This window comes from Rhodococcus sp. WY5, assembly GCF_018588185.1.
GTDB lineage: Bacteria > Actinomycetota > Actinomycetes > Mycobacteriales > Mycobacteriaceae > Rhodococcus_F > Rhodococcus_F qingshengii.
Window position 1 is genome coordinate 793,187 of sequence record NZ_JAAMPR010000001.1, and the last position, 115,343, is coordinate 908,529.

General features: G+C 62.6%; 107 protein-coding genes and 3 tRNA genes (2 of these 110 running past the window's edge). 40 read left to right on the top strand and 70 right to left on the bottom strand.

Going from position 1 to position 115,343, the window contains the following annotated elements:
* The 4 genes from G4D79_RS03605 to G4D79_RS03620 form a co-directional block, all read left to right on the top strand.
* On the top strand, nucleotides 1-538 hold the 3' portion of the coding sequence (locus tag G4D79_RS03605) for a hypothetical protein (protein WP_003943911.1). 323 nt of this gene lie to the left of the window's left edge; the window shows 538 of its 861 coding nt (coding positions 324-861); the start codon falls outside the window, past its left edge; the stop codon is at nucleotides 536-538.
* A gap of 10 nt (nucleotides 539-548) precedes the next feature.
* Nucleotides 549-953 (top strand): very short patch repair endonuclease, encoded by a 405-nt coding sequence (locus tag G4D79_RS03610; RefSeq protein WP_099696789.1) that lies wholly within the window; start codon nucleotides 549-551, stop codon nucleotides 951-953.
* 10 nt (nucleotides 954-963) lie between these two features.
* Nucleotides 964-1,653: a DUF998 domain-containing protein gene (locus tag G4D79_RS03615; protein ID WP_007731663.1), complete on the top strand. Its 690-nt coding sequence runs from the start codon at nucleotides 964-966 to the stop codon at nucleotides 1,651-1,653.
* A gap of 79 nt (nucleotides 1,654-1,732) precedes the next feature.
* Nucleotides 1,733-2,971 (top strand): S9 family peptidase, encoded by a 1,239-nt coding sequence (locus G4D79_RS03620; protein WP_099696790.1) that lies wholly within the window; start codon nucleotides 1,733-1,735, stop codon nucleotides 2,969-2,971.
* Nucleotides 2,972-3,187: 216 nt separating this feature from the next.
* Here G4D79_RS03620 and G4D79_RS03625 read toward each other — a convergent pair whose 3' ends face one another.
* From G4D79_RS03625 to G4D79_RS03675, 11 genes are all read right to left on the bottom strand, one after another.
* The gene (locus G4D79_RS03625; protein ID WP_007731665.1) at nucleotides 3,188-3,889 is read right to left on the bottom strand and encodes a DUF732 domain-containing protein; all 702 of its coding nucleotides are present in this window, start codon (nucleotides 3,887-3,889) and stop codon (nucleotides 3,188-3,190) included.
* A gap of 208 nt (nucleotides 3,890-4,097) precedes the next feature.
* Nucleotides 4,098-5,276, bottom strand: a complete 1,179-nt coding sequence (locus G4D79_RS03630; RefSeq protein ID WP_003943855.1) for a cation:proton antiporter — start codon at nucleotides 5,274-5,276, stop codon at nucleotides 4,098-4,100.
* 34 nt (nucleotides 5,277-5,310) lie between these two features.
* Nucleotides 5,311-5,940 carry a pyridoxamine 5'-phosphate oxidase family protein gene (locus G4D79_RS03635; RefSeq protein ID WP_099696791.1) on the bottom strand — a complete coding sequence of 210 codons (630 nt, stop codon included), beginning with the start codon at nucleotides 5,938-5,940 and terminating at the stop codon, nucleotides 5,311-5,313.
* Nucleotides 5,937-6,752, bottom strand: a complete 816-nt coding sequence (locus G4D79_RS03640) for an ABC transporter ATP-binding protein (RefSeq protein ID WP_099696792.1) — start codon at nucleotides 6,750-6,752, stop codon at nucleotides 5,937-5,939. Before G4D79_RS03640 ends, G4D79_RS03635 begins: the two co-directional genes overlap by 4 nt.
* Nucleotides 6,749-7,801 carry an iron chelate uptake ABC transporter family permease subunit gene (locus G4D79_RS03645; protein WP_064073568.1) on the bottom strand — a complete coding sequence of 351 codons (1,053 nt, stop codon included), beginning with the start codon at nucleotides 7,799-7,801 and terminating at the stop codon, nucleotides 6,749-6,751. The genes G4D79_RS03640 and G4D79_RS03645 overlap by 4 nt, the downstream gene beginning before the upstream one ends.
* On the bottom strand, nucleotides 7,798-8,841 hold the full coding sequence (locus G4D79_RS03650) for an iron ABC transporter permease (protein WP_003943862.1): 1,044 nt from the start codon (nucleotides 8,839-8,841) through the stop codon (nucleotides 7,798-7,800). Before G4D79_RS03650 ends, G4D79_RS03645 begins: the two co-directional genes overlap by 4 nt.
* A complete protein-coding gene (locus G4D79_RS03655) occupies nucleotides 8,838-9,872 on the bottom strand; it encodes an iron-siderophore ABC transporter substrate-binding protein (protein ID WP_003943792.1) in 1,035 nt (344 codons plus the stop codon). The genes G4D79_RS03650 and G4D79_RS03655 overlap by 4 nt, the downstream gene beginning before the upstream one ends.
* 156 nt (nucleotides 9,873-10,028) lie before the next feature.
* Nucleotides 10,029-10,946 (bottom strand): AraC family transcriptional regulator, encoded by a 918-nt coding sequence (locus G4D79_RS03660; RefSeq protein ID WP_082893097.1) that lies wholly within the window; start codon nucleotides 10,944-10,946, stop codon nucleotides 10,029-10,031.
* A 46-nt stretch (nucleotides 10,947-10,992) separates the two neighbouring features.
* Nucleotides 10,993-11,065: transfer RNA gene (locus tag G4D79_RS03665), tRNA-Arg, on the bottom strand.
* An 82-nt stretch (nucleotides 11,066-11,147) separates the two neighbouring features.
* Nucleotides 11,148-11,239, bottom strand: a tRNA-Ser gene (locus G4D79_RS03670).
* 96 nt (nucleotides 11,240-11,335) lie between these two features.
* Entirely contained in the window at nucleotides 11,336-12,055 is a 720-nt protein-coding gene (locus tag G4D79_RS03675; RefSeq protein ID WP_003943860.1) for a dienelactone hydrolase family protein, read from the bottom strand.
* A 61-nt stretch (nucleotides 12,056-12,116) separates the two neighbouring features.
* Between G4D79_RS03675 and hisC the strand changes: the two genes are divergently transcribed.
* From hisC to G4D79_RS03690, 3 genes are all read left to right on the top strand, one after another.
* Nucleotides 12,117-13,193: a histidinol-phosphate transaminase gene (gene hisC, locus G4D79_RS03680; protein WP_007731684.1), complete on the top strand. Its 1,077-nt coding sequence runs from the start codon at nucleotides 12,117-12,119 to the stop codon at nucleotides 13,191-13,193.
* A 100-nt stretch (nucleotides 13,194-13,293) separates the two neighbouring features.
* Complete coding sequence (locus G4D79_RS03685; RefSeq protein ID WP_099696794.1) at nucleotides 13,294-14,988, top strand: bifunctional UDP-sugar hydrolase/5'-nucleotidase; 1,695 nt, start codon at nucleotides 13,294-13,296, stop codon at nucleotides 14,986-14,988.
* A gap of 37 nt (nucleotides 14,989-15,025) precedes the next feature.
* Complete coding sequence (locus G4D79_RS03690) at nucleotides 15,026-15,895, top strand: MYG1 family protein (RefSeq protein ID WP_003943978.1); 870 nt, start codon at nucleotides 15,026-15,028, stop codon at nucleotides 15,893-15,895.
* Between the two features lie 8 nt (nucleotides 15,896-15,903).
* Here G4D79_RS03690 and G4D79_RS03695 read toward each other — a convergent pair whose 3' ends face one another.
* Nucleotides 15,904-16,914 carry an alpha/beta hydrolase family protein gene (locus tag G4D79_RS03695; protein ID WP_065351788.1) on the bottom strand — a complete coding sequence of 337 codons (1,011 nt, stop codon included), beginning with the start codon at nucleotides 16,912-16,914 and terminating at the stop codon, nucleotides 15,904-15,906.
* 399 nt (nucleotides 16,915-17,313) lie between these two features.
* On the opposite strand from G4D79_RS03695, the gene G4D79_RS03700 reads away from it, so the two are divergent.
* The 4 genes from G4D79_RS03700 (at nucleotide 17,314) to G4D79_RS03715 (ending at nucleotide 20,427) form a co-directional block, all read left to right on the top strand.
* Complete coding sequence (locus tag G4D79_RS03700; RefSeq protein ID WP_099696796.1) at nucleotides 17,314-17,934, top strand: LysE family translocator; 621 nt, start codon at nucleotides 17,314-17,316, stop codon at nucleotides 17,932-17,934.
* A 25-nt stretch (nucleotides 17,935-17,959) separates the two neighbouring features.
* Nucleotides 17,960-18,364, top strand: coding sequence for a DUF4259 domain-containing protein (locus G4D79_RS03705; RefSeq protein WP_042447698.1), 405 nt, complete (start codon nucleotides 17,960-17,962; stop codon nucleotides 18,362-18,364).
* A 160-nt stretch (nucleotides 18,365-18,524) separates the two neighbouring features.
* Complete coding sequence (locus G4D79_RS03710) at nucleotides 18,525-19,733, top strand: aspartate transaminase (RefSeq protein WP_007731694.1); 1,209 nt, start codon at nucleotides 18,525-18,527, stop codon at nucleotides 19,731-19,733.
* Nucleotides 19,734-19,758: 25 nt separating this feature from the next.
* On the top strand, nucleotides 19,759-20,427 hold the full coding sequence (locus G4D79_RS03715) for a 4-carboxy-4-hydroxy-2-oxoadipate aldolase/oxaloacetate decarboxylase (protein WP_007731695.1): 669 nt from the start codon (nucleotides 19,759-19,761) through the stop codon (nucleotides 20,425-20,427).
* Nucleotides 20,428-20,486: 59 nt separating this feature from the next.
* On the opposite strand, the gene G4D79_RS03720 is transcribed toward G4D79_RS03715, so the two are convergent.
* From G4D79_RS03720 to G4D79_RS03745, 6 genes are all read right to left on the bottom strand, one after another.
* The gene (locus G4D79_RS03720; protein WP_030535776.1) at nucleotides 20,487-21,530 is read right to left on the bottom strand and encodes an L-idonate 5-dehydrogenase; all 1,044 of its coding nucleotides are present in this window, start codon (nucleotides 21,528-21,530) and stop codon (nucleotides 20,487-20,489) included.
* Between the two features lie 11 nt (nucleotides 21,531-21,541).
* Nucleotides 21,542-22,297, bottom strand: coding sequence for an SDR family oxidoreductase (locus G4D79_RS03725; RefSeq protein ID WP_007731698.1), 756 nt, complete (start codon nucleotides 22,295-22,297; stop codon nucleotides 21,542-21,544).
* 95 nt (nucleotides 22,298-22,392) lie between these two features.
* Nucleotides 22,393-23,727, bottom strand: coding sequence for an MFS transporter (locus G4D79_RS03730; protein WP_042447696.1), 1,335 nt, complete (start codon nucleotides 23,725-23,727; stop codon nucleotides 22,393-22,395).
* Entirely contained in the window at nucleotides 23,724-24,797 is a 1,074-nt protein-coding gene (locus tag G4D79_RS03735; protein WP_099696934.1) for a biotin-dependent carboxyltransferase family protein, read from the bottom strand. The genes G4D79_RS03730 and G4D79_RS03735 overlap by 4 nt, the downstream gene beginning before the upstream one ends.
* Nucleotides 24,790-25,497 carry an allophanate hydrolase subunit 1 gene (locus G4D79_RS03740; protein ID WP_172403470.1) on the bottom strand — a complete coding sequence of 236 codons (708 nt, stop codon included), beginning with the start codon at nucleotides 25,495-25,497 and terminating at the stop codon, nucleotides 24,790-24,792. The genes G4D79_RS03735 and G4D79_RS03740 overlap by 8 nt, the downstream gene beginning before the upstream one ends.
* Nucleotides 25,494-26,297: a LamB/YcsF family protein gene (locus G4D79_RS03745; protein ID WP_042921153.1), complete on the bottom strand. Its 804-nt coding sequence runs from the start codon at nucleotides 26,295-26,297 to the stop codon at nucleotides 25,494-25,496. Before G4D79_RS03745 ends, G4D79_RS03740 begins: the two co-directional genes overlap by 4 nt.
* A gap of 191 nt (nucleotides 26,298-26,488) precedes the next feature.
* On the opposite strand from G4D79_RS03745, the gene nac reads away from it, so the two are divergent.
* Nucleotides 26,489-27,412, top strand: a complete 924-nt coding sequence (nac, locus tag G4D79_RS03750; protein WP_050655599.1) for a nitrogen assimilation transcriptional regulator NAC — start codon at nucleotides 26,489-26,491, stop codon at nucleotides 27,410-27,412.
* Here the strand turns inward: nac and G4D79_RS03755 are convergent.
* The 22 genes from G4D79_RS03755 to G4D79_RS03855 form a co-directional block, all read right to left on the bottom strand.
* A complete protein-coding gene (locus G4D79_RS03755) occupies nucleotides 27,406-28,332 on the bottom strand; it encodes a D-isomer specific 2-hydroxyacid dehydrogenase family protein (protein WP_099696797.1) in 927 nt (308 codons plus the stop codon). The genes nac and G4D79_RS03755 overlap by 7 nt on opposite strands.
* Nucleotides 28,333-28,377: 45 nt before the next feature.
* On the bottom strand, nucleotides 28,378-29,160 hold the full coding sequence (locus G4D79_RS03760; RefSeq protein WP_099696798.1) for an SDR family oxidoreductase: 783 nt from the start codon (nucleotides 29,158-29,160) through the stop codon (nucleotides 28,378-28,380).
* On the bottom strand, nucleotides 29,157-29,678 hold the full coding sequence (locus G4D79_RS03765; RefSeq protein ID WP_180279540.1) for a gluconokinase: 522 nt from the start codon (nucleotides 29,676-29,678) through the stop codon (nucleotides 29,157-29,159). The genes G4D79_RS03760 and G4D79_RS03765 overlap by 4 nt, the downstream gene beginning before the upstream one ends.
* 104 nt (nucleotides 29,679-29,782) lie before the next feature.
* Nucleotides 29,783-30,826: an urea transporter gene (gene yut / locus G4D79_RS03770; RefSeq protein ID WP_099696799.1), complete on the bottom strand. Its 1,044-nt coding sequence runs from the start codon at nucleotides 30,824-30,826 to the stop codon at nucleotides 29,783-29,785.
* Nucleotides 30,827-30,860: 34 nt separating this feature from the next.
* A complete protein-coding gene (locus G4D79_RS03775) occupies nucleotides 30,861-31,808 on the bottom strand; it encodes an urease accessory protein UreD (RefSeq protein WP_099696800.1) in 948 nt (315 codons plus the stop codon).
* Nucleotides 31,805-32,446: an urease accessory protein UreG gene (gene ureG / locus G4D79_RS03780; protein WP_003943822.1), complete on the bottom strand. Its 642-nt coding sequence runs from the start codon at nucleotides 32,444-32,446 to the stop codon at nucleotides 31,805-31,807. The genes G4D79_RS03775 and ureG overlap by 4 nt, the downstream gene beginning before the upstream one ends.
* 10 nt (nucleotides 32,447-32,456) lie before the next feature.
* A complete protein-coding gene (locus G4D79_RS03785; protein ID WP_099696801.1) occupies nucleotides 32,457-33,170 on the bottom strand; it encodes an urease accessory protein UreF in 714 nt (237 codons plus the stop codon).
* Nucleotides 33,154-33,801 carry an urease accessory protein UreE gene (gene ureE, locus G4D79_RS03790; protein ID WP_007731715.1) on the bottom strand — a complete coding sequence of 216 codons (648 nt, stop codon included), beginning with the start codon at nucleotides 33,799-33,801 and terminating at the stop codon, nucleotides 33,154-33,156. Before ureE ends, G4D79_RS03785 begins: the two co-directional genes overlap by 17 nt.
* A 9-nt stretch (nucleotides 33,802-33,810) precedes the next feature.
* Nucleotides 33,811-35,529, bottom strand: a complete 1,719-nt coding sequence (locus G4D79_RS03795; RefSeq protein WP_003943847.1) for an urease subunit alpha — start codon at nucleotides 35,527-35,529, stop codon at nucleotides 33,811-33,813.
* 35 nt (nucleotides 35,530-35,564) lie between these two features.
* On the bottom strand, nucleotides 35,565-36,002 hold the full coding sequence (locus tag G4D79_RS03800; RefSeq protein WP_003943812.1) for an urease subunit beta: 438 nt from the start codon (nucleotides 36,000-36,002) through the stop codon (nucleotides 35,565-35,567).
* Between the two features lie 29 nt (nucleotides 36,003-36,031).
* Entirely contained in the window at nucleotides 36,032-36,334 is a 303-nt protein-coding gene (locus G4D79_RS03805; RefSeq protein ID WP_007731718.1) for an urease subunit gamma, read from the bottom strand.
* A 51-nt stretch (nucleotides 36,335-36,385) separates the two neighbouring features.
* A complete protein-coding gene (amt, locus tag G4D79_RS03810; RefSeq protein WP_007731720.1) occupies nucleotides 36,386-38,071 on the bottom strand; it encodes an ammonium transporter in 1,686 nt (561 codons plus the stop codon).
* Between the two features lie 569 nt (nucleotides 38,072-38,640).
* Complete coding sequence (locus tag G4D79_RS03815) at nucleotides 38,641-39,636, bottom strand: squalene cyclase (RefSeq protein WP_099696802.1); 996 nt, start codon at nucleotides 39,634-39,636, stop codon at nucleotides 38,641-38,643.
* A gap of 92 nt (nucleotides 39,637-39,728) precedes the next feature.
* Nucleotides 39,729-40,424: an Imm52 family immunity protein gene (locus G4D79_RS03820; protein ID WP_235867718.1), complete on the bottom strand. Its 696-nt coding sequence runs from the start codon at nucleotides 40,422-40,424 to the stop codon at nucleotides 39,729-39,731.
* An 87-nt stretch (nucleotides 40,425-40,511) separates the two neighbouring features.
* A complete protein-coding gene (locus tag G4D79_RS03825) occupies nucleotides 40,512-41,207 on the bottom strand; it encodes an Imm52 family immunity protein (protein ID WP_325066535.1) in 696 nt (231 codons plus the stop codon).
* Nucleotides 41,208-41,740: 533 nt separating this feature from the next.
* Complete coding sequence (locus G4D79_RS03830) at nucleotides 41,741-42,514, bottom strand: hypothetical protein (RefSeq protein WP_223304698.1); 774 nt, start codon at nucleotides 42,512-42,514, stop codon at nucleotides 41,741-41,743.
* A gap of 138 nt (nucleotides 42,515-42,652) precedes the next feature.
* Nucleotides 42,653-42,841, bottom strand: coding sequence for a hypothetical protein (locus tag G4D79_RS34445; protein WP_007731733.1), 189 nt, complete (start codon nucleotides 42,839-42,841; stop codon nucleotides 42,653-42,655).
* Between the two features lies 1 nt (nucleotide 42,842).
* Complete coding sequence (locus G4D79_RS03835; protein ID WP_223304699.1) at nucleotides 42,843-43,451, bottom strand: hypothetical protein; 609 nt, start codon at nucleotides 43,449-43,451, stop codon at nucleotides 42,843-42,845.
* 48 nt (nucleotides 43,452-43,499) lie between these two features.
* Complete coding sequence (locus G4D79_RS03840) at nucleotides 43,500-43,676, bottom strand: hypothetical protein (RefSeq protein ID WP_228401677.1); 177 nt, start codon at nucleotides 43,674-43,676, stop codon at nucleotides 43,500-43,502.
* A gap of 7 nt (nucleotides 43,677-43,683) precedes the next feature.
* Nucleotides 43,684-43,932: a hypothetical protein gene (locus G4D79_RS03845; protein ID WP_214514647.1), complete on the bottom strand. Its 249-nt coding sequence runs from the start codon at nucleotides 43,930-43,932 to the stop codon at nucleotides 43,684-43,686.
* 137 nt (nucleotides 43,933-44,069) lie between these two features.
* Nucleotides 44,070-44,747: an SMI1/KNR4 family protein gene (locus G4D79_RS03850; protein ID WP_099696803.1), complete on the bottom strand. Its 678-nt coding sequence runs from the start codon at nucleotides 44,745-44,747 to the stop codon at nucleotides 44,070-44,072.
* Between the two features lie 306 nt (nucleotides 44,748-45,053).
* Nucleotides 45,054-45,455: a hypothetical protein gene (locus tag G4D79_RS03855; protein WP_007731740.1), complete on the bottom strand. Its 402-nt coding sequence runs from the start codon at nucleotides 45,453-45,455 to the stop codon at nucleotides 45,054-45,056.
* 81 nt (nucleotides 45,456-45,536) lie between these two features.
* On the opposite strand from G4D79_RS03855, the gene G4D79_RS03860 reads away from it, so the two are divergent.
* Nucleotides 45,537-45,719, top strand: a complete 183-nt coding sequence (locus G4D79_RS03860; protein ID WP_154100278.1) for a hypothetical protein — start codon at nucleotides 45,537-45,539, stop codon at nucleotides 45,717-45,719.
* A 50-nt stretch (nucleotides 45,720-45,769) separates the two neighbouring features.
* Here the strand turns inward: G4D79_RS03860 and G4D79_RS03865 are convergent, their stop codons facing one another.
* The 5 genes from G4D79_RS03865 to G4D79_RS03885 form a co-directional block, all read right to left on the bottom strand.
* Complete coding sequence (locus G4D79_RS03865; RefSeq protein WP_180279541.1) at nucleotides 45,770-47,938, bottom strand: hypothetical protein; 2,169 nt, start codon at nucleotides 47,936-47,938, stop codon at nucleotides 45,770-45,772.
* On the bottom strand, nucleotides 47,935-48,273 hold the full coding sequence (locus G4D79_RS03870) for a hypothetical protein (protein WP_029254242.1): 339 nt from the start codon (nucleotides 48,271-48,273) through the stop codon (nucleotides 47,935-47,937). The genes G4D79_RS03865 and G4D79_RS03870 overlap by 4 nt, the downstream gene beginning before the upstream one ends.
* Nucleotides 48,274-48,335: 62 nt before the next feature.
* Entirely contained in the window at nucleotides 48,336-48,728 is a 393-nt protein-coding gene (locus G4D79_RS03875; RefSeq protein ID WP_020968150.1) for a hypothetical protein, read from the bottom strand.
* A 90-nt stretch (nucleotides 48,729-48,818) separates the two neighbouring features.
* Complete coding sequence (locus G4D79_RS03880; protein WP_020968149.1) at nucleotides 48,819-49,502, bottom strand: MspA family porin; 684 nt, start codon at nucleotides 49,500-49,502, stop codon at nucleotides 48,819-48,821.
* Nucleotides 49,503-50,092: 590 nt separating this feature from the next.
* Nucleotides 50,093-50,944: a glycoside hydrolase family 43 protein gene (locus G4D79_RS03885; protein ID WP_223257880.1), complete on the bottom strand. Its 852-nt coding sequence runs from the start codon at nucleotides 50,942-50,944 to the stop codon at nucleotides 50,093-50,095.
* Between the two features lie 250 nt (nucleotides 50,945-51,194).
* Between G4D79_RS03885 and G4D79_RS03890 the strand changes: the two genes are divergently transcribed.
* Both G4D79_RS03890 and G4D79_RS03895 read left to right on the top strand, forming a co-directional pair.
* Entirely contained in the window at nucleotides 51,195-51,689 is a 495-nt protein-coding gene (locus G4D79_RS03890; RefSeq protein WP_099696804.1) for a DUF1877 family protein, read from the top strand.
* A 401-nt stretch (nucleotides 51,690-52,090) separates the two neighbouring features.
* Nucleotides 52,091-52,471, top strand: coding sequence for a hypothetical protein (locus tag G4D79_RS03895; protein WP_099696805.1), 381 nt, complete (start codon nucleotides 52,091-52,093; stop codon nucleotides 52,469-52,471).
* Nucleotides 52,472-54,834: 2,363 nt separating this feature from the next.
* Here G4D79_RS03895 and G4D79_RS03900 read toward each other — a convergent pair.
* The 3 genes from G4D79_RS03900 to G4D79_RS03910 all read right to left on the bottom strand — a co-directional run bounded on the left by G4D79_RS03900 (nucleotide 54,835) and on the right by G4D79_RS03910 (nucleotide 56,767).
* Nucleotides 54,835-54,924: transfer RNA gene (locus G4D79_RS03900), tRNA-Ser, on the bottom strand.
* Nucleotides 54,925-54,974: 50 nt separating this feature from the next.
* A complete protein-coding gene (locus G4D79_RS03905) occupies nucleotides 54,975-55,400 on the bottom strand; it encodes a MarR family winged helix-turn-helix transcriptional regulator (protein WP_020968140.1) in 426 nt (141 codons plus the stop codon).
* Between the two features lie 128 nt (nucleotides 55,401-55,528).
* On the bottom strand, nucleotides 55,529-56,767 hold the full coding sequence (locus G4D79_RS03910) for an alpha-hydroxy-acid oxidizing protein (protein WP_099696807.1): 1,239 nt from the start codon (nucleotides 56,765-56,767) through the stop codon (nucleotides 55,529-55,531).
* Between G4D79_RS03910 and G4D79_RS03915 the strand changes: the two genes are divergently transcribed.
* Entirely contained in the window at nucleotides 56,766-57,755 is a 990-nt protein-coding gene (locus tag G4D79_RS03915) for an NAD(P)H-quinone oxidoreductase (protein WP_007731765.1), read from the top strand. The two genes, G4D79_RS03910 and G4D79_RS03915, sit on opposite strands and share 2 nt — an antisense overlap.
* 15 nt (nucleotides 57,756-57,770) lie before the next feature.
* Here G4D79_RS03915 and G4D79_RS03920 read toward each other — a convergent pair whose 3' ends face one another.
* Nucleotides 57,771-58,973, bottom strand: a complete 1,203-nt coding sequence (locus tag G4D79_RS03920) for a cysteine desulfurase-like protein (protein ID WP_007731767.1) — start codon at nucleotides 58,971-58,973, stop codon at nucleotides 57,771-57,773.
* Between the two features lie 132 nt (nucleotides 58,974-59,105).
* Between G4D79_RS03920 and G4D79_RS03925 the strand changes: the two genes are divergently transcribed.
* From G4D79_RS03925 to G4D79_RS03950, 6 genes are all read left to right on the top strand, one after another.
* Nucleotides 59,106-59,675 carry a bacterial proteasome activator family protein gene (locus tag G4D79_RS03925; RefSeq protein ID WP_003943894.1) on the top strand — a complete coding sequence of 190 codons (570 nt, stop codon included), beginning with the start codon at nucleotides 59,106-59,108 and terminating at the stop codon, nucleotides 59,673-59,675.
* A 64-nt stretch (nucleotides 59,676-59,739) separates the two neighbouring features.
* Complete coding sequence (locus tag G4D79_RS03930; protein WP_019746445.1) at nucleotides 59,740-60,612, top strand: ABC transporter permease; 873 nt, start codon at nucleotides 59,740-59,742, stop codon at nucleotides 60,610-60,612.
* A 9-nt stretch (nucleotides 60,613-60,621) separates the two neighbouring features.
* Nucleotides 60,622-61,428, top strand: coding sequence for an ABC transporter ATP-binding protein (locus G4D79_RS03935; protein WP_007731776.1), 807 nt, complete (start codon nucleotides 60,622-60,624; stop codon nucleotides 61,426-61,428).
* The gene (locus G4D79_RS03940; protein ID WP_007731778.1) at nucleotides 61,425-62,321 is read left to right on the top strand and encodes a glycosyltransferase; all 897 of its coding nucleotides are present in this window, start codon (nucleotides 61,425-61,427) and stop codon (nucleotides 62,319-62,321) included. The genes G4D79_RS03935 and G4D79_RS03940 overlap by 4 nt, the downstream gene beginning before the upstream one ends.
* A 174-nt stretch (nucleotides 62,322-62,495) precedes the next feature.
* Complete coding sequence (gene rsgA / locus G4D79_RS03945) at nucleotides 62,496-63,566, top strand: ribosome small subunit-dependent GTPase A (RefSeq protein ID WP_099696937.1); 1,071 nt, start codon at nucleotides 62,496-62,498, stop codon at nucleotides 63,564-63,566.
* Nucleotides 63,567-63,612: 46 nt separating this feature from the next.
* The gene (locus tag G4D79_RS03950; protein WP_099696808.1) at nucleotides 63,613-64,440 is read left to right on the top strand and encodes a TylF/MycF/NovP-related O-methyltransferase; all 828 of its coding nucleotides are present in this window, start codon (nucleotides 63,613-63,615) and stop codon (nucleotides 64,438-64,440) included.
* Between the two features lie 3 nt (nucleotides 64,441-64,443).
* Here G4D79_RS03950 and G4D79_RS03955 read toward each other — a convergent pair whose 3' ends face one another.
* Nucleotides 64,444-66,309: a glycosyltransferase gene (locus tag G4D79_RS03955; RefSeq protein ID WP_099696938.1), complete on the bottom strand. Its 1,866-nt coding sequence runs from the start codon at nucleotides 66,307-66,309 to the stop codon at nucleotides 64,444-64,446.
* A 68-nt stretch (nucleotides 66,310-66,377) separates the two neighbouring features.
* On the bottom strand, nucleotides 66,378-67,187 hold the full coding sequence (locus G4D79_RS03960; protein WP_054827093.1) for a glycosyltransferase: 810 nt from the start codon (nucleotides 67,185-67,187) through the stop codon (nucleotides 66,378-66,380).
* Nucleotides 67,188-67,332: 145 nt separating this feature from the next.
* On the opposite strand from G4D79_RS03960, the gene G4D79_RS03965 reads away from it, so the two are divergent.
* A complete protein-coding gene (locus tag G4D79_RS03965; RefSeq protein WP_099696809.1) occupies nucleotides 67,333-69,543 on the top strand; it encodes a hypothetical protein in 2,211 nt (736 codons plus the stop codon).
* Here G4D79_RS03965 and G4D79_RS03970 read toward each other — a convergent pair.
* Nucleotides 69,498-70,478: a Gfo/Idh/MocA family protein gene (locus G4D79_RS03970; RefSeq protein WP_007731789.1), complete on the bottom strand. Its 981-nt coding sequence runs from the start codon at nucleotides 70,476-70,478 to the stop codon at nucleotides 69,498-69,500. The genes G4D79_RS03965 and G4D79_RS03970 overlap by 46 nt on opposite strands.
* Nucleotides 70,479-70,481: 3 nt before the next feature.
* Complete coding sequence (locus tag G4D79_RS03975; protein WP_042950324.1) at nucleotides 70,482-71,582, bottom strand: DegT/DnrJ/EryC1/StrS aminotransferase family protein; 1,101 nt, start codon at nucleotides 71,580-71,582, stop codon at nucleotides 70,482-70,484.
* Between the two features lie 110 nt (nucleotides 71,583-71,692).
* Here G4D79_RS03975 and G4D79_RS03980 point away from each other — a divergent pair, with 110 nt between their 5' ends.
* Together G4D79_RS03980 and G4D79_RS03985 are read left to right on the top strand one after the other, a co-directional pair.
* Entirely contained in the window at nucleotides 71,693-72,409 is a 717-nt protein-coding gene (locus tag G4D79_RS03980; protein WP_099696810.1) for a DapH/DapD/GlmU-related protein, read from the top strand.
* A gap of 58 nt (nucleotides 72,410-72,467) precedes the next feature.
* Nucleotides 72,468-73,487, top strand: a complete 1,020-nt coding sequence (locus G4D79_RS03985) for a lysylphosphatidylglycerol synthase transmembrane domain-containing protein (RefSeq protein ID WP_058038039.1) — start codon at nucleotides 72,468-72,470, stop codon at nucleotides 73,485-73,487.
* A gap of 7 nt (nucleotides 73,488-73,494) precedes the next feature.
* Here G4D79_RS03985 and rfbB read toward each other — a convergent pair whose 3' ends face one another.
* Entirely contained in the window at nucleotides 73,495-74,496 is a 1,002-nt protein-coding gene (gene rfbB, locus G4D79_RS03990) for a dTDP-glucose 4,6-dehydratase (protein ID WP_099696811.1), read from the bottom strand.
* Between the two features lie 96 nt (nucleotides 74,497-74,592).
* On the opposite strand from rfbB, the gene rfbA reads away from it, so the two are divergent.
* From rfbA to G4D79_RS04010, 4 genes are read left to right on the top strand one after another with little or no spacing between them, the layout of a single operon-like run.
* A complete protein-coding gene (rfbA, locus tag G4D79_RS03995; protein WP_003943968.1) occupies nucleotides 74,593-75,468 on the top strand; it encodes a glucose-1-phosphate thymidylyltransferase RfbA in 876 nt (291 codons plus the stop codon).
* Nucleotide 75,469: 1 nt separating this feature from the next.
* Nucleotides 75,470-76,075: a dTDP-4-dehydrorhamnose 3,5-epimerase family protein gene (locus tag G4D79_RS04000; protein WP_065455071.1), complete on the top strand. Its 606-nt coding sequence runs from the start codon at nucleotides 75,470-75,472 to the stop codon at nucleotides 76,073-76,075.
* A 51-nt stretch (nucleotides 76,076-76,126) separates the two neighbouring features.
* Nucleotides 76,127-77,218, top strand: coding sequence for a S1C family serine protease (locus G4D79_RS04005; protein WP_065455070.1), 1,092 nt, complete (start codon nucleotides 76,127-76,129; stop codon nucleotides 77,216-77,218).
* 34 nt (nucleotides 77,219-77,252) lie between these two features.
* Complete coding sequence (locus G4D79_RS04010) at nucleotides 77,253-78,113, top strand: RimK family alpha-L-glutamate ligase (protein WP_099696812.1); 861 nt, start codon at nucleotides 77,253-77,255, stop codon at nucleotides 78,111-78,113.
* On the opposite strand, the gene G4D79_RS04015 is transcribed toward G4D79_RS04010, so the two are convergent.
* The 4 genes from G4D79_RS04015 to G4D79_RS04030 are packed head-to-tail and all read right to left on the bottom strand — an operon-like array spanning nucleotide 78,102 to nucleotide 82,658.
* On the bottom strand, nucleotides 78,102-79,649 hold the full coding sequence (locus G4D79_RS04015) for an AMP-binding protein (protein ID WP_058038043.1): 1,548 nt from the start codon (nucleotides 79,647-79,649) through the stop codon (nucleotides 78,102-78,104). The genes G4D79_RS04010 and G4D79_RS04015 overlap by 12 nt on opposite strands.
* Entirely contained in the window at nucleotides 79,646-80,884 is a 1,239-nt protein-coding gene (locus G4D79_RS04020; RefSeq protein ID WP_099696813.1) for a thiolase family protein, read from the bottom strand. Before G4D79_RS04020 ends, G4D79_RS04015 begins: the two co-directional genes overlap by 4 nt.
* Nucleotides 80,881-81,813: a fumarylacetoacetate hydrolase family protein gene (locus tag G4D79_RS04025; RefSeq protein ID WP_030535808.1), complete on the bottom strand. Its 933-nt coding sequence runs from the start codon at nucleotides 81,811-81,813 to the stop codon at nucleotides 80,881-80,883. Before G4D79_RS04025 ends, G4D79_RS04020 begins: the two co-directional genes overlap by 4 nt.
* A 53-nt stretch (nucleotides 81,814-81,866) precedes the next feature.
* Nucleotides 81,867-82,658 carry a cyclase family protein gene (locus tag G4D79_RS04030; RefSeq protein ID WP_051649531.1) on the bottom strand — a complete coding sequence of 264 codons (792 nt, stop codon included), beginning with the start codon at nucleotides 82,656-82,658 and terminating at the stop codon, nucleotides 81,867-81,869.
* Nucleotides 82,659-82,867: 209 nt separating this feature from the next.
* Here G4D79_RS04030 and G4D79_RS04035 point away from each other — a divergent pair, with 209 nt between their 5' ends.
* Nucleotides 82,868-83,476, top strand: coding sequence for a TetR/AcrR family transcriptional regulator (locus G4D79_RS04035; protein WP_158170230.1), 609 nt, complete (start codon nucleotides 82,868-82,870; stop codon nucleotides 83,474-83,476).
* A 13-nt stretch (nucleotides 83,477-83,489) separates the two neighbouring features.
* Here G4D79_RS04035 and G4D79_RS04040 read toward each other — a convergent pair whose 3' ends face one another.
* The 3 genes from G4D79_RS04040 to G4D79_RS04050 are packed head-to-tail and all read right to left on the bottom strand — an operon-like array spanning nucleotide 83,490 to nucleotide 85,929.
* A complete protein-coding gene (locus tag G4D79_RS04040; protein ID WP_030535811.1) occupies nucleotides 83,490-84,473 on the bottom strand; it encodes an alpha/beta hydrolase in 984 nt (327 codons plus the stop codon).
* A 19-nt stretch (nucleotides 84,474-84,492) separates the two neighbouring features.
* Complete coding sequence (locus G4D79_RS04045) at nucleotides 84,493-85,401, bottom strand: PIN domain-containing protein (protein WP_099696814.1); 909 nt, start codon at nucleotides 85,399-85,401, stop codon at nucleotides 84,493-84,495.
* A 54-nt stretch (nucleotides 85,402-85,455) separates the two neighbouring features.
* On the bottom strand, nucleotides 85,456-85,929 hold the full coding sequence (locus tag G4D79_RS04050) for a GtrA family protein (RefSeq protein ID WP_074447111.1): 474 nt from the start codon (nucleotides 85,927-85,929) through the stop codon (nucleotides 85,456-85,458).
* 63 nt (nucleotides 85,930-85,992) lie between these two features.
* Here G4D79_RS04050 and G4D79_RS04055 point away from each other — a divergent pair, with 63 nt between their 5' ends.
* From G4D79_RS04055 to G4D79_RS04075, 5 genes are all read left to right on the top strand, one after another.
* Nucleotides 85,993-87,426 carry an FAD-binding oxidoreductase gene (locus G4D79_RS04055; RefSeq protein ID WP_003943934.1) on the top strand — a complete coding sequence of 478 codons (1,434 nt, stop codon included), beginning with the start codon at nucleotides 85,993-85,995 and terminating at the stop codon, nucleotides 87,424-87,426.
* Nucleotides 87,423-88,184, top strand: a complete 762-nt coding sequence (locus tag G4D79_RS04060) for a decaprenylphospho-beta-D-erythro-pentofuranosid-2-ulose 2-reductase (protein WP_007731800.1) — start codon at nucleotides 87,423-87,425, stop codon at nucleotides 88,182-88,184. Before G4D79_RS04055 ends, G4D79_RS04060 begins: the two co-directional genes overlap by 4 nt.
* 90 nt (nucleotides 88,185-88,274) lie before the next feature.
* The gene (locus G4D79_RS04065; RefSeq protein ID WP_099696939.1) at nucleotides 88,275-90,128 is read left to right on the top strand and encodes a galactan 5-O-arabinofuranosyltransferase; all 1,854 of its coding nucleotides are present in this window, start codon (nucleotides 88,275-88,277) and stop codon (nucleotides 90,126-90,128) included.
* A gap of 73 nt (nucleotides 90,129-90,201) precedes the next feature.
* On the top strand, nucleotides 90,202-90,810 hold the full coding sequence (locus tag G4D79_RS04070; protein WP_099696815.1) for a TetR/AcrR family transcriptional regulator: 609 nt from the start codon (nucleotides 90,202-90,204) through the stop codon (nucleotides 90,808-90,810).
* A gap of 99 nt (nucleotides 90,811-90,909) precedes the next feature.
* The gene (locus G4D79_RS04075; RefSeq protein ID WP_231915915.1) at nucleotides 90,910-91,542 is read left to right on the top strand and encodes a hypothetical protein; all 633 of its coding nucleotides are present in this window, start codon (nucleotides 90,910-90,912) and stop codon (nucleotides 91,540-91,542) included.
* 21 nt (nucleotides 91,543-91,563) lie between these two features.
* On the opposite strand, the gene G4D79_RS04080 is transcribed toward G4D79_RS04075, so the two are convergent.
* A complete protein-coding gene (locus tag G4D79_RS04080) occupies nucleotides 91,564-92,253 on the bottom strand; it encodes an MspA family porin (RefSeq protein ID WP_037126068.1) in 690 nt (229 codons plus the stop codon).
* A 316-nt stretch (nucleotides 92,254-92,569) separates the two neighbouring features.
* On the opposite strand from G4D79_RS04080, the gene G4D79_RS04085 reads away from it, so the two are divergent.
* Nucleotides 92,570-94,402 (top strand): hypothetical protein, encoded by a 1,833-nt coding sequence (locus G4D79_RS04085; RefSeq protein WP_042921226.1) that lies wholly within the window; start codon nucleotides 92,570-92,572, stop codon nucleotides 94,400-94,402.
* 9 nt (nucleotides 94,403-94,411) lie between these two features.
* Here G4D79_RS04085 and map read toward each other — a convergent pair whose 3' ends face one another.
* Nucleotides 94,412-95,176: a type I methionyl aminopeptidase gene (gene map / locus G4D79_RS04090; RefSeq protein ID WP_030535815.1), complete on the bottom strand. Its 765-nt coding sequence runs from the start codon at nucleotides 95,174-95,176 to the stop codon at nucleotides 94,412-94,414.
* A gap of 49 nt (nucleotides 95,177-95,225) precedes the next feature.
* Between map and G4D79_RS04095 the strand changes: the two genes are divergently transcribed.
* The 3 genes from G4D79_RS04095 to G4D79_RS04105 all read left to right on the top strand — a co-directional run bounded on the left by G4D79_RS04095 (nucleotide 95,226) and on the right by G4D79_RS04105 (nucleotide 102,208).
* Nucleotides 95,226-95,495 carry a helix-turn-helix domain-containing protein gene (locus tag G4D79_RS04095; protein ID WP_003943854.1) on the top strand — a complete coding sequence of 90 codons (270 nt, stop codon included), beginning with the start codon at nucleotides 95,226-95,228 and terminating at the stop codon, nucleotides 95,493-95,495.
* An 82-nt stretch (nucleotides 95,496-95,577) separates the two neighbouring features.
* Nucleotides 95,578-98,832, top strand: a complete 3,255-nt coding sequence (locus G4D79_RS04100; protein ID WP_099696940.1) for an arabinosyltransferase domain-containing protein — start codon at nucleotides 95,578-95,580, stop codon at nucleotides 98,830-98,832.
* Between the two features lie 73 nt (nucleotides 98,833-98,905).
* Nucleotides 98,906-102,208 (top strand): arabinosyltransferase domain-containing protein, encoded by a 3,303-nt coding sequence (locus tag G4D79_RS04105; protein WP_058038047.1) that lies wholly within the window; start codon nucleotides 98,906-98,908, stop codon nucleotides 102,206-102,208.
* Here the strand turns inward: G4D79_RS04105 and G4D79_RS04110 are convergent.
* Nucleotides 102,205-103,155, bottom strand: a complete 951-nt coding sequence (locus G4D79_RS04110; RefSeq protein WP_042447620.1) for a DMT family transporter — start codon at nucleotides 103,153-103,155, stop codon at nucleotides 102,205-102,207. The genes G4D79_RS04105 and G4D79_RS04110 overlap by 4 nt on opposite strands.
* 73 nt (nucleotides 103,156-103,228) lie before the next feature.
* Between G4D79_RS04110 and G4D79_RS04115 the strand changes: the two genes are divergently transcribed.
* Nucleotides 103,229-104,140 (top strand): LysR family transcriptional regulator, encoded by a 912-nt coding sequence (locus tag G4D79_RS04115; RefSeq protein WP_099696816.1) that lies wholly within the window; start codon nucleotides 103,229-103,231, stop codon nucleotides 104,138-104,140.
* Here the strand turns inward: G4D79_RS04115 and G4D79_RS04120 are convergent.
* From G4D79_RS04120 to G4D79_RS04145, 6 genes are all read right to left on the bottom strand, one after another.
* Nucleotides 104,137-105,678, bottom strand: a complete 1,542-nt coding sequence (locus G4D79_RS04120) for an acyl-CoA carboxylase subunit beta (RefSeq protein ID WP_099696817.1) — start codon at nucleotides 105,676-105,678, stop codon at nucleotides 104,137-104,139. The genes G4D79_RS04115 and G4D79_RS04120 overlap by 4 nt on opposite strands.
* On the bottom strand, nucleotides 105,675-110,624 hold the full coding sequence (gene pks13, locus G4D79_RS04125; protein ID WP_099696818.1) for a polyketide synthase Pks13: 4,950 nt from the start codon (nucleotides 110,622-110,624) through the stop codon (nucleotides 105,675-105,677). The genes G4D79_RS04120 and pks13 overlap by 4 nt, the downstream gene beginning before the upstream one ends.
* A gap of 37 nt (nucleotides 110,625-110,661) precedes the next feature.
* Complete coding sequence (gene fadD32, locus G4D79_RS04130; RefSeq protein ID WP_003943899.1) at nucleotides 110,662-112,551, bottom strand: long-chain-fatty-acid--AMP ligase FadD32; 1,890 nt, start codon at nucleotides 112,549-112,551, stop codon at nucleotides 110,662-110,664.
* Nucleotides 112,552-112,733: 182 nt separating this feature from the next.
* Nucleotides 112,734-113,729 carry an LLM class F420-dependent oxidoreductase gene (locus G4D79_RS04135; RefSeq protein WP_099696819.1) on the bottom strand — a complete coding sequence of 332 codons (996 nt, stop codon included), beginning with the start codon at nucleotides 113,727-113,729 and terminating at the stop codon, nucleotides 112,734-112,736.
* Between the two features lie 205 nt (nucleotides 113,730-113,934).
* Nucleotides 113,935-114,888 (bottom strand): cutinase family protein, encoded by a 954-nt coding sequence (locus tag G4D79_RS04140; protein ID WP_099696820.1) that lies wholly within the window; start codon nucleotides 114,886-114,888, stop codon nucleotides 113,935-113,937.
* Between the two features lie 9 nt (nucleotides 114,889-114,897).
* Nucleotides 114,898-115,343, bottom strand: partial view of a DUF732 domain-containing protein gene (locus tag G4D79_RS04145; protein WP_003943980.1) — the 3' portion only. Its footprint extends 106 nt past the window's final position; 446 of the gene's 552 nt are visible here — the last part of the coding sequence; its start codon lies off the right edge, out of view; the stop codon is at nucleotides 114,898-114,900.

A 115,343-nucleotide genomic window follows, 5' to 3' on the forward strand; every position in this document is an offset into this window, starting at 1 on the left:
GTACAACTTCCAGGACTACAGTCCCCGCAGCGGCAAGCTGGGACGGTGGACCAAGAACATCGTCCGCAACGACCACGAATTGCGTGGCGAGGCAATGGTTCTGCATCAGCGTCAGCCGTACAGCGTGTTGGTCGCCGTCATGTTCGAGCCGTACGCCACGTGCGACGACGGCGACCCGACCAAGACCAGCGACACCGGCAAATCCTCTTTTGCACACCACGTCACGACGCTCTCGAAGCGCTCGGGCCGAGGCAAGCGCGCGGTGGTCGGCGTTCCGGGAAAGGCCTGGGTGGATCTCGGCGCCGAGGACACCCGCTACGACCTCTTCGAGAAGGTCTACATCGGACTCTACGAACCCGATGGCGCAGTTCGGTTCTTCGACGTCGACGAGCCGCCGCCGCGCAACGGACGCCCCACCGAAGCTCAGACGCTCTCGTTCACCGACTTCGTGACCGTCGTGCACGGTGAAGTGGAGCGTCGCAACAGGTTTGCGCCCACCTGGTCCGATCCCGAAGACAGCGAAGATTCCGACGGCTGAGGGAACCACGGTGCCTGCGACGGATCCTGCCACCAGCGCTCGGATGAGCGCTCAGCGTCGGCGCGACACCAAACCCGAAATCGCACTTCGACGCGAGCTGCATCGACGCGGACTCCGGTACTTCGTGGATCGGGCGCCTGTCAAAGGTGTTCGCCGACGGGCCGATCTGGTATTTCCACGCCGCAAAGTCGCGGTGTTCGTGGACGGATGCTTCTGGCACAGCTGCCCGCAGCATGCGACGTTGCCCAAGAACAACGCGCAGTGGTGGACGGACAAGTTGGCCGCCAACGTGGTTCGAGACCGCGACACCGATGCACGTCTGGCAGAGCAGGGTTGGACCGTCATCCGCATCTGGGAGCACGAAGATCCGCTGGTAGCGGCCGAACGCGTCCAGAAAGCCCTGCTCGGTCCGTAAGCTCGATTTCGTGAAGGAACGCAACGTTGCGCGGTGGGGTTTGGTGGCTGCGCTGGCTCTGGGCGGAATCGTCTACTCGTCGTGGATTCTCGAATTCTTCCTGGACACCGGCCTCGACCCGGTGACATCGTTCCTCAGCGAACTCGATGCCGAGAACCAGAAATACCGCGATGTCTTCGGTAACGCCGATGTCCTGTCCGCAATCTTGATGTTGATCTCCGGAGCGCTGGGCCTGCTGATCACGCCCCGGCGAAGGCTCTACGTCACGGGCTGGATTGCGCTGGCAGTGTTCGGCATCGCGACCATCGCCGACGCGTCGTTCCCCCTCGAATGCTCGGGCGAGGGTTGCCCGTCGAGCGCACCCGACGGTCTACTTCCGCAGCTCCACCATGTTCACGCGTTGACGAGCAGCGTGGCGGTCTTCGCGATCTTCACCGCGATGATCGCATTCACCGTGGGAGCGTTCAGGTATCGCGAGCACCCTTCTTTGCGGACGACGGGTCTGACCATTCTGATCCTGACTTCCCTTGCGACGGTGTGGATGTTGACGACCAACAGCATCGAAGTCTCCGGCGGCGGTAATCTCGGACTGGGTATCGCTCAACGTGCGCAGGTGCTGGGAATGTCGTTGTGGTTGTGCACCCTGGCATTTGCGATGTCGAGGCCGCCATCCACCGGGCTCCCGGCGTCGCCGCGCTGACAGGTTTTCCGGCAAGCGATTCGGGCGATCCTGGAACTACAACTGAAAATGGCTGCCCCGAACTAGCGAAGGTGTGCCCATGTCTCTCGCGTCGTCGTTCTTCGCCCATCCGCACCAGGCGTTCACTGCTGGTTTCTATCGCAACGAGTCCTTCGACTTCGAGCTACGAGTCGTTCTCGGGCAAGCCACCTTCGGCGCGGCAGACACCGGCGAAGTGCTCTCGGCCATCGCTCACGTCGGCGAGAAGGACCTCGAAGGCTGGTACGAGGCCTGGTTCGACCTCGGTACACGGGTATTCGGGCAGGCCGTAGAGGCAGCCGAGGCCGGGCATTCGCGAAGCGCGTCCAACGCGTACCTGCGGGCGGCGTCGTACTTCGGTGTGGCGATCAACGCCGTCGACGGTCTCAGCGACGATTCGGTTCTGGTCCCCACTTTCAAACGTCACCGACAGGCGTGGGACCGCTTCGTCGACACCACCGCCCAGCCCGTCGAACGCGTCCGGATCCCTTACGAGGACACCTACCTGCCCGGGTACTTCTTCCGGCCGCCCGGGGACGTGCGACGGCCGACGTTGATCATGGTGAACGGTAGCGACGGCCCGATCAGCGGGCTGTGGGGCAGCGGCGGTGCCGGGGCGCTCGAGCGGGGCTACAACGTGTTGATGTTCGACGGTCCCGGTCAGCAGTCGATGCTCTTCGAGCGCAACATCCCGTTCCGTCACGACTGGGAAGCCGTCATCACGCCCGTCGTCGACTATCTCGTGGACCGGCCGGACGTCGATGCGTCGAAGCTGGCGATGTACGGGATCAGTCAGGGCGGGTACTGGGTGCCGCAGTCGTTGGCGTTCGAGCATCGGATCGCGGCAGCGATCGCCGATCCGGGGGTCGTGGACGTGGCCGCGTCGTGGCTCGCCCACATCCCCAAGAACATGCAGAAGCTACTCGACGAGGGGAAGTCGGAGGCCTTCGACCGCGACATGGCGATGGGGATGAAATTCTCGAAGGACAGCGCCCGAATCTGGCGTTTCCGAGCGCGTCCGTATCTCGCCGACGGCTACTACAACACTCTCGCCGAGGTTCGGAAGTACCACCTCGAACACGTCGCCGGCTCGATCTCCACTCCCCTGCTCATCACCGATCCGGAAGGCGAGCAATTCTGGCCCGGTCAATCCAAGCGGCTTGCCGCCCTATCCGGCGGACCGACGACGGTGGTTCCCTTCACCGCTGCCGAGGGCGCGAACTTCCACTGCCAGCCCATGGCGAGGCGTCTGACTGATCAGCGGATGTTCGACTGGCTCGACGAGCAGTTGGATCTCTGAATCAGGACACTTTCTCATTCTTCGTCAACCACTCTTTCGGAGGCGTCGGCCGGAGAAGGATCGGATAACTCGAAACACTGCCAAATGCAATCTATTCCGACGTGACATCCACTTTGAGCACAAAACACTGTGCAAATTAGCCACTTCGAAACCGACCGCGAATCAGGTCCATCGTGTAGGACAAAGCTGCGGTAACGGGGAGCCTGAATCAAAGCTTCAGCGAATGTACTTGTACCACTGCGGGCAGCCGTACTGCGTCAGGTGGGTGACCGCTAAGGCGGCCTTTTCGAAGTCAACGGGACGAAAATTCAACGTCTGACCTAGAACTGCATATTCGAAGCCGCGGTCACCACCCAACTCATCCCAGTCCGCGCACACCTCGTTGGCCCGTTCCTGCAGCCACTGAACACTTTCGTACGGCAAGGCATCTTGGTCGAACTGCTTGATCATCCTGCTCAAGGTGTCTTCGGGTGTCATGGTTGCGGTCGTCGCCCGAGGCGTGGATTCAACCACTTGCACCTTGGTGTCGCCGTATTCAGGACAGTACGACTTCGCTGCGGCTTTGATTATTACTGTGTTCTGGGCGGAACTGTAGACCCCGGCGCGATCGGACTGCTGCTGCAATATGGTCAGCGCATCTGCAATTGTCTGGCCACCCGAGACCGCTCGTTCGATCAGCTCGCACATACCTTTCCCAACATTGATCGCGACTTCCTCGCTGGCGAAAGGTACCTCAGCGACATAAACCTCACGCAGGTAGCTTTTGTCCGCAGACTCGGGTATCGCAGTGGGTGAGCTGCATCCCACGATAAGCCCAATGCTGCATAGGCCCCACGCGGCAACGATCTGAATTCTGCGTCCAAAACGTCGATGCGTTCGAACCGGTAGGGCATTGTTTGTCCACACATTTCGAAACATCGCAATGCAGACATCTCCCGTTACCTGCGCCGCCGATCCGATAACAGCCGACTGCTCTCCCTATTCCTTCTCGAAAAATTTCTTCTGGAAAAAGATCGTCGTCCCAATGCACCAACTGAAGGCACGAGCTTCCACTGTCAGCCCATGGCGAGGCGTCTGACTGATCAGCGGATGTTCGACTGGCTCGACGAGCAGTTGGATCTCTGAATCAGGACACTTTCTCCTTTTTCGTCAAGAGAGTGGCGAGCATCGGCAGCAATAGAACGGTGATCGCCCCGGCCGCGACAAGAATCGACGCGTTGTCCGAGGACATCTGATGCGCGTCGACGGCCGCGCCCGTGACCGCCACGATCATGGGCAGGCCGGTAGCCCCGTACAACGCGACTTGCGCACTTTCGCGCGTGGTGAAGGGCGGCTCCACCTTCTCGAACTTGGTCACGAAGAACACCGGCACGCCCCGGACTACAACGATCAGGATCAAAAACGCAATCAGTATGCCGGGACTGGCGGCGACCGCCGAGACGTCGATCGCCATGCCTGAAGTGATGAAGAAAATCGGGATGAGGAACCCGAAGGCGATCCCGTCGAGCTTGATCTCGAGGCGCTCGTCGCCCTCTGGCATCAATCGCCGCAGGATGAAGCCGGCGGCAAATGCACCGAGAATGACGTCGAGTGAGAACACGGCCGACAGCACTCCGAGGCTGACCAACAACAGAACGGTGAGGCGGACCGTCGTCTGCGCCGTCGTGTCCGCCCCTGCCCGCACCAGGCGGTGTGTCCACGAGCCTTCGTGAATCAGCTTGCCGGGCAGCACCGCAACGATGACAGCGATCAAGGCGAAGACGGCAAGAACGATCAGCGACAGTACGGCACCACGGGCACTCAGCAGCACCGCCATCGCGACGACCGGCCCGAGCTCGCCGACGGCCCCGTGGTTGAGGACGGTCTTACCCAAGCGTGTGTCGAGGAGTTTGTTGTCCTTGAGGATCGGCAGCAGCGTGCCCAGAGCGGTCGACGTCATCGCGATGGCAACAGCGGCTTCGGCGGAGATCACGTTCCTCATGCCAAGCAGCGCGACCACCGTGAACGCCAGCGCGAGGCAGAACAGCCACGTGTAGAGCGCTCGACGTCCGCCGCGCCCACTGAGTTCCTGTCGGTCGATCTCGTAGCCGGCGAGCAGGAACAGCATGCCGAGGCCGAGTTCGCGCAGGATGCCGATCGCTTCGCTGTCAGCTGCGATGTTGAGGGCGAACGGCCCGACCACTGCGCCCGCGACCAGTAGCAACACCACTTCGGGAACCAGTCGACGCGGGATCAGGCCCGCGACTATCGGCGCGATGGCCGCGATCAGCGCAATCCAGAACAGCGACGAGGCAATTGAAGGCACGGATCATTATCGGACATAGGTGACGGATCTGCGCTCAGTACAGGTACTTGCGGTACGCCTCCTGCCGAGCCGGCTCCAGATCCTCGACCAGCAGGCTGTGCTGCTCGGCCATCATGTCGCGCAGACTCGGCACCTCATCGGATGCCGGCCACGTCGACAGATCCCACAACTTCGCCCGCAGAATTGCTCTCGCGCAATGCAGATACGCCTCGTCGATCTGCACGATCACCGCAAGCTGTGCAGGCTTGCCGTTCATCGCCATCGAATCCAACAGATCAGGATCGGTGGACAGAGTCGCCGTGCCGTTGACGCGCACGATCTCGTCGTGCCCGGGCGCGAGAAAGAGGATCCCCACGTGAGGATTCTCGATCATGTTCCGGTACGAGTCAGCGCGCCGGTTGCCCGGACGATCCGGGAGCACGAGCGTCTTCTCGTCGGGAAACAGAACCTGACTGACCAGGTCTCCACGCGGCGAGCAGTCGCAATTTCCGGCCGCATCGGATGTCGCGAGCACAAAAAACCGTGCCTGCTCGATGAATTCACGGATCAACGGAGTCGTGTAAGCGGTCTGCTTCTCCATGATCGTCGGATGGGGCTGTCCGAGAATCGCATTGAGTTGTTCCACGGATTCGATCCGCCCGCCCGGGGCGTTCGACGCCGTCACGTCGACACGTCGTCGAGCACATGGTGGCGCCCGAGCGGCAACACCAACGGCTTACCCGACATGGGGTCGGGGATGATTCGGCTCTCGAGACCGAACACGGTGCGGACGTTGTCGCTCGTGAGCACCTCGGCAGGATCACCCGCCGCGTAGACCCGGCGATCGGCCATGGCGACGAGGTAGTCGCCGTAGCGGGCGGCGAGATTGAGATCGTGCAGAACCATGACAATCGTTGTACCCCGAGTCCGGTTCAGGTCGGTGAGCAGGTCCAAGACCTCAACCTGGTGGCTCACGTCCAAGAAGGTGGTCGGCTCGTCGAGTAGAAGCAGATCGGTTTGTTGGGCGAGCGCCATCGCAATCCACACACGTTGGCGCTGACCACCGGAAAGCTCGTCCACCGATCGTTCGGCCAATCCGGTTGTGTCCGTGGCCGCAAGCGCCTCGGCGACAGCTGCGTCATCCTCGCGGCTCCACCTCGACAGCACCCGCTGATGTGGATGACGACCACGGCCGACGAGATCGGCGACAACTATCCCTTCCGGTGCGATCGGTGACTGCGGCAGCAGACCGAGCGTGCGAGCGAGCTTCTTCGCAGGCAGGCGATGAACATCCTTGCCGTCCAACAGAACATGACCGCTTCGAGGACTGAGTAGCCGCGACATCGACCGCAGCAGTGTCGATTTGCCGCACGCGTTGGCGCCCACGATGGTCGTGATCTTTCCCGGCGGCACCGCGAGGTCGAGCGATTCGACGACGGTCCGTCCTCCGTAACCGAGTTCGAGGTTTTCGACAGTCAGAGAGTGGGATTCGGTCACAGCGAACCTCCCGTTCGGTTGGAGCGAATGATGAGGTAGACAAGATACGGCGCTCCCAGCGCACCGGTCACCACGCCAACGGGGTAGCGGGTGCCGAAGGCGTACTGTCCGCAGAAATCGGCGACGAGCACCAGCAGCGCTCCGACCAGCGCCGACGGAATCAAAAGTGATGTTCCCGGACCGACGATGCGGGCGGCGATGGGCCCTGACAGAAATGCGACGAAGGCGATGGGCCCCGCAGCGGCAGTGGCAAAGGCGATGAGTCCGACGGCCGCAATGATCGTCAGAATGCGCGTTCGTTCCACTCTGACGCCGAGCGCTTGTGCTGCGTCGTCACCGAGCTGGATGGTCGAAAGGTTGCGCGATTGGCTCAGCAGCACCGGCCCGAGCAAGACCAGCGCCAGGAGTACGGGAACCGTCGAACCCCAGTTGGCACCGTTGAGACTGCCGGTGAGCCAACGCATCGTCTCCTGCAGATCCCACGCGGCGGCGGTACTGAGAAGGTAGGCGGTGACGCTGTCGAGCATCGCGGCGATGCCGATACCGATCAGGATCAGCCGAGTGCCCGCTACACCGTCCCGGAAAGACAGAACGTAGATCAAGATTGCGACGCCCAGACCGACAGCGATAGCAAAAACCGATACCTGTGAACCGCCGAGTGAAAGCGAGATGATCGCGAAAGCCGCTGCAGCGCTTGCGCCGGAGCTGATTCCGATGATGTCGGGGCTCGCGAGCGGGTTGCGCAGCATCGTCTGGAACGTGATGCCGCCCAAGCCGAAACAGATTCCGGCGACCACAGCGAGGACAGCGCGAGGCAACCGGAGGCGGCCGACGGTGAACGAGGCACCAGGCACGTTCTCCCCCAGCACGACCCGAAGCACATCTGACGGCGGGTAGAAGGTTTTTCCCACCATCAGAGTGACCGCGAAGGATGCGACGGCGAGGACCGTCAGCACGGCAATCACGATGCGGCGGCGTCTACCTCGTCGGATACGGCTTGCTCCGACTGCGTCGACCTCGACTTCGGGAGTAACGAATGTAGTGGTCACAGCTCACGTATTTTCTGACGGCGGACTATGTAAATGAAGAAGGGCGCTCCGATGAGCGCGGTGATGATGCCGACGTCGATTTCGCTCGGCCGGGCGACAATTCGTCCGAGAATGTCGGCGGCGACGAGAAGGCCGGCACCTGTCAGCGCAGAAAACGGTAGTAGCCAACGGTTGTCAATCCCGATCAGCAACCGGCACAGATGCGGGACAACCAAACCGACGAAGCCGATCGGTCCGGCAATGGCAGTGGCTGCACCGCAGAGCAACACTGCACCGAGCGCTGCCACTGCACGAACCACCGCGACGCGTTCGCCGAGACCTGATGCAACCTCGTCGCCGAGCGCAAGAGAGTTGAGACTGCGCGCTGACAGCAGACAGATCACGAAGCCGACAATGAGGAAAGGCAGACCCTGCCGGATCACCTCGAAACTCGCGCCACCGACGCCGCCGATCTGCCACGAACGAATGTTGCCCGCAATATCGTTTCGCGGCAGCATGATCGCAGTGATGAACGAAGCAAACGCAGCCGATGTTGCGGCCCCGGCAAGAGCCAACTTGAGTGGCGTGGCTCCACCTCGCCCGAGTGACCCGACTACGTAGACGAACAATGCCGCCCCGGCTGCACCGAGTACGGCCACCCAGATCATGCTGGTCTGGGTCCACAGTCCGAACCACGCCATTCCGATCACCACGGCGAGCGAAGCGCCCATGTTGACGCCCAGGATTCCGGGATCCGCCAAAGGGTTTCGGGTGATCCCCTGCATCACTGCGCCGGCAAGACCGAGCGCAGCTCCCACGATTATCGCGAGCACCGTCCGCGGAATGCGCTTGGCAATCGCGCCCTGACCGATGTTGTCCGTTGAACCACTCAGTGCGGCAAAGATATCGGACCAGTCGACGTCACGAGAGCCGATGACGATCGAGGCGCACATGAGCACCGCGAGGACAACGAGAAGGGCGATCAGCCACAGCGAATTGCCGAACGTCGGGCGCCGCGTATCGCGAGCGCCCGACGTCGAATCCTGCGAGGTTACAGTCACTCCGACTTTCCAGCGGCCCCGGCGAGCAGATCGACGTAGTCGCCGAGTACCCACGAAATTGCGAGTGGAGTCGGGTTGGCCGCCGTTCCCATCGGCCCGGTCCCATTGAGGAACACGATCGAGTTATTGGCGACGGCAGGCATCTGCGAGAGCAATGGGTCAGCCTTGAGTGCGTCGACAAGTGCCTGGTCACCGTAGGTGACGATCAGTTCGACGTCGTCGAAGACGTCCACACGCTCCGCACTGACCTTCTTCGAGAACTCACCACCCGTCGAGGCGTCGGCAACGCTCTTCGGCGTCGAAAGTCCGAGGTCCTCGAAGAACGCGGCGCGCGTGTCGTTCGCCGTGTAGAAGCTGACCTGGCTCAGATCAGCGGTGTCGACGTGCGTCAGGAACATGGTTGCCTTGCCTGCAAGCTGCGGATGCGCGGCAACCTCGTCGGCGATCTCCTTCTCGATGGTGGAGATCAGTTCCTGCCCTTCGGATTCCATGCCGAGGCCCATGCTGTTGAACTTGATGACGTCACGCCACGACGTCGCCCACGGCCCCTCGGGATACGCCACAACCGGAGCGATCTCACTGAGAGTGTCGTAGTCCTCCTGCGTCAATCCGGAGTATGCGGCAAGAATGACGTCAGGGTTCGTATCGGAGACGGCTTCGAAGTCGATGCCGTCGGTCTCGTCGAAGAGCACCGGCGGCTTCGCGCCAAGGTCGTCGAGCTTTTCCTCGACCCACGGCAGCATTCCGTTGCCGTTGTCGTCACCGAAAGTCGCCGCTGCCATTCCGACGGGAACCACGCCGAGAGCAAGGGGCACTTCGTGATTGGCCCAGGCAACGGTGGCAACTCGCTCCGGCTTGGCGTCGATCGTCGTAGTTCCGAAAGCGTGCTCGATCGTGACAGGGAAGGAGCTGGATCCGCTTCCGGCGCTGCCGCCGTCGGCGGTCTCCGAGGAGTCGGAACTGCAAGCTGTCATGCCGAGGGCGACTGCGACCGCTGCTGCGGCCACCGCCAAGAAGCGTTTTGAACGCATGAAAACAGAACTCTCTCGAGAAGGGGTACGGCCCTCAACCCGGCTCAATCAAGCACTTAGGTGAGGTTTGCCTAAACCGTATACGGGAGGGCAATGTGGCGCAATCGCGTGTTTGGGACACCCCGTGTAGCAATCGAGACAAGGTGTGGTGGCCGATCAGCTAGCCCGGAACATCCCTGGTGTAGCGCCGGTAGTGCGCCGGAATGCCGCCCCGAATGCGCTGGTCGAGTGGTAGCCCACACGCTCGGCAACCTCTTGTAGATCCAAGCCGTGGGCAAGAAGGGTCACCGCTCGTTGGGCGCGCACAGCCGAGACCCACTGCCCGAAACTCATCCCGGTCTCCGACCGAAATACCCGGGTGATGGTTCGCGGGCTGACACCGAGGAGCCTTGCCCAGTCGGACAGCGTTCGCATGTCACTCGGATCGTCACCGATCGCATCGACGATGGGTTGCAGAAGTGGCGAGTCCGGCACCAGCACCAGCAACTCGTTCGGCGACGGTGCCAGCACGTCGATCACCATCTGCTCCGTGAGCGAGCGTGAAGAGGTTCCGAGTGAATCGTCTGCCAGTCGCTCGAGGAGGTTCCGCAGCAGCGGAGTGACCTCGATCGCCACCGGCACGTCGGACAGAGAAGGAACTGACGCGATGTCGAGCTGAGCGGCCCGATACCAGGTGCCGGCCGGCGCGATCGCCGAGTGCAGGACGCCGGCGGGCATCCACAGACCGACGGTCGGCGTAATGGTCCACGTGCGCGATCCCACCGTGGCGCTCGACGCTCCTCGCTCGTTCCACAACAATTCGTGGGTCGGGTGCGAGTGCGCCTCCCACCGGGTCTCGCGGGAGACAAGCTCGTCCATGCCCGCGATGACAAAGGGCACCTCGACCGCCCCGGCCGAGTAGACCGGGAGCGTCCGACTGTCGACGGTCTCCAACGGGTTCTCCTCGGTTCGCGTGGCTGCTCCGCAGAAAGCATAGGTCGCGGGGATCGGTTGTCGGTTCCCACGATCGCGAGGATCACCGCCCGAAATCGCCGAGGTGACCTCACACACATTCAAGAATTGCGTATGCACCACAACAAAAAGAAGGTCACAGACCTGAAGTCTGTGACCTTCTTTCTTGTGCGCCCGAAGGGATTCGAACCCCTAACCTCTTGATCCGTAGTCAAGTGCTCTATCCGTTGAGCTACGGGCGCATGTTCTGTTGTCTTGCTGGTCTTGCGTGTCTTACCGTCGTAATTTCTATCATTTCTAACCCGCCGGTCAAAATCACCGGCTTGGCGGAGGCGAGAGGATTTGAACCTCCGGTCCCTCGTAAAAGGGACAACTCATTAGCAGTGAGTCCCATTCGGCCGCTCTGGCACGCCTCCCTGGGGGTTCCGATCCTTTCGGACCGCCGGATCGAAAGATTACACACCCTTCGCCACCAAAGGCAAAACGTGTGGTCAGCGGGCTGTTTTGTGGACTTACCGCAGGTGGCTGTCGAACCAGTCGAAGATCCGGGTCTGAGCTTCGATGATCGAGGCCGAATCAGGGTCGTCGAGGTCAGCGTCCTCGGACAGCTGTGGCGGCTCGTCCGCCCGGTGAGCCAGTCCGGCGTAGCTGACCACCAGTGTCGCGACGTCGGCCTTCGCGGTCGCTTCCCGGAGCAGAGTCACGTGTTCGCGAGGCGTGCTGGGATCGTCCTCGCCGTACAGCGCCAGCCACGGCGCCTGCAGGGAAGTGGCCGCGTCGACAAGCGCCTGAGCATCCACCGACAAGGCTTCGACGATTCCCCGGGCGGCGACGCTCACCGCGGCGCCGACGGGACGGCTGGTGGCAACGAGCATCGCGGCGGTACCGGCGTCGTCGAATCCGAGCACCCCGATGGTGTCTGCGAGAACTTCGCGTCCGACGAGCCAATCGAGGGTCGCGTCGAAGTCGGCGAAGAGGTTGTCACCGAACACCTCACCCTGCATGTGTTCGGGTTCGCGGTGAAACAGGTGAGGTGCGACGCTCACCCACCCTTCGCCGGCAAGCGCGCACATCAGATTCAGCAGAGCCGGGCTGAACTTCCGGGCTTCATGCAGGACGACGATCCCGCCCCGCGTCGGGCCGTCCGGCTCCACCACGGTCAGCGGAACAGCCGTGGCGACCTCCCCTTCGGCTCCGCGCAGATACGCGGTGGCTCGGAAGATTTCCGACATCTTCTAACTCTGACACGCAGACGGCCGCTACGCACCAAATCGGTGCGCGCATAATCGACTCGTGACCGCACACATTCGCCCTGACCTCGCCTCCATCCCCGCCTACGTTCCCGGACGCAATTTTCCGGGTGCGATCAAGCTGGCGAGCAACGAAACGACAGTAGGGCCGTTGCCCGGTGTGCGTGACGCCGTCGCCGACGCGGTCGCCAATGCCAACCGCTACCCGGACAATGCTGCGGTTGCACTCATCGAGGCGCTGGCCAGCTTCCTGAAAGTCGAGCCGGCCAACGTCGCCGCTGGTTGCGGCTCCGTGACACTGTGCCAGGAACTCGTGCAGATCACGTGCGATCAGGGTGACGAGGTCATCTACGCGTGGCGTTCGTTCGAGGCGTACCCCGTGGTCACCCAGGTCGGCCATGCCGTCTCGGTCAAGGTTCCGCTGACCGAGGACTTCGGCCACGACCTCGACGCGATGCTGGCCGCGATCACGGATCGCACGCGGTTGATCTTCGTATGCAACCCCAACAACCCGACCGGCAATGCACTGTCGAAGGCAGAGCTCGAGAGCTTCCTCGACGCGGTCCCGGCGCACGTCGTCGTCGCACTCGACGAGGCGTACTTCGAATACTCACGCTCGGACGCCGACGGCATCGAGCTGTTCCGCAGCCGCCCCAACGTGGTTGTTCTGCGCACCTTCTCGAAGGCGTACGGCCTCGCGGGAATCCGCGTGGGTTACGCGGTCGCGGATCCGGAGATCATCGTGGCCCTCGGCAAGGTGCACACCCCGTTCACCGTGAGCGCTGTCGCGCAGGCCGCCGCAATCGCTTCCCTGGCTGCAGCAGACGAACTGCTTGCCCGCACCGAAGGTGTCATCGCCGAGCGGACACGAGTTCGAACCGCTCTGATCGAAGCCGGGTACACCGTCCCCGAGTCGTCGGCGAACTTCGTCTATCTCCCCCTCGGAGAGCTCTCTCCCGCTTTTGCCGAGGCGAGTACCGAAGCGGGCATTCTGATCCGCCAGTACGGCGTCGAGGGCGTCCGGATGACCATCGGCGATCCACACGAGAACGACGCATTCCTCGCTTTCGCGAACACCGACGTCGCGAAGCAGGCCGCGGGCATCGGCGTCACCGCGTGACACTCGATACATAACTGTTACGCCGAGGACTGGAATTCGTTTCGGCAGACGGGCACACTCAGGGAGGTTCGAGGCCGGTCCGAGCGAGGGAGCACGACGCATGACGCGACGCATGACACGAACGTGTGCCGTGCTCGCAACGACCCTTCTCGCCACCACCGCGACCTCCCTGAGCGGCGTCGCCAACGCAGAGTCCCAGGACACGGTGTCGGTACGTCTGTTGGCGTTCAACGATCTGCACGGCAGTCTCCGCCCGCCGGAAGGTGTTCGCAGCGAGATCAGGCAGGCCGACGGCTCGCTCACTCCCGCAGGTGGCGCGGCGTATCTCGCGGCCTACGTGACGCAACTTCGCAGCCAGGCCACCAACTCGCTGCTGTATTCGGTCGGTGACAACTGGGGATCGTCGGCGCTCGAGTCGGCGATGTTCAACGACGAACCGACGGTCGAACTCCTGAACCGGATGAAGATCGACGCTTCCGCGATCGGCAACCACGAACTGGACAAAGGGCTCGCCGAGTTCCGACGCATGCAGTCCGGCGGTTGCTCCGCCGTCGATGCGTGCACGTTCAGTCCGTCCTTCGGCGGCGCCAACTTCCCGCTGATGGCCGCGAACATGACGTACACCAACGGCACCCCGGCCACGCTGCCCTTCACCGTGAACATGGTCGACGGCATTCCGCTCGGAGTCATCGCGATTTCCCCCGCCAACACGTCGCAGATCGTGACACCGGGTGGGATCGCCGATCTGCAGTTCGGCGACGAGGTCGAAGCGATCAACCGCACCGCCGACGTCCTCGACTTCTTCGGCGTCAAAGCCATCACCGTCCTCCTGCACCGTGGGGACGAACCGGCCGTCGAAGGTGGGCCCAACGACTGCAACGTCGAGTCCGGGCCGGCCCGCGACATCGCCCTTCGTGCGTCACCGAAGGTGGACGTCATCTTCACCGCCGACAGCCACCAGCAGTACAACTGCGAATTCCCTGATCCCGCAGGCAATCCCAGAGTCGTGATGCAGGGCGCTTCGCACGGCCGGATCGTGTCCGTCGCAGACGTCACCATCGATCGCAACACCCGCGAGGTCGTTCGCGATCAGACGTCCGCGTTCAATCAGATAGTGACACACGATATTTCGCCGGATCCCGATATTCAGGCGCTCGCCGACCGAGCCTGGTCGGAGGCATCGGAAAGCGCTCAGCAACCGGTGGGGACCATCACCGCCGATCTGACACGGGACCGGGTACCCAGCGGCGAATCGACACTCGGCAACCTGGTCGCCGACGCTCAACTCGCCGCCGGATCGACACGAGGCGCTCAACTCGCGTTGACGAACCCCGGCGGCATGCGCGAGGACTTGGACTTCGGCACTTCCGGCCAGATCACCTACCGCCAGGCCTACGGTGTGCAACCCTTCGGCAACAGTCTCGAGGTGCTCTCCGTCACAGGAGCGGTGCTGAAGGACGCTCTCGAACAGCAATTCCAGATCGACCTCGACGGCACCGCTACCGAGCGCATCCTCTCCCCGTCCGCGGGCTTCACCTACGCCATGGACCGGCGAGCAGCGCCGGGCTCGCGAATCTCGGAAATGCGCTTGAACGGGCAGGACATCGCGCCCGACGCCGTCTACAGCGTCGTGGTGAACAAGTTCCTCGCCGAGGGCGGGGACGGTTTCACCGCACTGAAGAACTCCACCCAGATGACCGGCGCGGGCAACGACCTCGACGCCTTGACCGCCCTGTTCGCAGCCGGGTCACCGGTCTCGCCACCTGCCACCGACCGCATCCGCACCATCGGCTGACTAGGCATCCCCGCGCTCGATTGCCTAGTCTCGACGGGTGATCATCGCGACCCATAACGGCAAGTTCCATGCAGACGACGTCTTCGGCGTATCGCTGCTCAAGCAGCTGTACCCCGACGCCACCGTCGTTCGCAGCCGTGACGAGTCCGTCCTCGACAGCGCGGACATCGTGCTCGACGTCGGCGGTCGCTACAACCCGGCCGAGGGGCGCTTCGACCATCACCAGCGTGATGCCGGCGAGCGCAGCAACGGCATCCTGTACTCCGCCTTCGGTCTGCTCTGGCAGGAATACGGCCTGCAGTTCTGTGAAGGCGACGCCTCCGTGTTCCGCCGTATCGACAGCCGACTGGTCGAGGGCATCGACGCCGTCGACAACGGCCAAGAGATCTACACCCTCAACGACTACGGCACCAAGCCTTTTGATCTGTCGTCCGTGCTGGACCTTTTCAATCCGATCTCGTCCACCGACGAGGAGTTCGACACCCAGTTCGAGCTGGCCGTCGTTCTCGCAACCCAGGTCTTGATTCGCCTGCGCGCCAAGTACGCCGGCGACGCGGCCGCCGAGCGCGAGTTCACCGAGACCTACGAAAAAGCAACGGATCCGCGCTTCGTCGTGCTGGAACGCTTCGTTCCCCACGGCCGCGCCGCGTCGGCCCAGCCGGAGCTGCTGTTCACCATCTTCCCGAACACCAACGGCGGCTGGTCGATTCAGACGGTCAAGCCTGCTGACTCCAAGTTCGGTTCACGAAAGCTGTTGCCGGAGCCGTGGCGCGGCCTGAACGGCTCGGATCTTGCCGCCCAGACGGGCGTCGACAGTTCGGTCTTCTGCCACAAGGCCGGGTTCATCGCGGCTGCGCAGACCCGTGACGGCGCCCTCCAATTGCTCGAACTGGCACTGGCCGAGTAGTTCTCAGCTCACATTCCCAGCGCCGTCTTCACCGTCGGCCAGGAATCGTGAAGCGCGTCTTGCCAGTACGGCCACGAATGGGTGCCGTCGTTCCGATACGCGAACACTGCGGGAATCGACAACTCGCCCAACCTCGCTTCGAACAGTTGTGTGCACGTATTAGCGAGCGCCTCGAGCGGTCCGCCTTCGATGGCAGTCTGCAGTCCACTCGGGGTGAAGACGTTGTCGTATTCTCCGGGCGCACCTGTACCGGAGGACACGTAGATCGTCTTCCCTCGCAGCGTTTCCGCGTTGGTGGACGGGTCGTGCTTTTGCCAGTCGGGGTCCGACGCCGGACCCCACATGTTGGTGGCGTCGCCCGCCTTGCTGGCCACGGTGAGCCGCACGGAATCCTGCGAGGACGATTCGGAGTTGTCGAGACAGCCACTGTACGAGGCCAATCCGGTGTAGAGCTTCGGGTGATGTGTGATGAGGTTGGCCGCGCCGAGCGCACCCATGGACACCCCGCCGACCACGTTCGTCCCATTTCCGGAAAACGCAGAATCAATCAACGTCGGAAGTTCTTCTGCGAGAAACGATTCCCACTTGTTCACACCGAGGTTCGGATCGTCGTTCTTCCAGTTGGTGTAGAAACTGCCGGTGCCGCCCACGGGGAGAACGACGTTGACGTTCTTGTCGGCGAAAAACGTTTCGATGTCGGTCTTCTGGGTCCAGGTGCTCTCGGAGTATCCGGATTCCGAACCGGCACTGACGCCGTCGAGTAGGTAGAAGGACGGACGTGAACCGGCGCTCGACGCTGGATGCAGAACCTGCACTTGCACCTCGCGTCGCATGGCCGGCGACTCGACGAACACGGCACTGCGTGTGGGCGACAACTGCTCTATGCGATTGATGTGAGCCCCGGCCTGACCGGCCGAATCTCCTGGTGGGTTTTCAGGTGCCGGTTCGGCATACGCCACTCCGCCCACGACAAGCGCGAGCACGACCAACACAATCCCGACAAACCCAAATCTCCGCATCCGTCAAGCGCCCCCTGAGCATCGCACGACTATCGCTAACCCTCGATTGGACAGGACGAACGTCCCGGGGTCAACCCACTGGTTGGGATTTATTACTCGCGGGTATCCAATGGAGTTGGACAGTTCTCCACCGATGCACACACAGGTGTGGATAACTTCATTCACATCCACTTCCCAGTTGTGCATAACCTGTGGACAAAAGGATGAATTACAACAGAGTTATTCCTCCTACCTGCAACGATTCGTTTCCCCACAGTGTGCATAACTTTGTCGAACAGGGCTCGCGAGACGCCGGTTTCCGGGCGTGTCCATGCAGTTCACACCGCCGCGCCACTCTTTGTTCACAGGCACGACACCACCGGCCGACAATGCTCCCCACCCCGACTTCATACTTGTTGCATGCTGACCGCTCTGCTCGCCGCCACAGCTGTGCTCGCCCTACTGACTCTGGTCCCCGGGCCCGACATGGCCGTCGTGACGCAGGCTGCTCTCGGCGCGGGCAGATCTGCCGGTTTCCGGGTAGCGGCCGGCATCGTCTCGGGCCTTCTGGTGTGGGGTCTGTTGACCGTCCTCGGGCTGTCGGCGATCCTCGCCGCGTCGGCCGAGGCGTACACGGTGGTCAAGCTCGCCGGCGCGGCTTACCTGATCTATCTCGGTGTGCGAGCACTGTGGGAGAGCCGGACGTCGCGGATGCAACACAATGCCGACGCTCCACGATCGCAGAAGGCCGGGACATGGAAGTCGGGCTTCACCACCAACCTGCTCAACCCCAAGATCGCCGTCTTCTACACCGGACTGTTGCCGCAGTTGGTTCCGGCCGGGTGGCCGACGGGACCGTCGCTTGCGTTGCTGGTGCTCATCCACGCAGCCATCACCATCGTGTGGCTCAGTGGCTACGTGGTCCTTCTCTCGCGAGCGCGTAGCACCTTCGAGAAGCCCCGAGTGCGACAGGCACTCGAGCGCATAACCGGAACAGTTCTTCTAGGATTCGGAGCGAAGATCGCGCTCGAAGCGCGCTGAGACGGCAATCGGAAAAGAGTAGACAGTGGGCGCGTGGGGATCGGGACCGTTCGAGAACGACGGTGCAGGGGATTTGATCGCGTCCATCGGACACGGTGACTTCACCTTCGAATCGGTGAAGTGGGCATTCGAAGACGACTACCTCGAGGTCGACGGCGGTCAAATCGCCGTCGCCTTGCTCGAATTGGTACTGATCGTGCGTGCCGACCGCAAGCGTGACCCTGCCACCCAAGACCTCGATCTCGACTCCTTCACCTCGGCTCTGACCAGTGAACGGCTCACCTGGCTGATCGAAATGGTGGAGCGCACCATCGCATCGACCGATTCGGAACTGTTCGAATTGTGGGACGAGCAGGGACCGGAAGAGCTTGCGTCGTGGCGCGTTCCCGTCGTGGACGGTCTCGAGGATCTGCGCGTTCTGTCGGTCTGATTCCGTCGCCGCTCCATCACGTTTGCTTATCGGGCCACAACGGTTCGGTCTTGGTCAGATGCTCTGGTAGGACCCTATGGTCGAACGGATCACCGAGTGAGAACTGTGGCTCGTCGACGACGGGAATCCACGCTCACCCCGGACCCAGGAGCAGACCATCATGGCGACTTTCGTTCCGGCTGCGCGCGTCGACAGAATCAGGGAGTCGCCGAGTGTGGCTGCCGCACAACGAGTGCGCGAGCTGAAGGCCCAGGGCCGTGAAATACTCGACCTGACCGTCGGGGAGCCCGATTTCGACACACCCGACAACATCAAGTCTGCGGCGATCACTGCGATCAACACGGGTCAGACCAAGTACACCGCAGTCAACGGCATCCCGGCTCTACGCGAGGCAATCGCAGCACGCGCGGCTTCGCGAACCGGAATCCAGTACGCGGACAACCAGATCACCGTCGGCGGCGGCGCGAAACAGGTCATCTTCCTCGCTCTCATGGCGACGGTCGAAGCCGGCGTCGAGGTTATCGTTCCCGCCCCTTACTGGGTTTCGTACCCGGATATGGTCCTCGCTCACGACGGAACTCCGGTGATCGTTCAGTGCGAGGAGTCCGACAACTTTCTTCTCACAGCCGAAGCACTATCCGCTGCAATCACTTCGAACACCAAGTGGGTCATCCTCAATGCCCCGGGCAACCCCACCGGATCTGTGTACACCCGCGAGCAGCTGCAGGCCCTCGCCGAAGTGATCGAGGCCAATCCCCATGTCAGTGTGTTGGTCGACGAGATCTACGACGAGATCAACTTCGGCGACGCTCCGATCCCGAGTCTGCTGCAGGTCGCTCCGCACCTCCGTGATCAGGTACTGGTCACCAACGGAGTCTCCAAGTCTCATGCCATGACCGGGTGGCGACTCGGATACGGACTCGGAAATTCCGGATTGATCGGCGCCGTCAACAAACTGCAGGGTCAGAGTTCTTCCTGCCCGTCCTCGATCAGCCAGGCCGCAGCCGTGGAAGCCCTCACCGGCGACCAGAGTTTCCTCACCGAATCCGTACGAAGTTACCGACGACGACGCGACCTCTCGGCTCACCTCCTCAGTGTTGTCCCCGGGCTCGAGCCCGTCGTGCCGCAGGGTGCGTTCTACCTGTTCGTCAACTGTGCCGGCTTGATCGGCAAGCAGACCCCGGATGGCACCGTGATCGAGTCCGACCAGGATCTCGTCCTCTATCTCCTCGACGAGGCGTCGGTTGCCACCATTCAGGGTTCGGCTTACGGCGCATCGCCGTACTTCCGTATCTCCTTCGCCACCTCCGAGGCCGTCCTCGAAAAGGCCGCGGCACAGATCGCCGCGGCAGTCGAACGCCTTTCCTGATCTTTCATACTTTCTGGAGTACAAGATGATTCACGTCAAGACGAAAATTGATCGCGCGGACAAGGACCTGATTGCCGAACTGGGGACGTTCTCCGCGGCCACGATTCACGAGGCACAGGGACGTAAGGGGTCGCTGCATCCGGCGATCAAACCGATCGACCGCGACATGAAGTTCTGCGGCTCCGCCTTCACAGTCAAGTGCCATCCCCGTGACAACCTCATGCTGCAGGTTGCGATCAGCTACGCACAGCCGGGTGACGTCCTGATCGTCTCTTCAGGTGATCAAGCCGCCGGCCAGTTCGGCGATGTCCTCGCCAATGCCTGTGTTGCGCGCGGCATTACCGCACTGGTCACCGACGGCGGAGTGCGCGATACCCGGGAGATCCGCGAACTCGGATTCCCCGTCTTCTCCAAGCACGTGTACATCGAGGGAACCGTCAAGGAATCTCTCGGCCCGATCAACCATCCCCTGGTCTTCGGAGAACAGGTCATTTATCCCGGTGACGTCGTCAAGGGTGACTGCGACGGCGTTGTCGTGGTCCGCCGCGAGGAGGTTGCCGAGGCAATCGAACTTTCGCGTGCCCGTGACGAAGCCGAAGCCGGGTACATCGAGCGTTACAAGCGGGGCGAGACCCCACTCGAGGTGAGCAATCTGACTGCCCTGCTGGAAGCCAAGGGCCTGGTGGTCGAATAACCTGCTGTGCGCCTTTATTAACCGCCCGCGGTTAATAAAGGCGCACAGGGTCGAAGGACTCAGAACCGCAACAGCACCTTCCCCGACACCGAAGCATCCTTGGCGACTGCGAAAGCTTCCAGAGCTTCCTCGACCGGATATTCGTGTGTGAGAACAGCATCGACAGCAAGCGAACCGTCGGCGAGGGCGAGCAGCACCTCGTCGATTTCGTCGTTGAAGCGGAATGAGCCCACCAACTCCAACTCTCGCGTGATCGCCAGCGAAATGTGTACCGGTTGAGGTCCGGACGGAAGAAGCCCGAGCATGACCACCCGTCCACCGCGCGTCGCCCCGCGAATAGCGGATTCGAGCCCGCGATGATTGCCGGTGCACTCGACGACCACGTCGGCATCGGATGCGGCGACTGCCTCGGCGTCGGTGGCCTCGAGAACCCGATCCGCACCGAGCGTCGACGCGATCTGCAGCGGAACGTCGTGCACGTCGACCGCGGTGATCGACTGCGCGCCTGCTCGTCTGAGCACAGCCACGACCAGTGCGCCGATGGGTCCGCAGCCGACGACCAGCGCCTTCTTCCCGCGTACGTCTCCCGCTCGCGAAACAGCGTGCCAGGCAACGCTTGCCGGTTCGGCTACCGACGCAGTCCGCAGGTCCAACCCCTCGGGCAGTTCCCGGAGCATGCGTGTCGGGAGCACTGCGTATTTCACGAAGGCGCCCTCGGTATGTGGGTACTGCGCTGCACTTCCCAGGTATGTGCAGCAGGGCGAGAGGTTGGGCCGATCGCTCGGGAACCGAGGCGCGGTCCCACCGGGCGTTGCGGGGTGTACGGCCACGGAAGTTCCAACTGCCGGCCCCGTTCCGTCCGCCGCGGCCGTCACGACCGTGCCGACCACCTCGTGACCGAGCAGCATCGGTGCCTTCAGAATCGACTCCCCCGCCGCGCCGTGCGTCCAGTAGTGCAGATCTGATCCACACACACCGCCGTAAGCGATCTCGATCACTGCCTGCTCGGCGGTCGGCGCAGTCAACGCAACATGCTCGACCCGCAGGTCACCTGCCGCATGGGCCACCACTCCGAGCGTCGTTTCCGGTAGTACAAAACTCATGATGCGCTCTCTCAGTCGTTGCGACGGATGAAGTCGAGGCCACCGGGCACCTGGAAGGTGGGGAGCACCTCGATGAGACCAAGATTGACGTGACCAGGAGCGTCGATCGCGAACTCGATGGTATCCGCGATGTCCTTGGTAGTGATGGATTCGTAGCCTTCGTAGAAGGTCTCCCACGCTTCCTTCATGGCTTCGGGCGTGCCGCCGAGGTTGCGACCGAAGATCTCGGTCTCGACCCGGCCGGGGCAGATCTCGGTCACTCGAATCCGCTTGCCGATGCAGTCGTTTCGCAGCTGGCGCGAAATCTGGTGCACCGCAGCCTTGGTCGCGTGGTAGGCAGTGTGGCCGTAGAAGTTGTACAGGCCGGCGATGGAGCTGATGTTGACGACATGACCTAGATCGCGCTCCACCATTCCCGGCAGCAGAATGCGGCACAGGTGCAGCACTGCACGAAGATTCACGTCCACCATCGCGTCGACCGATGCTTCTTCGGCGTCGAGAATGTTTCCGGTTGCGGACACCCCCGCGTTGTTGACGAGGATGTCGATCTCCAGTCCGCCGACAGCTTCGGCGAGCGCGGCGGTGTCGGTGATGTCCACGGGCAGAGGGATCATTCCGGTGCGATCGGCAACCTCACCGAGCTTGTCGGCATTGCGGGCGACGCCGTAGACCGTCAGTCCGCGCTTGGTGAACATCTCGGTGACGGCGGCACCCATTCCGGTGTTGGCGCCGGTGACGAGAGCTGTGCGGTAATCGGAGAAAGGCATTGTGTGCTCCTACAGGAAGAAATTGGTATGACCCGGCGGCCGCCGCGGACTGCAGGCGGCCACCGGGCCGGATCAGGAGTGACTCACGCGAGACGTCACAGAGTGTCGCGTAGCGGAACGTGGGCGCGATCGGTGATGGTGCTGACCGCGATCAGCGTGCCGACTGCGGTGATGACCGCGTAGAAGGCGGGAACGTAGATACCGAATTCGGGGATCAACCAGGTCATCAACAACGGTGCGGTACCACCGAAGAGTGCGGACGAGATGTTGTAACCCAAACCGTAGGCGGAGTAGCGAACCCGCGTGGGGAACAGTTCGACGATCAGGATGTGGATGACGGCTGTGTGCCCGGCGAAGATCACTGCCATGAGGCAAGCACCGAGAACGGCGAGGCCGACGTTGCCGGTCACGATCATGGCATAGCAGGGGATCGCTCCGATCGCCATTGCCGCAGCTGCACCGGCGATGACCTTCTTGCGACCGATCCGGTCGGAGAGAGCACCCATGAACGGAATCGCGAAGCAGATCGCGACCAGGCTGGAGGCGGTGACGAGAAGCGCTGTCCCGGTCGAGAATCCGATCTGATCGCCTTTGAGGAACGTGGGCATGTACGAGAACAGAACGTAGTAGCCGGAACCATTCATCAAGGGGATGAACAGGGCGAGGATCATGGCGCGACGGTGTTCGGGAGTGGAGAATGCTTCCTTGAGCGGATTGCGCGACAAACCGCCGGATTCCTTGAGCCGCTCGAAGTTCGGGGTATCGGAGATCGCGCGGCGGATGTACCAGCCGATGATTCCCATCGGAATGGCCATGAGGAACGGGATGCGCCACGCCCACGATGCGAGTCCGCCGCCGTTGATCGCGTCGGCGTTGAGCCACGGCGACATGGCAAACGCGATCATCGTTCCGGTCAGCAGTGCGAGGAACGACGCGATCTGCGCGTAGCTCGTGATCAAGCCGCGCTTGCCTTCCGGGGCGTGTTCGGCGAGGAACGTCATGGCGCCGGCAGCTTCACCACCGACGGAGAATCCCTGCACGATCCGCAGAAAGATCAGCAGTGCCGGTGCCGCGATACCGATGGCCGCGTAGGTGGGCAGCAAGCCGATACCGGCGGTCGCCACGCTGATCAGCATGATGACGAACACCAACATCTTCTGTCGACCGATCCGGTCGCCGAGGATGCCGCAGACCACCGCGCCGAGGGGCCGAACGAAGAACGAGACCGCGTAGCCGGCGAACACCAGCATCAGCGCGTCGCTCGACTTCGATACGTCGAAGAACACGATGGCCAGTGCCGTCGCCATGAACGCGAAGACACCGTTGTCGTAGAGCTCGACGAAGATGCCGACGCAGCCCGCTGCGACGACTTTCCGGACCTTGCGCGGGTCGGCTACCTGGCCGTCTACCGCTTCGATGGTGTTGGTCATGCTGTCTCCAAAATAGACGCGCGGCGCGGAGCGCTCGCGGGGCGTGTGGTGCCGACGTGGCTCGGTACTCGGGCTTCCGAGGTGTGAAGAGGTATCCGGAGGGTGGTGAATACGTTCTCCACACGCCGCCTCAGCAAGGCGATGCGGTGCTGCTGTTCGCGGTGCTCTGCAACCGCCGTTGCGACGCTGCAGTTCCGGAATCGGACGCGGTGCCCGGGTCGGGCCTGTCCCAGCTGTGAGAGTGAAACGGTGGTGACGACTGCCAGCACCGGATAACCGGCGGTGACGCCTCTACCTCGATGCAGGACCAGAAGTTCGTTGCCAGCGGGTACTTCGACGGCACCGATGGGGACGCCGCGCGAGAGGACCTCGCCGGTGCCGGGGCGCTGTGGGAGCGGCTGCTCATCGGTAGATGCCAGCCGAAGCCCGATGTGATTGCTCTGATCGCCCACCACGAATTCGGTGCCGAACAGCGCGGCTGCACTCTCCCCGAAGTCGTCGATGTCGGGGCCGTCGGTCACCTCGAGCGTCCACACGTTGCCGAAGGACGGTCGGTCGGGCAACAACCGGAACAGCGGTAGCCGGAAGACCGGGTGGTCGATCGGCGGGCAGTCGGTGTCGACGACCAGCGTCTCCCCCGCGGTCAAGTGACGGCCGAATCCGAGGACCTGGTCGGGAGCGCAGCTGCCCAGGAGGTAGTCGGCCGTCAGCTCTCCGTGGACGGCGACGTAGACGCGCAATCCGTCGTGGATTCCGGTGACGGCAAGCCGCTGACCGGCTCGCCAGACGATCGGTTCCCACTGCGGTTGCCGATGTCCGTCCACCGTCACCGTTGCGGGTGCACCCGTGACGGCGATCAGCAGATCCGTGGACGCCGACGCTGAAAAGTCGAGGGCCGTCAACTCCAGTAGCGGGGCCTCGCGCCTACTACCCACCAACGCGTTGGCGATCTCCGCGCTGATCTGGTCGGCTGCGCCGCCCGTCGCCTGACCGAACTGTGACGCCGATCCACGCCCCAAATCCTGGACGGAGCTGATTCCGGGAGTCAGGACGGTGACGGTCTCAGCCATGGGGATCACCCCCTACGGGCAGGAGCGAGCGTCCGTCGAAGTCGTCCCAGCGATCGGCGTCGATCGCACGGAAGACGAACAGATCGCCCGGGCGGTAGGCAGAAATCTGCTCCGACGCCGGATCGACCAAGATGAGCGGGGTCCGGCCGATCACTGCCCAACCGCCGGGCGCAGGCCTGGCCGAAACGACTGCCTGACGTCCGGCCACCGCAACGGAACCGGCCGCGACGTGCGGTCGCGGGCTCGATCGGCGCGGGATGGGAAGGCCGAACGCCGGGCCGTCGAGCATCGGGGCGCCGCCGGGTGAGCCGTAGCAACGCATGACCAACGGGGCTGCGGAGTGAAGGCGCACCACTTCGGCTTCGGTGACGCCGAGAAACCGCGCTGTATCACCCAGGTCCGGGCCGTGTTCGCCCCCGTAGACGACGGGGATCTCGAACGTCCTAGGTTCACCTTCCAGTGGTCGGGGGATAGTCGTTGCTTCGCGAACCAGGCCGCGGACGGCGTCGTGGTCGGTGAGGAGGTTGTCGAACTCGACCAGCAGGGCGTCGTATGTCGGGATGACGCTGACGATGCCGTCGGCACCGAGATCGAAACGTGCAGCGATCGATCGAACGGTGTTCCAGTTCTGCTCGGCGGTCCCGCCGCTGACACTGACGCGAACGGCGGCGTCACCGCAGTCGGCGACGTAGGTCTTCACGCGGGACACCCGACATCACGGGCCCGCCGTGACGCCACGACCCGGGTCAGCGGCGCAATGGTGACACCGGCGGCCTCGAGCGCGGCGCGAATCGCCTTCGCGTTCGCGACGGCACCGGGGTTGTCACCGTGCACGAGGACCGTATCGGCGACAACCGGGATCAACGTGCCGTCCACAGCTTCGACGACTTCCTCGACCACCATCCGAACGGTCCGCTCGACCAGAACGTCGACGTCGTGAATCACCGCTCCCGGCTCGCTGCGGGGCACGAGAGTTCCGTCGGAGTTGTATGCGCGATCCGCGATTCCGACGATGCCGACGCTCAATCCGCGGGCAGTCGCCTCGTCGGCCAACGCCCCGTCCTGGGCGAGCACGATCAACGACGGATCGAAGGCCGCGACCGCATCGACGACGGCGCGCGCGTAATCCTGGCGTACGGCAACAAGATTCCCGAGCTTGCCGTGGGGAGCGATGTGCGACAACGACGTTCCGCTCGCGACCGCAAAGGCGTGAAGGGCGCCGAGTTGGAACAGCACGTCGGTTCGGACCTCGTTCTCACTGAGATCCATCGCGCGACGTCCGAATCCGGCGAGGTCCGGAAAACTCGGATGCGCGCCGATGCCGATACCGCGCGATACGCACCCCCGCACGGTCGCATCCATGGTTCGTGGATCGCCTGCATGGAATCCGCAAGCGATGTTGGCCGAAGTCAGCGTGTCGAGCAGAGCATCGTCGGCGCCCATGGTCCACGTGCCGAAACCTTCGCCGAGATCGGCGACAAGATCGATGCTGGTTGCCATTTCGGTCCTTCCGGTTCGTTTACTTGTTCGTACGGGCGCCGTTGCCCGTGGTTGGTCCGACTGTCGAAGTTCTGTGTGTCGACTTCGGTGTTTCTGGGACGCTACTCAGGAACGCCAAAGGGTTGTTAATACCGTTTCGCGTTGGGGTGATCGGAATTCGATATGTCCGTTGAGCTGGTAGTTTGCACAGCATGGACACGAGAAGGCTCTACTCGTTCGTACGAATTGTCGATGCCGGCAGCATCACCCGAGCCGCCGACATCCTGCACATCGCACAACCCGCCCTGAGCCAACAGATGACGTCGCTGGAAACGCAGTTCGGTCAGCAACTTCTGATCCGCAGCAAACAGGGTGTCGAGCCGACCGATGCGGGGCACGCACTCTATCGGCATGCTCAGGTGATTCTGCGTCAGGTGGAGAGTGCCCAGGCCGAGGTGTCCGTGGTCGGACGGGCGCTGGCGGGTGGCGTCTCGGTCGGCCTCGCCCCGTACAGCACCGCGACGGCAATCGCCTTGCCGCTCTTGGCCCGTGTGCGCGAGCAGCACCCGAATATCTTGTTGCACATCAACGAGAACTTCGGTGGCGTGCTCAGCGAAGCGATGATGACCGGTCGCATGGATCTGGCGTTGTTGTACGACGCCGGCCCGATCAAGGGTGTGACGTTCGAACGCTTGCTCACCGAGGAGCTGGTGGTGGTTGCGCCGTTCGGTACCGGACTGGCAGGCGAATCGGGATCCGACATCTCCCTGCCCGAGATCGCCGAACTGCCACTATTGCTTCCGGGTCGGATGCACACCATCCGCAAGGTGGTGCAGCAGGCTTTCGACCGTGCAGAGCAGCAACCGAACGTCGTGGCCGAAGTGGAATCGGTGATGACGCTGTCCGAGGCCGTACGCACCGGATTGGGCGCGACGGTTCTGCCGTGGTCGGTGGCCCGCAGGGTCATGGACGTCGAAGCGCTCGAGCTACGACGCATCGAGCCGGGCATCGAAGTGCATGTCTCCCTTGGCACCCCGGCCAATCAGCCCCTCTCCAAACCGGCCGAGGCGGTGCGCGATGTTCTGCGCACCGTCGTTGCCGATTACGTGAAGGGAACCAACGCGAGCGGTCAGTAGCCCGCCGACGGATCGATCACGGCGGCGAGGTCCTCACCTGCGGCGAATCGGGCGACGTTGGCTGCAACGTGATCTGCCAGGACGCGGGTGAGCGTCGTAGCCGGGTTGGCGACGTGTGGAGTGATGATCGCGTTGGGCAGCTTCCACAACCGATGCCCGTCCGGCAACGGCTCGGGATCGGTGACGTCCAGTGCCGCCCCGCCGATCGAACCGGCTTCCAGTGCGTCGACCAATGCGTCCGTGTCGACGAGGGTGCCACGCGCGATGTTCACGATCCAGCTCGACTCCGACATCTGGTCCAGTTCGGCCTTGCCGACCAGATGCCGCGTCGCGGATGTCGACGGTGCTGCGATCACGAAGTGATCTGCCTTGGACCAGATTTCGCCGGTGCGGTCGGCCGAGAGCGTTTCGGAAGCACCCTCGACAGGGGTCCCGGAGCGGGTGATCGCGATGACCTTGACTTTGGACGCGGCGAGGTACGGGATCAACGCACGGCCGATTCCGCCGCAACCGATGATCGCCACTGTCGAGCCCTGCAAAGTGCCCACCCGCGGGTCGAACTCTTCCTTGCGCCACGACTGCGCCGCCAATTGTTCGGGGAGAGAACGAACTCCGGCGAGGAGAAGCATCATCGCATGTTCGGCAACATTGCCCGCGTACGCTCCGGCAGCAGACGTCCAGACCCGCTTGTCGTCGATCACCCCGGCGTCGAACCAGGGCTCGATGCCGGCGAACGGCAACTGCACCCAGCGAACCGAATCGGGTAGCGACGACGGGAACGTCTCCGGCCCGTGTACCCACACGAGGCCCTCGGCGTCTGCCAGTGGAACGAGAACTCCACCGGCTCGGCGTATTCCGTCGGCGACGTGAGGATCCTCGACGGGACCGAGGTGGATACGAGGGGCGCTGGCGTCTGTCATGTGGGTGCTTTCTGTTCGAGTAGCGGACGATCTAACAGCGGACAATCAGACGACGGCCGTCATTCCGCCGTCGACGTAGAGGATCTGACCGTTGACGAAATCCGAAGCCGGGGAGGCCAAGAACAGTAGCGACCCGATCAGCTCCTCGGTACGGCCCCAACGTCCGGCGGGTGTCCGCTTGGCAAGCCACGCGGTGAACTCCGGATCGTTGACCAGCGCAGAGGTCAGTTCGGTGTCGAAGTATCCCGGTGCGATCGCGTTGATCTGCAAACCGAAGGGTGCCCAGTCGGCGCACATTCCGCGGGTGAGCATCTTGAGCCCGCCCTTGCTGGCCGCGTACGGTGCGATTCCCGCTCGGCCGAGTTCGCTCTGCACCGAGCAGATGTTGACGATCTTCCCGTGTCCGCGCTCGACCATGCCGCGGGCGAATTCACGTCCGACGTAGAACGCACTGGTCAGGTTGGTGTCCATGACACGCCGGAAGTCGTCGTCGCCGAACTCGAGAAGCGGGGCGCGGTGCTGCACGCCGGTGTTGTTGACAACGATCTCGACCGGGCCGACCTCCGCCTCGATGCGTGTCGCCGCATCCCGGACGGCGGCCGAATCGGTGACGTCGAACGCGTATGCGTGCACCGTTGCGCCGGTCGCGTCGCCGATGCGTCGACGCTCGGCTTCGAGCACGTCGGAATTTCGGCTGTTGAGCACCACCACCGCACCCGCCTCGGCGAGACCAGTCGCGAGGGCCGAGCCGATGCCTCGGCTCGAACCCGTCACCAGCGCGACCTTCCCGGAAATGTCGAACGGGCCGGGGCTTGCGGTGCTACTCACGCTGTGACGCTCCTCTGAGATGTATGGATGTAGTCGACTGCCTCGCCCACCAGTGTGCTCGGTTCGGAGACGACATTCAGCGTGATGCCGCGCTCGTCGTCTGTAAGCGGTTCGAGAGCCTCGAACTGGGAGATGAGCAGACTCTCCGGCATGAAGTGCCCGGCGCGGGAACGCATACGTGCGGAGATAGTCTCGAAATCACCGGCCAGGTGGACGAACTGCACGTCGAGACCGTCCGGGCGCAACCGGCCCCGATAGTCCTTTCGCAGAGCCGAACAGGCAACGACGCCTGTTCGTCCCGCATCGGCACGCTCGGAAAGCCAGGCCGCGATCGCGTCGAGCCACGGCACACGGTCTTCGTCGGTCAACGGTGTCCCCGAACGCATTTTGGCGACATTGGACTTGGGGTGCAGATCGTCACCGTCGACGAAGTCTGCCCCGAGAGACGTGGCGAGACCCACTGCCACGGTGCTTTTTCCAGCACCGGCCACACCCATCACAACTACCTGCACGGTCATGCTTCGACCATGCCCGACTACCGAAGGCCAGACAATACTCGAGTGATACCGGTTCGCGAGGGTGCCATAGCGGAACGATCTAGGAACTTCTGCCCGTTCGAGCCCTATCCGTTCGCCTTTGCGATCGAATCCTTGCCCTCGGCCGCTCCACCCTCGATGGTGTCGTGCTGGATGGGAACGAACTTCTTCTTCGGCAGCAGGAACAGCCACGTCGCGAAGACGAACGGGCCCGTTCCGGCCGGCAGGCTGATCGGAGCAAAGGCAGACACCAGCGTGCCGTGGATGACAACAGTCACCAGTACTCCGAAGACGGTGTAGACGAACACACGCCACGACGGGTTGTAGAACACCGATCCGAGAGCAATTGCCGTCAGCACCGAACTGAGCCCGTAGAGACCATTGCCGATGTCGACGGTGTTTGCGCCCAGCGCCAGTACCGAACCCATCGCTATCGCGGAACCGATGAGCGCGAACAACGCCGCCCAACGCGACGCGACCAGCAGCGCGATCACGAAGATAATGCCGGTGACGGTGTTGTTGATCAAAAAGATCTGGGAGACGTTGCGGAACAGCGTGTCCCACAGGAAGCTGAAAGTGATGTCGGCATGAACTGACGCCTCCCCGATGTGCTGGGGAAACTGGCCCGCGCTGAGGTCTGACGTTTCGATCCGCAGGAACTGGAACGCCGCAAGAAGGAAGAACCAGTTGACGAGGTTGAACGGAAAGGTCAGCGCCGGTACGCCCCACGTCTTGAAGACATTGGCAACGGCCAGGAACGCGATCGTCGACGCGGCAGCTCCCACCACGAGGTAGATCCACAGCATCACGCCGCCGGCAAGGAACGTCGGAAAGGCAGCTCCCACAAGAACTCCGTTGTATCCGTACAGGCCGATACGCATCGAATCGTCGTCGGAGTGCAGCATCATGCCGGTGACGGTGGATACCACCAGACCCACCACGGCACCGATCGCGACGGTGATCGTGTCCGCGGCTATCGCGCCCCAGAACATACCGACCAGAAACAGCAGGCCCGTCAGCGCATTGCCCTGGAACATCACCTGCCCGGAGCCTTTGAGATTCGTGTCGATGAATCTGAGCACGACGTTCTTGTCCGCGACGTCGTCCCACGGTTTGGTGATGGTGGTCATCGCGCGTTCCTCGATCCCTATCAGGCAATCCGCGTCATCCCCAGAGCGGGACGGGCGGAATGGTGGTGTCCAGAACTGCCTTTCGTACCAGAGACCAGAAATCACGGACCTTCGCCTTGACGGGTTCGCTCTCCGGACCGAGGACTTTGAAGATGAGACCGGCGTCGTTCGGTAGCCGGCTCGCCCCGGAGACGACCTTGCCGTCACGGCCCGGAACTATCTCCTCGAGAATGGCGTCTGCGTGCTCCTTCGGTGTCAGTAGGATGACATTGCCGAAGACGTCGTGGTCGCCCATGATTCCGCCGTATCGCACGGGGAAGCGTGCCGGTTCGATCACCAACTTCTCGGTGAAGAGATTCTTCCCGTCCGGGCGCTTCGCCTTGATCAAGGTGGAGTACAGGTCGTAGACGAACATCTCTCCGCCGTCGTGATACTTGCGACCCGGCATCACGATCTCCGAGAACAACAGCGTTGCAGTCGGATCCACCGTGATGTCGGTGCGCGCGTAGTACCTCGCGCTGCGGTGTGGGATCGTCACTCCCGGCATCAGTTCGAGATACGAATTCTCGGCCAGCACCACTTTCTGGAGTTGTGACGCGTGATTGGCATCCATCCGGTGGACTTTGGTAGCCGACTGGGTGGTCACGTGTGCAAGGGAACCTGGCTCCATTTCGATGGTCAGGAACAACCGATCACCTTGCAGCACACTGCCGGAGGTCGAGATCATGTAGACGCACGGCATGGTCGGCAACGCTTCGTCCCAGTACAGCGCCTGCTGAACCAGCAGCGGTGTCTTGCGGTACATGTCCCGCAGGATCGTCTTGTCGCCGCGGTCGACAAATCGCATCTCGAGAACCCCGGTCTTACCGACCTTGCCGGCCGGCGCCTGCTTCGGCTGGTCCTGGTACTGATCGAGTTCCGGGATGGTCGGGATCGGCCCCGGGAGCGACCGCGATGCTCCCGGGACGGGCGGTGCACTCACGGTACGCTCGCTCCCACTTCCTCTTCGTCGAAGAGGACTCCGTGCACGATGAGGTCCACCACTTCCTTGATGCCTTCCCCGGTCATGCAATTGGTGAAGACGAACGGCTTGTCGCCGCGCATTCCCTTGGAGTCGCGATCCATGACTCCGAGATCAGCGTTGACGTACGGTGCGAGATCGGTCTTGTTGATGACCAGGATGTCGGACTGCGAGATTCCCGGACCGTTCTTGCGCGGAATCTTGTCGCCTGCGGCCACATCGATGACATAGATGAAGAAGTCGACGAGAGCCGGACTGAACGTCAGTGTGAGGTTGTCGCCGCCACTTTCGATGAACACCACGTCGGTGTCGGGGAACGTCTTCTCCATGTCCTCGACCGCCGCGAGATTCATACTCGGGTCTTCGCGGACGGCGGTGTGGGGGCAGGCTCCCGTCTCTACGCCGACGATACGTTCCTCCACGAGAACACCTTTGAGAGCCTTGCGCACATGCTTGGCATCTTCGGTGGTGACCACGTCGTTGGTGATGATCAGAACGCTGGTGCCCCGCTTGATGAACTCCGGTGTGATCGCCTCGATGAGCGCGGTCTTACCCGAACCCACGGGTCCGCCGATTCCGATGCGCGTTGTCTTCTTCATTGTTCTCCTTCTAGTTCATGAACATTCGGACGTGCGCCTTGACGTGCACCGCAGCCAGAATGTCGATCATCGGGGCGAAATTGGACATGTCGTCGAGTCCGTAGTCACGCACTGCGGCGTACTCACGGCCGGCGCTCTGATTGACCTCGAACAGAATCTCTTGCGTCGCGAGGTGATCGACTCGGACGATACGAAGGGCAGCGCCGAGCAACGTCATCGCGACACCGTACTGATTGACCGTGAAAGCGTCCTCTTCCGGAGAACCCATCTCCGCGAAAGCAATTCCGAGGCCGACGGGGTAGGTACCCGGTGTCTCCCCCGATGCGATCGCGGCCAACCACTTGTTGAACAGGGTCTCACCGGCCAAGCGCCCGCCGAGTTCGGCCAACTTCTTACCCATGCGGGTACTCATCGTGCGTGCTTCTTCGTTGAGTTTGCGTTCGATCACTGCATGATCAGCGGCGAGGATCGCCGAGAAATCACCGGCTGCCGCACCCCGGTGCGCCGCGAGTACGGCGATACCGTCGCACGTCGCGCCCTGATGGGCGGCCGAGAGCACAAACTCCCGCAGCGACGGACCACCCGTGACAATTCCCTGCGCCACGGCCGATTCCAAACCGTTGGAGAACGAGAAGGAACCGACCGGGAACATGGAATCGGAAAACTGCATCATCCGCATCGCGCGGTTGATGCTGAGCCCGGATCCCTCAGACGAGAGGGTCATGGGTATGCCCCTCGCCCTCACGCGCGGCCGCACCGAACAAACGGCGTGCCTCGTGTGGAGCGATGTAGGGAATGACCTCGGCGCCCGGGATGAAGGTGTACTCGATGCCCTCGAAAGCATGTGTCCGCATCACCGAGCCCATGACCGCCTTGTCGACGGTCAACGGAACGTAGACCTTCATTCCCTTCACCACCGCAGGCCAGTGCTGGTTACCCACGGCATGTCCCAACTCCAGGCACGTCTGAATCATCTTCTCGGGCGTGACGTCGACCAGCGCGCTCAGGTCGATCTCCAAAACGTCCTTGAGGTTGATCCTGGCCACGACCACGGTGTTCGCCGGCTCGTCCCACAGCAGAATGTCGCCGTCCTGCAACTGAATACCCCGATCGAGCGAGACGGCCAATTCACGGCCACCGATCGTGGTGCGTCGTAACCGACTCTTCTGCGCTTCCCACTGATCGAGCGACAAGACGTCGACTACCGCATTATCGAGTCGACCGGCCCACTCCTCGTCGGTCTCCTTCCCGAGCAGCGCGTCGACTCGCGTCGGCTTTCCGCTCGGCGCGGTCATCTCGCCGTGCGTGTGTGGCGTCGCATCGGCGCCGTGCGTGTGTGTGATTGTTCCCGACACTGGAGACCCCTAACTGAAGAAGTAAAGTTGGTTCAAGCGAATGGATTCGGCAGGTTCGACGTATGCGTGGACGCCGTCCGCAGTCACCGCGAAGGTCTCCGGGTCCACCTTGATTTCCGGAGTGGCCGAGTTGCGAACCAGATCACGCTTGGTGACTGTTCTGGTCCCCTCGACAGCAACAACTTGACGTTCGAGACCGAGCCGATCCTTGATACCGTCGTCGAGTGCCGCTCGCGAGACGAACGAGACCGAACTCTGCGGCAACGCCTTGCCGAATCCACCGAACATCGGCCGGTAGATCACCGGTTGTGGTGTCGGGAGCGACGCATTCGGATCTCCCATGGCGTGCCAGCTGATCAGACCGTTCTTGATGATCGTCTTCGGCTTCGCGCCGAAGAATGCGGGCTCCCAGAGAACAAGATCCGCCATCTTCCCGACACCGATCGACCCGACCACATGCGAAAGACCGAACGTCAACGCTGGATTGATCGTGACCTTCGCGACGTAGCGCAACACGCGGAAGTTGTCGTGTGTCGGTGAATCCTCTGGCAGCTTTCCGCGGGACCGCTTCATGCAGTCCGCTGTTTGGATCGCGCGAAGCCAGTTTTCTCCGACGCGGCCCATCGCCTGCGAGTCACTCGAGAACATCGAGATGACGCCCATGTCCTGCAGTACGTTCTCGGCACCGATCGTCTCCGCGCGAACGCGAGACTCGGCAAACGAAACATCCGAGGGCACTTTGGGATTGAGGTTGTGACAGACCATGATCATGTCGAAGAGCTCGGCCTGAGTGTTGATGCCGTACGGCAACGTCGGATTGGTCGACGCCGGAAGTACGTTGTCCTCGCCCGTCACCCGCAGAATGTCGGGTGCGTGACCACCACCCGCACCCTCGCTGTGATAGGTGTGAATGGTACGGCCTTCGAAGGCCGCGATGGTGTCCTCGACGTATCCGGCCTCATTGAGGGTATCCGTGTGAATGGCGACCTGAACGTCCATTTCGTCTGCCACCCGAAGAGACTCACGAATTGTGGCCGGTGTCGCGCCCCAGTCCTCGTGGACCTTCAGACCGGCCGCACCGGCCTTGATCTGTTCGACCAGCGACTGATGCCCGGACGAGTTCCCCTTGCCCAACATGCAGACGTTGACCGGCAAACCCTCGTTGGCCTTGAGCATCATCTCCATGTTCCAGATACCGGAAGTGATGGTGGTGCCGTTGGTTCCGTCGGTCGGGCCGATGCCGCCACCGATCAGCGTCGTCACTCCCCCACTGAGCGCGTGGTACGCCTGCTGTGGTGACACGAGGTGCACGTGCGGATCGATGCCGGCCGCAGTGAGGATCATCTGCTCACCGGAAATCGCGTCGGTCGCCGGACCGGTGGTCAGCCCCGGGGTGACGCCTTCCATCGTGCTGGAGTTTCCCGCCTTGCCCCAGCCGACGATCTTGCCGTCTTTGATTCCCACGTCTGCCTTGACGACGCCGATGGTTGCATCGACGATGACCACGTTGGTGATCACGAGGTCGAGGGCACCGTCGATGCTGCACGACTCCGGATCCTGGCCCATGCCGTCGCGCAGCGTCTTGCCGCCGCCGTAGATCGACTCGTCGCCGATCGTTCGAAGATCTTCCTCGACCTCGATGTACAGGTCGGTGTTGCCGAGCCTGATCTGGTCACCCGTGGTGACCCCGAACAGACCTGAATACTCTTGTCTCGAAATGCTTGTCATGGGTGTTGCTCTCCTTCGTCCGCCGTGAACGAGAATCAGTCGGTTTGAGGTTCGGACAGGAAGCCGAGTTCTTCGGCACGCTGGACGGCTCCGGGGAGCCTCGGCCGGTAGGCGGCGTGGGTCGGCGCCCAACCGTCGACAAGTCCGTTGAAGCCTTGCACTCGTTGCTTGCCGCCGAACGGCACCAACGTCACTTCCTTCTCGTCGCCCGGCTCGAACCTGACCGCCGTGCCCGCGGGAATGTCGAGGCGCCAGCCGAAGGACTGTTCACGATCGAAGGACAACGCGCGATTGACTTCCATGAAGTGGTAGTGCGAACCCACCTGGATGGGACGGTCACCGGTGTTTCGGACTCGCAACTTCAAACGTGGACGGCCCTCGTTGAGTTCGATCGGCTCGTCCCGCAACACGTATCCGCCGACCGGTACTTTCTTCTCGCCGCCGGAATCCTTCTTCGTCGATTTGCTTGCCATCTTGGAGTGCTCCTGACATCTCGGTCGGGCTACTGGATCGGAGAGTGCACGGTGACGAGCCGGCTACCGTCGAGGAACACCGCCTCGACCTGCACACGTGGAATCATCTCCGCCACACCGTCCATCACGTCGTCGACCGTCAAGGCGTGCGATGCGTCGGCCATGACCTCCTCGAGAGTCTTGCCCTCCCGAGCTCCCTCCAGGGCGGCTGCAGTGATAACTGCGACGGACTCCGGGTGATTGAGTTTGAGCCCCTTTGCCTTTCGCCTCAGTGCGACATCCGCCAACATGAGGATTGTCAGCTTGTCGAGTTCTCGCGGTGTCAGATGCATTCTGAACGCTCCTTGTCGATCATGCGGTAACTCCCTGTCGTCGAATACATGTCAGCTCCCCTGTTCCGTCGCTTCGGTGAGAGGTTCGGCCGCTTGCTGGACGAAACCGCTCCTCCTGCCGCCCGAGTACTCGTTGATCGCGTCCAGAACCGCCTGTGCATGTTCCGAGGCGACCAGCACCTCGACACGCAACCGCTCGGTGAACACGACGTCGTTGCGTTGTCCGCGGAACTTGAGCGAGGCCGAGTCACTCGCGGAGACATGCGCTTCCGATACGACTATCGACTCCGCTCCGGCGGCCAGCAGCGCCTCCCGTAGCTTCTCGGACTCGATGGTCTGCAATACCGCGGTGATGAGTTCGTGCTTCGGGGCGCCGAGGTTCGGAACAAGTTTTGCCCCCTCGACCAGGACCCCCGAGTCGAACCCGCTGGTCTGCGGCGCACCACCCGCGTCCACGAATGCGGCGTTGTAGCGGTATGCGTCCATGCCTTGCTGACGACGGTCGATGTCCACCTGGTCTTTCGGGGCCAGCTTGAGACCGATGGTCTTCTCGATGCCCGTGGCGATCAGCCAGGTCACCACGAACGAGAAAGCGATGACGACGATCAACGCCAGCGCCTGCTCGCCGAGTAGTCCTGCCCCGCCGCCGAAGAAGAGTCCGTCGCGGCCGATCGAATTGATGGCTTTTTCGCCGAACAAACCGAGAAGGAGTGAACCGAGGATGCCGCCGATGAAGTGGACCGCGATGACGTCGAGCGCGTCGTCGAACTTGAAGATCGACTTGAGCGCGAGCGCGAAGTGGCAGACCAGTCCGGCAAGCGCGCCGATCGCCAACGCGGAGAAGGTGCTGACGAAGCCGGCGCAAGGGGTGACGGTCGCGAGACCGGCTACCGCGCCGGTGATTCCGCCGATCGCCGTGGCCTTGCCCTCGGTGTACCTTTCGATGACGAGCCAGACGACCATACCGCCCGCTGCGGCGATGTGAGTGTTCATCAAGGCTTGTGCCGCAACACCATCGGCAGCCAATCCGTCGCCTGCGTTGAATCCGAACCAGCCGAACCACAGGATGCCTGCGCCGATCAACGCCAGAGGCACCGAGTGCGGGACTGCCTCGGCGTTGGGCCATCCCGGACGTTTACCGACCACCAGCAAGATTGCCAGGGCGGCGGCGCCGGCGGATGCGTGGACGACAATTCCGCCGGCCCAGTCCTGAGCTCCGCGGAGCGCCAACCAGCCTTCGGGATTGAAGAGCCAGTGTGCAATCGGGGGGTAGACGATGATCGACCACAGCACGAGCAGAACGGCCCAGCCCAAGGGCTTGAGCCGGTTTGCGGTCGCACCGGTGATCAGCGCGGGCGTGATGATCGCGAACATCATCTGATAGACCACGAACGCCAGAGTCGGTACCGCGACTGCACCTTCGATCAGGTGGAAGCCCGGGGCGGCGGCTGTGTGTATGTCCTGCAAGCCGAACAATTTGAGGTCACCGAGGAAGCCGGAACCCCAGTCTCCACTGAACGCGAAGCTGTATCCGAACACGACCCAGGTAATCGAGACGAGTCCGAGTGGGACGAGGTTCTGCTGCAACATGACGAGTGCACTGCTACCACGCACCAGACCGGCGTAGAAGAAGGCGAGTCCGGGAACCATGAAGAGAACCAGACCCGCGGAGATCAGCACCCACGCCGTGTCCCCACTGTCTATCACTGCTTCGGCTAACACCATTTCCATCGACATCGACGACCTCCGAGCATTATTCGGACCTGAACAAAGTCATTGGTTAGAGCAGCAATTCGCGATGTTCCGGTTCGCTGCGACAGTTACGCTACGCCCCATAGTTGCACCTTCTCAGCAAAATCGGGGGAACATCCGGTTTTCACGTTTAGTAGAGCATTGTTCTGGGAAAAGATGGGACTTTGCCTAAACATTGCGGACGCTCCACAACCTACAATTGCGGGACTAATTCTCGTCGAAAGTGGTTTAAATCTTGCAAAATGGGGAACGTAGCCGCAGGTGAGCGCCACTTTCTGAGCAGAAATGCCGTTTCCAGCTCGGGACTTAGCTCCCTAACCACGACAGCTGCGAGCGCCTTATTTGATTACCAACGTCGGTTACCCGCCTATCCAATCGGGTAGGTAATTTCACCGAACATCTTCTCACCTGTTCAGATGATTAACCTTCACCGCACTGAGGGCAATCCTGTCGTTAATATGTTCTTCATCCGTACTGGATATTTTGACCGGAAAGTCGAAGATCACCTTTCGATAACCTTTAAAGGTGAAATAATTTTCGCTGTAACTATTTTGTTATGCAGAACCTAGAGGGGAGGATTGATCCCACCAGGCGAGCACTCGGATGCCGGACAAAGTCAGCCACTTCGACGGCTCCCCCGCCTTTGTGTCGACCTCGAACCACACCCGCCCCGGTTGGCGACCGGCCTGGAGCCACGTCCCATCCGAGGCTCGAGCGGCCCGGATCATCTCGATCGCGTCCGCCATTCGCGGATCAGGCTCATTTCCATCCGACAACGACGCTTCGCGGAAGTAGTCGGCTGCGTTGAGCACGTTGTAACGCCACCGGAACGGGTACGCGAACCGGCCGATCCAGTCCCCCACCGGTTCCACGGTCGAGAGTCTCCGGAACAGACCGCGCTGCAGCAAGAATTCCTCACCGGATCGTCGAGCCGCGCGCGTCTCAATTGTTCCCCCGGTCGCGATCTCGTACGCGAGAAGCCCTTTGAGTGAATTGAGGGTCGAATGGAACGACGATCGGGTCGAACCTTCGATCCACTCGCAGTTCCAACCACCATCCGGAAGTTGATGCCGCACAAACCAATCAGCCAGTTCATCAACGCGCATGTCGAGCCACACACCGTTTGCCACCGTCCAGGCGTTGATGCAGCAATCGACCTCACCGTCCCAGTACGGCCGGCCCTCGTACTCCCAGCGACAGTTCTCCGCGAGCAGTTCTGCGGTACGACGCTCCCGCAGAACACTGGCGTCGAGGCCCCACTCCCGCAATGAGTTGAGCGTCCAGGTTGTTGCCGTCCAGGGTTGCGAACTTTGTTCTGCTGCTTCGGGTCCCGCAAAGTCGAATTCAGCCGGGAAGTACGCCCCACCCGCCCATTGGCCGTCTCGGTCCTGCAATGAAAGCAGGCGTGCACCAAATCCTTCGGTGGCGATCGACGCGCGCGTCGCCGCCCACACAGTGGGCGCTTCGTTCACCAGGTCGCGCTCCACCTGCCACCGAATCGCTGGATCCGAATCGAGGAGCCACGCGAGCAAGTCGATTCGGGATGCCATCTGGCAATACTATCGAAAGGCGAAGCAGGCCATCCGGTTAACACATTTCTCGCCGTCTGATGCAATGGTGAATTCCAGACCCGTTGCGGGGCCTACACCGGGTAACCCAACGCCGCCCGCACCGCCACGAGGTCGGCGGCAGCGACCTCCATTGGCTTGTCCCCCAACCGAATCAACGTGCCAATGGGCAGCTCCTCTACCACCGCAGATTGGGGGAGTTTGCTGCGATCGAACGTAACTCCTGAATGGAAGTATGTTTCCCATCCCACCTCCACCTCACCTTTCGACCGATTCTGAAGGTGCCGGTAGTCGCCGATGCTCCACCGAGCCCGATCCGGATCCCAATGCTTGACGATCACTCTCACGATCGCGTCTCCGATATCCGGGTCGAGCAACCGCCGGGTACTGTCGGTGAGCTGCTTCTCCGTCGGCAACGACACCCGGACACTGTTGGGAGCACTGGTTTCCAGCCCGCCGACCCAGGCACCGACCCGGCGCGCGGTCCCGTCCTCGGGCGACAAGTCGATGTCGTAACCCGGTCCCGGGGTGTCCGAATACCCCATCTCCTTCGAGCGGGAATGCTCGAAGATTCGCACCAACCCGTCCACACTGAGATCTGCTGGCACCTTGTCGAACTCGGCAGTCGACACCCACGGCAACGCCAACCCCGGGTCGACCGCTTCCAGATCATCGAGGAAAGCCCGCATCGTCTGCGCCACCTCCTGACTCGACTGCACCCGCGTGCCCCAATATCCGGCTACCGTCGGCCGCCGCCCGAACATGCTCATCGCCCCGTCCTTTCCGACCAATGCGCAATCGTCTCCAATTCAACTACGTGTCGCGACGTGAGCAGCGCTCGGCGGTCACGCGGCATCTTAGACCGGGTAACCCAGTGCTTCCCGCACGGCCAGGATGTCGTCGAAGTTGACGTCTAACGGTTTCTCGCCCAACCGAATCAGCGTTCCGTTGGGGAGTTCCTCCAGTACGGCGACGACGGGCAGTTTGCTGTGATCGAGATCGATCCCGGACTGGATGTATGTCTCCCACCCGACTTCGATTTCGCTGACCTCATTTCCCTGCGCATTGCGGTACTCCCGCGTCCCCCACCGCGCAGACTCCGGCGACCAATGCTCGATGATCGCTTTCATGATCGCGTCCCCGACGCCTGCGGTTAGCAACCGCGACGCCTCCCCGATTGCTTGTTTCTCCGGAGGGAGGGTGACGTTGACGAGATTCGGAACCCTCGGAACATTCCGGCCGAGAGAGAATTGGATTCTCAAGAACTGATATCTGTCCGGGTGCAACAAACTCACGATGTAGCCGAGGTCGAAGGCCGCAACGGATTGCCCTTCGACATCCTTCGCTGCCCGGAAGATTTTCGCTAGGCCTTCCACGCTTAGATCGGTCGACTCGGAGGCAGTCTCGGGCGAAAACACCCAAGCTTGTCCAAGTGCTGGATCAATGTTCCTCAGACTATGAAGAAACGAGAACACCTCCGCTGCAATGTCTTCTACCGGTTGCGTCCGAGGGCCCCAATACCCGATCACTGTCGCGCCACGATCCGAATTCATCGACCTTTCCTTTCCAGCCACTCTGCGATCGTCATAGTCGTTCTCGGCAAATCATTGTCATTGAACAGTTGTGGTCCGGGTTGCTGCGGAGCGCCGGGAGCATCCGGATTCACCGGCACCTGACCGACATCAGGCAGAGTCGGCACACTCGGTTCCTCGGCACGACCTGGCGAGGGAGCCTCCGGGGTGGAGTTCTCGGGTCTCGGGTTCGACCCCGGATCGCCAATCCCACCGGGCGAGAATGATTCCCACTCGCCACGATCGGGAACGCCGGGAAAGTGGGTTGCGAGGGTTCCGGAATCGCGGGATCCGGGCGTGCAGGTTTCATTCACGGACGGAACAGAGGGTTGATCATGCTCGGCAGGTTGAACTGTGCCGTCGATGGCGGGTATGCCGCGCGGTGGCACTCCACCCGGAGCGTCGATCAGCTGGTGCGTAGCCGGATCGGGATCGCGGCGCGGTAATTGCGGGCAGGCTGGTCGGTCCGCGCCATCCCTACCTGCAGGCAGCCCCGAGTGCGCCCAACGTAGGGCTCACAGCCGTCTGAAACCTTTGGGTAGAGGAATCTCCGGTCGTTCGGTCGGCAGTCCTGCTGCTGCGCGGATGCTTCGGATGTCCTCGACGGTTAACGGCGTGGACAGATTCTTCTGGATGACGATTGTGCCGTCCTGGTAGGGAAACGCCTCCACGCTGGGCGGGAGCTGCGTTTCCTTGATCGGCAACTCAGGACCGAAGTAGGTGCAACTGCCCACGATCGCGTCACCCGGTACGTTGAACTGAGGCGATGATTCGGTTCGGCGGTAGAGCACGGTGACACGCGAGTCCCAGATGTCGGCTAGTCCCTGTACGAGCTTCAATGCCAGCGAAATCAGTGATTCGTCGGCAAAGGCACATGCGAATGCGCCGGACCCTGAGGTGCCCCCGAAACTGACAACGACTTTGACGTCTCCAGCGGGTGAATACAGGGTCATATGTCGTCCCAATGAGAGGGGATACATACCGCCGGTGGCATCGGGGGATCGTCTGCGCTCGATCAATGCGGCTTCGATCGATTTTTCCGTCGGAGGTACAAGGATCTGACGGAGATTCGACGCCAAGGCCTGCTCGACTCCGGCGCCGTCGGGGAGTGCATCGCCTACTGTTTGGTACAAGTCGACGTCGAAGACAGGATCGATGTCGCGAAGCAATCGTAGCGAACGTGCAACGAGCGCGGCCGTGACGGCCTCGCTTTCAGGCGAACCCTTTCGTGGAATGACCTTCACTGTCAAGCCCGCCGTAGGATTGCGGCGCAGTGATGACGTAGGCACCTTCACTCCCCTCCAAATACGATGATGTTGATGTTCTCCATCCCGATGACCTCGTCGAACGCATCCTCCATTATCTGAGCAGCTTGTTCTTAAGAACACCATCACCTGCGGACGTGAGCTTGGCCGTAACTTCTGGTGTCACAGCCGGCGCGAGCCTTTCGGTAGGCGAACCTCCGGTCGTTCGGTCAGCAGGCCGACTGCTGCACGGATGCTTCGGCTTCCGTCGGCAACCAACGGGGCGCGTGGATCACGCTGGATGACGATCGTTCCTTTCTTGTACGGAAAAGCTTCGACAGTGGGTGGGATCTGCGTTTCGTTGATCGGCATCTCAGGGCCGAAGTAGGTGCAACGTGCCCACCGTTGCGTCGCCGGGCACGTTGTACTGAGGTGTGAGCTCCGCATCCCGGTAGAGCACGGCCGTGGGAGCGTCCCAGATATCGGCCATGCCCTGGACGAGTTTCAATGACAGTGAGATCAGAGATTCATCGGCGAAGCCCCCTGGGTACGGCCAGATGAAGGTGCAAAGTAAGGAACCTGCTCCTGCCGTACCCCCGAATCCGATGAGAATTTCGATGTTTCCGTTGTCGGTGAACAACCTGAGTTGATGCCCGAATGAGAGTGGGTAAATCCCGCCTGCGGCATCAGGAGACTTTCTGCTCTCGATCATTGCGGCCTCGAGGGAGTCCTCTGCCTGAAGCGTGAGGATCCGTCCACCATTCGATGCCAGAGCCTGCTCGACCGTAACGCCGTCGGGAAGGTCATTCCTCACGGCGCGGTACATGTCGACGTCAAAGACTGGGTCAAGCTCTCGAAGGAACTGCAGTGACCGCGCTGCCAGCGCCGCGGTGACCGATTCGGCTTCCGGCGGTCCCTTTCGCGCCATGACTTTCAAGGTCAACCCGGAGGTCGGATCACGACGTAAAGATAAGGCAGACAACGTCACTCCTGTTCGAAGACGATCGACCAATTGGAACAGGCTCTGGCGCTACACCGGGTAACCCATCGCCGCCCGCACCGCCACGATGTCGGCGGCAGCGACCTCCATTGGCTTGTCCCCCAACCGAACCAACGTGCCAATGGGCAGTTCCTCCACCACCGCAGATTGGGGGAGTTTGCTGCGATCGAACGTAACTCCTGAATGGAAGTATGTTTCCCATCCCACCTCCACCTCACCTTTCGACCGATTCTGAAGGTGCCGGTAGTCGCCGATGCTCCACCGAGCCCGAACTGCCCACGATCGCGTCGCCGGGTACGTTGCGCTGAGGCCATGATTCGGTCCGGTGGTAGAGCACGGTGACACGAGAGGCCCAGATATCGGCCTGCCCCCGTACGACCCTTAACGCCAGCGCAATCAGCGATTCGTCGGCAATGGTGCAGGAAAACGAGTCGATGCGTGAGGTACCCCCGAAACCGATCATGACCTCGAGATCCCTTTTGGTCAGACAAATTGATCATCTGCTCTTTGGAGACTGGATCCGAGGCACGTGCCACGTGGGGCAAGACCGCACACAAATTGCTTAGACTGTCTCCAGTCTGGCTATCCAAGGCGCAGGCTCTAGGCACCGAGTCCGACGTTGGTCCAGATATCAAGGTAAGTGGAGTAATCGACCAGTTCAGGGGGTTCCGTCAATGACCACACAACACCCCTTGTCGATTCCTCACCAAAGTACAAGCAAAGATAACCGCCGCCGCCCGATCTGAATGTCGCGATGCAACGAGCCGGATCTGGGTACTCTTCAGGGGACAGCCCGTCCAGAATAGACCATTCAAAGCTGTCAATTCGAAACATATCTTCAAGAGGCAGTGGCCCGACAGTCTTACCGGCAATATAGTACCAACCGTTGTGCAAATTTGAATAGAAATTCTTTAGACTGGAGGGGAATTTACTCCAATACCCTGAAAGTTCATCACCATCCACTACCGGTGGCGTACCCAAATAGTAGAGATCGGTCCCGTCTGCCATTTTAATTTTATATAGAAGAAAGAACCTATTTTCAGACCTGAGCAACCGCACATCAGATAGACTATCTTTAATGTTTCTGTAAGTGTCGCCCAATATCGGTCGCCCAAATACGTCCCATTGGTCCAATATCCCAGAAATTCGAGCTGCAACGTCACCATTTAGTGCATCCAACCAATAATTCGGAAGCGCCATACGTTCAAGTGGTGTCAAGTCGTCAATCTCCGCAAGCACGGGCGAGTCGACACACCGCGAAATCTTGACCAGATCCACTACTGAACTCCATTCAATATATTAGATATCATTAACTATCCAGACGAGGCGGATGCTCGAAAAATGGGATGAGCTGCAGGGACTAGGGGAAGAGGACTACCGCTCGCGATGGCGCTGACAGCTACTGAATTGGGCTGCGCGAAGAGCAGCTTCGAGCCATCGATCATCCTGGTTACTGTACAGCTTGCGCAAACCGGGCAGGTGTACGCCGCCATGTGGAAAGTACTGTTTCCCACGGCATCTCACTACAAGCTGTTCGGGTACGCGCGAGGGTGGTATCAAGGACAAAGCGCTCTACGCGCCGGCTCAGGTGTTGACCTGATTTCCGTCAGAATCGGTATCTCGTGCTTGGCGGTCAGTGTCTTTGTAGTGCAATTTGTCGTACCTGTTTACCGGAGGTGCATCCTTCTGCTCGCGGTAGAGCGCCCGTGTCAGCCAAGCACCGAAAACATCGTTGAATCCGGTGGGATGCCTTCGCGTGAGGAAGGGGGTCCACCACCACGCCACGAACACAGCAGCGAAACCGCACAAGAGGACAGGTCCGAGAATCGACCGCTGTGGAGCGGTGAGCCAAGCGAAAACGATGGTAAGGATCGACGAACTCCAGTAAATCGTTCTCGCATGACTGCGGTACATCACGTAGGGCGTAGATACGATCAACGCCACAGCCCCTGCAGCAATCGCACAAATCGCATAAAAGGTGGTCATGGTGCCGGTTCCGCTTGAGGAACGGTGTGTCGTCGGTATATGGAACTCTTCGGGAGAAAACGCAAAACGAGGACCGCCGCAGTGCCCGCGACAGCGCCGATCCGGGTGGTCGAATTGTCAGTCACGAGGAACACCATCCCACTCGCAGCCGTCAACGAAACGGCCAAGGTTATCGCGCCCCGCATCGGATTGCCTGCTGCGGCATCAAGCGCCGACAGCACCCCCGAGGCTAGGCAGAATGCAATGGCAGCGATCAGCAGGTAATGCACGGTCTCAGTCCCTTCTCTTGGAGCGATCGATCATTGTCTAAGGCTTCAATCAAATGATCGGCCTGCCCGGGTACCCAAGTATGCCCCGAGTAGCGATCCTCCGATTGCACCGATTCCGCCCCCGACTGCGGCACCTATCGGGCCGCCGAGAAACCCGCCGAGTGCGGCGCCACCTTTGCCGCCTGCCCATCCCAATGCGATTGCGCCACCGGAATTTCCCACAGTTTCGCCACGTGGCGCGCCTTCGCGCCACTTGATGACACCCGAGGCAACCTCAACTGCCACCGATAATCTGCTTAAAACAGTACCCACTGCCGCCGACCGAGCGGCCTGCGCAGCGCTCGGGAGCGAACCAGCATGATGCACACCGGTGTTCGCAAGGGCGCCCGCAGATTGCAAGCCCGAGGCGGGGCCACCGAGCGCGGTGCTGCCTTTACTCAAGACAGTTGCGATCTCGGAATCTGTATAGCCGCGGTCTCGCATCTGATCCACCTGCCATTGCAGGTCGTCAAGTTGTTGCTGTGCGGTCAGAGGGACGTTGCCAGTGAAGTCAGCAGGTACGTCGCCATGGGCGAGCGCCCGTTGGTTCGCGGCCCTCTGCGCGGGGCCGATCAAACCGTTGTTGGGATCAGAGTCAAAGATCCCGAATGGTAATTCCATTGGAGGATCTGGCTGCGTCTGCGTTTCCATGTCGAGGTTGTCGAGTGGGTTCCACGGAGGCTCGCTCGCTGTACCCCCGGGTGTATCGGTGCCCGAGTCGGTCGGCGATCCGATATCGAACGGCAGTGGTGTTGTCGGTGCCGGCTGCGTCGGGGCGTCCATGTCGAGGTTGTCGAGTGGGTTCCACGGAGGCTCGCTCGTATCGGTGCCCGAGTCGGTCGGCGATCCGATATCGAACGGCAGAGGCGTTGTCGGTGCCGGCTGCGTCGGCGGATCCATGTCGAGATTGCCCAGTGGGTCGATCCCGCCGACGTCGTTGTAGGGGGAGTCTGTCGGGACGTTGACCATGACCGGTCCGCCGGACTGGTTGACGACCTCACCGCCGCCTTGAAGGGGTGTAGCGGTGACGTCTCGTCCGGTGACCGGGTCGCTGCCGCCGTAGGGGCCGTCAGCAGTGACCGGGTAGATGACGCCCGGGGTCGGGATAACGACTTGGTAGAGCTTGCCGTCACGGATCTCGTAGTAGGTGGGAACCGGATCGCCGTTGACGTCGTACGCCCACGCAGCGGCAACGGTGCCCTGCAAGTCTCCGTTCGCGTCGTAGACACCGACGGACCCGTCGTCGTTGATGCTCATGTGTCCGCCGGGTGGTAGGTCGACCACCATTTCAGCTTCATGCGAGGAGGTTTCGTCGTGAATGAGGAAGATGGTGCGTTGTCCGCCACCTGGGTCGGGGATGACCACGACGTCCTGACCGCCGACGAAATACGGCATGAACGGTTTCGCGACCGTACCGACTACCTGGGAGAGAACCGACTCCCACGGACGCGCGCTCACACGCGCACTGAACGGTCCCGGCCGCCCCCTCACTCTCATACCCGCAGCGGTGAACGCCGCGGCCCCGACGAGGACCAGTTCGAGATACCGGTCACGGCCCGAGTCCTCCCCGGCGGTGGAAACATCTGCTGCCGGGCCCGGAACCGTTTGGGCCGGTGCGATATTCGAATCCGAATCCGCGGGGATCGGTCCGGGACCACGATCGGTGGTGGTTCCCTCACCCGGGGTGGGTGTGGGTGAGGGAACCGCTGATGCCGATGCATTGGGGAATGCACCGACACCAGTTTCCGAGGCCGGGGACTCGGAAGTAATGGGCGGAACCTCGATCGTCGGCACAGGGACGATGGGGGTGCCGTTGTAGGTGGGAAAGTTCGTCGGAGCATTCGCGCCGACATTCGGGCCACCGCCTGGAGCCTGCGCACCGGGGAGCCCGACCGTGGTCGTCGGCGCAACTGTCGCCGTCGTGGACGGCGCACTCAGGCACGGGTTGATGATCTCTGGCGGGATGGGTGCACCAGGTGGCAGCGACGCAATGAGATTCAGGTAGATCTGATGATCACGTGCCCGCACCGCCGCGCAGTCTTCTTCCGGCGTCGCGTTCGCCGGAGCGGCGGAGAGTGCGATTCCCGCACCGATCACTCCGGCCGCTCCGGTCAACAGCGCCCCGGCGGCAAGCACTCCCGCGAGAGTCCGGCGAAGTCGTCTACCGGACTTCACCGGTGCGCACCACGATTGTCACTCTTCTTCGTTCGGAGTAGCGCGATGAGTTTGTCTGCGCCCCACCAGAACAACCGTCCGGAGATCGACATCCACAAGAAGAATGCCAGGTAAACCAGGATCGTCCCGTAGTCGTTCGCCCAGCCGGCGAGCTTCCCGATCACCGCGAATGCCGCGATCAGCAACCCCAGTCCGACTGCGGTGGCGATCACAGCCTTGGAAAGTGGACTGAGTTCGCTGTCCGGATCCCAGTCATCAACGTCTGCAACGTCTTTACTATCGACGGCAGTGGATTCCGACTGGACACTGCGGCGTTCGGCGTTGTTGACGGTCATGGCTGGAACTCCAAATAGGAAGGGAGAGCGGGGACAACGGGTCGCCGACGTTCGGCCTGGTATCAGTTCCAGTACTGCTCCGTCAGCACTATGTGCCCCTCACTGGCGGGGTGATTCGGGTCGGAGACAAAGACATTGGCATGCCCACCACGCGCGGCTGCTTCACCGAGCACAGCTCCTTCGAGGGCGTCGACCTTGCCATCGGTAACAGTTATCGCGGAACCAGGCGCCAACCAGACCCCCCTCAGCGAACCTGGAACGATGTTCGCAATCGCATCAGGAATCGGGCTCGCCGCCAATGCCGCGGTTTCCGCATTCGAGAGCGACAGACCGATCCGGCCATGTTCCGGTTCGACGATCGGAGTTGCGGCAGATGCCACGCCGGCGCCGAGAACACCGATCAGGGCGATACCTGCGGTGAGAGTTCCGGCAGTGGCCAAGGTACGAATCTTCATGATTTCTCCTTTGTGGGCGTGATGAGTAACCACCCCTGGACGGGGCGGATCGGGAATAGTCGCCAGCAGCGCTGACGACGGCTGCGTGGGTTAGAGCCAGGTGGGATCGGAGTACACGAACAACGTGTTGTCGGACGTCGCCGTCGACACCGAGAGTTGTGCGTACGAGCGGATCGTCACCGGCCCCATGCACGCATCAACCTTCACGTGCACGTTCTCTGCCGTGATCGACGCCTTCGACGACTCGAGATCCTTCTTCCCCAACGGAATCGTCGTGATCGTGCCCGGCGCAATCGTCGACTGAATACTCGGATTCACCGACGCATTCACACCCACGTTCGCCGACGGGACACCCGAAATACTCACACCGACAGACGGGCCGAGCGAAAAGCCAAGCCCCAAGCCAAGTCCGGAGGAAACATCGATCTGGCAGCCGATCTGCAATCCCTGCTCGACATAACCGGTCTTCACCGCCGAATCGCCCGCACCACCGATCGTGCCGGTCACCTTCGCCGACACGAACCCCTCACGAGTGAACGCCGTCGTCGCCAGATTCGGCACCGGATTCGCCGACAGTTTCGTGGCGGCAAGATCCAACGACCAGCCGTCATCGGTGACCGTACTCGCGAATTTGTCCGCCAACGCCGTCGGCGTTGCCGATGCGCTCCCTGCGAAGACCACACCCGACGACAGCGCGGCAACCGCACACGCCGCGAGCCCTACCGCGGCCCTCGATCGACGGTGGGATACGCCGTTTTGCGATTCGATCGACATGAACTGCTCCTCCACGTGACACAGCAACCAGAGCGGTAGCCGACAACTAACTGAATTAGTTACCGGACGGTACCAATCGTCCTGTTTGCCCGCCAGCGCGCCATCTCCCCCATCTTGGATTTAGGGTGAACTTTCGGTAACAGATATATATCGACAGGCTTATCAGCAGCGAAAAGGACCTAGGTCCTACTATGAGCAAGGTCACCGTTTACGGACGAGAAGATCCCTCAGAAACAGTGCGGCAAATCGAATTGAATCCGCATTTCACGGGCCTCAGAGCAGTTGGAGACCTAAAGTGCGGGCATCAAGCCAGTGCGCGTACTTGAATATGAAACCAACAGGCATTACTTGGCAATCAATCGTGAAGTACGGCGCCCGAGCGGGGCCTGGGAGCGCAACTCTGCACAGCTCACGCGGAGATACTCACTTCGTGGTCGGCGCGAACTCGTCGGACCCACTGGCATCGCATCGTTAGCTTGTCAATCACTGATTAGCGCAGGCGACGCACACAAGTAGTACGCAAGTACGAGAAAAGGCTCTGACCAAGACCGGAGTCCTTGATCAGAGCCTTACCAACTCGGGGTCGAAAGTTATGCCGGTTCTCTCATGATGCCGAGATGCCGTGCAGTCCCGGACACCCCAGGAACCTCTTGCACAGGAGACCAGGTGTTCAGCCCGTCCGTGCTGTCGGAGTAGAGATACTTACCTTCGGTATAGGCGTCAAGATAGATCCGCCAGTCGCCGCTCGGCAACTGAACCACAGCCGGACCTTCGACAAGCGAACCCCAATTCCCTGGCGGGACAAACGAATAAGGTCCCGTCACCGAAGGAGCGACCGCATGCTCGACGACCTTCTTCGTCTCGTTCTTGGTGAACGCATGATAGGTCGATCCAACTTTGACCACGGTGGTGTCGATGTGGTCCGCACCGATCCCGGCGAGCGGAACAGGCGGGCTCCACAACCGGAGCGACGGTTCCAACGCCGTCATCAGATACGGCACAAATCCTCCACCGGTCGACATCGACAGGATGACGTTGACGCGATCGCCGTCCACAAACCATTCAGGCGCCCAGGCCTTGGTGACGAATGGTGACAGCGACGGTCCGTCGCTGAAACCAGCCGAACCCGAGAAGCCCGGGGGGCTCGCAGAACCGGTGCCATCTCCCGTACCAGGCATCAAGGCGCAGCAAAACGGAACCGGATAGTTCCCCAGCGGCGTCCAGTTGATGCGGTCGCTGCTGCGTGCAAACCCGATGTTCGCCCCACCACCCGTCGTGTAGGTGAGGTAGTACAACCCGTCCGTGTTCCGGAAGATGCTCGGATCACGCACGAGCCCAGATGGCGGCCTGTACGCCGACTGCTGGACGAGTTGAAAGCCGGTGCCGTCAGCCGACTCGTAGACATCCATGTCACGGTCGCTGGCATTGCTGAACGCCACCATTGTGTATTTCCAGTCAGGCGGCGGCGCGGCGCTGCTGGCAGGGGCTGCGACCAGCAACCCCGCGACGACGAGGATCACCAGCGATACAACCGAAAGGCCGGTCCGTTTTGTCGGAATCACCGATGAAGTATGTACGACAGCCGGCCCACCATGGGTAACTTCGGTCGGAGGCAGAGCAGGATCGTTACCTAAGTCGATTCGTCTTGTAGTGACGGCGGGACGGCGGCAGGTCGGCCGTTAGCATCACGCCATGGAACTTGGGGTGCATTTCGCGCTGTCAGACAGCGTGGCAGCGGAACTTCTGGACGCGCGCGGCGACGACGACAAACTCGGCGCTGTGGTCGAGGACATCGAGGAGACGGGCCGATCCGAATTCTCGTGCGACACGGACAAGGCGTGGGATCCGATCCTGTGCGCCCTCTCCAGCACGGGGTACGAGCGCGTGTCCGAGAACTGGCCGGCCTACGGCGTGATCTTGGGGGACGAAGACCTCAACACCGACACCGACGACCAACTCGTCACCTACCTGGCACCCGATCGGGTCGCCGAAGTCTCCTCGTACCTGGCGGAAATCACCGAATCCGAGTTCGGCGTGCGCTACGACGCGATGCCGCTCGACGACCGCAACCCGGAGTACGGCTCCGACGAGCGCGGGTACGCCTGGGGCTGGCTTCAGGAAGTGGCGAACTTTTTCCAGCGCGCGGCCCGAGAGCGTCGCCACGTGGTATTCACCGTGCGGTTCTGACAGTCGAGAGCCCACTGCCGAAGCAGCGCGCCCTCGAAGAATGAAAGACCGCTTGACAGTGGCGCTCAACTGCGGAGGACCCTCTGCGCGGGTTCTTGCTCTGACAATTCCTGTGCCGCAGCGTTTCTGGGTGACCGAGTGCGTGTCCTTGTCGCAGCCAGACCGAGCAGTAACGGAAACGTAACGACAGCCCGCGCGCTTCTCTGGCATTCACGATCTCGACCAGCAGTTTCACTGAAACAGTTTATTCTTCAACGGATTTCCAGTAGTGAGCTGCATCTCAAATCGACCCAGTGGATTGCTCATTGTTTGCGACATGTCGTTGACTGTTACCGGAAGAATCAGACAAAGTGGCCTGTGGAGGCGCAACTCGAGTGGGCCACCGACGAGGGAGAAGCCGAATGACGCACCTACGCACGATGATTACCGCGGCCGCATTGATACCTGCCGGTATCGCAGCCATCGCACTCAGCGGCGCGGGCGCAGCATCAGCTGTTACTCCGATCGCCGACAACGGGCGCATCGGCGTGCAGCTGAACCAGGGTGAGACGGCATTGTTCGGCCAGCTCAATGCCGGCGCTGCGATCGAAAGCATCACTAACTCCACCCAGATCGGCGTGCGCCTCGCACCAGGATCGCGCTTCGAGAGCGGCCCCAACGTCGTCTGGGGACGTCTCGACCAGTTCGCCAACGAAGCAGCCTCCCGTGGTGGAGAAATTTCTCTCGGCGTACTCAACCCGGCGAGGGGTTCACAGCAGTTCTTCTTCATTCAGAACTGGTAATACCCTCCGCCGTCGAATTGATGCTTCGCTCTTCCTGTGGCGGGGCGGAGTATTTTTCGTTTCCCGTGGCCACGTTCGTCGCCGAGTGTTGAACAGGCGACGTTATCCCGGACGACTTTTGTGAGGACTGCAAACGGGCACCGATGCGTGCGGGAATTCCCTGTACCGCTGCGTAATAACGCATCCACAACCGACCCCTGAGGCGAACGAATGAGGTGGACTCGGCGCACCTCTGTTATTGAAAATGAAAATCATTTTGACGGAGGCAAGTGGATGGCATTCAAACTTAACTGTCCAGACGAGACGGATGCTCGAAAAGTGGGATGAGCTGCAGACTTAGGCGGCGTTGCCGTGCCGGTCGCTCTGCTCCATTACGTCCAGTTCGTCTGAGACGACGTCACGAGCGCTTTCGAATACTGAAAGTAACTTCTTCTGTTCCGAAGACAAGGTGACACGCCAGGCAGGCATACGGACGCCTGCGCTGCTGTACAGGTAGTCGGTTTTACCTGGAATCATCAGAATGTGGTCGTGTTCACTGGGATGCGGTAGGCGAGGTAGTCGTGATCGGTGATCAGGGCAAATGGATGGCCGCCCTCGAAGGCGAAGACGTCTGAACCGTCAGCCTGCGAATCCTAATCTGCTCCCGCATCACAATAAGCAACTGCTGGCCAGTGTCACTTGACATGACACTGGTCGCGCAAGTGAGTCAAAGCCTGCCTTGATTAGTCGCCCCTGGACCGAGAAAAGAGACTACGGAAGCAAGTCCAAGAATTCTTGAATAACTTCTCGCACCTCCGACTCATTTTTGCTCGAATTCGAAGGATCATCCTGGTTAATTGCATTCATTATTTCAATTTGACCCCAGGCCCCCCTCAGGGTTTCGGAATCTGATGCACGCTCCGATTCGCGTTCTCTGACGTACCTCTCGAATATTTCAACTAGCGCATGCAAGGATATTTTTCCGTCACAATAATCACGATTAACCTGCTCAGCTTCCAGGAGGTAAATTGATTGATCCGTCATGTTTTTCACTTTCCCGATAAATTGCCAAATGAGGTGGTCACAACTCTGCCCGTTTCATTGATGATAACTGATAGGTTGTTTATCGAATCATAGATCACGGTCGTGTTTCCTCTGCTCGGGGTCGCCAACCCTTCACGAATGGCCTGTTCAACCAGGGATGGAAGTATGCCGCGCTCTTGCATTCGGTCGAACGCATGCCCCGTATATTCACGACCGTTGACTATTCCAGGACGATTGGTTCCGGGCTTTACATTTATTTCGCGATCTCCGCGCCCACCCACAGGCGTCGAGGCCGGTCTGTCTCCGACGGGAATAGTCGGATCGCTAGGGGCTCTATTCCCGGCCTCACCGGCGGTGGCGGCTGCCCTGCGACCTGCGGCTTCGGCGTCTGCGGCGGTTCCGCCGCGCCGCAGAACAGCCTCCACCGCTTCTTGCACGGCAGCTCCGCCGACTCTGCCTCCTGTGCCTACGATCGGAATGAGGGAGACGATATTTGCTGCTGCGGCAGCGATCTCAGCCGGAGAATGCTCGGGTGAAGGCTGTGCTCGTTGGCCGCGATTGAAGCCGAACGGATCGACGGCGGCATCGTGCACGGGGGACTACGAGGAAGTTTCGTCACGCGTCTCCGAGCGTTCCGACGCTATCGACTGTTGTGTCGACGGCACTTTCCCCGACACCCCACGCGGTGTCCCATACTTTTTGCGGGAAAGATCGGTCGTCGGGCTCGTTCGGATCTGGCGGGATCGGCACATTGCCGGTGAAACCGGCAGGCACGTCCCCGTGCGCTTCGGCAAGCTGGTTCGCAGCTTGTTGACGTGGACTGACAGTGGGTTTGGGGCCCGGACTGGTCACCAAACTTGGACCATCCGCCCATTGGTGACAGTCGAGCAAACGTGCAAACAAGGCACGATCCGGAGCATTTCAGCAGATTGAATGCAACGTGGTCTCTGGCGATATGGCCACGCAAACTTATTGAACGGTCAACAGTTAATTGGTGGCGCGCAGCTCATCCGGACACCAAGCGCAAGGAGGCCGCGTAAACCACGAGCCCATCTAGCCAAGGAGGGAATCGAATTGACCACCAGCCGCACGATGCGATCACCTGGAACTCTCGTCGCCGAGCGCCGCAATGGCTGATCGTTCACCACAGCACAACGAGAACCGGCAGATTGCCGCAACATCGGACGTAGCACCGAAGTGGCGAAGCCATTGCTTCACCCGGCGACCCCAGGGCGGCAAAGATTGCTACACATCCGACTCCTCGACGCTCCTGCGCTTCGTAGGGCACGAAAAAACCCAGCCCACGCTTTCGCGCGGGCTGGGTTTGAACAACGAACATTTGGCGGAAGCGGAGGGATTTGAACCCCCGGTGGGTTTAACGCCACGCTCGCTTTCAAGGCGAGTGCATTCGGCCGCTCTGCCACGCTTCCGTGGGCGATCCTATCGGGTGTTCCCACGGACCGCGAAAACGGCTCCGGAGTCAGCGCTCGCCGATGGCTTTGTCGACCTTCTCGAAGACGTCTGCCAGCACGTCCAGTTCCTGGGGAGTCAGCAGATCGACCAGATTGTTCCGCACGCCGGCCACGTGAGTAGGTGCCGCCTCGGCGAGGCGACGCCTACCCTCTTCCGTGATCCGCGCGAGCACGCCGCGCCCGTCTTCGACGCAGGTGTCGCGCACGACGATGCCCTGAGATTCCATCCGCCTGATCTGGTGCGTCAGGCGGCTCCGCGAAGACAGCACGCCGTCTGCCAGGTCACTCATCCGCAACGACCCGTCAGCTGACTCCGAGAGCATGACCAAAATGCGGTAATCGGCCAACGACAGGTCGTGTGAATCCTGCAGTTCGCGGTTGAGAACCTCCATGAGGCGCTGATTACCGTCCATGTAGCCGCGCCATGCACGCATCTCGCATGGCGTCAGCCACGGTGTCTCACCGTGCGCCGCCTGCGATGTCTCCTCGGTTGTCGCTTCAGCTGTCACAGGTTCCAAGTTTAGACCTGTGTCCGCCCGTCACAGTAAGACTCACCCTAAAGTCACGAATTGGACATCAGGATCGAACGGTCGACTTCGGCGACCGATGCCAGCCCCGCCAGTCCCATGGTGAGATCCAGGTCGGCCAAGAGACTCAGGAGCGCATGACGCACTCCGTCCGCTCCGGCCAATCCCAACCCGTACACCCACGGCCGCCCGTACAGCACTGCGTCGGCACCCAAGGCCAGAGCCTTGATTACGTCTGCGCCACAACGAATTCCGGAGTCCATCAGGATGTCCACCTCATGCCCCACCGCATCAGCGACGGGACCGAGAGCGTCGAGTGCCGAAATCGACCCGTCGACCTGACGCCCACCATGGTTGCTCACCACAATGCCGTTGGCGCCGGCCGCGACGGCCTCACGTGCGTCGTCGGGATGGACAATTCCCTTCACTGCGATCGGAAGTGTCGTCCACTGGCGAAGTTTCGCGATATCCGCGATCCGCACCGCATGGTTACCGAACAACGACACCCACGTGAGAACCGCGATCTGCAGCGCTTCTGCGCTCTCCTCGGGCGGCGTCGCCAGTTTGGCGCGGAACACCGGATCCGACAGATAGTTGGCAATACCCTTCGCCTGCAGGAACGGAAGGTGGCCGAGCTCGAGATCCCTTGGACGCCAACCCATACCGGGAGTGTCGGCAGTCAGGACGATAGCCTTCGCGCCCGCCGTCTCCGCTCGGCGGACAAACGACTCCGCAAGTTCGTCGTCGGCCGGCCAGTACAGCTGGTACCACCAGTTCTCGCCGGAGGCCGCCGCTACGTCTTCGATGGTCGAGGATGCCGCCGTCGAGAGAATCGATCCGATCCCCAACTCGGCAGTGACCGAACCGACCGCAACCTCGGCGTCGTCGTGGACCAAGCCGAGCACGCCCACCGGAGCCGTCAGGATCGGTGCAGCCAACCGCGTCCCCAACACCTCGACGCTCAGATCACGCGCGTCGGGCGCCGCAGTCCCCCGCAACATCCGCGGCACGATCGCATGCTTGTCGAACGCCCGCAGATTCGACACCGCGGTTCGTTCGGTCGACGCGCTACCGGCGATGTACCCGAAGGCCTCCGGTGAGAGTTGCTCGCGCGCGGCATCTTCCAAGCCTGCCGCAGTCATCGGCAAAGCCGGCTTCGCGCCGCTCAGTCCCGTCAGATAAATCTCGTTCTGCATGTTCCCGAAGTAAGTCACGTCCGCGACGGTAGCGGCAAAACACCCGTCAGCGGGGAGATTCGCTAGCGTCGTATCCATGTACGCCATAACGATCGATCAGCCCGGCGGTCCCGAGGTCATGAAATGGGCGCAGCAGCCCGATCCTGAACTACCTCGCGGGCACGTACTCGTCGAGGTCGCCGCGACCGCAGTCAACCGCGCCGACCTGCTCCAACGTCAAGGCTTCTACCCGCCGCCGCCCGGCGCGAGTGACATTCTCGGCCTCGAATGCTCGGGTGTGATCACCGAACTCGGCGAAGACGTCACCGGCTGGTCCGTCGGCGACGAAGTCTGCGCACTGCTGGCCGGCGGTGGCTACGCCGAGAAGGTTGCGGTCCCGGCAACACAACTTCTCCCCGTTCCCGCTGGCGTCGATCTCCGTGTCGCAGCGTCCCTGCCGGAAGTTGCGTGCACGGTGTGGTCCAACGTCGTAATGCGCGGAGGTCTACGACGCGGACAGGTCCTCCTCGTCCATGGCGGTGGCGGCGGAATCGGCACCCACGCCATCCAGGTCGGCAAAGCCCTCGGCGCCCGCGTCGCAGTTACCGCGGGTTCGGAGGACAAATTGAACCGCTGCCGCGAATTGGGCGCGGATATTCTCATCAACTATCGCGACAGCGACTTCGTAGCATCACTCGCCGAAGCCACCGACAACCACGGCGCCGACGTGGTTCTGGACAACATGGGAGCGTCGTACCTCGGGCGCAACGTCGACGCACTCGCCATGGACGGCCACGTCGTGATCATCGGAATGCAGGGTGGCCGCAAGGGCGAAGTCGACATCGCCAAGCTGATGGGAAAGCGCGGAAACATCACGTCGACGGGCCTGCGTGGGCGTCCGCTCACCGGCCCCGGCGGTAAAGCGGACATCGTCGCCGACGTCCGCGCGAAGTTGTGGCCGTTGATCGCAGACGGATCGGTTCAACCGATCGTGTCGACCGAACTTCCGATCACCGAGGCGCCATTAGCCCATCAGTTGCTGGATTCGCCGGAAACCGTAGGCAAGGTCATCCTCACCGTGAAGTGAGCCGAGCGGGATCGATCAGCCCAGGGCGCCGAGTTCGGCGACCAGCTGATTGATCTCGTACCGCGTCGTGTACGGCGCAAGGCCGACGGTGACCGCGCCGCCTTCGTCGTTGACACCGAGGGCGTCGAGCAGCCTGGAACCGCCGTGCGTACCGCTGACCGTCGCGATGCGCTTGTCGGCCAGATGCGCGGCGACCTTGTCTGCCGCCATGCCCTCGAGCGTGAAGCTGAGCGTCGGCACCCGCGTGGGTGCGCCGCCGATCACCATCACGTTGGGTAGGGCTGCGAGAGAACGCATGAGGTGATCGAACAGACCGTCCTGGTAGTCCTGCAGCGAGCTGATCGAGGTTTCGAGGCGCTCACGCCTGGTTCCCGTTGCCGATTCGTCCAAGCCCGCCAGGAAATCGATCGACGACGTGAGACCGGACAGCAGCGCGAACTGATGACCGCCCACCTCGAGTCGCTCGGCGCCACGCGCGTACGGGTTGAGCGACACGGCCGGAATTCGGTCGAGCAGTCCGGGATCGCGGAAGACGAGTGCGCCCACCTGCGGACCGCCCCACGACGGCGCGCTGACGGCAACGATGTCCGCCCCGAGATCAGCCATGTCCACATGCGCATATGGCGCTGCACCGACGGCGTCGACCACCATCAGTCCGCCGAATTCGTGCAGACGATCAGCTGCGGCGCGGACGTTCGGAGCCGAACCGACGACCGGTGATGCGGCCGTCAAGGCCACCAATCGAGTGGTCGAGGTGATGAGATCGTTGAACTGCCAACTCGGGAGCTCACACGTTTCGATTTCGACCTCTGCCCATCGCACCTGAGCGCCGTAGCGACTGGCCACACGAAGCCAGGGCGCGACGTTCGCCTCTTCGTCGAGGCGCGAGAGTACGAGACCGGTTCCGAGGCCCAACCGCGAACTGAGCGACTCGGCGAGCCAAGCCAACAACACCGCTCGGTCTGATCCGAGAACGACTCCCGCAGGATCTCCGCCGACCAGATCGGCGACCGCGGTGCGCGCACTCTCGAGAATGGCAGCACTACGACGGTTCGAGACGTGGCGACCGGAGGAAGAAGATGCAGAGGCACGGAACGCGGTGGAGACCGTCCGCGAGACGGCGTCCGGGATCTGCATTCCGGCCTGCGGATCGAGGTGGATCCAGCCGTCACCGAGTGAGGGAATCAACCCCCGTACGCGGGCAACGTCGTAAGCCATGCTCGACACTCTAGGTGCAGACGCCCGCTTAGTCGAAGGCAGTCACCCAATTACCCGTCAGTACAGTTATTCGATAGCTAACTTTTTGGGGGTTACGCGGCGTTTGTCGCCCACACACGACAAGATGGAAGCATGACGAACCCCGACAAAGAGCAGGTACTCGTTATCGGACCCGACGGTCGACCCGTCGCGATGCCGGCGGCCGAGGCAGAGGCCTCCACCTCCGGCACCACCGAAGGCGCGGAATCCGAAGCCGAGTCCGTCGCCGAGATGGTCGAGCAGCCGGCGAAGGTCATGCGAATCGGCACGATGATCAAACAACTCTTGGAAGAAGTGCGCGCCGCGCCGCTCGACGACGCCAGCCGCAAGCGCCTCAAGGACATCCACACCTCGTCCATCCGAGAACTGGAACAAGGCCTGGCACCCGAACTCCGTGAAGAACTCGAGCGACTGAGCCTCCCGTTCACCGACGACTCCATTCCCTCCGACGCCGAACTGCGAATCGCGCAGGCCCAACTCGTCGGCTGGCTCGAAGGACTGTTCCACGGAATTCAAACCGCACTGTTCGCGCAGCAGATGGCAGCGCGCGCTCAGCTCGAACAAATGCGTCAGGGCGCACTGCCTCCCGGCATGAGCATCGGGGCTCCGCATTCGCCTGCACATCCGGACCAACAGAGCCCAGGAACCGGCCAGTATCTGTAACTCGGACCACCGCTAGGTCCGAGGGAAATCCGGCGCCGACGCCAGGCCGGTAGGCTCGACCTCCGTGTCAGCATCCGCAATCGAATCCGAGACGCCGGACGCACCTGCGCCCGTGTCCGACTCCCAGACGTTCCGTCGTGCGTTCAAAGACCTTCGCGACGGTCTGAATCAGCGTGAGTTGTGGCTCAGCCTCGGCTGGCAGGACATCAAACAGCGCTACCGCCGGTCGGTGATCGGACCGTTCTGGATCACGATCGCCACCGGCGTTCAGGCCGCCGCGATGGGTCTTCTGTACTCCGCGTTGCTGAACATTCCGCTCAAGGAGTTCCTGCCGTACGTCACGGTCGGGCTGATCGTGTGGAACCTGATCAGTGCAAGCATTCTCGAAGGTTCCGAGGTCTTCATCGCCAACGAGGGCCTGATCAAGCAGTTGCCGTCGGCGTTGAGTGTGCACGTATATCGCCTGGTTTGGCGTCAGGTGCTGTTCTTCGCGCACAACTTCGCGATCTACATAGTTCTTCTGTTCGCGTTCAGTATCTGGCAGAACATGAGCTGGACGGCGCTCGCGGCAATACCGGCATTCGTGCTGATCGTCGCGAACACGCTGTGGGTCTCGATCGTCTTCGGTATCTTCTCCACCCGGTACCGCGACATCGCCCCCATCCTCGGCAGCCTCACCCTGCTGCTGTTCGTGCTGACGCCGATCATGTGGACGACGCAGGCTCTCAAGGATCAAAGTCCAGAAGCCGCAGGGCGCGTGCGACTCGCCGAGCTCAACCCGCTGTACCACTACCTCGAGATCATCCGAGCACCACTCATCGGGGCCGACCAGCAGGCATACCACTGGTACATCGTCATCGCCTTCACCGTCGTCGGCTGGGCCGTCGCGATTCTGGCACTCCGCAAGTACCGGGCACGCGTGCCCTACTGGGTCTAGAGGAAACACATGAGTCAGCCAGTCAGCATCCACACGCAGAACGCGTGCGTCGACTTCCCGATCTTCGACGCGAAATCCCGCTCGCTCAAGAAGGCCTTCCTCGGCAAGGCCGGAGGATCCATCGGCCGCAACGACTCCGATGTCGTCGTCGTCGAAGCGCTCCGCGACATCACGATGACGCTCAAGGAAGGCGACCGCATCGGGCTCGTCGGCCACAACGGCGCCGGCAAATCCACCCTGCTGCGCCTGCTCTCCGGAATCTACGAACCGACCCGGGGATCCGCCAGCATTCGCGGACGCGTCGCACCCGTCTTCGACCTCGGTGTCGGCATGGACCCGGAAATCTCCGGGTACGAGAACATCATCATCCGCGGCCTGTTCCTTGGTCAGACCCGCAAGCAGATGCTCGCGAAGATGGACGAGATCGCCGAATTCACCGAACTCGGTGAATACCTCTCCATGCCACTGCGTACCTACTCCACCGGTATGCGCGTTCGCGTTGCCATGGGCGTCGTGACCAGTATCGATCCCGAGATCTTGCTTCTCGACGAGGGCATCGGTGCCGTCGACGCGGAATTCATGAAGAAGGCCCGCATCCGGCTGCAGAAGCTGGTGGAACGCTCCGGCATCCTGGTATTCGCCAGCCACTCCAACGAATTCCTCGCTCAGCTGTGCAACAGTGCGATGTGGATCGACCACGGCCAGATCCGCATGCAAGGCGACATCGAAGACGTCGTACGCGCCTACGAAGGTGACGACGCCGCCGAACATGTGCGCCACGTGATCAAGGAAATGGAACGGGAGAACACCCCGTGAGCGCACCCGAGAAAATCATCGGGGTCGTCGTCACTCACAAGCGTCGTGAACTGCTGGCCGAATCCTTGAAGGTTCTCAGCACCCAGTCGCGTCCGCTCGATCATCTGGTTGTCGTCGACAATGCCGACGAAGCCGATGTGAAAGAGCTCGTCGACAACGCTCCACTGCCGACCAGTTACATCGGTTCTCAGCACAACCTCGGCGGTGCCGGAGGATTTGCTCTTGGCATTCTCTACGCGCTTTCACTCGGCGCCGACCGCGTCTGGCTCGCCGACGACGACGGCCGCCCGGAGGGGCCTGAGGTCCTGGAAACACTGCTCGACTGTGCAATTCGGAACGACCTGGCCGAGGTCTCCCCCGTCGTCTGCGACATCGACGACCCCGACCGCCTCGCCTTCCCACTTCGCCGCGGTACGTCGTGGCGCCGGTTGCGTTCCGAACTCGGCGACGAGGATCTCCTGCCCGGTATCGCGTCCCTCTTCAACGGCGCACTGTTCACCGCCGACGCGATCGATGCCGTCGGAGTTCCGGATCTACGCCTGTTCGTCCGCGGCGACGAGGTTGAGGTACACCGTCGCCTCGTGCGCTCCGGCCTGAAGTTCGGTACCTGCCTGCAAACTGCCTACGTCCACCCCAACGGCGCGGACGAGTTCAAGCCGATCCTCGGCGGACGCATGCACACGCAGTACCCCGACAACGACACGAAGCGCTACTTCACGTACCGCAACCGTGGATACATCCTCTCCCAACCGGGAATGCGGAAACTGCTTCCGCAGGAATGGGTTCGGTTCGGCTGGTACTTCCTGATCACACGCCGCGATCCGGCCGGACTGCGCGAGTGGATGCGATTGCGCAAGCTCGGCCGGGAAGAGAAGTTCGAACGTCCGAGTTAAGTCGGCCGCCCCGAGTTAAATCAGTTGCACAGTCGCGACCGCGGCTGAGACGATTCTGATCCGACGCATGGTGCGTCCTGAGATTTTCGAGGAGTGAGTATTGATGACTGTCGTGTTCCGCAGTTTCAGCACCGTCAACATTCACACTTCTTCGTACTCGAGGACACACTCACCATGTCGGAAAACAGCACGCCCCTGACCGAATACGGTTGGAACGCAACACTCTCGAACACATTCACTGCCCTGGCCCCACCGGACTCCGCACCCGGGCGCGTTCTTCGCGTCGACCGAGGGCGGTGTGACGTGGCCGTCGCCGAAGGCACAGTTCGCGCACTGAGCGGCAGCGATCCACTCTGTACGGGTGACTGGGTCGCCGTGGCCGAGTTACGGGACTCACGCGAACCCGAGATGCACACGGTCACTTCGATACTCCCTCGATCAAGCAGCATCGTTCGATCCTCGGCATCCGGAAAATCAGAAGGCCAGATTCTGGCTGCGAACGTAGACACAGTCGTCATCGCCACGGCTTCGGACGGCGACGTCGATCTCGGGCGCATCGAGCGGCTACTCGCACTCACGTGGGAGAGCGGCGCAACCCCTGTCGTCGCACTCACCAAATCCGATGCAGCTCACTATATCTCCGACACTCTCACCCAAGTCTGCGCCATCGCGCCCGGCGCAACCGTGCTTGCTGTGAGTGCCGAGACCAACGAAGGAATGGATGTACTCGATGCAGTTCTGGACGGCACCGTGGCGATACTCGGTCCATCAGGCGCCGGTAAGTCGACGCTCGCGAACGCCCTCCTCGCGGACACCACAGACGCCGATCGACTCGAGACCGGTCGCGTTCGGACCGGTGACGGAAAGGGACGCCACACCACCGTCACCAGAGAGTTGATCTCATTCTCCGGCGGTCGGACACTGATCGACACACCCGGCCTGCGAGGGGTCGGCATGTGGAACGCGGCGGAGGGGATCGACAAGACGTTCCCCGAGATCGAGGAGCTGATTGCAGAGTGCCGGTTCTCCGATTGCGCACACAACTCCGAGCCGGGATGCGCAGTCCTGAGCGCACTCGGGCGTGGCGATATCGATGAGCGGAGGCTCGCGAGCTACCGGAAACTACAGCGAGAGAATGCATGGAACGCCGCGCGAAGCGATGCTCGTCTGCAGGCAGAGAGGACGCGGGAGATCAAGGTGATCTCCCGACAACTCAAGAGTCACTACCGCGGTCGGGACCGGTAGCGAACAAAGCCTGGCAGCATGGGAGTGATCCCGACGAGAGGTTGCCATGTTCGAGCAGTTCCGTTCCAGCGCCAGAACCAAGCTTCAGCGTGCGGTATCCGAGGTGGTCGAGGCCGCCGACCGGCGCAACGCAGATCGCACGCAACAGATCCTCGATGCGCTGGCACTCTCACGTGACGAACTGGCCGGGGCCCGCGGTGACATCGCGGGCCTCCGGTCCAGGATCGACGAGCTGGAATTTCGCCAGCGTCGGGATCTGGCCTACGCCGTGGATCTGGAAGCGACAGCGTCGACTGCCGAGTTCATCCTCGAACACCTTCGCGTCGCGGAGACATTCGGCCACCCGCACGACACGCTTCGCCATGCACTGGGATTGATCGAAATACCCGGCATGGCACTCGAATTCGGCGTTGCCAGCGGAACCACACTCAGGATCATCGCGGAGGCATTCACCGAACGCGAGGGAACCGTCGCGGGTTTCGACGTGTTCTCCGGCCTTCCGGAGACCTGGCGCACCGGGTTCCCGGTCGGCGAGTTCGCACAGGAATCCATCCCCGAAGTGCCTGGAGCGCAACTTGTTCCGGGCCTCTTCGAGGACACCTTGCCCTCGTTCCTGAACGACGAACCCGGCCCCGTTGCGTTCCTGCACCTCGACGCCGACCTTTACTCGTCCACCAAGACCGTGCTCGATCTGCTCGGCGACCGACTGGTCCCCGGGTCGATCGTCGTCTTCGACGAATTCTTCAACTATCCCGGGTGGCAGCAGCACGAGTACCGGGCGTGGACGGAGTTCGTCACACGCACCGGCATCTCGTTCGAATACCTCGGGTACACCGTCGACAACGAGCAGGTCATCGCCAAGATAGTGCGCTGAGGCTCACTTTTCGTACAGACGGGCCCAGTTCTCGCGGCTGGTGAGCTGCGGGAACTCGCGAGCGAATGCTTCAGCCACACTTGGCGCTTCGGCGAGGAACCGCTTCATGACGCCGGCGAGGCGGCCGCTCATCTCGGCGGCCTTCTCGCTGTCGAAGCGGCGTTCACGCACGCCTCCCTGCGAAGCATCGGTGACGAAGACGTGATCGAAACGTCCGACGTGCCACCACTGCGCGTCCTCGTACGAAATCGCCACCGGACCTCGCTCGAGGTGATTGCGAGCCTGCATCACAGCGCGTTTCGCCAGAACGAGGTCCGTCCACAAACCGGGTTTCGGGCTGGGCGCAACGCGGCGGATCGGCAGCCTGCCCGGCAGCTCCGACGCCGGGCGGGTCACAGTCTCGGGGAAGCGCTTACGTTCCTGGTTGATCGCGGCAAGCGCCTTCTGCCCACCGTCCGCCAAACCTTCCGGCCCCTCGAGGAATCCCTCGATCGCCCGGAGTTGCGTGTGTGCAAGGCCGTACTGCAAACCCACGATCGAATGCGAAATGTCGCGGGAGAGCTGCTTCGCGAGGGTTTTGGGTGCAAACCCTGGGTCAAGCGCAGCGGTGATCAGTCCGTTGCGCGTACTGAAGTAGTGCGCGAAACCGTCGACGTCCTTCCAATAGAAGTCCGCATGCCAGACAGCAGCCGACGGCAACGTGATGGTGGGAATCCCGGCCCGCCCGGCCCGCAAGCTGTACTCGACGTCGTCCCACTGGAAGAAGACCGGCAGTGGCAAGCCGATCCGCTCGATGGCTTCAGCAGGGATCAGGCAAGACCACCAGCCGTTGTATTCGGCATCCACGCGGCGTTCCGGCAGCTTCTCGAGCACACTCCGGTTGCGAACACCGTGCTCATCGGTCGGTACACCACGCTGCAGGGTGCCCAGATCGACGCGTTCACCCGAAGCCAACAGGAAGTCGGGGTTGAACAGAAAGAGCATCTGGGCGCCGATCAAAGCCGGCTCCGTCGTCATGTTCGCGAACGCACTCAGTCGAAGAACCGATTCGGGCTCGCACAGAATGTCATCGTCCATCAAGATCACGTCGGCGTGCGGTCCGGCCGCCGAAGCTTCGTACAAGCCCCGCGTGAACCCGCCCGCACCACCTAGGTTTGCCTGCCGCAGATACTGCAACCGCGAACCGAACTTCTTCGACACTTCCTGGAACAGCTCACGGCTCTCTACCGGATCCGTTCCCTGATCGACGACGTACAGAGCGTCGAGCAACGCGAGTACACGCTCGTCGGACGCGAGGGCCTCGACCGTGCGCGCACAGTCGTCCGCACGATTGAACGTGCAGATCGCCACGGCTACCGGGCGAATCGACTCCGGCGAGACGACGGTCCATTCCACATCGTCGACCACTGCGCCGCCACCCTGCGCTTCGAACTGCAACCACAGTGCCCCGCCGTCGACGAAAGTATCGAGCGGGGCGGTCATGGACACTCGCTCGTCGCCGGTCACGACGACGTTCGTCACGATACGACGGTGGCCACCGATGTCCGAGGCCTGGATCTGGATGCGGCAAGCGGTATCGGCCACGACATGTGCAGTGACGGTGACCTCGGTGACATTGGTCCAGCGCTGCCAGTAGCTGGCCGGAAAACGACCGAAGAAGGTATTGGTGTGCGCGACCGCGCCCGGCTGAAGCCGCAACTCGAACCGCGATCGCGTCGACATACCGACCTTGGTCACCGCATACAGTTCGTCACTGGCGACGGGCGAAGTTCCGGTGAACAACGTCCGCTGCGCCAGCAGTCGATCCGACGTCGCGCTGCGTTCGATCAACTCGACTCCGGAATCGGACTGGTCATCGGTCGTGTTCACGGTATCCACGCCCCGCAGGGTATCGCGAATCCGCACCTCGGCGCCCCGGGCACCGAGTCACACCAGGTCTACCCGTGATTACTCACTGCAGCGGCGGAGCGCAGCTCGGTCTTTCGCCGACGAAGCGACAACAGACCCTTCGCCATCTGGACCACGTCCTTGGGCGAGATACGGCTCGCGTGCGCCAGATGATCGTCGCTGAGTCGGATCGGGACCTCGACCGGGCGCACCCCAGCCAATTCGAGCGCGTAGTCCAATTCGGTGGTGAAAAGGAAGCCACGCTCGGTCAACGAGGGTGCGATTCGACGTAGCAAGACACCGTCGACGATGAAAGTTCCCTGGGGATCGCCCGTGCGGGTACCCAGCACCACCCGTCGCAGCGTCGCGAATCCACCCGTCATCACCGAACGCAGCAAGCCACGTTCCACCTCTGAGTCCGAATGAGCCTTTGAACCGATGACCACCGGCGGGACGGACCCTAGATCCGCCATCACGCGGTCGGCGCCTTCGATGTCACCGAAACCGAACGGAAGGTCGTCCGCGGTGAGCAACACGCGTCGTCCACGCGAAGCAAGCGTCCCGGCGCGAAGCGCTGCGCCCATCCCTTTGTCGCTGCTCATCGGCAGGAAGGTCACTCCAGGCCAAGACCAGGAAGCTGCCAGAGCAGCACACACGTCGGCAGTGTTGTCCGTCGAACCGTTCTCCACGACGATGATCTCGACCTGACCGGCGCTCTCGGCCGGGCGGCTGGTGAAGTACTCGGCGAATTGACGCACCGTCGACTCCAGCACCTCGCCTGAGTTGTATGCGGGGATGATCACCGAGAGTTCCGGCGTAGCTGGTTCCCCACGAACGGGTTCCGTTCGCGATGTCGCCACGTCCCGATCTCCTTACTTCCCCGACTGCAGTTCGAACTCGTCGGAATACTACGCTCCGAGAAACAAGGCGCAGCCCAGGCTCCGAGAAAAAGAGCACGACCCAGGCTCCGAACAACAGCCATCGACTCGAAGACGAAAGCACATCGTGAAATCTGACTTACCGCTCGCACAACGCGTGGTGCCGCCAATTCTTCTCGCCGCCCTGGTGTCGATCGTCGCCGCCATCCCACTGATCTCCAATCGGTGGTTCTACTACTGGGACGACAGCGCAGCAGCTTTCACGCCTGGTTGGCACACGATCGGCCAGCGAATCCTGTCCGGGTCATGGCCGACGCTCATTCCCGAATTGTGGGCCGGCGGCAATGTCACAGCCGAAGCCCTTTACGGGACATACAATCCCGTGATCCTTCTGGATTCGGTTGCCATTGCACTCATTCCGAACCTGGGAATCGGAATCACCCTGGTCAAGATGCAATTCATGGCGATTCTCGCGGTAGGCGTTTATCTGGTGGCCCGCCAGTACGGCGCCAATCGGTCGATGGCTTTCATCGCCGGATTTGCCATGCCGTTCGCCGGATACACGCTCTATTTCGACGCCTCCAGTTGGGCGTCCGGGCTGATCGCCTTCGCCTGGATCCCCCACGTCTGGTGGTCTACCCGCGCCAGCGCCCTCGGCCGAGTGAACCCCCTGGTACCGATCGTTTTCGGCTATCTTGCGATGACCACCGGAAACCCGTACGGCGCTGTCGGTGTCGCGGTCGTCTACCTCGCTGTCATAGCGGAATGCATCGCAATCAAACGCGCAGGCAGCATCAAATCACTGATGATCAGCGCGGCAGCGATCATCATGATGTCGCTGATCGTGTATCTACCGTTGCTCTTCACCACCGGCGTGTCGGTGCGTACTCAGTCCGGAATCGCGAACGACGGTTCGCTTCGACCCGATCTCGGTGACCTGCTCAACCTCTCCGGCCCGTCGAACCAGCCGTACGTCACCGCTTTCGCTTCGCCTGCCATGACGATTCCGCTGGTGTACCTGGCTTGGTTCCTCATACCGCTCGCACCGTGGATTCAGTGGAAGTCACTGAAGAAGTTGGGCCGCCACAGCGTCTCGCTGTTCGTCTTCGGCGGAATTTACGTCGTACTACTTCTCGGACCGTCGAATCTGTGGCTTTTCCGTTGGCCCGCGCGACTGCTCGAGTACGGTCAACTGCCCGCCATCGTGGTCACGGCGGTCGCCCTCTCTGCCGGACTGCATCGTGATCGAATCCGGACAAGATCAATCATCACCGCGGGATTGTTGGCACTTCAGTTCTATCTTGCCTGGTCGAATGTCCCGGAAGACATCGGTATTCACTCGGCATCACTGATAATCACCGTGGTTCTCACCGTCTTCGCGTTGGTCGTGGCCTACCGAAAGCCCCGCTACCTCGCCGGTGCACTCGCTGTCGGCATCGTCGTCGTGCTCAGTGCTCAGACCAATTTCTGGTTCACCGGAAACTACAACGTGACACCGTGGAAGTTCCCCAGGCAGGTGGCATTCCTGGAGTCCAAGTTCGAGGACCGTTACCAGGGAACCACTTTCGCGATTGCCGACCCCGTCAACATCCCGCCGGACAACGAAACCGGGCAGTGGGGTGACCTCCTGTTCGGCAACGCCTGGCAGCCTGCCGGAGTCAATGCCGTCAACAGCTACGCCGGAATCAGCTACAACGATTTCGTTCAAGCACTGTGCTTGAACTACTACGGCGGTGTCCAGTGTCCGGACGGCGTCGACCGACTGCTCGCTGAGTCGCCGGGAACGGGTGTGTCCTGGCTCGACGCGATGCGAGTCGACACGGTCGTCGTTCAGAATTCCGGACCGTACGGCGGAAAACGCGCCCTCGACGCCCTACCGGAGGGCGAGTGGACCGTATCGCCGGATCGGGTGGTCACGGTCGGCCATCGCACCACCGAGCATCAGTGGCCCGACGGTCGCGTATCGGCAACGACGCCTGGTCTCGACGTGCGTGGCGATGCCGCCACTACGGACACCAGGGAAACCGTCGAATACACCGGATCAGGCACGGTCACATTCGCCCTGCTGGCCTGGCCGGGTTGGAGCGCGACCGTAGATGGTCAGACGGTCGAGACGAAGGCCAGCCCCGGCGGGTTGTTGCAGGTCGATCTACCGCCGAGTGCCACGTCCGGATCCGCCCTCACCATCGAATTCAGTCCACCCGGAAGCACTTTCGGCTGGACTGTCGCCGGCGTCGGATTGCTCCTGGCACTGTCTCAAGGAGCGTGGGCCTTCCGACGCCGACGCAGCGGTCAGGACGACAACGCTGCAGCCAACGCAGATTCCGTCACCTCGTGAACCGCGCGGTGAGCGGGCAGAATCGACGCTCGCTCACCGTCTGCGTCACCGGTGCCCTGCACCAATCCGAGGAAATGCGTCAGCTGCGCGGCAAGCGGTTCCTCGCTGTAGCGGATCGTCGGAATTTCGATGACCGTCTGCTGCTGGTAGCCGTCCCGATCGGTGGGCATGTTGTCGTCGATGTGCCGGTAGATCGTGATGTCGCGACGCAAGAGATCGATCTCGATGAGTCGATCGGCCTCGAGCAACGACAGCTGGCGAATCTTGCGCTGACTGATCCGGCTCGCGGAAATCGTTGCAACAGCACCTGATCCGAAGCGCAATACGGCGTCGGCGCAATCTTCCGACCGGTTCTGCACGGATGTCGGGTGGAAGTAGCCGAACTCCCCTTTTGCCAAACTGGGTTCCGAGCCGGCAAATCCGATGGCAAGGTCGATATCGTGAATCAGCAGGTCCGTCGCGACACCCGTCGGAATGCGGGAAACGAACGGCGAGTGGCGGATACCGTTCACCTGCCACACATCGCCGGAGAACTCACGGGCGGTGCGGACAGCGGGATTGAACCGTTCGAGCAGTCCACACATCAGGGGAACACCGGACGCGCGCGAACGATCGACCAGGTCGACGCTCTGCTCGTACGTCGCAGCCAACGGCTTCTCCACCAGGACAGGCTTCCCCAGATCGAGAACCCGCCCGGCCAACTCGTAGTGCGCCGGCGTAGCAGCGGCGATCACGACGGCGTCGATACCGTCGAGCGAGTCGAAATCGGCGGCCCAACGCGTATCGAACCGCGCAGCGACAGCTTTGCCCTGCTCCTCGCGCGGCTCGATCAGCAGATCCAACTCGCACAGCGGCGACTGCGCGATGACCCGCGCATGCAGCGAGCCCATCTGACCGGATCCGACAAGAGCGATACGTGGCTTGCTAGCAGTCATTTTTCAGGCCTCCATGGCGCCGCGAACCGCGGCAACGATCTGATCGACGTCGCCGGCGGACAACGCAGCGTGGACGGGGATGCTCAGGCACCGCGACGCAACCGAAGTGGCCACCGGCGTCTCGTCGATGACGACGCGCGGATGTTCGCGGTAGCACTCGTAGTCGTAGACGGCCTTCGGGTAGTAGATGCCGCTACCGATGTCCTTCGCGGCCAGACGCTCACTCAACTGGTCGCGAGTGATCGGTGCGTCTTCCGCCAGCAGCAAGGTGAACTGATGCCAGACATGTCCACGACCGGACAGTTCGCTCGGCAGGATCAGTCCTTCGACGTCCTTCAGGCCGACACGCAAGGCCTCCGCATTCCGGCGGCGCGCCTCGACCTGCTGCATGTACGTCGCCATCTGGGGCAGAGCCAAGCTCGCCTGGAGGTCAGTCATCCGGTAGTTCTGGCCGACCATCTCGTACTGGTAGCGCGCCCGCATGCCCTGGTTGCGCAGGACCCGAAGTCGATCGGCGATCGCGTCGTCGTCGGTCGTGATCATTCCGCCCTCGGCGGTCGTGAGGTTCTTCGTTGCATAGAACGAGAAGCAACCCACACCGAAACTGCCGGCGCCTCGCCCGTCGTACGTCGCTCCGTGGGCCTGAGCGGCGTCCTCGACGACAGTCAGACCGTTTTTCGATGCCAGCGGCATCAATGCGCCCATGTCCGCCGACTGTCCGTACAGATGAACCGGCATCAGCACCTTCGTGCGGTCACCGATTCGATCGGCAGCGACTGCCGGGTCGATGTTGAAATCGGACTCGGAGATATCGGCGAACCGCGCCGTCGCGCCTGCCTCGAGAATCGCATTGAGCGTGGCCACGAACGTGAACGGCGTGGTCAAAACCTCGTCACCTGGCTGAAGATCCTGGACCTGGAGAGCCGCGATCAACGCCGTAGTGCCGTTGTTCACCGCCACCGCGTGTCGCGTGCCCACCAGCGCCGCGAACTCGTCCTCGAGCCGCTTCACCTTGGGTCCCTGCGCGACGATTCCCGATCGCAGAGTGTCCAGCACCTCGCGCTCGACTTCTTCCCCGAACGAGATACTGGATATCGCGATCACTGAGTTACCTCCGATAGATTCATCCGACCGTCGTCGGAACGAAATACCCCGACAACCCAGGAAGCGTATCGAAACACGATTCGATACTTCGAGAGGATTCCGGAACCTGCATGTCTGAACGAGCCGACTGCCACATCCATCCGACCGCCGTGATCGGCGCCGACGTACTGATCGGGGCGGGAGTCACGATCGGACCGAACGCGGTACTCACGGGCCCACTCGAGATCGGCGACGACTGCTGGATCGGCTCGGGAGCGGTCTTGGGAGCTCCCCCCGAGATCCTCGGCGCGTTACATCCGACGTCCTGGTCCGTCAGCGCCGGTCTGGGAATTCGAATCGGTGCTCGAACGACGATTCGCGAATTGAGCACAGTCCATCAGGGAAGCGAACGCCGCACCGAAATCGGCGAAGACTGCTTCGTGATGAACAGAGTGGGAATCGAGCACGACGTGCAGATCGGTGACCGCTGCGTCGTGTCCTCCGGTACGACGCTTGCCGGGCACGTCAGCGTCGGAGACGGCGTCAACCTGGGCATGCACACTGTCGCGCACCAACGACGCGTCGTCGGCTCCGGATCCATGATCGGCATGGGAACCGTCGTGGTCAAGGACGTCCCGCCCTTCTCCAAGGCCTTCGGCAACCCGGTGTCGTTGCACGGTGTCAACCGGGTCGGAATGAGCCGATCGGGTATCTCGGACGCGGACATTTCCGCAATCGAAGACCTCTACGCCGCCGGCAGCTTCGGCACGTCACCGGCCATTCCGGACTCGCTGTCGGAGGCCTTCACCTGGTGGCGGGAACGCGCCGACAAACCGCTCGTGGTTTAGCGAGACAAATCCTGGTTGGTATCGTCTGCGAAATGACGAACGGGCGGGATGCAGGCGCGTGAGTACCTCTCCCGAATCTGAACAACCGGTCGAAGACGTCGAACCGGCCGCAGAGCCGAACGCTCTACGCGGCCTTCTCGTCAACGGATTCAAGGTCCTCGTCACCCTCGCGATCGTCGTCGCGATCATCTTCGCGGTGAAGTCCCAATGGTCCGAGGTCAAGAACACGATCACCGAGCTGAACTGGTGGACGCTTGCCGCCTCGTCGGTGTTCATCTTCCTCGGTATGGGTGCCGCAGTGCGGGCCTGGCAACACGCACTCGGCGCCCTCGAACAACCGATTCCGGCCTTCGACGCCGCTCGCGCTTATCTGGTCGGCCAACTCGGCAAGTACCTTCCCGGCAGTGTCTGGGCCTTCGTTCTGCAAACGGAACTCGTGAGGCGCGCCGGTGTGTCCCGTGCCGCAGGCTTTGTCGCAGTGCTGGTCACGGTGGGGTTGAGCACAACTTCGGCGCTGGTCGTCGGCCTCTTCGGTCTACCTGCCCTGTTCGAGGTCAGCACGGCGGCAGCGGTCGGCGTGATCATCCTCGTACCGATCGCATTGGTCTGCGCCTACCCGCCGGTGCTCACACGCCTGGTGAACCTCGCGCTGAAACTGCTCCGCCGCACGCCGCTGCACAAGCCGCTCACGATGCACAAGATTGCGCTCGCGTTGGGCTGGTGCGCAGCAAGCTGGGTGCTCTACGGCATCCAGTTGTGGCTGCTCGCGTCCAGTTCGGCCGGCTTCGAAATCCGTGGGCTCGTCCAGTGCATCGGCGCTCTCGCCCTCGGTATGTGCGCGGGGGTCCTCGTCTTTGTCGTCCCGTCCGGAATCGGTGTCCGCGAAGCCGTCATCGTCGCAGCGCTTTCACCGTTCATGGATGCCGGCGTCGCGCTCGGCCTCGCACTGGCGTCGAGGCTGCTGTTCACCCTCTGTGAGGTCTTTGCCGGCGTCGTGGCTGCACTGTCGGGATCACGAGGCCTGCGCAATGCACTCGTGCACGAGCGCTCGCGGGTGCCGGACCCCACCAAAGCCTGACGTTCGGTCAGATCACTTTCTCGGCCGCGGAATACTGCGTCTCGACGCCGGCCTTCTGCGGACGCCACCACTGCTCGTTGTCGCGATACCACTCGACGGTGGCTTCCAGTCCGCTTCGGAAATCGCGGTACTGCGGCTTCCACCCGAGCTCCTGCTGCAGTCGCGTCGAATCGATCGCATACCGCAGATCGTGACCAGGGCGGTCGGTGACGAAGTCGAAATCGTCCGGCTTGCGTCCGAAAATTTCGAGCAGAGCCGCAATCACCGTCCGGTTGTCGGTTTCACCGTCGGCGCCGATCAGATAAGTCTCGCCGGACTTTCCGCGGTCCAGAATGTCCCAGACGGCGCGGTTGTGGTCCTCGACGTGAATCCAGTCGCGGACGTTGCGGCCTTCCCCGTACAACCGTGGACGCACTCCGTCGAGCAGATTGGTGATCTGGCGTGGGATGAACTTCTCCACATGCTGGTACGGGCCGTAATTGTTGGAGCAGTTCGAGATGGTCGCCGCGATCCCGAAGGAGCGCACCCAGGCGCGCACGAACAGATCACTCGACGCCTTGGACGCGGAGTACGGGCTCGACGGGTTGTACGGTGTCGTCTCCGTGAACTTCGCCGGATCATCCAGTTCGAGGTCGCCGTACACCTCGTCGGTCGAAATGTGGTGATAACGGACCCCGTGCGAACGCACTGCCTGCAGGAGCGAGAAGGTTCCCATGACGTTGGTGCGCAAAAACGGTTCGGGGTCGGCGATGGAATTGTCGTTGTGGCTTTCGGCCGCGAAGTGCACGACTGCGTCGGAGCGCAAGACAAGATCGTCGACCAGCGACTCGTCGGCCACGTCGCCGTGGACAAACGTGATCCGGTCCTCGACGGACGCCAGGGACTGGCGATTTCCGGCGTAGGTCAGAGCGTCGAGAACCGTGACTTCCACGTCGGGACGCGTCGCCACCGTCTGATGAACGAAATTGGCACCGATGAAGCCGGCACCCCCGGTGACCAGTAGTCGCACGTCATCTCCTCAGGCTCATCGGACGAACCCCACTTTAGCGGCCGGGCGTGTCATGTCCGTTTGCGTCGGCAGGCAGGAGTGCAGGACACTGCACGCATGCGCGGAATCATTCTGGCCGGTGGCACCGGGTCGCGGTTGCACCCGATCACCCTCGGAGTGAGCAAGCAACTCTTGCCCGTCTACGACAAGCCGATGATCTACTACCCGCTCTCCACTCTCATGCTCGCCGACATTCGCGACATCTTGATCATCACGACCCCACACGACGCCGAACAATTCCGCCGGGTTCTCGGCGACGGCTCACAATTCGGCGTCAACCTCACCTATGCAGTGCAACACGAACCGAACGGCCTCGCAACGGCATTCACCCTCGGCGCAGAGCACATCGGATCCGACTCCGTGGCGCTCGTCCTCGGCGACAACATCTTCTACGGCCCCGGCCTCGGAACCCAACTCAGGCGTTTCTCCGACATCGACGGCGGAGCCGTATTCGCTTACTGGGTCTCGAATCCGACCGCCTACGGCGTCGTCGAATTCGACGACTCGGGTCGCGCCGTGTCCATCGAGGAAAAGCCGACGTCACCGAAATCCAATTACGCAGTCCCCGGCCTCTATTTCTACGACAGCGACGTCGTGGACATCGCACGCACTCTGAAGCCCTCTGCGCGTGGCGAATACGAAATCAGCGACATCAATCAGCACTATCTCGAAGCTGGCAAACTTTCTGTCGATGTCCTCCCCCGCGGAACCGCGTGGCTCGACACCGGCACACCCGATTCCCTGCTCGAGGCAGCGAACTACGTGCGGACCATCGAACACCGCCAAGGCCTCAAGATCGGTTCCCCTGAAGAGGTTGCGTGGCGTCAAGGATTCATCAGCTCCGACCAATTACGCACTCAGGCAGAAGCATTGGGCAAATCCGGGTACGGCAACTACCTACTCGAGCTGCTCGAGCACGGCAAGGAATGGTGACGTGGAAATCCGTCCACTGAAGATCGCCGGAGCTTGGGAAATTACACCGAAGCAGTTCGGCGACAACCGCGGTGTCTTTCTCGAATGGTTCAAAAGCTCCGCCTTCACCGCCGCGACGGGCCGCACTCTCGACCTCGCGCAGGCCAACTGCTCGGTCTCCGAAGCCGGTAGCCTCCGCGGGATCCACTTCACCGACAATCCGCCCGGACAGGCGAAGTACATCACCTGCGTGAAAGGTGCCTTCCTCGACGTTGTCGTAGACCTGCGCGTCGGATCACCGACCTTCGGCGAGTGGGATGCGGTGGTGATCGACGACGTCGATCGACGAGCGGTGTTCCTGGAGGAAGGCCTCGGCCACGCGATCCTTTCACTCGAAGACGGATCGACAGTGATGTACCTGTGCAGCATCGAATACTCGCCCCACCTGGACCGCGACCTCGATCCCTTCGATCCGGAACTCGAGATCGAATGGCCGAGAACAGACCGTAAGGGCAACCCTCTGACCTACGAGCTCTCCGCAAAGGACGCTGCCGCGCCGTCCCTGGCGACGCTCCGCGCGGACGGCATGTTGCCCGGTTTTGTGGCCGAAGATTCGCCGAATCGGTAATCTTCACCTTTCACGACTCGATGGCATGACACCGGCGGGACGGACGGCTGGATGACCAAACGTGCGAGCAGACGCGGCCTGTGGACGGCCGTCGTTCTCGCAGCCGGCCTCGGTGGTCTCGCGCTGGTCGCACCGCCCCTGACTCCGGGAACGATCGAGTCCGCACCGGTCACCGTCATCACGACCACCCCACCCGCGCCGGTTGTTCCGCTCACCCCGGAGGAGCTCTCGGCCCGGGTGGTCCCCACCATCGTCACCATCACGGCGCCGGCCGGATTCACCACCACTGCTGGGACCGGGATCGTGCTCTCCCCTGACGGAGTGGTGCTCACGAATCACCACGTCATCAGCGGAGCTTCGGACGTCACTGCCGTCAGCATGTCCAACGGACTGATCTACGACGCCGAGATCCTCGGGTACGACAGCGTCAGCGACCTTGCTGTCCTTCGACTCGCGGGCGCTGACGATCTGCCGGTGGCTGTGGTCGGCAAATCAGCAGAAGCCACTCGTGGGGATGCCGTCACCGCAATCGGAAATGCGGAAGGCGGCGGAGTACCCGTCCCTGCTCCCGGCGTCATCACCAACCTCGGTGTCACCGTCAACACCCGCAACGTGTCCGACGGATCGCGAAACCAGTTGAAGGGCCTCATCGAGGTCGACGCGGACATCCGGCCTGGCGATTCCGGTGGCCCCCTGGTCAACGCCATTGGCGAGCTGATCGGCGTCAGCAGCGCGGGCAACGCCGTCACCGACCGCACCGAAACCTCACCGGCGCCTCAGTCCTACGCGATACCGATCGACACCGCACTACCGATCGTCGAGCAGGTACTCGGTGGCCGCTCCTCCGAGAACGTGCGTGTGGGACCGACACCCGTACTCGGTGTCGCGGTGAAGGATCACGCGGACATGCCGGCCGGCGCCGAAGTTGTTGCCGTGAGCTTCGATTCGCCGGCCGAGCGGGTGGGGCTGACCAAAGGTGCGGTCATCACCGAGTTCGGTGGCAGCCGGATCGCGTCGTCCGCTGATCTCAACGCGGCGATGAGCTCGCGCCGCCCCGGCGACACCGTCGCGGTGACGTGGGTGGACGCAACCGGGCAACCCGGGACCGGGTCGATGGTCCTCGACGAGGGGCCACCTCGCTAGTCGTACAGGGCGCCAGCCGTGAAAGCATCGTGGCATGACCACGGTTCTCCTGCTCACCTGTGACGGCGCCGCCCGCGAGGCGGATGTCGAAAGCAAACTCGTCATGGATGCTCTCACCTCCTACGGCATCGCGTCGACGATGGCGCCGTGGTCGAGCCCGTCCCTCCTCGATATCGACGCCGACCTGGTTCTGATCCGGTCGACCTGGGACTACACCCAGCGCCTCGACGAATTTCTTGCCGTTCTCGATCAGCTGACCGCTCCGATCGCCAATCCACTCTCGATCGTGAAGTGGAACGCACACAAGGGATACCTCACCGAACTTGCCGCGGCCGGCGTACCTATCGTCCCCACCGCTGTGATCGCTGCCGGACAGAGCGAAACACTCACCCTCCCTTCGTTCGAGGGTGCCGACGTCATCGTCAAGCCGGCAGTGTCCGCCGGCGCTGTCGGAGTGGGAAAGTTTGCCTCGGGGTCCGCGCAGGCCCACGCTCACCTCAGCTCGATCCTCGAGAGTGGCAACGACGCGTTGGTCCAGCCATTCGTCTCGGACGTCGTCGACGGTGAGCGCTCGATCATCCACATCGGCGGACGCTACTCGCACGCTGTCCGGAAGATCCCGGCCGCCAACGACTTCCGCGTGCAGGAATTTCACGGCGGAACCAACCACCTCCACGAACCGTCCGCCGCCGAACTCGCGGTGGCCGACGCAGCACTGGCCGCGACCCCATGCGGCCCCGGCGAATTGCTTTATGCGCGTGTGGACGTCGTGGGTCCGGTGGATCAGCCACTGCTCATGGAAGTGGAACTGATCGAGCCAGAACTCTTTCTGCCATTCGCCCCTGGATCTGCCGACGCCCTCGCACGGGCAGTTGTCGCGTCACTAGGTCGGTGACGCGCCACGGAGTGCCTTCTTGTCGATCTTCCCCAAAGCAGTGAGCGGCAGCGCTTCCAGAATCGAAATCTCCTTGGGCGCCCAGATCGGACCCTTGTGCGATCTCACGTGCGCGATGAGTTGATCGGGTGTGACCGACCATCCCGTCTTCAGTACGACTGCGGCGGTAACAGCTTCTCCCCATTGAGAATCGGGGACACCGAATACCGCACATGCTGCCACCGCGGGATGATGTCCGAGTGAGTCCTCGACTTCGCGCGGGTAGACGTTGAATCCACCACTGATGATCGTGTCTTTGATGCGGTCGACGATCGAGATGAGCCCACTTTCGTCGATTCGAGCAACGTCGCCAGTGTGCAACCACCCATTCGCGAGCGCTGCAGCGGTTTGTTCAGGTTTGTTCCAATAGCCGTCCATCACGAGCGGACCTCGCACACAAAGCTCGCCGGGTACGCCCGTCGCCGTCTCGTTTCCCTGCTCGTCAAGCAACACCACTTCGACACCTGGCATCGCGCGCCCACAACTCCCCAAAACTGCGGGATCGTCCGTGTGCTCACGTGTATCGAGTACCGTCAACGCATTCGGGGCTTCGGCCTGACCGTAATGCTGGCTCAGGATCGGCCCGAACACCGCCCCTGCCTGCTCGAGCCTGGTGGGGTCGATGGGTGCAGCACCGTAAAGCATCCAGTTCAGCCCAGACAGATTCGCATCCGACAGGCGTGGATGGTCGAGTAAGGCATAGAGCATCGTGGGAACCACGAATGTAGCTGTGACTCCGCCATTTTCGATGGCGTCGACAACTCTGTCCGGGTCGAACGACCTGTGCAACTCGAAGCTTGCACCTCGCAGCAGACCGGGTGCGACGAGCAGACCGGCAGCATGAGACATCGGCGTAGTGAGCAGCATGGTGGTTTCAGCCGGCCACTCCCACGTGGTGCAGGCCCAGGCATTGGCGACCAAGGATCGGTCCCTGAGCATGACGCCTTTCGGCTCACCGGTGGTTCCACCGGTGTAGAAGAGATACAAAGCTCGACCCTGACCGCCTAAGCCTGAACCTATTCCCGCCGTACCCAATTCACACGCTGATTCGAGGGCTGACAGTGACATCACTCGAGTCTGTGCCGCTTCGGCGCGTACCTGGAACTGTCCGTCGGCAACCAACAGGAGATCGGTACCACTGTCTTTCAGCACCATCCTGTCGTTCTCTTCGGTCGCGAGCGGATGGAGTGCCGTGTAGCGCACGCCCGCCAGACACGCCGCGGCCATGACCGTGAATGCTTCAGGACACGGCCCCGCAAGCAGGGCGACCCCGGCTCCGTCCGGCAGAGCGAAGCTACTGAGGACACCTGCAATCCGCTCGATCTGTTCCGCAGTCTGCCAATATGTCAGCTCGGCCCGATCACCGTTCCGATCCGTGAATCGAAACGCGATGTGGTCTGGTCGGCGTCGCAGCGCCGACAGAATCAGATCCGCATATCCCGCTTGCACCTGCAAGCCTGGCGCCATCGGTTCATCGTTCATGATGTCCGCGTTCATCGTGGCCCTCCCAAGATCGTGACCGCGGCGACGGCTTCCTCGATGCCGTAGAGACCTCCGCCGTTCTCTGCGACCGCGATTCGAGCACCCGGAACTTGTCGCCGCCCTGCTTGTCCACGCAACTGCGTGACAAGTTCGAAGACCTGCGCCAGTCCCGTTGCCGAGACCGGATGACCACGGGACTCGAGCCCACCTGACGGATTGACCGGACGCACGCCTCCCAACGAACTCGCACCGGACGCCGACCACGCGCCGCCCTCACCGATCGGGCAGAACCCCAGATTCTCGACCTGCTGCACTTCACCGAAGGCCGTGGCGTCGTGGACCTCTGCCACATCCACATCGCCTGGCCCGACTCCGGCTTCCTCGTATGCGCTCATTGCTGCACGGCGACCGATGTGACTCTCCACGTCATCTGCGGTCCGATCCGTGCCTGACACCAAGCTGCAACCGAGTACCTGCGCCGCCCGCCGAGAGGAATCGTGCCTTCGAGCAAAGTCCGCACTGGTCACAATGACCGCCGCTGCACCGTCACTGACGGGCGAGCACATCGGAACTGTCAGAGGCCACGCGACTCGCCTTGCGGCAAGCACCTCTTCGACGCTGAAGAGTTTGCGAAAGTGCGACCGCGGATTGTGCACGGAATGCGCATGATTTTTGGCTGATACGGACGCGAGCTCGAACTCGGTGGTTCCGAATCTCTCCATGTGCGCCCGGGCAAGAGAAGCGTAGATCTCCATGAACACCGACCGCTCACCCTGCGATCCGAGTGCATCCGGCAGCGGAGCGGACAGCGAAGCAAGGCCCGCGAGCGTCTCGTCGCGATGCGCAACGTCGAGTGCACCGTCGAACACCTCCAGACTTCGAGCCGGATCCGAGCACACCAGCTTGTCCACCCCGACCGCCAACGCGACCTCGGACAGACCGGCGCGAACGTGGGCGATCGCCAGCCAGAGTGCAGTCGCGCCGCCGGCGCAGGCATTTTCGACATTGACGACCGGGACTCCCCCGAAACCGTATGGCCTCAAGGCAATCTGGCCTGGGATCATGTGCTGCCGGTCGATCGCCTTCTGGCTGACTGTCGCGTAGAAGACCGCACCGACGTCACCGCGGGTCAGGCCCGCGTCTTCGACGGCATCGATCGCCGCACGCCCCGCCAATTCCGAGGCCGCGGTATCCGCGTGCCGCCCGAAGAGAGTCGCGCCGACACCGAGAACCATGACTTCGCCGCTCACGCCACCACTCGATTCCTCAATACACCGAGGCCGGTGACCTCGAGTTCGACTACGTCTCCCGGTTCCAGGAACCGCCCGTGCTCCAAGCCGCATCCACTCGGCACGGTGCCGGAACAGAAGACTTCACCCGGGTACAGCCGCGTGGAAGTCGAAGCGAACGAAATCACGTCCTCGAAACGATGGTCCATGTCGGCGCTGGTTCCTCGGCTCACCTCGTCTCCGTTGATTCTCGCGGTCATCTCGAGTTGGTAGGGGTCACCGACTTCGTCGGCCGTCACGATCCAGGGCCCGAGGACATTCGCGTTCGAAAAGTCCTTGCTCTTACTGAGACCGAGTCCGGTGGAGATCTCCTCGAGCTGAGTATCGCGGGCGCTGAAATCGTTGAAGATGGTGTAACCGAAGATATGCGCAGGGGCATCCGCGCGTGAGATGTCGGTTCCACCGCGCCCCAGCACACAGGCGAATTCGAGTTCGTAATCGCGCAGGCTCGAGTACTCGGGCCACACGACGTCAGATTTGTGTCCGGTCACCGCCAATCGGTTCGCTATGTAATACAGCGGGCGCTCCAACTGGATCTTCGGCAGTTCGACGTCCTCGAGTGCGACCCCTTGAATTCGGGCGCGAGCGTTGCGGAAGTGATCCATGAAGCAGCCGAAGTCTCGGATCTGGACCGGCTGAGGAAGCGGCGACATCCAGCGCACATCACCTGCGTCGACGATTGCACTTGCCGGCGGCTCGTCTGCGAGCCGATCCAGCGTCTCCCGTGCCGCCGGACCACCTTCGATGATGGTTTGCATGGTTTCCAGTTCTGGAGCCGGTTTTCCCGTCACATCATGATGAGCTCGCTCGAGTAACAACAGTTGCTCGCCGCTGCCCGTCACCAGAGCCGTCTGCTGAGTCTTTTCGTATTCGACGGTCGCAAGTTTCACTGTGAGTCAATACCTTTCACTGAATTGTTCGTTAGGTGAGGCAGGAATTTTGCTCAGACGAACGCGACCACACGAGCCGGGGCAGCGCTGGCTCGCGCAAGCTTGATCGGGAAAAACGCCACGTGAAATCCCGAGGGCGGAAGCGCGGCGAGGTTCGCCAGTTGCTGAACGATGAATACTTCACGTTCGCGTCCGGCCCGGTGCCCGTCCCAGAGAACCGAGTTGTCCCCGGTGTCACGAAATTTCTGCGCCATGACTGCAAAGCTCAAGTCCCAGCCGGCAGCGTCGGTGCCCAGCACCTTCGCGCCTTGCTCGGCGAGAAACAGCGTGCCTTCGCGACTCATCCCTGGATACTGAAAGAACCCTGGATCAGCCAAGGTGAAGCTCTCTTGTCCGGTACGGAGCAACACGGCACCACCCTGGGGAACGGACGCACCGTTTTCCGCCAGGGCAGCTTTCAGCGCGTCCACCGAGATCGGCTGATTCGCCTCGCACCGGCCGCGCAGGTCGAGCACCACTGTCTCGCAGAACAATTCATCCAACGCGATGTCTGTGATCGTGCGAGAAGGCTTACCCTCCGAGGTTGATCCGTAGTGCAACGGCGCGTCGACGTGTGTGCCCAGATGGCTGTTGAACTCACTCAACATCTCCGATCCCCACCCCTCACCGTCCGGAAGATCATGAACTCCGCACTGCAGTGCTGCCGCGAACTCGTCGCGTCCGGCACCTGCGGGGTGCGAGTAGGTCACCGAGGGGGCAACGACGGAAGCCAGTGCCTTCAAACCCTCGGGGAGCAATTCCCGATCGGCCGGATCGAGAGTTCTAGTCAGATCGATGAGTTCCATGTCCGCCCATTCCGTTAAGTTATTGGACGCTCAGCATAGAACTGGACGATCAACATAGGCAAGAGGGTGTCGCGAGAGGAATACGGCCGGCCGATGGCCGGCCTCGTAGCATGAGTGCGGTGCGCAGGTCTCGGCCCCGACGGGCGCGTCGACGTCACCGCGTGCCGGAATTGGCTGCACTCGAGAACGAAAGAAGGCAGGAACACCGAATGGCGTCGACACGCAAGCAGGAGATTTCCGAGGAAACCAGACGGCGACTGGTGAAAGCCGCGGCCGAACTGGCTGCCGAAGGCGGGTCGACCGCGATGTCCGTACAAGCCGTGGCAGAAAGATCCGGTATCAGCAGAGGGTCCGTGGCCTGGCACTTCGGATCGAAGGACGGGCTTCTACGAGCCGTCGTCGAGGACGCATTCCGGTGGGGCATGGAAAAGCTACGCGCAGAGTTGGCATCATCCTCGGCGACTGGAATCGAAGCATTGATCGAAGCCAACTTCGTACTGATGTCATACCCCGAGGCACGAATTTTCTCGACCATCTTGATCGAAGCCGTGATTCCCGGGTCCACCATCCGCGAGACCTACGCAGAGCAGTACGTCGCAATGCGAACGCTGTACGCGGACTACCTGCGTTCGATCGACACCCCGGTCACCAATCCGGAGTTGGTTGCCGTCACCCTTCTGGCCGGCACTCTCGGGATCAACCTCCAACATCGCCTCGATCCCGACAACGTCGATCGACGTTCAGCAGTAACCGAGCTCGAATCGATCTATGCCCGCGCGATGGCACCTACCACAACGTCAGGACACGAGAATCCCTAACCGGACCGGAAGTTCAACTTCCCGAACAACTTTCGCCCGCGACCTGGGGCGGGACCGCATCCAGCCTGGCGCGAATGAACCTGGCAACGTCACGTAGCGCAGCCCGGCTCTCCGGCAAGCCAGGCCAGACGGCGGGAAACGCGTGAACCTGGCCGTTCCAGATCTGCAGCGAGCACGGCACCCCCGCGGCGGCGAGCCGTTGCGCCATCACCTCCGAATCGACTCTGAGCACCTCGGATTCGGCGGCGATCAGCAACGACGGCGGCAGAGCGGCCAGATCGCCGTCGACGGGTGAGTTCGTCTGTCCGCCAAGCTTTCCGATCGCCATCAATGCCGACACCGGGGCGATCACGTCGCGTCGAGCGTTGGCGTGGACTGATTTGGTGGTGCAATCGAGATCGAGGAGAGGTGAGAGCCCGACAAGACCGGCCGGAACCTCGAGCCCCGCGGAAACAGCTGCAAGTGCCGTCGCGAAGACCAGAAAGCCTCCGGCCGAATCGCCAACGAAGACAACCTTTTCCGGCAAGGCTCCCTGTTCGAGGAGCCACCGGTATGCATCGAGACAGTCGTCGACGGACCCGCTGATGCTCGTGCTCGGCAACTGTCGATATGCGATGTGCAGGACCGGAAGGCCGGTTCGCTTGGCGATGCTTGCAACGACCGGCCGATGCGTGTTGAGCCCGCAGCACATGAACCCGCCGCCGTGCAGGTAGAGAACAACACCGTCGCGCAGATCAGCCGTCGAGCCTGCCGTCCGCACGAGTTCACCGTCGAAACCTGGAAAGCGAATCGCTTCCCGATCGATCCCGGACGGAATGCGTACACCCGCGGCCGAGTCCAGCACTGCGGCGCGGCGCATGGCGCCAGGCGTCAGCGGCGCGATCCCGACCACGGGCCGAAGCATCCATCGACACGCGTTGTAGAGGACCTGCGATTCGATACTCGGCCTGCCGTATCGAGTTCCGGTCCTTCGACTGACTGTCGGCAACAGAGACATCTGTCCAGATTAGAAGCGATCAGGCACCGAAGAGGTCGACTTCGTCGAGATCGTCGACGATCGTGACCTTTCGTTTCCGCCCGCCGATGACCTTGCCCAGACCGCGCAGTCCACCGGACTGAGCTTTCGGGGCGGGTTCGATGCGCTGCGGCGCAACTCTCGTCCGCGCTGCGCGCTGAACAGGCTTGGGGGCGGGGGCTGCTGCAGGTGCCGCGGGTTCGGGAACCTCGGCTGGAACCACCGCTTCCGGCTCCACGAAGCCCTGAGCAACCGGGGCCTTGGGCGCGACCTCAGCGGCTTCCTCGACCTCCGCCACCTGCTCCACCTGCACCGGTCCGTCGATCACCGGGATGTCCGACGCCCAGCGAACCCGATACTCGAGGCCGCGCGACGCCAGTTCACGTGCGAGATCGCCATGCCAGACCCCGTCTTCGCCGTCGCCGTATACCCGTGCGTCGGAACTGACCCAGATCACGTCGACGCCCGGGTTCCGGTCGGCGAGATCGAGCACGGTCAGCCAGTTCAGCGTCGCCGGATATCCGTCTCGCTTCTTCTTGTCGGTATAGGGCCGACGCAGCGAGATCGCCCTCTCGGCCACCTCGAGATGCGACACGTCGACTGGATCGACCACTTCGACGCCGATCGCCACGAGGTCTTCGATCACGCCGTCGACGTAGCCGTCGGCCTTGTCGTGAGCCGCGTCGACAAATCTCGTGAGGTCACGCCGCAACCCCAGTCGGTCGTACATGCGCGCCTGGACGCTCAGAGCCGCGATCATCTCCGCCGATTCCTCGCGGTAGCGGCTTGCAACCTCGAGGACGACCAATCGCGGCACGACGACGCGGTGTCCGAGCGCGCGAGCGTCGGCGACGGCAGTGTCGAACCGTGCACCCCTGGTCAGGGCCGAAGAATCGAGAACGATGATCATGGGCTCGATTCTCTCTCGAGAAACCGGACGAATGCGCTAATCCACCCCGAACCGTTACTTGATCTTGAAGATCACTGCCCGCTGAACGATGAAGTTGATGACCGTCGCGGTGCCCTGCGCGATGACGAAGGCCAGCGGTGTCCGCCACCAATGCTCGTCGAAGACATGGACCATCAGTTCGTTGAGTCCGACCTGAACCGCAAAAGTGACCGCGTACAGCGCGACTACAGCGATGAAGCGGGCGCGAGAAGGCTCGGCCTTGAACGTCCACCGACGATTGATGAGGTACGCCGTCGTGGTGCCCGCAACGAAGCTCAGCGATTTTGCGGCGACGCGCGGCAACCCCAACGCGAGGAGCAGCACATACAGCCCGTAGTCCACGACCGCCGACAGCCCACCCGTCGCGACGAACCGGACGATCTGCGTTTTCAGGTCCAACGCGTCGTCGGCGATGTCCGTCGTGACAGGAATCTCGACGGGCAGCGGGACGTGGGGTTCGTGCTGGTGACTTGCAGGTGTTTCGGGCACGACGACGAGAGTAACCACTCGAGTCGGAGCCGTCGGCACTACTCCCAGGTAACCTCTACCTTGATGTCCACGACAGCAGAAGAGACGCCGCAGCCGGCTCTCCACACCCAAGCCCGCACCCTCACCGGTTGGGGACGCACCGCCGCCACCACTGCACAGGTGCTGTCCACCCCCGACGTGGAAGTGATCGCCAACGCGGTCGCCCAGGTTGCGGAACAGAACGATTCCAAGCCCTCGCATCTGCGACGCGGCGTCATCGCGCGCGGCCTCGGCCGCTCGTACGGTGACCCAGCGCAGAACGCCGGCGGCCTGGTCATCGACATGAATGCACTCAGCCGCATTCACCGCATCGATCGCGACACCGCTCTGGTGGACGTCGACGCCGGCGTGAATCTGGATCAGCTGATGAAGGCTGCTCTGCCGTTCGGCCTGTGGGTTCCGGTCCTGCCGGGTACTCGTCAGGTCACGATCGGCGGCGCCATCGGCTCGGATATCCACGGCAAGAACCACCACAGCGCGGGCAGCTTCGGCAACCACGTCGTGTCGTTGGATCTGCTGACGGCCGACGGCAAGGTTCGCACGCTCACCCCCAAGGGCGGGCGCAACGACCCGAAGGCCGCACTGTTCTGGGCCACGATCGGCGGCATGGGCCTGACGGGCATCATCTTGCGGGCAACCATCAAGATGACACCGACCGAGACGGCGTACTTCATCGCCGACGGCGACGTCACCAACAGCCTCGACGAGACCATCGCGCTGCACAGCGACGGCAGCGAGGCCAACTACGAGTATTCGAGCGCCTGGTTCGACGCGATTTCCGCGCCCCCGAAGCTCGGTCGTGCGGCAGTCTCGCGCGGATCTCTGGCGAAGCTCGACCAGCTTCCGGCCAAGCTGCAGAAGAACCCGCTCGCCTTCGACGCACCGCAGTTGCTGACGTTCCCCGACGTCTTCCCGAACGGGCTGGCCAACAAGTTCAACTTCACCGCGATCGGTGAGGTCTGGTTCCGCAAGTCCGGCAAGTATCGCGGCAAGGTCCAGAATCTGACGCAGTTCTACCACCCGCTCGACATGTTCGGTGAGTGGAACCGCGCGTACGGATCCAACGGATTCCTGCAGTACCAGTTCGTGGTTCCGCCGGAGGCCGTCGACGAGTTCAAGAAGATCATCGTCGACATCCAGCGCAGCGGGCACTACTCGTTCCTCAACGTGTTCAAGCTCTTCGGCGAAGGCAATCAGGCGCCGCTGAGCTTCCCGATCCCGGGCTGGAACATCTGCGTCGACTTCCGCATCAAGCCGGGCCTGAACGAGTTCGTCACCGAACTCGACAAGCGTGTCCTCGAATTCGGCGGACGCCTGTACACGGCCAAGGACTCGCGGACGTCCGCGGAAACCTTCCACGCCATGTACCCGCGCATCGACGAGTGGATCGCGACGCGCCGCAAGTACGACCCCACAGGCGTTTTCGCCTCCGATATGTCCAGAAGGCTGGAACTGTGATCAACGCTGTAGGTAACCCGCAAACCGTTTTGCTTCTCGGTGGAACCTCCGAGATCGGCCTCGCCATCTGTGAGGAATACCTGAAGAAGGCGCCGCTCCGCGTCGTTCTGGCGGCACTCCCTGGCGATCCGGGACGCGAAGCTGCGGTCAAGCAGCTCGAAGCGAAGGGTGCCACCTCGGTGGAGCTCATCGATTTCGACGCCGTTGATTTCGAATCGCACCCGAAGGTGATCGACCAGGCGTTCTCGAACGGTGACGTCGACGTCGCCATCGTCGCCTTCGCACTGGACGGTGACTCCGAAGAGCTGTGGCAGAACCAGCGCAAGGCCGTTCTGGTGGCAAACGTCAACTACACCGCTTCCGTCTCGGTCGGTGTTCTTCTCGGCGAGAAGATGAAGGCTCAGGGCTTCGGCAAGATCATCGCGATGTCGTCGGTTGCCGGCGAGCGCGTCAAGCGTGCCAACTTCGTCTACGGATCCACCAAGGCGGGCCTCGACGGTTTCTACCTCGGACTCGGCGAGGCTCTCGCGGAATTCGGACCGCAGGTCACCGTCGTTCGCCCCGGCATGGTGCGCACGCAGTTCAGTGCCCACGTCAAGGAAGCTCCGCTGACGGTCAACAAGGACATCGTCGCGAAGCTCGCTGTTGCCGCCTCGGACAAGGGCAAGGAAATCGTCTGGACTCCCGGCCCGTGGCGCTTCGTCATGATGGGTCTTCGCCACGTGCCGCGCCCGATCTTCCGGAAGTTGCCGGTTTAAGCTCCTCCCGTGCCAGAAACAACAACTGCTCCGAGTACAGACCTTTCGACCCCGTCGCCGTGGCGTAATGCCGCGGCGACGGTGGTGGAAATGGCCCTCGGAGCGCTGGTCGCCGCTGTTGTAGCCGCTGTCGGGCTCTTTGCTTTCGGCCGAGTGCAGTGGCCGGCGTTCACCTCTTCCAATGTCACGCAGGCAGTCACGACGGTGCTGCAGGTGCTCTGCATCGCAGTGGTCGGTGTTGCGGTTCTGATGTTCCGCGCCCGCAAGGCCGAGCGGGTCGCAAAACTCCTCTCGTGGGCCGGGCTCTCCGGCTTCGTCACCACGACGCTCGGACTTCCCCTGGCCGCGACGAGTCTGTATCTGCACGGCGTCTCGGTCGATCAGCAGTTCCGGACCGAGTACCTGACCCGGCTGACGGATTCTGCTGCGCTGCAGGACATGACGTACGTGGATCTGCCGCCGTTCTACCCGGCCGGCTGGTTCTGGATCGGTGGACGCGTCGCGAACCTGCTGGGAATGGACGGCTGGGAAGCCTTCAAGCCTTATGCGATCGGCTCGTTGGCTGTCGTCGCCGTCGTTGCACTCGTGTTGTGGACCAAGCTGATTCGACGCGATTGGGCCGTCGTCGCGGCATTGGCCGTCACTGCCGTCGTGTTGGCGTACAACTCCCCCGAGGCGTACGGCGCCGTCATCAACCTCCTGATCCCGCCGGTGCTGATCCTCGCGTGGGGCGCATTGGACCGGCCGGGGGCATCTCGATTTGCCGGAGCCGGCGCAATACTCGGGACGGGCCTGTTCCTCGGTCTCGCCGCAACGGTCTACACGCTCTATCTCGGATTCGCCGCGTTCGCAGTGACTCTGATGGCCTTGGTTGCCGCAGTACTTGCCGCACGCGCCCAGAACACGTGGAAAGCCGCACTGGGACCCCTCGTCAGGCTCGCCGTGATCGCGGTGATCTCCGGCCTGGTGGCTCTGACCGTCTGGACGCCGTACCTGCTGAAGGCACTCTCCGGTGCCACCGCAGAGTCCGGCACCGCAATGCACTACCTCCCCGATTCCGGTGCGGTGCTGCCCTTCCCGATGCTGAGCTTCACCCTTGTCGGTGGACTGTGCCTACTCGGCACGATCTGGCTGATTTCGCGGTTCCTGTTCTCCCGCCGCGCCCGAGCACTCGGTATCGGCGTCATCGCCGTGTACCTGTGGGCACTGTTGTCCATGACGTTCACCGTTGCCGGCAGTACGCTCCTCGGTTTCCGACTGGAGCCGGTACTGATCGGACTCCTTGCCGCCGCCGGTGTGTTCGGTTTCTTCGAGTTCGCCGGTTGGATCGTGCTGGGCACCAGCGAAAATCCTCGCGTCAAAGCGGTACTGGTTGCACTCGGTGTCATCGGAGCCATCGCTTTCGCGCAGAACATCCCGCAGGTGCTGGCGCCGGATATCGCTGTGGCATACAGCGATACCGACGGTAACGGCGAGCGCGGCGACAAGCGGCCCCCGGGTGCCGAAGCCAATTACGCCGACATCGACCGGATCATTCGCGAGCAGTTGGGACGCGAACCCCATGACACGGTGGTCCTCACTGCCGACATCGGCTTCCTGAGCTTCTACCCGTACTTCGGCTTTCAAGGACTGACGTCGCACTACGCGAACCCGCTCGCCGATTTCCGTGCGCGCGCTGCGCTGATCGAGCAGTGGTCGGAGCTGAAGACGCCTGACGAACTGGTAGCTGCGCTGGACTCGGCGCCGTGGCGCAGCCCCGACGCCTTCGTCTTCCGCCAGGGCGCCGACGGGTACACGCTGCGGTTGGCAGAGGACGTCTACCCCAACGACCCGAACGTCCGCCGCTACACGGTCACGTTCCCCAAGGAACTGTTCGACGATCCTCGTTTCACCGTGACCGAGCAGGGGCCGTTTGTGGTCGTTACCCGCTCTGACGCAATCTAACCAGGAGATACGTCACAAAAGGCTTACCGTCGGGGTCGTTGACGCGACCCCGACGCACCCCTAACTTCATACCGTGCCCCGAACCGATGCCCGAGCGGCGATGATCGATGCAGCCGAGCGTCTGGTTGCCGAGCGAGGTCTGGCCGCTCTGACTCTTCGTGATGTTCAGACCGAAGCCGGGCAGGCCAACAAATCGGCTGCGCAGTATCACTTCGGGTCACGTGAAGGTTTGCTGGCGGCCGTCGTCGAGTCCAGAATGCGACCTGCCGGTGAGCGTCGTCGTGAGTTGCTCGACGCGATCGATCTCGACGCGAATCCACCGATGATGCGTGCCCTCATCGAGGCTCTCGTCCTGCCGTTGGCGGAACAGACCATCTACCGCGAGGGCACGTTGTACGCACGGTTCCTGGTGCAGTCGATCTTCGACCCGGCGATGTCGTCGACTATCCGTGACCACATGCAGGCCGAGAGTTTCCGCGAAGTTCAGCGGCGGATAGTCGCTGCGTCCTCGTTACCGGCAGAGATCGCCGAACTTCGGGCGGGAACTCTGACCGTGCTCACCGTCGTCACTTTTGCCACGTGGGAAGGCCGCGTCGACAGCCGCGAACGTGCTCACGTGATCGTTGCCGACCTGATCGAAAGTTGCCTCGGAGCACTCTCGGCCCCGGCTGCGCAAATCTGACACGCGGTCCGGCGAGTTTGTTTCCGAAACTGCCGGGGTACTCAGCCCCTCCAAGCGCAGTCGAGCAAACGGCCGCATCAACCACCGGCGGGGTAGGTGATGACAGTGAGCGAACTCGTTGCGCAAAGCCGCGAGCTTGTACCGCATCGTGCAGTTCTCGATTCCGCAGAGCATGTTCTGGTCATTGCGCGCGGCAAACCGTTCGGGCGCGAACAGGCTTTCCATGAAGTGTTGAGCGTCGCGATTCGCAATCGCATCGAAGTACTCACTCTGGCAAGGGCTCTCATCGACGTGTCCGAGTCCCGCGACTACCGCGCGATCCCGACCGACACCGCGCACACCGTTGCGGTGCTCGAATGGGGCGAGCTACTCGAGATCCCCACCGAACACCACCAGAAGTCCAGGGCCGAGTCATCCGAGGACGTCGATGAATCGAGTGAACCCGACGATCCGATCGAACCCGAATATCTGGTCGAGACCGACGTGGGCGGACGGGTCGTCTTCGTCGCCCTCGCGTTCACGATCGGCGGGATAGTCGGATTCTTCGCGCACGACTGGGCACTTCTGCTTCTGATCACCGCCGTGTACCTCGTGTGGATCGCGGCACGGTTGGTCGCGAAACTCGTCAGTGTTTCCCGTAGTGCCCACTGGGCGGACGCTTCGCCGATTCGTGGCGCCGATTCGACCACACGGAACGCGGAAAACTCCCACCATCACGCTGTTGCAGCGTGACGGCGGGAGCATCCGCTTTCGCTAAAGCCTCTGCGGTACACCGTAAGTGACGACGGTATCGCCATTCGACGTGACAGCCTTCGCGTACGGCCTGATGGTCACCGGACCGATTGCTCCCTGTACGTAACCGTGAACTCCGGACAGACGGACAGCGGCTTCGGGACCGTCGAACTCCTGATCTTCGAGCAGCGCGACGTCGGTGATACCGCCCGGCGCCAGGTCGACGTCCAGTTCCTGCGACGGAATGATGTCACCACCGATGACGAACCCATTGGAAATATCCAGGCCCAGTTCGAAATCCGGAACCAGACCGATCCCGAGGTTCGTTCCACTCTCGACTGCCCAGTCGAGACCAGGACTGTTGAGAACGACCGTCGCGCCGGTCAGCGCGATCGGGTAACCGATCTGATAACCGATCGTCAGCTTCGTTCCGGTGAAGCTTGCCGCGTCCGGCCCGTCGATCTTCACGCCGGCAACCCCGTCGTGGAAGAACTCGACACTCAGCGGTGAGCTGTCGAGAGGCGGAAAGACGTGGATAGCGGTATCAGCCTGGAAGACTTCTATCCGATTCCCTTTGACGTCGGTGATCGAACTGGTGTTGTCAACGCCTGCCGACGCCGTCCCACCCCCCAGGACAACGGCCAACAAGGCCACTGCTCCTACTGCGCTACTACGAACTGCTGTCTTCGACATGCACAAGCACCATCCCATCCGGTATAGGCCCCGGACGTAGGTTCCAACTCTTCGTCGAGGATGGGATTCGTCGGGGCTGCCTGAACAAACGCGAGCAAGATCCTTGTTGCGATACCCCGGTCACGAACCCGTCAAACGGTGCACGAAAACATTACTTTCCGGACAAGTCGGGCGGACCGGTTTGTCCCGCTGACTGCGCCCGCTCGCGGACGCGAACCGTTTTGTTCGTTACTCTGACTGTGGAAGTTATCGAATCGAGACCTAAGTAGGCCACCCCGAACTTCTGAGATCGCCACTTCAGGGATGGGCGCCAGAACCGAAAGGCACCGACTGCATGACCGAGACCTTGCCCGACGTCCAACTGCTCGAAGAAGCACGTCCAGGGCGAGTCCGTTCAGCAGTGCGGCGCTCGGTCGTCCAGCGCGGTCGTCTGGTCGACCTCGCGATCATGGCGACGTTCACCGTCGCGGCGATCTACGTGATGTCCAACCTGTGGAGCGATCTGCAGTCCGGCTATCTGTTCAACGCGGGCCGCGACCAGGCCATGTGGGAATGGTTCTTCGCCGATACCGCTCACGCCCTCGCCCAGTTCCGCAGCCCACTGTTCAGTGACCTGCAGAATTATCCACTCGGCGTGAACCTGATGGCCAATACCGCGATGTTCGGCATCAGTATCCCGTTGGCCCCGATCACGCTGATCTTCGGACCGACCGCCACGTATGCGATCGGGCTGACCGCCGGCCTCGGCGGCACCGCCATCGCTTGGTACTGGGCATTCTCGCGGCACGTACTGACCGGAGTCTCCGTCCGCTCCAAGGTCGCCGCCGCCGTCGGAGCGGGGTTCTGCGGATTCGCGCCCGCCATGATCTCGCATGCCAACGGCCACCCGAACTTCGTCGCGTTCTTCGTACTTCCGTTCATATTCTTGCAGGTCGTGCGCATTTCGAACGGCAAGCGTCCGGTTCGCGACGGTGTCGTCCTCGGCCTACTCGTCGCCTGGCAGATCTTCCTCGGTGAAGAACCGCTCCTCATCTTCACGATGTCAGCCATGGTGTTCGGCGCCGCCTATGCACTGCCCGGCCTGGCCAAGTCGCGCCAGGCGATCAAGCGCGCGATGCCCGGCCTCGTGATCGGCGGCGCGGTCACACTCCTGATCACTGCGGTGCCGCTGTGGTCGCAGTTCTTCGGCCCAGCGAGCTACGACGGCGTCTCACACGGTCAGGCAGGCAACGACACCGCTGCACTCACCACGTTCCCGACCGAATCGGTTGCGGGCGACCCCGAGGGCGCGGAGTTCCGAATGAACCCGACCGAGGAGAACGCGTACTTCGGATGGCCGCTGGTGCTCCTGCTTCTCGGTGCAACGGTGTGGCTGTGGCGCATCCGCCTGACCCGCGCGGCTGCCGCCGTGATCGTGGTCATGGGTGTGCTCTCACTCGGTTCCGAACTGACCATCGACGGTGACAAGACCGGCATCACTCTGCCGTGGAAACTCCTCGCCGACCTGCCGTTGTTCGAATCGGTGCTCGAATCCCGATTCGCGATGGGCGCGATTCCGGCGATCGGGCTGCTGCTCACCCTCGGCACCTACCGCGCTTTTGTCGAACTTCGTGGACCGCGCCGCACGGCAGCCGGTGTCTGGCTGGTGGCTCTCGCCGTCGCGATGATTCCCCTGATCCCGACCCCCATCGACGCCGATCAGCGATCTGCGACGCCCGAATTCATCACCAGCGGCTCGTGGGAGAACTACGTCAGCGACGGCACCCTGGTGACGGTTCCCGTCGCGAGCGCCGAAGACGCCCGCGCACTGAGCTGGCAGGTCGACGCCGACTTCGGCTTCCCCATCGCCGGCGGGTACTTCGTCGGCCCGGATTCGAAGACCCGCGCCGGAATCTACGGCGCCGAGTCCCGGCCCACCTCGACCCTGCTGGTCAATGCCAAACAAACCGGCAAGGTCCCGTTGATCGACGTGGGCACCAGAGCGAACGCACTGACCGACCTGCGGTACTGGCACGCCGACGTACTGGTGCTTCCCCGATTCTCCGGCGACGACGCCCTGCGCCACACGGTCGACGAGCTGGTCGGCTTCGACGCCAAGCGCGTCGACGACGTGTGGGTGTGGGACGTACGAGACCTCGTGAGCGGCAAGACCTCCAACCAGAGCTGAGCGGGTTGATCAGCGGGTCATGATCACCGGACCGTCTTCGGTGATCGCGACCGTGTGCTCACTGTGCGCAGCCCGGGCGCCCGAAACGGTGCGAAGGGTCCACCCGTCGGCGTCGTGCCGGTAGTCGTCGGTTCCGTCGGCGATGAGCATCGGTTCGATGGCGATGACCAGGCCGGGACGCAGCCGGAAGCCTTTGCCTGCTCGACCTTCGTTGGGCACGTCCGGGCCTTCGTGCATCTCGCGGCCGATGCCGTGCCCACCGTGATCGGCCAGCATGCCGTACCCGCGGCCACGCGCGTACTGTCCGATCGCGGCACCGATGTCGCCCAATCGGTTTCCGGGCTGGGCAGCGGCAATGCCACGGGCAAGTGCCTCATCGGTCGCGTCGATCAGTGCCTGATCCTCACTACTCCCCCGCCCGACAGTGAAGCTGATGGCGGAGTCGCCGCACCAGCCGTCGAGTCTCGCGCCGCAGTCGATGCTGACCAGGTCACCGTCGCGAAGCCGGTACTCATTCGGGATACCGTGCACCACAGCATCGTTCACACTCGCACAGATGGCGCCTGGGAACGGCGTCGATGCCGTTGCCGGCCGGTAGTTCAAGAACAGCGCCGAGGCGCCGGCCGCCGAAATAACCTCCGCGGCAACGGCGTCCAATTCGAGCAACGTCACCCCGACGCTTGCCGCCTCACGCGCTGCAGCCAGAGCCTGCGCCGTGATTCTCCCAGCCGCCGCCATCGCGTCGATTTCCCCTGCGGTCTTGATTTCGACCATTTCGAACACCTTCCTTGTCGAATAACTATACCGGTATTACTATAAGCACATGGTGCGCGTGCCGCTGACGGCGGAAGAACTCGAACGAGGACTACGACTGGGTGAACTCCTGCGATCGGCGCGGGGGGACCGAAGCATGGTTCAGGTAGCGCTCGACGCCGGCATCTCGGTCGAAACTCTGCGCAAGATCGAAACCGGCCGCATCGCGACACCCGCCTTCTTCACCATCAGCGCGGTCGCGGAAGTGTTGGGTATTTCACTCGACACCATCGCCCGAACACTTGAAACACCACAATCCGAACAGGAAGTTGCATCCTGAGTAGTTCTCTCAGGATGTGCGGGCCCGCACTCGCCTAACATCGTTCCTTGTGCCGTCTGAAGTAGTAGTGCCCCCGAAACCCGTGCCCACTGGCCCCGAAGCTCCCCGAGAATCGGATTCCCAGAGAGTCCGGACGGCACGACTCATCGCGATAGTCACCGGCCTTCTTGGCCTGCTTCTTGCACTCGCGACGCCCTTCCTGCCCGTCAAGCAGGAAGCCGCGAGCATCGACTGGCCGCAGGGTGGGACCGTCAACAGCGTTTCGTCGCCGCTGATCTCCTACTCGCCCACATCGCTCGACATCAGCATTCCCTGTTCCACCCTCGGCCAGTTGGGCGGCAGCGGCGGCACACTGCTCTCGACCATGCCGAACGGGGCGCCGGACCGAAACGCCCGCGGCCTCACCGTCCGCACCACTGCCGACCGCCTCGAAGCACTCACCCGTGATTCGGTGCTGATCTCGACCCCGCTCGATCAACTGAACGGGTGCACGGCGATCACCATCACGACCAACTCCGAGCAGACCGTCGCGGCGGTCACCGGAATCGACGGCGTCGGCACCACCCTGACCGGTGACTACCGCCCACAGGTGGTCGGCATCTTCACCGACCTGCAGGGCGCAGCGCCCGCCGGACTGTCCGCCCACATGGACGTCGACTCCCGGTTCTCGTCCAGCCCCACACTTCTCAAACTGTTCGCGATGATCGTCGCGGCACTCTCGACCATCGTCTCGCTGTACGCACTGCACCGGATCGACGGCGTCGACGGCCGTCGTGCGCGGCGGTTCCTGCCGGCGCGATGGTGGAAGTTCACCGGCATCGACGCCCTGGTTATCGGCACGCTGGCGCTGTGGCATGTGTTCGGCGCCAACACTTCCGACGACGGTTACCTGCTCGGCATGGCCCGAGTCTCGGAGCACTCCGGGTACATGGCCAATTACTTCCGCTGGTTCGGAGTCCCCGAAGCGCCGTTCGGTTGGTACTACGACGTGCTGGCACTGTTCGCTAAGGTCAGCACCGCGAGCATGTGGATGCGCCTGCCCGCGTTGATCGCCGGCATTCTGTGTTGGATGGTGATCAGCCGCGAGGTGATACCGCGACTCGGTGTCGCGGTGCGCCGCAACAAGGTTGCCATCTGGACGGGCGGGCTCGTGTTCCTGGCCTTCTGGTTGCCGTACAACAACGGCCTGCGCCCCGAGCCCATCATCGCCCTCGGCGCTCTGCTCACGTGGTGCTCCATCGAACGCGCCATCGCTACCGGACGTCTGTTGCCCGCCGCGATGGCCGTGCTGATCGCCGCATTCTCGCTGGCCGCCGGACCTTCCGGGCTGATCGCCATCGGCGCGTTGATCGCCGGCGCCCGGCCGATCCTGCAGATCCTGATCGCCCGCGGCAAACGCGTCGGCTTCCTGTCCCAGATCATGCCGATTCTCGCCGCCGGAACCGTGGTGCTCGTCGCGGTCTTCGCAGATCAAACCCTCGCGACAGTTCTCGAATCGACCAGAGTGCGAACGGCCGTCGGGCCGAACGTTCCGTGGTTCGAGGAACGGTTGCGTTGGGACGCACTGATGACCATCTCCCCCGACGGCTCACTGGCCCGCCGCTTCGGCATGTTCGTCATGATCGTCGGACTCGTCTTCTGCGTCATGATGATCCTGCGCAAGGGCCGGATCCCGGGCACCGCTATCGGGCCCTCCCGCCGAATCCTCGGCATCGTGTTCGCGTCGCTGCTCCTGATGCAGTTCACCCCCACCAAGTGGACTCACCACTTCGGTGTGTACGCCGGTCTGGCCGCCACGGTGGCCGTCCTCGCCGCCGTCGGTGTGAGTGCGTCGAGCATGCGTTCCAAACGAAACCGCGCGCTGTTCGCCGCGGGCATCCTGTTCATCCTCGCTGTGGCGTTCACGAGCTCCAACGGCTGGTGGTACGTCTCGAGTTACGGCGTCCCGTGGTGGGACAAGCCGCCGTCAATCGCCGGCAAGGGATTCTCGACGGCCTTCCTCGGCCTCACGATTCTCGCGCTGCTGCTGGCCGCATGGTACCACGTCATGGAGCCGCGCCGGCGAAACGGCACAGAGGACAGCGTCAAGAAGACCAGGCGACTTCGCCTTCTCGCCCCGTCACCGTTGACCATCGCGGCCGGAGCGGTCGTGCTGTTCGAGGTGCTGTCCCTGCTCAAGGGCGCGGTCGCGCAGTACCCCGCGTATTCGATCGGCAAGTCCAACATCGAATCCGTCTTCGGCGGAAGCTGCGGTCTCGCGGGTGAGGTACTCGTCGAGTCCGATCCGAACGCCGGCGTTCTGCAATTGACGGATCGGCCCACCGATCTCGCCGGCGCGGGTGCATTCGGTGCGAGCGAATCAACCGGGTTCTCGCCGGACGGGGTTGCAGGCGACCTCACGGCCGACGCAGAAGACTCGACGGCAGGCAGTGCAAACAGCCTCGACACCTCGACCTCGCAGTCCGGCACCACCACGCCGGGAACCGGATCCGGCACCGCCGGTGGCTCGCAGTCGACGGCCGGCGTCAACGGCAGCAACGTCGCGCTCCCGTTCGGGCTCGACCCCGCAAAAACCCCGGTGCTCGGTAGTTACGGAGCACCTCAGAACGCGTCACTGACCACCGGTTGGTACTCACTGCCCGAGCGCAACGACGCCGCGCCGCTCCTCACCGTCGCGGCCGCCGGACGAATCCGCTACGTCAACTCCGACGGCATCGTCACCCCCGGCGCAGTGCTGCAGGTCGAGTACGGCAAGAAGCAGGCCGACGGAAGCGTCGACGCGCTGGGACGAGTCGATCCGATCGACATCGGCCCGTCGCCGTCGTGGCGCAACCTGCGCGTTCCGATGGATCAGCTGCCCGCCGACGCCGACACCGTGCGTCTGGTGGCCAGTGACACCGACATCAGCGCCGACCAGTGGCTGGCGGTCACACCGCCACGAGTGCCGATCATGCGCACGCTGCAGGACGTCGTCGGATCCACCGATCCCGTGCTGATGGACTGGGCTGTCGGTCTGGCCTTCCCGTGCCAACGTCCGGTGGATCACCTGTACGGCGTCGCCGAGATCCCCGACTGGCGCATCCTGCCCGACCGCATCGGCGCGGAGTCCACCAACGCCTGGCAGGACCACTACGGCGGCGGACCGCTCGGCTGGACTACCGAACTGCTCTCGGCCAGGGCATTGCCGACCTATCTGGACAACGACTGGGATCGTGACTGGGGATCGCTCGAGCAGTACACACCGCTCGATTCGGACGCGGTTCCCGCGCAAATGAACGTCACCACCGAGACCCGATCGGGCACCTGGACACCGGGCCCGATTCGTTACCAGTCGTAACTGTTACGCGTGGACCTACCAACCACCCAGGCACGGTAGGTCCACGCTCAGCCCTGACATACCATCGGTAGCCGTGCCCGACGCCGTGACAGCTTCACCTCAGACTTCGAGTTCGCCGCCTCCTGCTGGTCAGGATGCCCGCGAGCGTTTCCATCGCACGCGATGGGTCGCGATCATCGCCGGCTTGCTCGGCTTCGTGCTCGCACTGGCAACTCCGCTGCTTCCCGTCGTGCAGACGACGGCTTCGGTCAACTGGCCGCAGAACGGCGTGATCGGCGACGTCGAGGCACCGCTGATGGCGCAGGTTCCCATCGACGTCAACGCGTCGATCCCCTGCACCGCGGTCAGCTCGCTGCCCGAGGGCGGCGGCATCTTGCTGTCGACGGCACCTGCTCAGGGCGACGGCGCCGCGCTCTCGTCGATGTTCGTCCGCGTGTCCGCTACCAGCGTCGACGTGCTCGATCGCAACGTCGTCGTCGCTTCGGCGGCACGCGAGGACGTCGAGTCCAGTCGCTGTGGCGCCATCGCGTTCAGCTCTGACGTCAACCGAACCACGGCAGAGTTCGTCGGACTGACCTATCCCGACGGCAACCCGATTCGTGGCCAACTCGACGGTGACTTCCGCCCGCAGGTGGTCGGCGTCTTCAGCGACCTGCCCGACGGCGCTGCCCCCGAGGGCCTCGGCTTCTCGATGACGATCGACTCACGTTTCTCGTCGAGCCCGAGCGTCTTGAAGCTGGTCGCGATGATCGTGGCCGTCCTCTCGACCATCGTGGCGCTGGTCGCCCTGGCTCGCCTCGACGGCACCGACGGCCGCAAGCACCGACGCTTCCTGCCCGCACGCTGGTGGAAGTTCTCCGGTATCGACGGAGTGGTGGTCGGCACGCTCGTCGTGTGGCACTTCATCGGCGCGAACACCGCCGACGACGGTTACCTCCTGACCATGGCTCGAGTCTCACCGGACGCGGGATACATGGCCAACTACTTCCGTTGGTTCGGCGTTCCCGAGGCCCCGTTCGGTTGGTATTACGAAGTGCTGGCCGTGATGGCGAAGATCTCGACCGCGAGCCCGTTCATGCGTCTGCCCGCTCTGCTCGCCGGAATCCTGTGCTGGATGGTCATCAGCCGCGAGGTCGTCCCGCGTCTCGGCCGGGCGGTTCGCCGGAGCAACGTCGCCCTCTGGACCGGCGGGCTGGTGTTCCTGTCCTTCTGGCTGGCGTACAACAACGGTCTTCGCCCCGAACCCATCGTGGCTCTCGGCGCACTGCTCACCTGGTGCTCCATCGAGCGCGCCATCGCCACCGGACGTCTGCTGCCCGCGGCCACGGCAATCTTGATCGGCGCCTTCACTCTTGCCGCCGCACCCACCGGATTGATGTGTATCGCAGCCCTTCTCGCCGGTGTACGCCCGTTGGTGCGTATCGTCGTCAAGCGTCACCGACTGGTCGGCACCCTGCCGCTTCTCGCTCCGATCGCCGCTGCCGGAACCATTGTGCTGGTGGTCATCTTCGCCGACCAGACCTTTGCCGGCGTCATGGAAGCCACGCGCGTCCGAACGATCATCGGCCCCAATCTCGAGTGGTACCAGGACTTCCTGCGCTACTACTACCTCTTCGTCCAGACGGTCGACGGCTCGGTTGCCCGACGCTTCGCGTTCTTGACGATGATCCTGTGCCTCTTCACGACGCTCTTCGTGTTGTTGCGCCGCGGCCGCGTCCCCGGCGCGGCTACCGGTCCGTCGTGGCGCCTGGTCGGCGTCGTCTTCGGCACGATGTTCCTGATGATGTTCAACCCCACCAAGTGGACTCACCACTTCGGTGCGTACGCGGGCATCGCCGGTTCTCTCGCCGCGCTGACCGCCGTGGCCGTGTCCGCGTCCGCCCTGCGCTCGCGTCGTAACCGATCGGTGTTCGTGGCCGGACTGCTCCTGATGCTCGCGTTGACGTTCGCCGGCATCAACGGCTACTGGTACGTCTCGAGTTACGGCGTGCCGTGGTTCGACAAGACCATCTCCTACGACGGCCGTGAATCCAACACCCTGTTCCTCGCGCTCTTTGCTCTCGCCTTGGCCTTTGCCGCCTGGCAGTACCTGCGTGAGGGATTCGCAGCCCCGCCCGAGAAGCCGAACACGGCCAAGGGCAGACGAATTCGCAAGTTCGCGGCCGCTCCCCTCACCGTGATTGCCGGTCTGATGGTCCTGTTCGAGGTGCTCTCGCTACTCAAGGGTGCAGTGTCGCAGTACCCGGCGTACTCGCTGGGCCGAAGCAACATCGAGGCACTCGCGGGCAAGACCTGCGGCATGGCCGAGGACGTTCTGGTCGAGACCGACGTCAATTCCGGGAATCTGCGGCCTCTGACCGCTCCCGGATTCAACGCCGAGGATCCGTTGTCCGGAGTTGATTCGAAGGGCTTCTCCCCCAATGGGGTTCCCAGCGATCTGACTGCGGATTACATCGAAGTCAAGCAGGGCATGGGTAATACCGACAGCCAGAGCGTCGGTCCCACCTTCGCCACCGGTTCCGGCGCCGGAACCAGCGGCGGCACCGGCAACGTCGGCGTCAACGGCAGCACGGCCAAGCTCCCCTTCGGCCTCGATCCGTCGAAGACACCGGTCATGGGCAGCTACCAGCCCGGCGTGCAGGAACCTGCTTCCCTCATCTCGAGTTGGTACGGATTGCCCACTCGCAGTGAAGAATCACCGCTGGTGGTCATGTCCGTCGCCGGGCGTGTGTGGTCCGTCGACAACACCGGTGCGATCACGTACGGCCAGTCACTGCTGGTCGAGTACGGCAGGACTCAGCCCGACGGAACCGTGCAGGTTCAGGGTTCGTACATGCCGCGAGACATCGGACCCGCGCCGTCGTGGCGCAACGTCCGTATCCCGATCGACGAACTCGCGCCGGACGCCGACGCCGTTCGGGTGGTCGCGTTCGATCCCAATCTCACGGGCGATCAGTGGATGGCATTCACGCCGCCGCGCGTGCCCAAGCTCGAGTCCCTGAACTCGTACATCGGCAACGAGCAGCCGGTGCTTCTGGACTGGGCTGTCGGCCTTCAGTTCCCGTGCCAACGTCCGTTCACACATCAGAACGGCGTGGCCGAGATGCCGAACTTCCGCATCCTCCCGGACCGTCCTCTTGCGGTCAGTTCCACCGACACCTGGCAGTCCGCGGACAACGGTGGCCCGCTCGGATTCACCGAGGTTCTTGCCGGTGCGACGACGGTTCCTACGTACCTGAAGGACGACTGGGCGCGGGACTGGGGATCACTCGAGCGGTACGACCGGTACTTCCCGAATGCTGTTCCGGCAGAGGTGGAGACGGGCACCGCAACCCGCTCGGGCATGTGGATGCCCGGCGAGATGCGAGTGCACTAGCCTGCGCTACCTACTCGGGTGACTGCTCGGGTGCGACGTACGGAGACGGCCGAGACCGCTCCGACAACGACGACGCACCCGAGTAGTTGCCCAACGCCTGGTCGTTCGCCGAGCAGCACGACCGCCAGCAATACGGCAAGTACCGGTTGCATGAGCAGGAGCGTCGCGCCCACCTCGGCGGGAAGCCGAGGGAGCGAGTGCCCCATCAGCATCCAGCCGAACACCTGGCCGACCAGTGCCAGTGCCGCGAGCCAGCCGAAGGCTTCCCAGCCCGGAACGAAATCGATCCGGCCCCACAGTGATCCGATGACGGACCCGGCGATGCCCGCGGACGTCGTCGAGATCAACACCTGGCTCGCTGCCCGATCCGCCTCGCCCGTCCGGCCGACCACGAAGATGTAGCCGCCGTAGGCGATTCCGGAGACGAGCGAGAGCGCCGTTCCCCACAGCAAGTCGTCGCCGGTTCCCCCACCCCCGAACACGCCGCCCGCCAAGGCGATTCCCGTGAACATGAACGGCAGGGCGAAGACGAACCGCATCGGCACCCGATGGCCGAACACCAACCAGGACAGTGCGGGCACCACGACCACCTGCACGTTCACGACGACGCTCGCCATCCCCGCGCCGATCATCAGAATCGACTGCGACCACAACGCGAAATCCAGTCCGAGCAACAGACCGCCGAGCACCTGCAGAACGACTGCCCGCCGGCTCGGCTTGCCCACCCGGCGGTACTCCCGCCACGCCAACCACAACAGCGGCGGCAAGGCCAGAAAGCAACGGAAGAAAACGGCGGTCGAGGGCCCGACATCAGCCAACTTGATGAGGAGCGAACTGATCGAGATCGCAGCTGCGCCTCCGACGACGAGCAATCGAGGGTCGATGCGCCCCCGAGGAGTTCGGGTGGGTGTCGGTGTCTGCGCGGTCGCGGAGGTCAGTGTGGTCACTCGACAATGTTCCTGCCGCTAACTATTCAGCACAAGCAAATTTTCAGACCGTATATTCGGTAGCATTGCTACTGTGTTGAATCTCGAAAGACTTCGCGCCCTGCACGCCGTCGCCGAGAACGGATCAGTGGCGGCTGCCGCCCGCACCTTGCATGTCACACCCTCCGGGATTTCGCAGCAGTTGAACAAGCTCGAGCGAGAGGTCGGTGTTCCGCTCCTCGAACCGCAGGGCCGCGGTGTGCGACTCACAGAAGCGGGCCGAATCCTCGCGCGCCGAACCGCAGAGGTTCTCTCGACGCTCGCCCAGGCCGAGGCGGAAATCGCGTCGCTGCAGAGCGAGGTGACGGGCCGCGTACGTATCGGCGCCCTGGTCTCCCCCAGCAGGACGGTGCTGCCGCGAGCCATCGCCGAAATCAGGCATGCGCACCCGCAGCTCGAAATCACCTTCAACGAAGGCGAATCCGAAGAACTGCTCCCAGCACTGATTCGCCGCGACCTCGACGTCGTGGTGGTCGACAGTTGGAGCACTCTGCCCGTCGAACTTCCCGACGGACTCTCCTTCACGCCCGTGTACGACGACGTGGCGCTGCTCGCTCTCCCGGCGTCACATCCGCTGGCGGGGAACAAGGTCGTCGCGCTCAGCGAGCTGTCCGAGCATGCCTGGGCGACGTGGACCCGGGGAACGGACTTTCACACCTTCACCGTCCGGACCCTGCGCGCGCAGGGGTTCGACCCACGAATCGAGTACGAGGTCGCCGAGTTTCCCACCCAGGTCGAATTCGTCGCTCAGGGCCTCGCCGTCGCATTGATTCCACGTCTGGCGAGAGTTGTACCGCCGGAAGGTGTTCGAATGCTCGACACGGTTCCGCCGCTCGGCCGAGACATTTACCTCGCCTGGCGGACAGACAGCGAAAGGCCGGCCGTCCTGGCGGCGATAGAAGCGCTACGCCGCCAGTTCGACGCCCTCGGTGACAAAAAGAACTAGAGCGGCATCAAGTTGTGCTTGCGCGGGTTCTTGAAGATCGTCTTGTCCTTGAGCAACTTCAGAGCCTTACGGATCTCGAGACGCGTCTGCGAAGGCTCGATCACCGCATCGATGTATCCGCGCTCGGCCGCGATGTACGGCGTCGCGACGAACTCGTTGTAGAAGTTGATCAGCTGAGCACGCACCGCGGGTGCATTCTCGCCGGCCTCGGCGAGCTGACGCCGCCCCATGATGTTGACGGCACCCTCGGCGCCCATCACGGCGATACGAGCGGTCGGCCACGCGAGGTTGATGTCGGCACCGAGCTGCTTGCAGCCCATGACGGCATAACCGCCGCCGTACGCCTTACGAACCACCACAGTCACCTTCGGCACAGTGGCTTCGATGTACGAGAACAGGAAACGCCCGCCGCGCTTGATGACGCCGACCTTTTCCTGATCGACGCCGGGAAGGAAGCCCGGTGTGTCGACGACGAAGACGAGCGGGATGTTGAAAGCGTCGCACAGACGCACGAAGTGAGCGGCCTTGTCGGAGCTGTCCGCGTCGAGGGCGCCACTGAGGTACGTGGGCTGGTTGGCCACGACACCGACGGGCAGGCCGTCGACGCGGGAGAATCCGGTGATCACGTTGTGCGCGACCTGGGCTCCGATTTCGTGGAAAGTGCCGTCGTCGAAGATCCGCAGAATGATGTCGTGCATGTCGTAGCCGGCGTTGTCGGCATCCGGCATGAACGCATTGAGTTCGAGATCCGACTCGGTGATCTCGGGTTCGAGGCCCGGGTTGATCAGCGGCGCCTTCTCCTGGCACGACGACGGCATGAAGCTCAGGTACTCACGCACCCAGTCGAAGGCAGCCTTCTCGTCGGGAGCGACGTGATGGATGTTTCCGTACTCCGCCTGCTTGCGGGCTCCACCCAAGTCCTCGAGGCTGACCTCTTCGCCGGTGACCGACTTGATGACGTCGGGTCCGGTGACGAACATGTACGACTCTTCGGTCGCGACCACGACGTCCGTGTTGATCGGGGCGTACACGGCACCGCCGGCGCATTTACCGAGGATGACCGAGATCTGCGGGCACAGGCCGGACAACGGCTCCTGACGTGAACCCATGTTGGCGTACCAGGCCAACGAGGAAACGGCGTCCTGGATGCGAGCTCCACCGGAATCATTGATACCGACGACCGGGCAGCCCACCTTCAGCGCAAAATCGTTGACAGCTGCGACCTTACGGCCGAACATCTCTCCGGCGGCACCGCCGAACACCGTCTGATCGTGCGCGAACACGGCTACCGGACGCCCGTCGACGGTTCCGTGACCGGTCATGACGCCGTCGCTGTACGGGTTGCCCTCGCCCGCCATCTTCACCAGGGCACCGATCTCGATGAAGCTACCGGGGTCGAGCAACATGTCGATGCGCTGGCGCGGCGTGCTGTGCCCTGCTGCATCGCGCTTGGCAATGGCCCGAGCCGAGCCGGGTTCCTTTGCCTTCTCCAACTTTTCGCGGAGTTCAGCGAGCTTCTCCGCGGTGGTTGTCGTCACTTCTGAACTCCGGTTTCCGCTGCTTTGGTCTGAGCTGTCTCGATCTGGGCCAGCTTGGTGGTGAGGTCTGCCGCAACCTTCGCGATGTACGGCTCGTCGACGATCTGCAGGTGGTCCCCGCCGATGTAGACGACCTCGAGGTTCTTCACGTAGTCACCCCAGCCACCATCCGCCTTGCGGGTCTTGAATGCAGGCTCGAGCGTCATCAGCTCGTCGTGGTACTTGTCAGCCATGTAGAGCACGACGTCGCCGTCGTAACTGCTGAACTCGGCCGTCTGGATGGCGCGATTGTCCAACCACGACGTCCGCTGATGCTCGATGATGCCGCCGGGAATCTTGGCGCCGCTCATCTTGATCATGTCCATCAAGATCTGGATCTGATCCTCGTCGGCTTCGGTGGAAGCCAGAACGTCAAGCGGCAGCGGCACATCCAGGTTGTAGGTGCGCTTGGCGAACTTGCCGTAGCGCTCCCAACGCTTGCGTCGTTCCGCCTCGGTGTCCGGCACGACCTCGCCGGCCATGACGGTGTCGAGCAGCCCGACCACACGCACGTCGGCGCCCTGCTCGCGCAGCAACTTCGCGACCGCATACGACATCACGCCACCGAACGACCAGCCACACAGCACGTACGGCCCGTCGCCCTGGATCTCACGCAGCAGCGGAACGTAAGCAGCAGCGCGGGTTTCGATCGAGCCCTCGACCCGCTCGAATCCGTACATCGGCGTGCCGGCGGGCAGGCGCTTGAGCAGAGGCTCGTACGTCACCGTCGAACCACCGGCAGCATGGAAGACGAATACCGGTACGGCAGTGGAACCTTCGGGGCGGGCACGCAGAGTACGCACGAGTCCGTCGATCTTGCCGTCGTCCTCGAGGTACTGGCGAACGACGTCCGCAAGCTCTTCGATGGTGGTGGAGTCGAGAACGTCATCGAGAGTGATCTCGCCGCCGGCACGCTCGGAAAGCCGAGCAGCAAGCTTCTCGGCGAGCTCGTCACCGACGATCGGCAGATCGTTGAAGATGCCCTTGGCCGACTTCCCGGTGACAACCGCCCACGTCGCAAACGTCAAGCGCTCGGCCGCATCTCGCGGCGGAACGTCCGAGCCTGCGTCGTCGGCAGTTCCGGCACGCGAAGGATCAGCGGGCGCGGCAGCCGCCGCAACGGGAGCAGTCGCCGGCAGTTCCACTGCCACCTCGGCGGGAGCAGCGTCCTCGTCAGCAGCGTCGGCCGCCAACTTCTCCGCGGCCTGCTTGTCGGCCATCGCCTGAACCTCTTCGCGATTGTCGATCGCGTAGCGCAGGTACTTGTTGACCTCGTTGAGGCTCGCGTCCTTGACTGCCTGGAGCTGGAGCTGCGGAATGTCGAACTCGTACTCGACGCGGTTCTTGATACGCATCGCCATGAGCGAGTCGAGACCCAGTTCGATGAGCGGAACCTCGGCCGGCAGATCCTCCGGCGAGTACCCCATCGACTCGGCAACCACGATCTTGAGGCGGTCGTCGAGGCTCTGCGAACCGTTCGGATCCCACTTGTCTCCGGCGTCTTCGACGACCTCGGCCAGGGATTCCATCGGCGCACTGGTCTTGACCGGCGCGCTGACGACCAGCTCGGGCAGCGGCTCACCCGACGTGACGACGGCGTCGAAGAGCAGACGGAACGTAGCACCCTCACGAGCGTGCACCTGCACCGACGCTCCACCCGGATGCGGGTTGAGTGTCGTCGTCAGGGTCGCAGCGCCGGCCAGCTCACCATGGGGAACGGCAGCGGTGAGAGCGACATCCGAGAGCACCTGTCCGGCAGCAGCGCTCACGAGCACAGCCAGATCGGTGACGACGGATGCATCGACCTCCCACACGTGGCGGCCGTCGGGCAGAGCGACGTGCGAACCGGGTACGCGAGCCGAACCGCCGGCACTGACGCGAATGTCGAGCCAATACGGCTTACGCAGGAATGCGGTACGCGGAACCGAAGCGAAATCGCCTGCGGGAAGCAGAGACTCGAGGTTCACGGCATGGCCGTGCACGTACAGCTGTGCGAGAGCGGCAAGAACACCCGCGGACTCGTCTTCCTTACGCTTGAGCGTCTGGATGAGCTCCATGTCGTGCAGGCCCGAATCGAAAGCAGTAGCCGCCACCGACATCAACGTCACCGGATTGGGTGCAAGTTCGACAAAAGTGGTGTGGCCGTGGGCAACTGCACCGCGTACCGCGTTGGTGAAGTACACGCTGTGGCGAAGACCCTTGACCCAGTACGCCTCTTGATGGATCGGCTCGTGACCGGGGCGGTAGAAGGTGTCCTTGTCGACGGACGAGTAGACGCCGAGCTTCAACGTGGTCGGCTCGATACCGGCCAACTCGGCGGCAAGCTCACCGAGCAGCGGATCTACCTGCGAAGTATGGCTGGCGCCCTTGGTCTGCAGGACACGCGCCATCTTGCCGTCGGCCTCGGCGGCCGCGACGATCGCCTCGATGTCCGGCTGTGGTCCACCGATCACCGTGTGCGTCGGAGCTGCGTAAACACAGACCTCGAGCTTGGGGTACGTGGGCAGTAGCGCCTCGATCTCGGATGCGCTGTACTCGAGCAAAGCCATCAGACGGATGTCGTCACCGACGAGTGCGCCCTCGGCCTCACCCATCAGCCGTGAACGTGAACAGATCACGCGCACAGCGTCTTCCAGGTTCAGACCACCGGACACGTACGCGGCAGCGGCCTCACCCATCGAGTGCGGAACCACGGCTTCGGCCTCGGCGCCGTGGTGACGCAGCAACGCGGCCAGACCGACCTGGATGGTGAAGATTCCCACCTGGGCTGTCTCGACGTTGTACTCGATCGAATCGTCGAGGAACATCTCGACCATCGAGTAACCGGCCTCGTCCTGGATCAGCGCGTCGACCTCGTCGACGGCTGCCTTGAAGGCCGAGTTCTCCGTGTAGAGCTGCTTGGCCATCTTGCGGTGCTGCGAGCCGAAGCCCGAGAACACCCACACCGCGCCCTTGGGCGACGGCGAGTCGGCGGAGAAGACTCCTTGAGCAGGCTTGCCCGCGGCGACGGCGCGCAGCGAGCTGATGGCCTCGGAGCGCGTCTTCGCCAGAACAGCGGCGCGCGAGCGTCCGTGGTTGCGACGCGCGAGTGTGCGGGCGACGTCGGCGAGGGGCGTCTTGCTTCCCTCTTCGGTTTCGAGCCAGTCGGCCAGGTCAGCGGCTGCGCGGCGACGACGCGACGGCAGCGCACCGGAAACGGCCAGCACAACGGTGCTCTCGTTCTCTGCTGCCGGTTCGTCGACCACCGGGGCATCCACAACCGGTTCATCGACTACTGCGTCGGCGGGCACGTATTCCTTGACCACGACGTGCGCGTTGGTTCCACCGAAACCGAAACCGGAGACACCGGCGACAGCCTTGCCGGTGTAGCGCGGCCAGTCGGTGGCCTCGGGCGTCACCTGCAGGTGCGACTTCTCGAAGTCGATGTGCGGGTTCGGGCCCAGGTAGTTGATCGTCGCGGGAATCTTGTTTTCCTGCATCGCCAGAACGACCTTGATCAGGCCGGCGGCACCTGCAGCTGCTTCCAGGTGCCCGAAGTTGGTCTTCGCGCTACCGAGCAGTGCCGGCTTGTCTTCGTCACGACCACGACCGACGACACGACTGAGCGCGTCGGCCTCGATGGGATCACCGAGATCGGTACCCGTTCCGTGCGCCTCGATGTAGTCGACGGTGGTCGGCAAGATTCCGGCGTCGCGGTACGCGAAACGCAACACGTCGGCCTGGGCATCGGGATTGGGGGCGAGCAGACCGTTGGAACGGCCGTCCTGGTTGACCGCGGATCCGGCGATCACCGCGAGGATGGAATCTCCGTCACGCTCGGCGTCTTCGAGGCGCTTGAGCACGACGAGTCCGCCGCCCTCACTGCGAACGATTCCCTGAGCCTGAGCGGAGAAGGCACGCAGTTTTCCGTCGGGAGCGAGCATCCCGGTCTGATCGAAACCGAGGGTTCCGGGAGGGGCCAGCAGCATGTTGACGCCACCGGCCAGCGCGATGTTGGAGTCACCGCTGCGCAGCGAGCGCACAGCCTCGTGAACGGCAACCAGCGAAGACGAACACGCGGTGTCCAGAGCGATGGACGGTCCACGGAAGTCGAAGAAGTACGAGACCCGGTTCGCCACGATGGCCGTCGACGTTCCGGTCAACGCGTACGGATGCGCCGTCGTCGGATCACTGACCGCGAGCAGCTGGTAGTCGTTGGCGGAACTGCCGATGAAAACACCGACCTGCTTGCCCTTGAGCCCACTGGCCGGAATGCGAGCGTGCTCGAGTGCTTCCCACGCGAGTTCGAGTGCGAGGCGCTGCTGCGGATCGACGTTGACGACCTCGAGCGGAGACATCGCGAAGAACTCGGCGTCGAAACCCTTGACGTCGTCGAGGTACCCGCCCTTGGTGTTCGCGTTCTCGACCGCGGCCTTGATGGCGGGATCCGACATGAACTCGGCCCAGCGGTCCTCGGGGAGGTCGCTGATGCCGTCGCGTCCGGCCGCCAGCATTTCCCACATGTCCGAAGGCGTGTGCCCGGCACCGGGGAATCGTGTGGACAGTCCGACGATGGCGATGTCGTGAGCGTCCGTCGTGCCGCCTGAGACGTAATACGAGGCGTCGACGGTCTCCTCCGGCGCCTCGGGCTCACCTTCGATGATCCGAGTAGCCAGCGAAGCGATGGTGGGGTGTTGATAGGCAACCGTGGCGGTCAGCGTGACGCCGAGCAGATCCTCGATGTCTCCGCTCAGAGCAACTGCGTCCCGCGAGGCGAGCCCGAACTCTTCCATCGGGCGATCGTCCGTGATCGAACCCGCCGGCTGACCGGTCGCGTTGGCGATCCAATTGCGAAGCCACTCACGCAGCTGCGCGACACTCATCTCGCTCACAACGTCTTTGCTCTGCGCACCATCTTGTTCAACCATCAACTCACCAAGCCACCGATCATGAAGGGACTGCTCCTCAAACGCTATCGGGGAATGCGGTCTGCTGATAGCCGCCTCGCAACGTTCCCTCGATATAGCTCGCCTTACACGCGCGGCGAGCGATCTTGCCGCTGGACGTACGCGGAATCGAACCCGCGGGGACGAGCAGGATGTCTCGGGCCGTAACACCGTGACGGGAAGAAATCGCCGCACGCACGGTGTCCGCGATCGGCTGCGGATCGGCCTTGCCTGCGCCGGGAGCACGCTCGGCCACGATGACCAACTGCTCCGAGGAATCGTCGTCGTCGAACTTCAGACCCGAGTGCGTGTTGGAGAACACGACGGACGGCAGCTGGTTGGCCGGTACGGCAAACGCAGCGATGAAGCCGGGGCGCAGAGCCGGGCTGGCTTCCTGAGCCGAAGCCTCGAGGTCCTGCGGGTAATGATTGCGACCGTCGACGATCACGAGGTCCTTGACGCGACCGGTGATGTACAGCTCGCCGTCGACGTAGACGCCGAAGTCGCCGGTACGCATCCAGTTGGCATCCGCCGGCGTGCCCTCGGTGTGGCTGTCTTCGCTCAACCGATTGTCCAGCTTGTTGTGGAAGGTCTCCGCCGTCTCGTCGGGGCGACCCCAGTAGCCGATACCGATGTTCTCGCCGTGCAACCAGATCTCGCCGACGTGATTGTCGGGGACCTCGGTCAGCGTCTCGGGATCGACGATCGCCGCCCACTGACTGCGCGAGACGTACCCACAGGAGACCTGCGCGATTGCGTTCTCGGAGTACTGGTCGACGATGACCATGCGTCCCTTGTTGAGTTCCGTGCGGTCGACGTAGATGACCTTGGCCTCGTCGGAATGCTTGGTCGAGGAGACGAAGAGCGTCGCCTCGGCCATGCCGTACGACGGCTTGATCGCAGTCTTGGGCAGACCGTACTGAGCAAAAGCGTCGTTGAACTTGCGCATCGACGACGTCGTGACCGGCTCACTGCCGTTGATCAGACCGATGACGTTGCTCAGGTCCAGGGTCTCGCCGTCCTTCGGCAGGCCACGCGCGGCAGCGTGCTCGAAAGCGAAGTTGGGAGCGGCAGCAAAGGTGCCGGCGCCGTCGGAAACCGCAGCAAGTTCCTTGATCCACCGGTACGGCCGCTGCACGAAAGCGCGCGGGCTCATGATGGTGATGTACTTGCCGCCCAGAGCAGGCAGGATGACCGTCAGCAGGCCCATGTCGTGGAACAGCGGCAGCCATGTGACGCCGCGTGAGTCCTCGTTGAGTTCGATGGAGTCGACCATCTGGAGCGCGTTCGTTCCGACAGCACGATGGGTGATCTCCACGCCGGCGGGAACTCGGGTCGAACCCGAGGTGTACTGCAGGTACGCGATGTCGTCGAGTTCGATGTCGGGACGAACCCACGTTTCACCGACGGTATCGGGAATCGCGTCGACGGCGATGATGCGCGGACGCTCGGCAGCGGGAAGCGAGCGGAACAACTGTCGAACACCGGCCGCCGACGATGCGGCAGTCAGAATCGCAGTCGGCTTGCAGTCACCGAGAACAGCGTGAAGACGGTCGGTGTGACCGGGCTCGTCCGGATCGAAGAGCGGCACCGCGATGGAACCGGCCTGAATGGCCGCGAAGAACGAAATGACGTAGTCGAGTCCCTGCGGAGCAAGAATCGCGACACGGTCGCCACGCTTGGTGACCTGCTGCAGACGGGCTGCAACAGCGCGCAGACGCACACCGAACTGCTCCCAGGTCAGCTCCAGGGCTTCACCGTCACGCTCGCGTGAGTAGTCGATGTACCGATACGCGAGCTCGTCCGCGTTGACACGCGAGTGTTGCTCGACGTAGTCGACCAGCGTGAAGCCTGGTTGCAGGCGGATCTGGCCCTTCTCGTCGAGAAAGCCATCGAACAGCGCGTTCATTCCATCTCCTCCGAAGCGATCACACAAGCACTGTCTTTCATGCCTGCGCCCCAGACTTCCTTCGCTCTCTCGGGTCCATCTTCGATCAATCGAATCGCACTTTGTGCGCAACTCACCTGAATCACTTCATCGATCCCAAACCATCGATATGTTACAGATTCGCATCGTCCGTATTCTCCGGCCTACTCGCCCGCCAGTAACGGGATGATCGGGGCGAACGCTTCCATCTGCGTCGGGAAGACCCCGACGTACGACATCGACGTCTTCTCGCGGACCAGTCGAATCTGGTCTGCGATTTCCTCGAAAGTGCCCACAGCCAGGTATGGAGAGTTCAACAGCTCCTCCACGCTCAGCTTACGATCCACTTCGATGTTCGGCGGAAAACCTTGGTCCAGAGCGGCGATTGCCATTTCGGCAGCCTGCTCTCGATCGTCGGTGATCATGATCATGGTGATGGTCCAGTTGAGTTCGATCTCATCGAAACGCTCGCCGGCAGCTTCGCGGATCCGCTCGACACGTTCGATGGTCTTTTCCATCGTGATTCCGGAGAGCAGAAGCCGCCCGTCACGGTTCGTCGGTGTGGCGACCGAGATGATGTCCGCGTACTTCGCCGCGAGAGCAAGCATCTTCGGGCCTCCGCCGCCCACGATGATCGGTGGCCGCGGGCCCTGCCGCGGTCGCGGGCTGCCCTTGAGGCCGCGCACCTGATAGTGCTTGCCTTCGAAAGTGCATTCCTGCCCGCGCAGAAGAACGTCGAGAATCTGCAGAGACTCCTCGAGCTTCTCGATGCGAACGCCCGGACTTTCGTAGGCGATGCCGCCCTTGTCGAACTCTCCCTTCATCCAGCCCGCACCGATACCGAGTTCGAGTCGACCACCGGACAGCACGTCGATTGTCGCCGCGTCCTTCGCGAGCACAGCAGGATGACGGAAGCCGTTGGCCAACACGGCGGTGCCGAGACGAATCTTGTCGGTGGCCACCGCGAGCGCTCCGAGAGCGGCGATCGGGCCGACCTGATTACCCAGGTGATCCGGAATCATGAACGAGTCGTAGCCGAGTTCCTCGGCCTTCTGCGCGAGCTTGACGAAGCGTCGCGCACCACCCTCTTCGGCGTTGCCCTCGCCACCGGCCGCAAACCGAAATTTGCGTAGGGCATCGCTGCCGTGGGTGGAACTCATATATCGATCTCCTGTGATGGACACGTACGTCGTACTCGAACTACAAACTCGGACAAATCGAACCTACTCGCCAGTCACTTACGTGACAGCACTGTAGAGGAAGCCCCCGGACCGTGCAGCACTCTACCGGGACCAAACGAGCAGATTACCCGCGAGCGAACTCCCGAGACGCCCGATTGTGACGAATCAACAGTGCGGCGGTGACTCAACTGTGGGGCGGCGTCGGTGCAGCGTCGATCTTCTCCGCAGTCCACTGTGCCATCCATTGGGTGGCCGTCGTGCCGTTCGGATCGACTTGGAAGGAGTTGTACATCGCGTGCACAGGGTTGTTGTAGTACTCGAGCAGTCGCGGCGCCGAACTCAGCCAGTTGGTCGGGTTGAGAGCGGCTGCCGGCGCGTCGCAGATACCGTCGCTCGGCGCGCAGATCTGATAGGTCCGATCGTTGAGGTCACCGAACCCGCCGGGCCTCGGGCCGGTCATCGTGAGACCGGGCAGCTTCAGCCCGTTCAGCGACAGCTCGGCGCCGACACCGGCAACGCTCGGGCCAACGGTGTTCCCGAACGCCGGATCGCGCCGACCGTCGGCGATCAAGCCGACGCCCAGAACCAGATCGGCAGGCACCGCGCCGGTACCGTCGCCGATACTCGCGGCGACGTCACCCGCGATCACCGCGCCCTGGGAAAATCCGGTCAGGACGTAACTCGTGAGCGGGCACTCGGCGTGCCGCTTCATCAGAAAGTCGTTAGTGGCAGCAGTTCCCGCGGCCCGACTGTTGTTGTAGGACTGCTGTCCGTCCGGCGGGATCGCCACCGGATTCGAAAACTGTGCGACATACGGAACGGTGTAGACGTCGGCCCGTGAAGTATCGAACTTCTCCTGCAGAGGACGGGTCACGTTCAGCATCAACGACGCCGGATTGGCCGTCGGGTTGTACGGGTCGTCGGTAGCGCTCGACTCCCACGTACCCGGTATGGCTACTACCTGGACATCGGGGCAACTGGCCGGCTGAGACACCGGAGGCTCCGGGCTCGGCGGGATCGGAGTCGGCGAAGGCACCCGCCCGGCCAGGATGTACCAACCGCCGATCACGACCGCTGCGACCACGAGAATGATCAGCAGCGGGATCAGGCACCCACGACGCTTTCCAGACCTCGCCATGACCCACGCCTACTTGCAGTAGGTGGCGTTGGCGACGTCGATGTAGATCTGAGCGTTCGCACCTGCCTGCTCGGGAGTGATCTGCTTGCCTTCCGCCGACGCTTCCTGGCCGACGAAGGCGGTCACGAAGGTCAGGACCTCGTCGTCGGTCTGAGGACCGGCAGCGCAGATGTAATTGGCCGTGTTGACGGCGATGCTTCCGTCACCGGCTGGGGTGATGCCCTTCGCCTTCAGTCCGTCGAGGAACTTCTGTGCCTCGGGACTGACCTCGACGACTGTGGGACCCGGGAAGCCCTCGATGCTCTGCGGCTGCTCCGGCGGCGCGGTGGCCGCGGCTCCCGGACTGGTGGGCGCAGCCGACGCCGTCGTGGTCGCAGAGGCGGACGCAGATGCCGAACCGCTCGAGGACGAAGCCGCCGCGGACGTCGTGGTGACCGGATTGGAGGTTGCAGTGG

Coding starts and splice junctions, on each gene's coding strand:
- G4D79_RS03620 (WP_099696790.1), top strand. CDS start 1,733: ATGTCTCTCGCGTCGTCGTTCTTCGCCCATCCGCACCAGGCGTTCACT.
- G4D79_RS03625 (WP_007731665.1), bottom strand. CDS start 3,889: ATGTTTCGAAATGTGTGGACAAACAATGCCCTACCGGTTCGAACGCAT.
- G4D79_RS03655 (WP_003943792.1), bottom strand. CDS start 9,872: ATGCGTTCAAAACGCTTCTTGGCGGTGGCCGCAGCAGCGGTCGCAGTC.
- G4D79_RS03675 (WP_003943860.1), bottom strand. CDS start 12,055: ATGTCGGAAATCTTCCGAGCCACCGCGTATCTGCGCGGAGCCGAAGGG.
- G4D79_RS03685 (WP_099696794.1), top strand. CDS start 13,294: ATGACGCGACGCATGACACGAACGTGTGCCGTGCTCGCAACGACCCTT.
- G4D79_RS03695 (WP_065351788.1), bottom strand. CDS start 16,914: ATGCGGAGATTTGGGTTTGTCGGGATTGTGTTGGTCGTGCTCGCGCTT.
- G4D79_RS03700 (WP_099696796.1), top strand. CDS start 17,314: ATGCTGACCGCTCTGCTCGCCGCCACAGCTGTGCTCGCCCTACTGACT.
- G4D79_RS03710 (WP_007731694.1), top strand. CDS start 18,525: ATGGCGACTTTCGTTCCGGCTGCGCGCGTCGACAGAATCAGGGAGTCG.
- G4D79_RS03715 (WP_007731695.1), top strand. CDS start 19,759: ATGATTCACGTCAAGACGAAAATTGATCGCGCGGACAAGGACCTGATT.
- G4D79_RS03720 (WP_030535776.1), bottom strand. CDS start 21,530: ATGAGTTTTGTACTACCGGAAACGACGCTCGGAGTGGTGGCCCATGCG.
- G4D79_RS03725 (WP_007731698.1), bottom strand. CDS start 22,297: ATGCCTTTCTCCGATTACCGCACAGCTCTCGTCACCGGCGCCAACACC.
- G4D79_RS03730 (WP_042447696.1), bottom strand. CDS start 23,727: ATGACCAACACCATCGAAGCGGTAGACGGCCAGGTAGCCGACCCGCGC.
- G4D79_RS03735 (WP_099696934.1), bottom strand. CDS start 24,797: ATGGCTGAGACCGTCACCGTCCTGACTCCCGGAATCAGCTCCGTCCAG.
- G4D79_RS03745 (WP_042921153.1), bottom strand. CDS start 26,297: ATGGCAACCAGCATCGATCTTGTCGCCGATCTCGGCGAAGGTTTCGGC.
- nac (WP_050655599.1), top strand. CDS start 26,489: ATGGACACGAGAAGGCTCTACTCGTTCGTACGAATTGTCGATGCCGGC.
- G4D79_RS03755 (WP_099696797.1), bottom strand. CDS start 28,332: ATGACAGACGCCAGCGCCCCTCGTATCCACCTCGGTCCCGTCGAGGAT.
- G4D79_RS03765 (WP_180279540.1), bottom strand. CDS start 29,678: ATGACCGTGCAGGTAGTTGTGATGGGTGTGGCCGGTGCTGGAAAAAGC.
- yut (WP_099696799.1), bottom strand. CDS start 30,826: ATGACCACCATCACCAAACCGTGGGACGACGTCGCGGACAAGAACGTC.
- ureG (WP_003943822.1), bottom strand. CDS start 32,446: ATGAAGAAGACAACGCGCATCGGAATCGGCGGACCCGTGGGTTCGGGT.
- G4D79_RS03785 (WP_099696801.1), bottom strand. CDS start 33,170: ATGACCCTCTCGTCTGAGGGATCCGGGCTCAGCATCAACCGCGCGATG.
- G4D79_RS03795 (WP_003943847.1), bottom strand. CDS start 35,529: ATGACAAGCATTTCGAGACAAGAGTATTCAGGTCTGTTCGGGGTCACC.
- G4D79_RS03800 (WP_003943812.1), bottom strand. CDS start 36,002: ATGGCAAGCAAATCGACGAAGAAGGATTCCGGCGGCGAGAAGAAAGTA.
- G4D79_RS03805 (WP_007731718.1), bottom strand. CDS start 36,334: ATGCATCTGACACCGCGAGAACTCGACAAGCTGACAATCCTCATGTTG.
- amt (WP_007731720.1), bottom strand. CDS start 38,071: ATGTCGATGGAAATGGTGTTAGCCGAAGCAGTGATAGACAGTGGGGAC.
- G4D79_RS03815 (WP_099696802.1), bottom strand. CDS start 39,636: ATGGCATCCCGAATCGACTTGCTCGCGTGGCTCCTCGATTCGGATCCA.
- G4D79_RS03820 (WP_235867718.1), bottom strand. CDS start 40,424: ATGAGCATGTTCGGGCGGCGGCCGACGGTAGCCGGATATTGGGGCACG.
- G4D79_RS03825 (WP_325066535.1), bottom strand. CDS start 41,207: ATGAATTCGGATCGTGGCGCGACAGTGATCGGGTATTGGGGCCCTCGG.
- G4D79_RS34445 (WP_007731733.1), bottom strand. CDS start 42,841: ATGCCGATCAACGAAACGCAGATCCCACCCACTGTCGAAGCTTTTCCG.
- G4D79_RS03845 (WP_214514647.1), bottom strand. CDS start 43,932: ATGATCGGTTTCGGGGGTACCTCACGCATCGACTCGTTTTCCTGCACC.
- G4D79_RS03855 (WP_007731740.1), bottom strand. CDS start 45,455: ATGACCACCTTTTATGCGATTTGTGCGATTGCTGCAGGGGCTGTGGCG.
- G4D79_RS03870 (WP_029254242.1), bottom strand. CDS start 48,273: ATGACCGTCAACAACGCCGAACGCCGCAGTGTCCAGTCGGAATCCACT.
- G4D79_RS03875 (WP_020968150.1), bottom strand. CDS start 48,728: ATGAAGATTCGTACCTTGGCCACTGCCGGAACTCTCACCGCAGGTATC.
- G4D79_RS03880 (WP_020968149.1), bottom strand. CDS start 49,502: ATGTCGATCGAATCGCAAAACGGCGTATCCCACCGTCGATCGAGGGCC.
- G4D79_RS03885 (WP_223257880.1), bottom strand. CDS start 50,944: ATGGTGGCGTTCAGCAATGCCAGCGACCGTGACATGGATGTCTACGAG.
- G4D79_RS03890 (WP_099696804.1), top strand. CDS start 51,195: ATGGAACTTGGGGTGCATTTCGCGCTGTCAGACAGCGTGGCAGCGGAA.
- G4D79_RS03895 (WP_099696805.1), top strand. CDS start 52,091: ATGACGCACCTACGCACGATGATTACCGCGGCCGCATTGATACCTGCC.
- G4D79_RS03905 (WP_020968140.1), bottom strand. CDS start 55,400: ATGCGTGCATGGCGCGGCTACATGGACGGTAATCAGCGCCTCATGGAG.
- G4D79_RS03915 (WP_007731765.1), top strand. CDS start 56,766: ATGTACGCCATAACGATCGATCAGCCCGGCGGTCCCGAGGTCATGAAA.
- G4D79_RS03910 (WP_099696807.1), bottom strand. CDS start 56,767: ATGGATACGACGCTAGCGAATCTCCCCGCTGACGGGTGTTTTGCCGCT.
- G4D79_RS03920 (WP_007731767.1), bottom strand. CDS start 58,973: ATGGCTTACGACGTTGCCCGCGTACGGGGGTTGATTCCCTCACTCGGT.
- G4D79_RS03925 (WP_003943894.1), top strand. CDS start 59,106: ATGACGAACCCCGACAAAGAGCAGGTACTCGTTATCGGACCCGACGGT.
- G4D79_RS03935 (WP_007731776.1), top strand. CDS start 60,622: ATGAGTCAGCCAGTCAGCATCCACACGCAGAACGCGTGCGTCGACTTC.
- rsgA (WP_099696937.1), top strand. CDS start 62,496: ATGTCGGAAAACAGCACGCCCCTGACCGAATACGGTTGGAACGCAACA.
- G4D79_RS03950 (WP_099696808.1), top strand. CDS start 63,613: ATGTTCGAGCAGTTCCGTTCCAGCGCCAGAACCAAGCTTCAGCGTGCG.
- G4D79_RS03970 (WP_007731789.1), bottom strand. CDS start 70,478: ATGACTGCTAGCAAGCCACGTATCGCTCTTGTCGGATCCGGTCAGATG.
- G4D79_RS03980 (WP_099696810.1), top strand. CDS start 71,693: ATGTCTGAACGAGCCGACTGCCACATCCATCCGACCGCCGTGATCGGC.
- rfbA (WP_003943968.1), top strand. CDS start 74,593: ATGCGCGGAATCATTCTGGCCGGTGGCACCGGGTCGCGGTTGCACCCG.
- G4D79_RS04005 (WP_065455070.1), top strand. CDS start 76,127: ATGACCAAACGTGCGAGCAGACGCGGCCTGTGGACGGCCGTCGTTCTC.
- G4D79_RS04010 (WP_099696812.1), top strand. CDS start 77,253: ATGACCACGGTTCTCCTGCTCACCTGTGACGGCGCCGCCCGCGAGGCG.
- G4D79_RS04015 (WP_058038043.1), bottom strand. CDS start 79,649: ATGAACGCGGACATCATGAACGATGAACCGATGGCGCCAGGCTTGCAG.
- G4D79_RS04030 (WP_051649531.1), bottom strand. CDS start 82,658: ATGGAACTCATCGATCTGACTAGAACTCTCGATCCGGCCGATCGGGAA.
- G4D79_RS04035 (WP_158170230.1), top strand. CDS start 82,868: ATGGCGTCGACACGCAAGCAGGAGATTTCCGAGGAAACCAGACGGCGA.
- G4D79_RS04040 (WP_030535811.1), bottom strand. CDS start 84,473: ATGTCTCTGTTGCCGACAGTCAGTCGAAGGACCGGAACTCGATACGGC.
- G4D79_RS04045 (WP_099696814.1), bottom strand. CDS start 85,401: ATGATCATCGTTCTCGATTCTTCGGCCCTGACCAGGGGTGCACGGTTC.
- G4D79_RS04055 (WP_003943934.1), top strand. CDS start 85,993: ATGTCCACGACAGCAGAAGAGACGCCGCAGCCGGCTCTCCACACCCAA.
- G4D79_RS04065 (WP_099696939.1), top strand. CDS start 88,275: ATGGCCCTCGGAGCGCTGGTCGCCGCTGTTGTAGCCGCTGTCGGGCTC.
- G4D79_RS04075 (WP_231915915.1), top strand. CDS start 90,910: ATGACAGTGAGCGAACTCGTTGCGCAAAGCCGCGAGCTTGTACCGCAT.
- G4D79_RS04080 (WP_037126068.1), bottom strand. CDS start 92,253: ATGGGATGGTGCTTGTGCATGTCGAAGACAGCAGTTCGTAGTAGCGCA.
- G4D79_RS04085 (WP_042921226.1), top strand. CDS start 92,570: ATGACCGAGACCTTGCCCGACGTCCAACTGCTCGAAGAAGCACGTCCA.
- map (WP_030535815.1), bottom strand. CDS start 95,176: ATGGTCGAAATCAAGACCGCAGGGGAAATCGACGCGATGGCGGCGGCT.
- G4D79_RS04095 (WP_003943854.1), top strand. CDS start 95,226: ATGGTGCGCGTGCCGCTGACGGCGGAAGAACTCGAACGAGGACTACGA.
- pks13 (WP_099696818.1), bottom strand. CDS start 110,624: ATGGTTGAACAAGATGGTGCGCAGAGCAAAGACGTTGTGAGCGAGATG.
- fadD32 (WP_003943899.1), bottom strand. CDS start 112,551: ATGAACGCGCTGTTCGATGGCTTTCTCGACGAGAAGGGCCAGATCCGC.
- G4D79_RS04135 (WP_099696819.1), bottom strand. CDS start 113,729: ATGAGTTCCACCCACGGCAGCGATGCCCTACGCAAATTTCGGTTTGCG.
- G4D79_RS04140 (WP_099696820.1), bottom strand. CDS start 114,888: ATGGCGAGGTCTGGAAAGCGTCGTGGGTGCCTGATCCCGCTGCTGATC.